The sequence below is a fragment of the Actinoplanes sandaracinus genome (assembly GCF_030009775.1).
Taxonomy (GTDB): domain Bacteria; phylum Actinomycetota; class Actinomycetes; order Mycobacteriales; family Micromonosporaceae; genus Actinoplanes; species Actinoplanes sandaracinus.
Genome location: NZ_JASCTH010000011.1, coordinates 1 through 114799 on the forward strand (window position 1 = coordinate 1; position 114799 = coordinate 114799).

Consider the following 114799-nt stretch of genomic DNA (forward strand, 5'->3'; position numbering starts at 1 on the left):
AAAAATGTTGCCAAAGGAATCCCTAACCTGCCCACAGTATTACTACCGTTAAGACAAGCCGGGGTATTGCCATAATTGGCACTGGCTTATCAAGCACCCTGTTGAGTTCTCAAAGAACAACCGCACACCATCAAACCGTTCCGCATTCCGCGGCCCGTTCTCCGGGGCACTCGCACTACTTTACCTTCGCTATTCCGTCTCGCCAAATCCGGGGTGTTGCCTCGGTTTCGGTGAGCTTTGGAATCGCTCGGGTCCCGCAGAACAGTACACGATCGCTCGTGGCACCTGCTCGTTGGGGTTTGGCAGGACGGCCGCTGCGGATCTCGCTGTGAAGATCGACCCGCTTGCCTCGCCCGTTTCCCTGCCGGCTCGGAGAACATTACCCGGTCCCCTGCGCAACGCCAAATCGGCCCCCGCACTCGATCGCACTGCCGTTGCGAGTGGTGCCGGCGAGCCGAAAGAGGCCAATGGCAAAGCGGAGCGGAGTCGATACGGAATGAACATGTCTCTCATCCGGCGCATCGGCAACACGGAACAACGGGTGCGGGATCTTGCGGTCCTGTGCCGGGCCGCAGCCCGGCGGTCGCCGCCGGGCCCGGTCCGGGCGGACGTCGCCGGGCCCGGTCCGGGCGGACGTCGCGCGGTGGAGGCGGGACGGGTCGCTTGCTTCTGCCGGGAGCCGCTAATCCCGTACGAAATCGAATCTCGCCCAGATGTGTTTGGTTCTGACCGTGCGGTACCAGCCGAGATCGTTGGCGAAGGTGCGGACGAGACGGAGGCCGAGGCCGCCGAGGCCGACCGGCCTCTGTTGATCGAAGAGGGGCTCACCGGCGAGATCGTGGTCGGCGACGTCGATGATCAGGACGCCCGGTTCCTGGAGGAGCCGGACGAGGGCGGGCGCCCGGCCGTGCCGCAGAGCGTTGGTGGCCAGCTCGGTGGCGACGACCGCGAGCCGGTCCAGGCCGTCCTCGCTGCCGAGCGGGGTGCGGACGGCGGCCTCGCGCAGGCCCGCGCGTAGGAGACGGAGACCGCCGACGCTGTCAAGGCTCCAGCGGCGAAGCTCGGTCGCCGCCGGGTGCGGGACCGGGGCGGGCGGCGACGTCATGCGTCTATCTTGCCGACTTCGGCGGAGATTGCAGAGGGGCGGTGCGGCTCACAGTCCACGCCCGATCGGGCCGGTGTGCTGGCGTATGTGACGGGAAAGTTCGACCACACGCAAGGTTTCGACTGTTTTGTACCGCTAAAGGCATCATACTTTCGGCTAGTGTTCTCTCGGCCTCTCGTATAGAGTCTGCGTAACCGAACGGCCAACTGCGCTCGGACAGCGGTTTCTCAAGCTGTCCCCACGGATATGGACGCCCGACCGACCCGGGCCCCCACCAGGGGGCCGGCTCTCCGGAAAGGTGTCAGGGAGGACCACGACATGACCGTGACCCAGACCTCGACGGCAGTGCCGTCGAAGATGAAGGCCAGCGCCGAGGCTTCGGCGGACAGCGCTGCCGAGTTGCTCTCCGCGATGGCGGCCATGCCGGCCGGCCACCCGTCCCGGGCGTCTCTGCGGGACCGGGCGATCGAGGCCTGGCTGCCTCTCGCCCGCCACCTCGCCCACCGCTACTCGGGCCGGGGCGAGCCCACCGACGACCTGATCCAGACCGCCACCGTCGGCCTCATCAAGGCCGTCGACAAATTCGACCCCGAGCGCGGCGTCGACTTCGCCGGCTACGCCATCCCGACCATCATCGGCGAGATCAAGCGGCACTTCCGCGACCGCACCTGGTCGGTCCGCGTCCCCCGCCGCCTCCAGGAGCTGCGCCTCTCCATCACCGAGGCCAACAGCACCCTCACCCACAGCCTCGGCCGCTCGCCGACGGTCGCCGACATCGCCGTGCACATCGGGATCACCGAGGAAGAGGTGTTGGAGGGGCTCGAGGGCGCCCGCGCCTACAACGCCACCTCGCTGTCCACCCCGATCAGCGCCGACGGCACCACCGAGCTCGGCGACACCCTCGGCGGCGAGGACAACGAGTACGAGATCGCCGAGACCCGTGTCGCCCTCGGGCCGGCGCTGGCCACCCTCGACGAGCGGGAGCAGAAGATCCTGACCCTGCGGTTCTACGGCAACCTGACCCAGTCGCAGATCGCCGACCAGATCGGCATCTCCCAGATGCACGTGTCCCGCCTGCTCACCAAGGCGCTGACCAAGCTCCGCGGCCAGCTGGCGCCGGACTCCATCTGATCTTCACGGACACATCACGGCGGCGCGGCCCCAGGGCGGCGCCGCTGTCGCATGTGTGGACGTCGGCGAAAGGTCTGATCAACCGCGCGGCGCAGGTCCGCGTGATCGCCGCTACCGGCTGCCGCTACCGTGTAGCTGATGCCACCTACAGCCGACCTTCCCGGGTTCCTGCACACCGTGGCCCCGATCCTTGACCGCTGGGGTTATCTGGCGATCGGTGGCGTGATCGTGGTGGAGAGCTTCGGCGTCCCCGCACCAGGCCAGACCATCATGGTGGCCGGGTCCCTCTATGCCGGCGCCGGGCGGATGAACATCTACCTGGTCGCGCTGATCTCGTTCGTGACGGCGGTCATCGGCGACAACATCGGTTACTGGATCGGCCTGCGCGGTGGCCGCAAGATCGTGGACCGGTGGGGGAAGTACATCTTCGTGACACCGGCCCGGCTGGAGCGTGCCGAGCAGTTCTTCGCACGGCGCGGCAACCGGATCATCGTGGTGGCCCGGTTCATCGACGGCCTGCGGCAGCTCAACGGCGTGATCGCCGGCATCACCCGGATGCCGTGGAAGACGTTCCTGCTCTACAACGCGATCGGGGCGGCGTTGTGGGTGGGTGTGTGGTGCACGGTCGCCTACCACTTGGGCGCCAACATCGTGAAGATCATGGGGTACGCCCACAAGTACCAGTGGCCGGTCATCGGCGGCATCGTGCTGATCATCGCGACCTACGTGACGTTGCATGTGCGGCACATCCGGCGGCGCCGGGCACGTGAGGCGGCCGCGGTCGAGGAGACCCAGGCCTGACCCCGGCGGTTCTCAGGCGGTGGCTGTCAGTGGCCCGCGCCCCCTGCTCTGTCAGAAGCGGGCGAACCTCGGCCGGACCTGACCGCCGATCATGGTGAAGTCGCCGCCCGCGTCTAGGGCTCCGGTGGCCGGGTCGGTGCTGAGGACGCGGACCCCGATCACACCGTTGGCCTCCGGGTTCCAGTCGGTGAGGCGGCCGTCGCCGGTGATCGCGGCCAGTTTGACCCGGGGCACCGAGCCGTCCAGGCAGGTGCCCTGCGGCCCGTTACGGGCGGTGAGGCAGACCCGGTCGAAGTGCCCGCCGACGTAGGAGACCCCGCCGATCGTGGTGATCGCCGTCGCGTCGCCGTCGAAGACGCGCTGCCAGCGGGCCGTGCCGTCGAAGGTGTAGGCGATCGCCCGGCCGCCCTGTCCGCCGGTCGCCACGTAGACCCCGCTCGCGTCGACCGCCACCGCGGTGACCTCGGCTGTCACCTTGGGGCGGAAGTAGCGGTCCAGCACACCGGTTCTGCCGTGCACCGCCGCCAGTCGTACCGCGTCGGTGTCGGTGTTGACCGTTTTGAAGGCCCCGCCCAGGAAGACCCGGCCGTTGGCCACCGCCAGGGAATGCACCCGGTCGTCGGACCAAGCCCGCCAGCCGGTGTCGAGCCGGCCGGTGGCCAGCGAGAACGCGGCGAGGTTGTGCTTCTTGCGGCCCCCTACCGTGGTGAAGCTGCCACCCAGGTAGAGGCGGCCGTTGCCGATGGCGAGGGCGTACGGAGTGCCCGCGATCTCGTGCTGGAACTCGGTGACGGTGTCGGTGTCCGGGCTGAGCTGTGCGATCGAGTCCCGTTTCTCCCCGGCCACCCGGTGGAAGGCGCCCGCCGCATAGACCGCCCCTGGTGTCGCGGCCAGTGCCCGCACCGTGCCGTCGGCCGGTGGCGCCCAGCTCAGCAGGGCCCCGGTGCGCCCGTCGAACGCCGCCAGCCGTGCCCTCGGATGGGTGCGCCCACCCCAGCTCGCCTTGGTGAACGATCCGCCGACGTAGACCGTGCTGCCCAGATAGGCGACCGCGTGGACGGTCCCGTTGAAGGTGGGGGCCAGCCGGACGGCCGAGCCCACGGCCTGAGCGGGCGCCGCGGCGGTGAGGGCGAGGAGGAGGGTCAGAACGAGGAGACGCACGTGGGCTCAACTCTCCCCGAGGAGGGAAAGTCGCGCCGTTTGTCCGGTTTCCCGGGCGCCGGTTGGCGACCCCGAACGGGGGAACGGCGAGCTGTCCGCGGTGAGCAGCGGATACCTTCGGGCCGATGCGTCTCCGGCCGGTGTTGCCCCTGCTGCTGATCCTGTCCGCGTGCGGCTCGCCGCCGTCGCCGCCACCCGCCCCCGAGCCGCGGAAGCTGGTGGTGGCGGGGTACTTCACCGAGTGGGGGGTCTACGAGCGCGGTTATCGGGTGAAGGACCTGGAGGCCGGCGGGGCGGCGGCCCGGCTCACCCATCTGAAGTACGCGTTCGGCCGGGTCACCGCGGGCAGGTGTGCCGTCGGTGACGGCTGAGCCGCCCACCGGAAGCCGATCGCCGCCGCGGACAGTGTGGACGGTGTCGCCGCCGTCGAGGGCAACTTCGGGCAGCTGCGGCGACTCAAGGCCCGGCACCCGGAGCTGCGGCTGCTCTGGTCGTTCGGCGGCTGGAGCGGCTCGGCCGGGTTCACCGAGGCGGCGCGGGATCCGGCCGGGTTCGCCGCGTCGTGCCGGGCGCTGCTCGACGATCCGCGCTGGGCCGGGCTGTTCGACGGCATCGACGTGGACTGGGAGTACCCGAACGCGTGCGGCCTGACCTGCGACGCCAGCGGGCCCGGTGCGCTGACCGCGCTGCTCGGGGCGTTGCGTGCCGCGCTCGGCCCGGACGCGCTGATCACCGCCGCGGTGCCCGGGGACGTGACGAGGCTGCGTGCCGGTGACTACGCCGGGGCGGCCCGGCACGCCGACTGGCTGGGGGCGATGACCTACGACTACTTCGGCACCGGCGGCTCCACGACCGCCCCGCATTCGCCGTTGAGCGCCTACCCGGGCATCCCGCGGGAGACCGCGAACACCGGGGCGACCGTGACCGCGCTGCTGGACATGGGGGTGCCGGCGTCGAAGCTGCTGCTCGGGGTGGGCTTCTACGGGCGCGGCTGGACCGGCGTGACCGGGTCGGCGCCGGGGGCGACGGCCGACGGCGCTCCCCCGAAACGGGAGGACTACCGGCTGCTGGCGGACCGCTGCCCGCCGACCGGGACCGTGGGTGGGACGGCGTACGCCCGGTGCGGGTCCCAGTGGTGGTCCTACGACACCCCGGAGACGGTCGCCGCGAAGGTCGCGTACGCGCGGGACCGCGGCCTCGGCGGCCTGTTCGCCTGGGAACTGTCCGGCGACACCGCGGACGCGGCCCTGCTGACGGCGCTCAGCGGCTGATCCGTACCCAGACGTTGTCGAGCACACCGTTGAACTGGTCGTTGTCGCGGTAGGCGCCCTTGGCCCCGATGCTCAGCGGCAGGTCGTTGGAGACGTTCAGGCCGGCCGGGAGCGTGGTGCGGCCGCGCGGCAGGTCGTCGACGTAGATCTCCAGGCGCGTGCCGGTCCGCTCGCAGCGCACCCGGTGCCAGCGGCCGTCCGCGATGGTGACCGAGCTGCGGACCACCCGGATGGCGGTCCGGCGCACGTCGACCAGCACGCAGCTGGGATGGCCGGCGGCGCCGTCGATCTGGAGCTTGTACTGGCTGCTCGTGGTCGAGTAACCCTTCTGCAGCACGTTCTGCCCCTGGCTGGTCTGCCCGGGGGCGAGCAGCACGTCGGCGCCGAAGGCGATGTCCCTGGTGCCCGGGTTGAGGTCGGCGGAGTCGCCGCTCTGCAGGGCGACGTGCGGACAGACCCGGTCGGTGCACTTGCCCGGGAAGGCGAGCGCGGTGCCGGGACCGTGCGCGACCGCGCGGACCCGGCCGCCCTGAAACGAGAGCACCCGCAGGGTGTGCCCGTTGCCGGACTCGTCGATGATGCTGCCGGACCGCCCGTTGAAGCCGTAGTGGGCGGTCATCTCCACGACCGGCGGGTCGCCTGCGCGAGCCGGCGAGGGAACGCCGAGGACGGTCGTGAGGGCGATAACCGCAGCGGACAAACCTGATCGCATGTCCAAATTATTACTTGTGCGGTATTGTGCCCACTCAGGGGATCAGGGGCGGAACTCCTCCGGGCGAACCGACCTGCCCTCGTCCTTGCGCCCGAACAACCGCCACCCGCGCTTCTTCTTCTCCGCCACCGGCTGCGCCTCACCGTTCAGCACGTCCAGCCGGTGCCGGGCCACCGGGTTCTCCGGCTCCAGCCGCAGCGACGTCTCCAGCGCCTGCCGGGCCTGGTCCACGTGGCCGAGCGCGGCCAGCGTCACCCCGTGCGTGAAGTAGTAGTGCGCCTCGTTCGGGTCCAGTCCCACCGCGGTCCGGGCGGCCTGCTCGGCGTCACCGAGCTGCCGGTCCGCGGCCATCAGCGCCCACGCCACCCGGTCGTGCCAGAGCGGGTTCTTCGGCTCGACGATCACCGCCCGGTAGGCCATGGTCATCGCCTCCTCGTGGCGGCCCAGCAGGGTCAGCGCCCGGCTCGCGATCGCCGGCGGCCGCGGATCCTCCGGCGTCAGATCGACCGCCCGGTTCGCCGCCTCCAGGGCCGGTTCCACCTGGTCCAAGGCCAGCCGGACGCGGGCCATCAGGATCCATCCCGCGGCCGAGTCCGGGCGGTCGGCCAGCACCGGCGCCAGCATCTCGGCGGCCTGCTCCGGCTGCATGTGCTCGAACAGGGCGGCGGCCCGCGCCACCGCGAGATCGGTCGGGTCCGCGAAGGCCCGGGCGGAGGCGTCACCGGCGGGGTTCATACCGGTGGCGGTCATGCCGGGGGAAGGTGCGAGTTCGGTCATCGGTCCGCTCCGGGGATACGGGTGGGGATCACACGGTCCACTTCGGCAGGGACACGCGGTTTCTGAGGACACCCGGTTTCGCAAGGACCACCCGCGACTCTCCCGGCTCCTTCCGGGCGGACCGGTCCGGCTCACATCTCTTTCACGGTACGGCTACGAACCGGTGACCGTGGCGATCCCCGCGACGAGGGCGCCACATCCGGCCCCGGCGCGCCTCTCGGGCGGAGTCCCGCCTCACCGGCTCGCCGATCCGGCTGACTCAGCGCCCGCGAGACCGCCCGGACGGCCAACGGGGCGATGACCAGCCGGGCCGGCGGCGGGCGGCCGTACGACAGGCGTGGGGTTCACGGGGTTCGCGGGGTGGCCCGGCGGCGGCGGGCGATGAGGATGAGGCAGGCGGCGGTGGCGGTGAAGGCGGCCGCGGCCGCCGGGACACGCCAGTCCGGGGTGAGGGCGTCGGTGGTGGCGACGCCGACGCCGAGGGCGGCGCAGACTCCGGCCATCAGCAGCAGGGAGTGGCTGCTGAGGCCGTGACCGCCCGCGCCGGGCTCGTCGACCGGAGCGGTGAGCAGGCGCACCGCGAAGCCGGCGAAGGTGGCGGTGCCGAGCAGGGCGGGAAGCCAGGCGGCGGGCGCCACCAGCGCCAAAAGCAGCGGGACCACGGCGACGGCGGCGGCCGCCAGGGCGATGCGCTGGCGGCCGTGGGTGAGCAGTTCACGCAGGTAGGAGCGCAGTCCCGGGTCCAGACGGCGCAGGAAGTACCCCGCGTAGGCGGCCGGGACCAGTGCCGCGGCGGCGGCGAGGACCCGGGCCGCGCCCGGTGAGGCGCCGGCGGTGCGCCAGCCCAGGTAGGCGAGCAAGACCAGGATGATCGCGGTGTAGACCAGGAACTGGCGCAACGCCAGGTCGAGCAGGAATCGGCTGGCCTCCTGGCGCGGGTCCGCCCGGAGCGCGCCGACCAGGCCGGACGCGCCGCGGGCGAGGCGGCCCAGGGCGAACGGGTGGTGGTGGACCACGTCGAGGGCCGCGAGTTCGTGCCGGGCGACCGCGCTGTCCGGCTCCAGGGCGAGGGCGTCGCGCAGGGCCTGGCGGGCACGATCGGTGAGGTTCAGCTGCTTCATCACCATGGCGTAGGTGATCCGGAAGTCGGCCTCCTCGGGGTCCAGCCGGATCGCCTCGCGGGCCGCGTGTTCGGCTTCGACCGGGTGCCGGCCGTCCTCCAGCATGGCCCAGGCCAGCCGGTTGAACCGGTACGGGTTCTCCGGCTGCCGGTCGGCCGCGGCCCGGGCGGCGGCGATCGCCTCATCGTGCCGGCCCAGTTCGGTGTGCACCCGGCTGAGCGCGGCCAGCGCGTCCGGCCACTCCGGGGCGTGTTCGACGGCGCGCCGGGCCAGTTCGTCGGCGAGTTCGGGCCGTTTCAGGGCGAGCTGGGCATGGGTCATCAGGATCAGCGCGGTGACGTCGTCGGGGTCGGCCGCGAGGACCGGTCCGAGCAGTTCGGCGGCGGCCGCCGGCTCGCCGCGGCCGAGCTGGATCCGGGCCAGGTCGAGGTTGCGGCTCATCCGGCACAGCGGGAGAGGTCGCCCGCGGAACCGGGGAGGTCGTCCGCGGGAACGGTGGCGAAGGCCCGGACCGGGAAGGTGCCGAAGCCGGCGACCCGCGGCGGCGCGGCCGTGAAACAGGCGCCCAGCGGCGGCAGCTCCCGCAGGTTGGTGAGGTGTTCGACGACCGGGATGCCGGCCGCGAGCAGCAGGCTGTGCACCGGGCGTTCGCCGGCGGCGGCCGGCGAGACGTCGTCGATGTTGACCGCGTCGATGCCGACCAGGGCCGCGCCCCGGTCGGCGAGCAGCTTGGCGCCGTCGCTGGTCAGGTAGGGGGCGTCCACTCCGTAGGCCGGCGTGCCCCAGTGCCGGTCGCCGCCGGTGTGCAGCAGCACCGCGTGCCCGGCGACGGCCACGTGGGCGAGCATCTCGGCGGTGACGCCACGCTCGCCGCCGACGGCGCGGACCACCACGGCGGGCAGGCCGGCGAGCCGTTCCAGCGGGAGCCCGGCCAGGTCGGCGCCGTCGGCGTAACGGTGGAACGGGCTGTCCAGATAGGTGCCGGTGTTGCCGACCATGGTGATCCGGTCGATGGCGAACTCGGTGCCGGGCGCGTAGACGCCTCGGGACGCGTCCCGGGTCAGGTGCGGGGTGATCTCGGGCGCCGGCAGACCGGGGTAGGTCACCATCCCGGCCGTGATGACGTGGCTGAGTTCGACGAACCGGACCCGCCCGGCCTGGGGGTCCCCGGCCGGCGAGTGCGGTTCGGCGAAGATCCGGACGCCGCTGACCTCGGCACGTTCGACCCGCTGCGGAGCCAGCATGGCGACGAGCAGCGCGGTGATCTCGGTGTCGGTGACGTCGGCGTGCGGAATGTTCAGGCGGAAGCCCCGCGCCCGCAGTTCGCCCCCACCGTCGAAGGCGACCTCGGCGTCGAACTCGGCCCGGTAATCCAGCACAGCGGCTCCCCTATCGCAGTTCGATCACGCCTTCGGCGATCAACCAGATGCCGAAGATAGCGAAGAGTGCGGCGGCTCCGTACTTGATGACCCTTTCCGGTAGATGCCGCCCGAGGTATCGGCCGACGAGAATGGCCAGAGCGTCCGCGGCGACCATACCGATGGTCGAGCCGACCCAGACACCGAACCATCCGTGCTGGGTGGCCAGGGTGATCGTCGCCAGCATGGTCTTGTCACCCAGCTCGGCCAGGAAGAACGCGCCGCCCACGGCGAGGACCGCCGAGCCGGTGGAGCGCTCGGCCTTGCCTTTCTCCTCGTCGGTGAGGTGATCGCCGCGCAGCGTCCACGCGCCGAAACCGAGGAAGGCGACGCCGGCGATCAGTGAGATCCAGCCGGTCGGGAGGGCCTCGCCGAGGCCGTAACCGATGCCGACCGACACCAGGTGCACCACGGCGGTGGCGACGGTGATGCCGATCAGCACCGGCAGCGTCTTGAAGCGGGTGGCGAACGTCATCGCCATGAGCTGTGACTTGTCGCCCAGCTCGGCGACGAAGATGACCGCGAAGCTGATGCCCAGCGCGGCGAGGAAACCTTGCACGAAAACTCCCGGTGATCACGACCGGGCTGAAGGGCACAGGGCGACCTCGACCCGGCCGTAACGAATAACGGCCCTGGTCGAAGGTCTCGCTCGCCCTTGAGTGCCAGGGCCGCGCGGCCGGAGCCCGGCGGACCGGGATCAGTATGTCGACCGCGACATTGGGAGCTACTCCCCTTCGCGGGACCGAGCATAGCTCACGTGCTGGTCAGCGGCCCGGTGGCGTACGCCACCGGGCCATCCGCTCGTCTAGCGGCCGAGAACGGCCCGCTGCAGGAGACGCCGCTCGGCCAGGGAACCGGCCTTCTTGGCCGACACCGTCAGCGGGGTGGGGTTGGCGATCGGCTCACACTGCTTGTCGGACCGGTCCGCCTTGACCCGGCCGGGCAGCACGCCGGTGGCCAGGTAGTCGGCGATCGTGTTGTCGACGCAGGCGTTGCCGAAGAGCGAGCCCGCGTGCGTGGTGCCGCCGATGCCCTCCAGCAGGACCGACCGCGGGAAGCGGCGGCGGGCCTCCAGCGCCCCGGAGTACGGGGTCGCCGCGTCCAGGGTCTCGCTGATCAGCAGGATCGGCGGAACCTTGGCGCCGTCCACCTCGACCGGGAGACCGGCGTCCGCGGCCCAGTGCCGGCACGGCGCGTTGTACCAGGCGTTGCCCCAGGTCTCGAAGGGCGCCTTCTTGTGCACCCGCCAGTTGTCCCGGGCCCACTTCTTCCAACTGGCCGGCCACGGGGCGTCGGTGCACTGGACCGCCAGGTAGACGGCGTAGCCGTTGTCCGAGCCCGCGGTCTGCGGGTGGTTCTCGTCGTAGAGCCGCTTGAGCGGCAGGGGGTCCTTGCGGTGGACCCACGCCGAGAGGGCCCGCGCGGTCTCCTCCCAGCCGAAGATGTAGTAGCCCGGCTGGAGGAAGACGTCGGTCAGCTCGGCCGGCCCGATCGGCCCCGCAGGCTTCGTCGCCAGCGCCGCGAGCTGCTGGTAGTAGGTCTTCTCCACGGCCGCCGCGGTCCGGCCGAGCTGGTAGACCGCGTCGTACTTGGCGATCCAGGCGAAGTAGACCTTGATCGTCCGGTCGAAGGCGATGTCCTGGTCGAGGTTCGAGCGGTACCAGACCCGGCCCGGGTCGACCACACCGTCGAGGACCATCCGGTGCACCCGCTCCGGGTTGCGGGTGGCGTAGACCTGGCCGAGGTAGCTGCCGTACGAGAAGCCGTAGAAGCTGATCTTCTCGACGCCGAGGGCCTGGCGGATGCTGTCGATGTCGCGCACCGAGTCCTCGGTGCGCATGTGGTCGAGCAGCGCGCCGCCGTTCTTCGCGCAGGCGGCGGCATAGGCGGTGGTACGCGCGTGCCAGGCCTTCTCGATCTCCGGGGTGGACGGCACGTACGGCGGGCGGTTGTAGCCGGCGTACTTACCGTCACAGGTCAGGCTGGGCTTGCTGGCGCCCACGCCACGCGGGTCGAAGCCGATCCAGTCGTACGCCGCGCCGGCCTGCTTCGGCACGTGCTGACCGAGCGCGGCCATGGCCCGGCCGGAGCCGCCCGGCCCACCTGGGTTGACCAGGATCACGCCCTGGCGCTTGGCCGCGGGCACGGTGGCCTTGACCCGCGAGACGGCGAGTTCGATCTTCGTGCCGTTCGGTTTCGCGTAGTCCAACGGCACGGAGACATGTCCGCACTCGGCGCCGCTCGACCTCAGCGTCCCCTCGGTGCACGCGCCCCATGCGATCGGCGCCGGTCCACCGCGCACCGTCTCGGCCTGTGCCCCGCTGACCGCGGCACCGACCGTGCAGAGCGCAACCGCGGTCGCGGCAGCCCAGAGTCTTCTCATTGCCCAGCCCCTTGTGTCCGTTTAACCCCATATGCTGTGTTGCTCCGGGCTGGCCGCCGCCCGCCCACGCCGGAGCACTACCTCATAAGGTGGTTTTTTGGGATAAAGGGACTAATCAGGCCGTGCTCCTGTGGGTCCGGAATCACTCCGGTCTGGCGGGCCCCCGCAATCCACTCAGACGCGCCACCCCGGAATCCCTGCCGACAGCCGCCTGATTTGCGACCATTGCGAACCATGGACGAGTTCTGGCTCCACCCACGGCTGGGGACGGCAACTCGGGACGGCCAGCAGCCTCGGTACTACCTGCGGGCACTGCAGCACGCCGTACAGACGCTGGACGCGGACCCACGCTGGCGGCAGTGGTGGCACGGGTCCGGCTGCCGCGGTTGCGAACTCGGCATCGTCACCGAAGGCCGGCTCGACCACCTGCGCCCCAGCGCCGACATCCGCCGCGTCGACGACCAGCTCCGGGCCAACTTCACCTGCGCGCTCCCGCCGGCCGGCACCGGCCGCGGCGAACTGCTCCAACTGGCGGCCACCGAGGTGCGCACCATGTTCGAGGTGATCCGCGAGGCGATGGCTCTGCCCGACCTGCCGCCGACCCCGGCTCCGTCGGCCCCGCCCGAGGACGCCGACGAGGTCCCGGTGACGGCCAGGACCCTGCCGTCGATCCCGCGCGAGCTGGAACCGCAGGGCTATCTGACCCTCACCCAGGTCCAGGACTTCTTCTCGGCCTAGGTGCTCCGCCGACCACCCGTCGCCGCGGCGTGGCCCTAGATGCTGCGTCTCCGGATCGCCGGCTGCCTCGGATCGACCCGCTCGGGACGATGGGCGCCCGGGTCCCGCTGTCGTGGGATCTTCAGAGGCTCGGCATGCGAGACGTGCGAAGCCGGCGAGGGCGGGGAGGCCGGCGTCGCGGGCGAGGTGGGCGGGCTGGGCGCGGCCATCGGGGTGATCACGACCGGGGTTCCGGCGAGGCCGATGCCGGCGTAGCGGACCGGCCGGAACCGGCGCAGCAGCAGAGCGTGCGCCACCGCCAGCAGGACACATGCCAGCAGGGCCGCCGGGATGGCCCGGACCAGCGGATATCCGGAGGGCATGTCGAGCAGCGCCGGCAGGTCACGGACCGCCAGGAAGGCCACGCTGGCCAGAGACACAGTGGACGGAACGGGCGCGAGGAACCGGCCCCAGACACCTTCGGGGCCGGGCACCCGATTCAGGTGCAGCAGCGCGGCGAGGGCAGCGAGCAGCAGCACCACCAGGATGCTGAGGGCGCCGCCGACGATCAGCCACCGGGCGGTCCGCGGACCGGGGCCGGCGCCGGCCGCGTAGGCGCCGGCGAGGGCGGCACCCGCGATCAGCGACTGGGTCATCGAGGCGGCTCGCGGAGCGGCGGTCCGGCGGCGGGCGCTGCCGAGCACGGCCGGGAGCACCCGCTCCCGGCCGAGCGCGAAAAGGTAGCGGGCGATCGCGTGATGCACTGCCAGGATCGCCGCGACCACGCCGGCGAGCAGGACGAAACGGCCCAGCGTCACGGCCCACGGCGCGAGCCGCTCGGCGGCCAGGTCGAAGATCAACTCGGGGCCGCGGGCACCGGCGATCGTCGCGGCCCGGTCGGGCCCGGCCGCGACGATCATCGTCCAGGACACGCCGCCGAGCAGCAGCGCGATCAGCAGGACGGCCCCGTAACCGCCGAAGCCGGCGCTGCGGCGCGGCTGGAAGCCCTCCTCCGCGTAGGCGGCGGTGGACTCGAAGCCCGCGAAGGTCAGCACGGCGACGGTGAGCAGCAGCCCGAGCGCCGGGCGGTCGAGGACGGCCCGGTCGGTGATCAGGATGGAGTCGCCGGTGATCCGCCCGCCGAACGGTTGCAGCACGTTGGCGGCGCCGAGGCCGGCGAGCACGGCCGCCTGGGCGACGGCGAACAGGCCGATCAATCCGGCGGCGACCTCGATCCGCATCGTGCCGCAGATCGCGACGATCGCCCAGCAGGCCGCGGCGACCGCCCACCACGGCGCGGTCAGTCCGGCGAAGCTGCTCAACAGCGGCGCCGCGACCAGGCCGGCGAGCGTGTAGAGACCGAACTGGATCGCGTGGTAGCCGGCGATCGCGAGCCAGGCGGCGACCAGGCCGGACGGGCGGCCGAGACCTCGGGTGACCTGGGAATATGCCGCGCCGGCGCTGGGCGATCGCCGGGCCGTCGCCGCCTGCCCGGCGCAGAACAGGAGCAGCAGAAGCCCGACTCCGGCGAACGACCAGGGGACGAGTGGGCCGGCGCCGTCGGCGAGGACGGCGGGGACGACGGTGACCAGGGTGACGACAGGGGCGGCGGCGGCCAGGCCGAGGAGGCCGATCGAGGCGGCGCCGACCCGGCCGGGTGCCAGCCCCGGCGATAGATCCTCCTCGGAGATCTCCACGGATCTATTCATGCGCACTCGATCAGCTTTGACAACCGTACGTGTCGGCGCACTGACCGTTCGTGACCAGATTGGCACTAACCGCGAACGGCTTGCGCGTTTCCCTCAACTGAGCGGAATACAGGCCGACTGCAACCACGTGCTAGCCACTCAGCAACTGACGGAGTTCCTCTCCGTCGTAGCGGACCGGCCCGACGAAGCTGCCGCGCAGCTCGCCGCCGTGGAGTGCGCGTCCCGCGCGCTCGGGGCCGACTTCGCGGTGCTCACGGTCGACGGGGGCGTCGCCGCCGCCGTCGGGCCGCCGCCCGGGGAGATCTCGCTCTACGCCCTCACCGCCGGATACCACGTGAGCCGTCCGGTCACGCTGCGCGCCGACGGCGTCTGCTACTCGCTCGCGGTCGCCCCGCTCGGCGGCTCCTCCTCCGGCATGCTGATCCTCGGCCGCCGGGCGAGCGACGACACCCAGGACGACAACCGCCGCGCGGGCGAATTTCCCCACGACGAGGGCCGTCCTCAGCCGGGCGAGTTCACCGATGAGGAGATCTGCCTGCTCCGCGGCATGGCCCGGGTGCTGGAGCTGAGCCTGCAGGCGCTGCATCTGGTCGACGCGGAGCGCAAGCAGGCCGAGGAGAACAACCGGCTGATCGACTCGCTGCAGCGCCGGCAGCGGCTGTTCGACGAGCTCAGCACGGTGCAGCGGTCGATCGCCTGCCGGGAGCCGCTGCGCGCGATCCTGGACCGGGTGGCCACCGGCGCCGCCGACCTGCTGGGCGTCGACGTAGCCGGGCTGACCGTGCTGGAGAACGACGACCCCGGCCGGATGAGCCTGGTCGCCGGCGCGGGCATCCCGGACGACTGCGTCGAGCGGATGCAGCGGATCCCGATCGCGGCGCTCGGCGTCGTGGGACTGGCGATCATGGGCGACGAACTGGTCGGCGTGGAAGACTACGCCGCGTCGCCGATCGCCGTGCCCGAGTTGGTCCGCTCCCAGCTCAAGAGCGTGATGGCCGTGCCGGTGCACGAGAACGGCGTGGTGGTCGGGGCCATGTTCGCCGGGTCGTACAACGAGCCGCGGGAGTGGGACAAGGCCGCCCAGGAGATGCTGCTGGCCTTCGCCGACCACGCGAGCCTGGCCGTCACCGACGCCCGGACGCTGCGCGAGATGAACGCCTCGTTCCACGACGCGCTGACCGGCCTGGCCAGCCGTTCGCTCTTCGTCACCCGGATGGAGAACGCGCTCGGTCCGGCCCGTTCCTCCGGCGCCGCCGCGCTGCTGATCGGCCTGGACCGGTTCAAGCTGATCAACGACGCGCTCGGTCACACCGCCGGCGACCGACTGCTCGCCCTGGTCGCCGACCGGCTCCGGGATTGCCTGCGTACCGACGACACCGCGGCCCGGCTGGGCGGTGACGAGTTCGCCGTGCTGCTGCCGGAGGCCGGCTCGGTGGAGGCGGCGGTGCCGGTGGCCCGGCGGATCGTGACCGCGATGCGTGAGCCGTTCGACCTGGACGGCCGGGAGACGTTCGTGACGTGCAGCGTCGGGGTCGCCTACGGCGAGAGCGGGGTCCACGACGCCCAAGAGCTGCTGGTCCGCGCCGACCTGGCGATGTTCGAGGCCAAGAAGAAGGGCAAGGACCAGTACGCGGTCTTCGAGCCGGTGATGCGCGAGTCCTTCCAGAGGCACCTGGAGATGGAGGCCGATCTGCGCCGGGCCGTGCTGCGGCACGAGTTCGAGCTGCGCTTCCAGCCGATCGTGCGGCTGCGGACCGGGGAGATCTCCGGGTTGGAGGCGCTGGTCCGGTGGCAGCACCCGGAGCGGGGCATGATCCCGCCGCTGGACTTCATCCCGCTGGCCGAGGAGACCGGGATGATCGTCCCGATCGGCGAGTGGGTGCTGCGTGAGGCCTGTCGCGAGGCGGCCCAGTGGAACGCGCAGCGGGATCCGGCGTCACCGTTGTCGGTGAGCGTGAACCTGTCGGCGGTGCAGCTGGACCGTCCGGACCTGCCGGAGGTGGTGGGCAAGGCGCTGGCGGACAGCGGGCTGCCGGCCCGCTGCCTGATCATCGAGCTGACCGAGTCGCTGCTGGTGGACCACCGGCAGGAGACTCTCGGGCGCCTGGAGGCGATCAAGGCTCTGGGAGTACGGCTGGCGATCGACGACTTCGGCACGGGATATTCGTCGCTGGCCTATCTGCGCCGGTTCCCAGTGGACATCATCAAGATCGACAAGTCCTTCGTGGACGACGTGGGCGACGTCCCGGCGGCCGCGGCGCTGACACTCGGGATCATCCAGCTCGGCCAGGCACTGCAACTGTCCACGGTCGCCGAGGGGATCGAGGACGCCGGGCAGCTCAGCGAGCTGACCGGGGGCAACTGCGAGCTGGGGCAGGGTTATTACTTCGCCGAGCCGTTGACGTCCGAGGCGATGCAGGAGCTGCTGTTCCCGAGATCCTGAGTGTGCGCCTGTGATGTAGCTCCCCGACAACTGCGGTTCCCCTCGACGTCACATAGGGGGCCGACGGTTGCCGCATGGATGTCGTGCTGACCGTCGTGGTGCCGGTCTATGGGGTAGAGGGCTACCTCTACCAGTGCCTCGAGTCGATCCGCGCCGGGCTGACCGGTGAGGAGAACGCGTCGGTGGAGGTCATCGCCGTCGACGACGCCTCGCCGGACGCGTGCGGCACGATGCTGGACAGCTACGCCGCGCGGCACGGCGATCTGCGCGTCATCCACCTGAGCGGCAACGTGGGCCTGGGACCGGCCCGTAACGCGGGCCTGGCCGAGGCCCGCGGCCGGTACGTGTGGTTCGTCGACAGTGACGACTGGCTGCCCGCCGGCTCGGTCCGGGCCGTGCTGGACCGTCTCCACGAGACCAAGCCCGACGTGCTCCTCGTCGACCACCTGCGCGTGCACGAGAGCGGGCGCCTGCAGACCGACCCGAGTTCGCCGCTGCTGGCCGGGTCACCCGATCTGGAGCGCCTGCTCGGCGTGCAGCACACCGCATGGAACCGGATCATGCGGTGCGACTTCCTCGCCAAGCACGACCTGCGGTTCCCCGCCGGCTGGTACGAGGACGTCCCCTTCAGCAATCCGGTGCTGATCGCCGCGGAACGCGTGGATGTCCTGAACCGGGTCTGCTACCACTACCGCGTCGGCCGCTTCGGCGCGATCACCGCGACCCGCAGCGACCGGCATTTCGAGGCGTTCGCCCAGTGGGACCGCTTCTATGCCTGGCTCGCCGGCGCCGGCGCCGATCCCGCGCTGCGAGTCCGCGTATTCACCCTGATGATCAGCCACCTGCTGGTGATCGCCGGCAACGAGAGCCGGGTCCACCCGCGCCGCCGGCGCGCGTTCTTCCGTGAGATCGCCGGGCTGTACCGGCGGCACCGCCCGGCCGGATATCTGCCGCCGGCCGGCACGCCCGGCCTGAAGCACCGCCTGGTCGCGGCGAACAGCTATGCGATGTACGCCGCCCTCCGCACCGGCTACCGGGTCGCCGGACTGCGGCGCCGGTCCACCCAACGGACACCTGTGGTTTCACCGGACATCCCCGCACCGCCACAGCGGGTCCAGACCGCGTCCCTACGTTGACGGCGTGCTTCGTCCCGCCCGTGACTCCGACCGTGACCTGGTCCTCCCCTGGCGCAACCATCCGTCGGTGCGTGCCGTCAGCCTGACCACGCACGAGATCGATCCCGCCGAGCACGCCGCATGGTGGGCCCGGCGCAGCTCCGGCGTGCTCATCTATGAGGACGACGGCGTACCGGCCGGGGTGGTGATCTTCAATGGCTCCACCTGGTCGTTCTACCTCGATGTCGAAGGGCTCGGCCGGCGTCTTCTGACGGCCTGGATGCGGCTGGAGTCCGAGGCCGTCGAGTACGCGTTCGGCACGCTCGGCCTCGAGACGCTCGGTGGCGAGACGCTCGCCGACAACAAGCAGGTCCTCGCGTTGCACCGGCGATTCGGTTTCCGCGAGACGCGCAGATACGAACGACTCGTCGACGGTGTGCCGAAGACGGTCGTCTGGACGGAGAGAAGCAGATGAGCAGCGAGAAGCCGTACATCGTGGCGGAGATGTCGGGCAACCACAACGGTTCCCTGGACCGGGCCCTGCGGCTGGTGGACGCCGCGGCCGAGGCCGGCGCCGACGCCATCAAGATCCAGACGTACACCGCGGACACGATGACCGTGGACGTCAAGCACCCGCGGTTCCAGATCTCGGCCAGCCACGATCTATGGGGCGGCGACTACCTCTACCAGCTCTTCGAGCGGGCGCACACCCCGTGGGACTGGCACGCCCCGATCTTCGAGCGGGCCCGCGAGCGGGGCATCACGGCGTTCTCCAGCCCGTTCGACCGGACCGCGGTGGAGCTGCTGGAGAAACTGGACGCGCCGATGTACAAGATCGCGTCGTCGGAGATCACCGATCTGCCGCTGATCCGGCTCGCCGCCTCCACCGGCAAGCCGATCATCATCTCCACCGGCATGGCCACGCTCCGGGAGATCACCGCCGCGGTCGAGGCCGCCCAGAGCGCCGGCGCCACCGACGTCACCGTGCTCAGTTGCACCGCCTCCTACCCGGCCCCGCCGGAGGAGACCAACCTGCGGCGCATCCCGGTGCTGGCCGAGGCGCTGAACCTGCCGATCGGCCTGAGCGACCACACGATGGGCATCGGGGTGCCGATCGCCGCGGTGGCCTACGGCGCCGTACTGATCGAGAAGCATTTCACGCTGGACCGGGCCGACGGCGGCGTCGACTCGGCCTTCTCACTGGACCAGGCCGAGCTGAGACTGCTGGTCACCGAGTCGGAGCGGGCCTGGCAGGCGCTGGGCACCACGGCGATCGGGCCGACCGCGGCGGAGAAGGAGAGCCTGCGGTTCCGGCGCTCCCTCTACGTGGTCAGCGACGTGCGCGCCGGTGACCCGGTCACCGAGGAGAACGTGCGCTCGATCCGGCCGACCGGCGGCCTGGAGCCCGACCAGATCGGGACCGTGCTGGGCCGGGTCTTCACCTCGGACGCCGCCAAGGGCACGCCGCTGACCTGGGATCTGATCTGAGCGTCGACGCATGAGGGGCGGCAGGCTCTCGGCCCGCCGCCCCAGACACCTTTCCCGACCATCTGTTACGCGCGTTTCGCCAGCATCAGGCCGCGGCCACCCCAGCCGCGGCGCAGCAGTTGCAGTTCCCAGTCCATCCGGCTGAGCGCCGCGTCGCGGGACTCGATGATCCGCTCGGTCCACTCCATCATCGCCAGCAGATGACTGGCCTGGTAACGCTGCCGCCAGAGCGCCTCGATCAACTCGCGGTACCCGGCCACGTCGACCGGAGCCGTGCCCGGCTGCACCGCCAGCAGTTCGAGCCGGTACGCCTGCCGCTCGGACGGGCTGAGACCGAACTCGGCGGTGTCGATCAGCATCTGCAGGTCGACGGCGGCCCGCAGCTCCCCGTCGGCCAGACTGCGGCCGGCCATGCCGACCAGGATCGCGGCCAGGTCGGCGGCGCTCGCGGTGATCGGCCACGGATGCGGCCGGGCCCAGGTGATCAGCCGGACCGCGAACTGCCACAGTCCCCGGGCCAGGGCGACGGCCACGGGCACCGGCTCGACCGGCTCCCACCGGGCGGCCAGCACCGCGCACCCGGCCGGAGTGATCACCAGGCTGGACAGGTCGGCCAGCGCGGCGGGACCGCCGACCAGGCCGTCGCGAGCCTGGGCGGACAGCCAGGACTCGTACTGTGAGATCTCCCGCCGCAGACTCCGCACATCGGCGGCGGCACAGAGCTCGAGCAGCCGGTCCTCCAGCACGAGGGCGCCCGCGGCCGGGTCTGCCGGCACGTCCAGCCGGCGCAGGCCGTCCCGCTCCAGCGGGCTCTCATGCGGCACCAGCACCTTCGGCCCATCGGCGGTCACCGTCCAGGTGAAGGCGCCGTTGACGTCACCGACCAGCACGTCGTGCCGCTCCGTGCGGGCCGCCGGGGCGTCACCGGGCGCGTGCGCGACGACCAGCCAGCCGCCGGCCACGGTGTCCTCCGCGCCGGCCCGCAACGCACGGCTGATCAGCCGGCGCGGATCGCTGACGACCGCGCGGCCCCGGAAAGCGGTCGTATAGGCCTGCGTCAGCACGGTCCGCAGCCACGGCCGCAGCGGCGACGTGACGTCACCGAGGGCGTCACCGCCGATCAGCACGGCGGGCGCGGTGGGTTCCGGGAAGGCGGCGTACGCGACGTCCACCACCAGCCCGGCATCGGCCAGCCGTGCGGTGAGCTGGGCACGGGCGGCCGGATTGCCGGCCGACGGCTCGTCCGCGGGGTACCAGGCGGCGTCGTCGCGGAGACGGCGGCCCGGGTCGAGGCGGACGGTGTGGTGCGCGCCGAGCAGGTTGTCGTGCATCAGGACCAGGGCGCCGTCCGGGCGTACCGCGCTCGCCAGCCGGTCGATCAGCTCACCGGCTGGAACCTGGTCACCCTCGGCCGAGTTGAGACGGTGGATGCCGTCGGCGGCGACCACCAGGTCGTACCCCGCGGTCAGGTCGATCTTGCCGAAGGCGCCGGCCCGCACGGTGATCGTGGGATGGCGGCGGGCCGCCCGCTCCGCGTCGCCGAGCGAGCGCAGCAGCCAGGTCACCTCGGCCCCGCCGGCGGCGAGCGCGGCCACCAGGTGGTCCGGGTGCGGCCCGGCCACCAGGACGGTACGGCCGGGGCCCGCCAGCGCGACGATCAGATGGGTGAGCAGCGCGTTCCTCCGGCCGTCGAGCTCGTCGCTCCAGGCGAACATCTCGCCGCCGACCCGGAACAGGTTGGTCAGGGGCGCAGCGGCGAGAGCCGCGGCCATGTCCGGGCGGTCCGGCATCACACGTACCCTTCCTTGGGCCAGCCCAGCAGCATGCGCAGCTCCTCGGGACCGGCCAGTTCATCGGCGCCCAGTTGGGCCCGGGCGAGTCGATGGCAGGTGGCGAAGTCGGTCTCCTGGCCGTAGAGCTCAGGCCACTGACGGTGCAGACGGGGTTCGCCGCCGAAGGTCGGGTCGGCGTTGTCGAGCACCATCGGGTCGCCGTAGACCGCGGCCTCCCGGCCGGCCACCAGGCCGTACCAGATGGCGCTGCACAGCCGGTTGGACACCACCCGGCGGTGCCGTCGCAGCTCGGCGAGCTGGCTCACCAGGAAGTCACGGTTGTGGTCCTGCCACCAGAACCCCCGGTACCCGTGGCAGATGACCCGGAATCCCGCCTTCTCGTAGAGGTCGCGGACCGACCGCATCTGGTACTCGTTCCAGTAGAGGCAGGCGGTGATCGGGCCGGTCTCGGTCGCCCGCACCTCGTCGATGAGACGCTGGTGGTCGCCGTGGACCTGCTGCCCCTCCCAGCCGTGGAAGGGGTAGAAGATGGTGCCGTCGCCGGGCTGTCCGGGCGGTGGTGTCATCGCGACGAGATAGGCGAACGGGGCGCCCACCACGACCACGTTGCGCCGACCCTGTGACCAGGAGCGGCGCCGGGTCTCCTCGGACCAGACCAGCAGCCGGCTGCCGGAGACGTACGGCGTGCCGGGCGCGAGCCCGTCCCCGATGTTCCAGCCGTGCTGAAGGTATCCCTGGATCCGGGGAGGATGCCGCGGATCCGGCAGCCCGCAGTAGCGGGCCAGGATGTGCGAGTGCCCGTAGTGGTGATTGGCGTGGTGCATCGTCTCCCGCTCCATCCGCGTGCGAGGCCGCACGTTATCAGCACTTTCTTACGGTAAGGCGCGTCCTCTTCAGCAGTCTTTATGGGCTTTTGTCGCCACGGTTCACCGGCTCGCCGGACCCCGGACGCCGACCGGCAATCACCGGCTCACCACCCCGTCTCCGAGAATTCAGACAAGCGTTCCGGGCCGGGCGCCGATGGCGGATTCGCCATGTTGATCTACAGTGGACCCACGGGGCCCGCTCCCCAGCAGGAGCACCCGGAACCGGCCGGGGTGGACGCCGCCACGTCCCCCCGGCCGCCCGGCCCTCGGTCGGCTAACGTCCCCCGTGATGGATCTCGACGTGGACCGCGCCGCTCTGACCGCCGTCGCCGCCGGAGGCGTGCTCGGCGCTCTCACGCGCTACGGCATCGCCGCCGCCTGGCCGTACACCCCCGGTGGGTTCCCCTGGTCCACGTGGTTGATCAACGTGTCCGGCTGTTTCCTGATCGGCGTGCTCCACACCCGGGTGCGGCGAAGGCTGCCCCGCCTCCTGCTCGGCACCGGCTTCCTCGGCGGTTACACCACCTTCTCCACCGCGATCGTGGAGGTCTCCCAGGCCGGGCCGGCCTATCTGGCGGCCACCCTGATCGGCGCCCTGCTCGCGGTCCTGGCCGGAAGCCTGGCAGCCCGGTGACGGCCCTGCTGGTGGCGCTCGGCGCGGCGGTCGGGGCGCCCCTGCGTTACCTGACCGACCGGTACTTCCAGGCGCGTTACGGGGCGGGCTTCCCGTGGGGGACGCTCGCCGTCAACGTGGCCGGATCGTTCGTGCTGGGACTCGTGCTCGGGCTGCCGCTCACCCCGGGCGCCGTGGCGCTGCTCGGCACCGGGTTCTGCGGGGCGCTCACCACGTACTCGACGTTCAGCTGGGAGATCCTCACGCTGTCGCGGCGCGGGGAGATCGCCGTCGCCGCCGGGTACGCGCTGCTCAGCATCACTGCCGGAATGGGCGCCGCCGTGATCGGCGGCGCCCTCGCTCAGACGGTGGTCAGCTCACCGGGGTGAGTTCCCGCTCACCCTGACCGGCCGGCACGGCCTGCGCCGGCGGCTCGTGCGCGATCTCCGGCAGCCAGCCCAGCCACTTCGGCAGCCACCAGTTGGCCCGGCCGAGCAGCGCCATCACCGAGGGCAGCAGAACCGCCCGGATGATGGTGGCGTCCAGCAGGACCGCCGCGGCCAGGCCGACGCCCAGTTCCTTGGTGGCGGTCAGCGGCAGCGTGGCGAAGAGCGCGAACACGGCGACCATCACCACGGCGGCGCTGGTGATCACGCCGGCGGTCCGGCCGATGCCCTCGCTGACCGCCTCCCGGATCGGCAGCCCGCGGTCGTGGCCCTCACGGATCCGGCTCACCACGAAGACGTGGTAGTCCATCGACAGGCCGAACAGGATGACGAAGAGGAACATCGGCATCCAGTTGGTGATGCCGCCGCCGGAGACGAAGTTCAGCTGCTCCTCGAAGTTGCCCCACTGGAAGACGAAGACCAGCATGCCGTAGCAGGCAGCGACCGAGAGCAGGTTCAGCACCAGGCCGGTGATCGCGACGACCACCGACCGGAACGAGACCAGCAGCAGGATGAACGCCAGCCCGAGGACGAAGGCGAACACCATGGGCAGCGTCTTCTCCAGTTGCTCGTTGTAGTCGACCCCGCCCGCGGTGGAACCGCTGACCAGCGCCGTGGCGCCGTCGAGCCGGCCGAACGTGTCCGGCACCACCCGGTCGCGCAGCAGGTTCAGTGCGTCGATGGCCGCGCTGTCGCTCTCCTTGCCGGCCAGGCCCACCGAGACCACCGCCACGGTCCCGGCCGGGTTGATGTCGACGTCGACCGGCTCGACCAGCTTGCCGCCACTGTCACGCGCCGCGACCTGGAAGTCGGCCAGGGCCTTCTCGAACGCCGGCGTCTTGACCGACCCGTCCTTGATCACGATCTGAGCCGGGGTGGTCTTGCTGGGGAACGCCTCGCCGATGGCGACGAAGGCCTTGACCACCGGCGCGTCCGCGGAGACGTCCTGGATGGCCTGGCCCTTGGTCTTCAGATCGAGCGCGGGATAGGCGATCACGGCGAGCGCGGCGACCGCGACCGTCGCGGAGATCAACGGCTTGGCGAGTACGACCCGGAGCAGCGCGTTCCAGACCCGGCCGTCACCCTTCTTCCGGTAGAGGCCGGGGATCTTGATGGCGTCGACCCGGTCGCCCAGCGCCGAGAGCAGGGCGGGCAGCACGGTCAGCGAGCCGAGCACCGCGGTGGCCACCACCAGGATGGTGCCGGTGGCGAAGCTGACGAAGGTGACGTCCTGAGTGAAGAACATGCCGGCCATGGCCACGATGACGGTCAGCCCGGAGATCCAGATCGACCGGCCCGAGGTCTGCGCCGCGATCATCAATGCCCGGTGCGGGTCGGCGCCGGCGCGCCGCTCGTCGCGCTCGCGCCGAATGTAGAAGAGGCAGTAGTCGACGCCGACCGCCAGCCCGATCAACAGCATGACGTGGGTGGTCTCGTCGACGGCGGGCGCGAATCGGCTGGCCGCGGCCATGAGGCCGATCGCGGCGACCACCGACATGATCGCCAGAGCGACGGGGAGCAGTGACGCGACCACCGCGCCGAACGCCACCAGCAGGATGCCCAGGGTCACCGGGATGGAGAGCATCGAGAGCCTGGTCAGGCCGGACTCCAGCTCGTCGCCGATCAGCTTGTCACCGCTCGCGCCGCCGGCCTCGGCGATGTAGAGGTCGGGGTGGGCGGCCTGCACCCGGGCCACCGCGTCCATCGCGGGCCCGACGCGGTCCCCCGCGGTCTCCGGGTCACCGGCGATCTCGAAGGTGATGAGCGTGGACCGGCCGTCCGGCGAGTCGATCGGGTCCTGGATGCCGGTCACACCCGACACCGCCCCGAGAGCCCGGGTGACCTCCTCCGCAGCGGTCACCCGGCCGGACCCGGAACGGTTCTGGATCAGCACCATCTCGCCGGCCGGCTGCTCCGGGAAGCCGGCCGCCCCGACGATCCGGTCGGCCTTGCCGGAGTCGCCGTGCCCGGCCTCCGCCTCGTTCGCGTTCTGGGTGCCGAGCGCGCCGCTGAGGACGACGGTGGCGACGACGAACGCGATCCAGCCGAATATCGCGAGCGCCCGGTGGCGCGCGCTCCACATCGCGACACGAGCCGCGATGCCCTTGATGTTGTCCCTGTTCTCCATGAGAGAAACGCTATGGAGTCCGAAGTGGCCGATCGATACGGCGACCACCCCGGTCCGGGGTAGTGCTAGCCCTACGCCTGGAGGTAGGCCAGCACTGCCAGCACCCGCCGATGCTGCTCATCGTCCTGGTGCAGGCCGAGTTTCGTGAAGATGTTGCGGACGTGCTTCTCCACCGCGCCGTCGGTGACCACCATCTTGCGGCCGATCGCGGCGTTGGACATGCCCTCCGCCATCAGCGTCAGGACCTCCCGCTCTCGCGGGGTCAGGCTGCGCAGCGGATCATCGCGCCGGCGCCGCACCAGCAACTGGGCGACCACCTCGGGATCGAGCACGGTGCCGCCCTCGGCGACCCGGGCGAGCCCGTCGAGGAACTCGGCGACCAGCGAGACCCGGTCCTTGAGCAGGTAGCCGACCGCCCCACGGCGGTCGGCCAGAAGATCGTCGGCGTACGAGACCTCGACGTACTGGGAGAGCACGAGGATCGGGCTGCCCGGCACCGCGGCCCGGGCCTCGACGGCGGCGCGCAGGCCCTCGTCGGTGTGCGACGGCGGCATCCGGACGTCCACGATGGAGACGTCCGGACGATGTTCCTTGATCGCCTCGACCAGCGAGGGCCCGTCCCCGACCGCCGAGACGACGGTGTGACCGTTCTCCTCGACGAGCCGGATCAGGCCCTCCCGCAACAGCACCGCATCATCGGCAATGACCACCCGCATGCGGCCATGCTGTCAGACCCGCTTGTTCCCTAGATGGGCAGTGCTGCCGTGAGCCGCGTTCCCGCGCCGTCCGGGCTGTCCACCGAGAGCACCCCGCCGGCGGCTCGCACCCGGTCGTCCAGCCCGGCGAGGCCGTGGCCCTTGGCCAGGCTCGCGCCGCCCACCCCGTCATCGGCGACCGTGACGATCAGGCCGGTGGCGATCCGCTGCACGCTGACCTGCACCTCGCTGGCGTGGCTGTGCTTGGCCACGTTGGTGAGCGCCTCGGCCACCACGAAGTAGGCGGTCGACTCGACGGCCGGTTCCAGCCGGTCCAGCGGCGGCGCGTCCAGATCGACCGGGACCGTGCAGCGGCCGGCCAGCGCGGTCAGCGCCGCTCGCAGTCCCCGGTCCACCAGGATCGGCGGGGCGATGCCGCGGGACAGGGCGCGCAGTTCGTCGAGGGTCTCCCGGGTCTGTGAGAGGGCCTCGGCCACGATCACCCGAGCCCGCTCCGGGTCGTCGTTGAACTGCTGCTCGGCCCGGCCCAGGTCCATGGCGAGCCGGACCAGCCGCTGCTGCGGACCGTCGTGGATGTCACGTTCCAGCTTGCGCAGCGCCACCGCCTCGGCGGACACGGCCGCCGCCTTCTGGCTCCGGGCCACGTCACGGGCCTCCTCCGCCGCGGTCACCTGCTGCCGCAACTCGTGGACGCCGTTCAGCATGCCGTGGGCGAAGTACGCCTCGGCCAGCGCCGCGGCCCGGACCACCGGGAAGAGGGTGACAGCGAAGAACAGGCCGATGCTGACGTTGAAGAGCATCCGCACGAAGACGGTGTCCTCGTAGCCGAGCAGCTCGTGCAGCCCGGTGTTGTCCGGCGGGTTCGGTATCGCCCAGTCGTAGAGGGGGTAGGTGAGACCGGCCAGGGTCCCGGCCCACCAGGTGAGGACGAAGCAGAACGCCAGAGTGCTCGGGATGAAGCGGAACATGCCGTGCACCATGTCGAGCCAGGCCTGCCCGTCGGCCAGCGAGATGAAGGTCCGGCGGACCAGCCCTTGCGCCTCGGCCGTCCGGTAGACCGGGTGCGGCACCTTGCGGCCCAGCACCGGCCCGATCCGGGCCCGCTCCACCACGGCGAAGCCGCGGGACAGCATCAGCGTGCCGACCAGGATCGGCAGGCCGACCCAGATGATCGCGGTGCCGATGCCCACCGCGAACCCGGTGAGGGCGACGACCAGGGTCACCAGCCCCAGCGGGAAACCGAAGAACACGTACTGCGTATCGATGCCCAGCTGGCGCAGGTGGCGCCGGGCCGGGCTGCGGGTGGGCCCGGCCTCGGCGTATGTCGTCGTCATACCCATGAAACTAGGCATCGGCGCCCACCCTCGCGATCCCGCAGGCCGCCCACCCGAAGGTCGGGTTATCCCTACCCTCGTAATTCGTAGACGGTGGCCGTGTCGCCGGTGAAGCGGACGTCGGCCACCCGGGCCAGGCCCGGCGCCACAGGTCCGGCGCGGGTGTCGGCGAGGAGCCACCGGACGCCGTGCTCGTCCCGCAGCCGGGCGACGTCCACCAAACCGGCCTCCCGGAAGACCCGCTCGTTGAGGGCGAAGACCTCCGGGTACGGCGCCGGCTGATAGGTGTAGCTCAGCCCGCCGGTCCCGTGCGCGGCCACCGCCTGATCGGCGTATCCCCAGCTCTCGACGAGGGTCCGGCGCCCGCCGAGCCCGGCCACCCAGAACGCCCGGGCGTTGCACCTGTCGGCGGCGTCGATCGGCACGCAGTGCACGTTGGTGGCGATCACGTCGTCCGCCCCCGCGTTGTCCTCCAGCCACAGCGCGGCACGCATCTCCCCTGCGGTGACGACCGAGGGGGACATCTTCACCGCCGCGGGCGGTACGGTGACCGCCCGGCCGAACAGCAGGTACGCCCCGTTCCCCAGGGCACCTCCGGCGACCGCGGCGATCAGCAGCACGGGGAGCGCCCGGACCGCCCGGGACCGCCGCGCGAGCACCCCGGCCAGCACCGCCACCGCGACCACCGCGGCCGTCAGGAGCACCGGAGCGGCCAGCGACCACGCCCAGCCGGCCATGGTGTGGCGGGCCGGCGGGCCGATCTCCGGGCCGAGAACCTGCCAGGCCGCGCCGGCCGCCGCCGCGGCCAGCGGGATCCGCCAGTTCCGGACGCGGTCGGCGAGCGCCCAGGCGGTCAGCACCCCGGCCGCCGGCATCACACCGAAATAGAAGTAGCCCTGGCTCAGCGACGGATGCGCGAACAGCCACAGCCCACCCGTACCGGCGACGACGACGCCGCCGAGAAGCCAGCGTGCCGGATCGGCGCCGGCCGGGCTCTGCGGGGAGCGCGGCGGCAGGACCAGGCCGATCAGGCGCGGCGCCTGCATCAGCACCCACCAGCCCACCAGCCCGGCGACGAACGCCCAGCCGGCCACGCCCGCGGTCACCATGCCCGGCAGCAGGAGACCGTCCAGGCCCAGGCCGTCTCCCGCGCCGAGCGTCTTGTTGTAGGGCGTCACCCAGCGCAGCACCTGGAGCGGTTGCACGGCCAGCGTGCCGGCCCCGCCTCCGGCGAAGAGCCGGAAGCCCAGCAGGATCCCGAGGACGATGCTCCCGAGCAGGCCCACCGCGACCCACGGGATCCGGCGGCGCTGCCGGAACAGCACCAGCCCGGCCAGGCCGATGCCGGCGGCCAGCGGCGGCAGCACGCTCGACTTGGCGCCGGCGCAGACCAGGGCCAGGACCGGCGTCATCGCCCAGGCCCAGCGCAACGGACGCCCGCGCAGGGCTTCCAGCGCTATCAGGGTGAAGAGACCGATCAGCGGCATGGCGTACGTCTGCGACGGGCTGACCAGCGACACCGGCAGCCCGCTGATCGCCGGCGCGGTGGGGCTGCCCAGGGTGAGGGCGTGGCCGACGAAGCCGAGGGCGGCGGCCAGCGCACCGGCCTGCCAGCTCCCGCTCGCCGCGCGCCCGACAGCCGCGAAGACGACCGCCGCGGTGGCGGCCATCGGCAGCACCCAGAGCCGTAGCAGCACGGTGGCCGCCGGAATGTCGGTGATCATGCTGGCCGCGGCCATGTCGGCGTCGGAGAGGTAGTGGTATCGCAGCTCGTCCCCGGCGAGCTGGGGCACCTGGAACGGCATCGAGCGGGTCATCTCGTGCACGAGCGCCAGGTGGTAGTAGAGGTCCTGGTAGATGACCCCGGTGGCGGGCGGCAGCGGGGTGTTCTCGAACACCGTCACGCCCCACACCGCGATCATCACCAGCACCGCGGCCACCGACCACGACCAGGCCAGGGGCAGCGGGGTGGGGTCGGCGATCCGCACACACCGCCGGAGTTTCGGCACCGCCAGGAAGAGCACGAGGATCAGGGCCGGCCATGCGGGCAGCAGCGCCTGCAGCCCGGTGGCCGCGGCCAGCGCCCAGCCGGCCACCATGACGAGCAGGCCGGTGGCCGCGCCCAGTCCCAGATCCTCCGGCCAGTTGCCCCGGCTGCCGTAGAGCGCACGGAGGACCAGGGTGCCCGGCAGCACCACGGCGAACAGGAAGTAGAGGCCGTAGATCGCGATCTGCCGGTCCGGGGTGCCCGTCCCGTGCAGGACCCCGGCGGCGGCGAGCGCCGGGAAGATCCACGGCAGCAGGCGCCAGCACGAGCGGCCACCGGACCGAGGGCCGACCGGAGCCCGATCCGCGTCCGGCGGGCTCAGCACGGCGGTCACGGCATGGTCGCCGGGGTGCGCTGCGCGGGAACGGCAGAGGCCGCCGCAGACGTGTCGGCGGAGTCCGATCCGATGTGGAACGCCGGGCGGTTCTGCAGGGTGCGGTAGATCCGGGCCACGTACTCGCCGAGCAGACCGAGACAGATCAGCTGCACCGCCGCGAACAGCAGCACCGCCAGGAACAGCGAGGTCCAGCCCGGGATCACCGTGCCGTTGGCCCACACCACCAGGCCGAAGACCATCGCGACCAGGGACGCGGTGAAGGCCGCCATGCCGAGCCAGGTGGCCAGCCGCAGCGGGGCGGCGGTGAAGTCGGCGGTGCTGTCCCAGGCCAGGGCGACCATCTTGCGCAGCGGGTACTTCGTCTCGCCGGCGGCACGGCGCTCCCGGGTGTAGCTGACCGAACCCGAGGAGAAGCCGAGCGACGGGATCAGCAGCCGGTAGACCGGCACCCGCTCCGGCATCCGGCGCAGCACGTCCACCACCGAGCGGCTGACCAGGCGGAAGTCACCGGCCTGCGAGGGCAGGTCGGGGCCGACGATGCGGCGCATGAGCCGGTAGTACAACCCGGCGGTGTTCCGTTTGAACGGGGTGTCGGTGGCGCGGTCGCCGCGTACGCCGTACACCACGTCGAGGTTCTTCTCGCGGGCCAGGCGCAGCATGTCGCCGATGCTCTCCGGCGGGTCCTGGAGGTCGGCGTCGATGCTGACCACCCAGCCGCCGCGGGACCGGTGCAGCCCGGCGGTGAGGGCCGCCTGGTGGCCGCTGTTGCGCCGGAGCCGGATCAACCGCAAGTGCGGCCACTCGATCCGCAGATCGTCGACGAGGCTCGCCGTGCCGTCGGCACTGCCGTCGTCGACCGCGACGACCTCGTACGACACGCCGAGCGCGTCGAGCGCCGGGCGCAACCGCGCGACGAGGGCCGGGAGCACCGCCTCCTCGTTGTACATCGGGATGACGACGGAGAGCTCCGGAACGCCGGACATCAGGTCACCTTCAGCGTGGTCAGGCGGGTGAACTCGCCGGGCAGGTCGTACCCGTCCCAGATCGCGCCGAAGGTGAGCGCCGAGCCGAACGGAACGATGCGGTCCACGCCACGGCCGCCCAGCTCGACGGCGAAGGCGCCGAGCTCGGCCGGGGTGAATCCGAAGTGGCTGACCGTCTGGTCCTGCCGGTTCATCGCCGGGGCCAGGCCGAGCAGCGAGTCCACCTCGGCGAACGGGAACGCGCCCGCGCCGATCCAGCGGCGTGGCGCCCGCTCGGCGCCGGCCAGGGTCACCGCGGTCACCCGGTTGTCGGGGAAGTCGAGGGCCGTCGCCGCGCCGGTGGCGGCCAGCTCGTACGCGTTGACCCTCTTCTCCACCGCCATCGCCGGGTCCACGGTCCAGCCGCGCCGGTCGACTACGTCGAGCAGCAGCTGCAGGAACTCCGCCCGCAGCTCGGCAGCCTCGGTTCCGCGGCCCCCGACCAGGAACACGGTCCGCGGCGAGGAACAGGCGGCCTGGTCGAACCAGTAGGCGTCGTTGGCGAACCCGACGACGGCGGCTCTGCGGGCGGCCGGGTCGGCGGCCCGCCAGCCGGGCACCGACAGCACCGCCCAGGACGTGCGGTCCGGGAAGGTGAGGTCCCGGGCGGACGGCCGCAGCGGGAGCTTGCGGATGGTGTCCACCGCCGTGTCGCCGCCCCAGATGACCCGCAGGTCACACCACTTGCTGAGGGCCGCGGTGACGGTGTCGTCGTAGCCGTAGGTGACCATCCGCTGGGTCCGCGCGATCACCGGATCGGCCGGGGTCTCCCGCAGCGCCTCCAGGATCACCTCGGCCGCGCCCGCGGAACGGGACGAGATGCGCACCACGTTGTGGTTGCCGGCCAGCGCCGAGATCGCCCACGAGTAGACGAAGATCGTGTCCACATTGGCGGGCGGCAGATGGAACACGTTGCCGCGGGGGAAGACCAGGGCGTCCTGCCGCTGGGTCATCCGGTCCACCGACCGTTTCAGCTCCGCCGGCCGCAGGAAGTAACCGAGGGAGCCGAGCTCCGGGTGCCGCCGGGCGACCGCCGGGGCGAGCAGTCTCCGGGCCAGGCCCGAGAGGAACTCGACGACCCTCGGGTCACCGACGGCGAGCCGGTCGCCGGAGGGCGTGGTGAGGTCGCCCTCGACCCCGAATCGAAACCTCATGCGGCACCCCGGTACGTGTCCGAACAGCCCCGGGCCTCGGCGCGCGGCAGCCGGCCGAGCACCGAGAACCGCTTGCCGGGCCAGTCGCCGTCGTCGATCCCGTGCACCACGCCGAGATCCTCGGTGAGCAGCACGTGGCCGGGGTACGAGGTGGGCAGCGTGCTCACGACCTCCAGAAGTCCCGGTTCGCCGGGCGGGAGCTCGGCCCAGGTCTCCGGATCACGAACCACGACGTCCGCGAAGTCCGGGCAGTACAGCGAGCCACCGTTCGGGCCTTCAAGAAAGATCGTTCCGATCTGCTCGACCATGCCGTAGTAGTTGTGCACCCGGGTGAGCCCGACCCGCCTCAGCCGGTCACGGAACTCCTCCGGTGAGACGGCCTGGTCGATCAGCTTCTTCCAGCCGCCGGAGTGGATCAGGATGCCGTTGCTCAGGTCCAGCCCGTGCGCGAGCGCGACCTCGTAGAGGTGCAGCCAGACCAGGAAGGTGAACCCGAAGATCAGGAACGGCTGGTCGCCGTGCTTGTCGAGGAAACCGCGGATCGCCCCGAGATCGACCTCGCCGTCGTGGTCGAGCGCCCAGACGTGGTCGCGCCCGAAGGTCGACATGCCGAGCACGCCGGCGCCGCGGGCGCTGAACGAACGGCGGTCCTTGAGCATCGCCTTCGTGTCGACCAGCAGCATCGGCAGCCGCTTGGAGCCGAGCACGGTCTGCACGGTGGCGGCGAGACGCCGCTGCTGTTCGGCCGCGGCGGCCTTGTCCAGGTGGATCCGGCTGACGTCGCCGGTGGTGCCGCTGGACGTGAGGACCTTGAACACCTCGTCGTCCGGGATGCACTTCAGCTCCAGCGTCTTGAACAGCCGGACCGGCAGCCAGGGCAGGTCGGCGATGCTCGACGCCGAGGTGAAACCGGAGGCCGACAGGATGCGATCGTACGGCTCACACCGTGCCCGGTGGTGCTCGGTCAGCGCCGACAGCTCCTTGACCAGCTGCTCTTCCTTGGAAGCCTGCGACAGGGTGAAGACACTCACAGCGACGCCTCCAGGGCGCGGTAGTCGGTCTTGCCGTTGGCCAGCAGGGGCAGCGCCTCGATCGTGCGCACGTCCACCCCGGTGACGTGGGTGCCGAGCCAGTCGGCGATCTTGGTGCGCAGCGCGCGGGCCTCGTCGGCGGACAGGTCCTCGGCGAAGACGTGCAGTCTGTCGTCGCCGGCCACGGCCGCGACCGGAAACTGCCGCTCCACGTCGTCCAGGTTGATCCGGACGCCGAACACCTTGCCCATCCGTTTCATCCGGCCGGTGATGAAGAGGAAACCCTCCTCGTCGAGCCGGCCCAGGTCACCGGTGCGCAGGACACCACCCAGATCGTCGCCGCGAGCCAGGTCGGCGGCTGTTTCGGCGTACCCCATCATGACGTTGGGCCCGTGATAGACGACCTCGCCGTCGTCGGAGACGGTGAAGGCGCCACCCGGCATCGCCTGACCGACCGAGCCGAGCTTGCGGTCCAGCAGCGCGGAGGGCAGGCACGCCATCCGGGGCGCGGCCTCGGTCTGGCCGTACATCACGAACATCCGGCCGCCGACGGCGTCCATCCGCCCGGCGAAGTCGGTGACCAGGTCGGTCCGCAGACGGCCGCCGGCCTGCGTGATCGTACGCACGGACGGGTGTTTCGCCGGATCGAAGCGCAGCCGCCGCAGCATCTCGTACTGGTACGGCACGAACGCCATCGAGGTGACCCGGTGCGCGCCGACCGCGTCCCAGAAGTCCTTCCGCATGAGCCCGGTGCGTTCCAGTACCACGGTCGCTCCGCGCAGCAGGTGCGAGTGCAACACCGACAGCCCGTACGAGTAGAACAGCGGCAGCGTGGTGATCGCGACGTCGTCGCCGGTGATGCCGAGGCTCTCCGCGACCTGCCCGGCATTGGCCAGCACCGCCGCCCGGGAGAGCCGCACGAGCTTCGGGTCGCCGGTGGATCCGCTGGTGGTGAGCAGCAGCGCCAGGTCGGGGTGCACCTCGCCGGTGGTGTACCGCGCGATCAGTCCGGTGTGGTCGGTGTCCGGGTCGAGCAGGACGACCGGCTTCTCCAGCCGCAGCGCCGCGAGATAGCGGGCCACCGCGGGCACGGTCGCCGGCATCGGCAGGAAGACCAGCGGCTGGTCCTTCAGCGAGGCGGCGGCTGCGTCGATCAGCGCCGGTGTGAGGGTCTCGCCGGTGGCCGCGTCGACGACCTTCGCGGACGGGTGCAGCAGGTTCACGGTGTCAGTCCCCCGTCGACCCCGATCACCTGGCCGGTGACGAAGCGGGCCTGGTCGGAGAGGAGGAAGGCGATGACGTCGGCGACCTCGTCGGCGGTGCCGAGCCGGCCGAGCGGGGTGTCCGCGATCCGCTCGGCGCGGCCGGTCGCGTCCAGGGTGTCCAGCATGTCGGTGGTGATGAAGCCGGGCGCGACCGCGTTGACCCGGATGCCCTTCGGCCCGAGTTCCTTGGCCGCGGACCTGGTCAAACCGATCACGGCGGCCTTGGAGGCGGCGTAGACGGCCTGACCCGCGACGCCGTGGGCGCCGGTGACCGAGGCGGTCAGCACGACCGACGGGTTCTGTCCGCGGGCCAGCAGCCGGACGGCGTTCTGGAGGGTGTGTGCGGCGCCGGCCGCGTTCACCGCGAAGAGCCGCTCGATCGTGGCGTCGGGGGTCATGCCGAGCATCCCGGCCGCGTGCGTGCCGGCGTTCACCACCAGGGCGTCCAGCCGCTTGAAGGTGTCGAAGGCGAGCCGAGTCAGGGCCTTGCTGGTCGCCGGGTCGGCGATGTCGCCGGCCGCGTGCAGCACCGTGACACCGAACTCGCCGGACAGCGCTGCCGCCGCCTCGGCGACACCCTCGGCGCCGTGGCCGTGCAGGACCAGATCGTGCCCCTGCCCGGCGAGGCGACGCGCGGTGGCCCGGCCGATGCCCCGCGACGCCCCGGTGACCAGGGCGACGCTCACTTGACGTCCACCCCGTATTTACCGAGGATTCGCACTGCCTCGGCAAAGCTGGACATATTGATGACATCGTCGGTGTCAATCATTACCGAGAATTCATCTTCGACGGCCGCGACCAATGACATGTGAGCCAGTGAGTCCCACTTCTCATTGTCCTGGTAGCGCAGTTCATCCACGGGCTCGTCCGCCGGAAGATCGAGCGCGGAACGGAACGCCTCGCGTAGTCTCTGCAGCTCAGTCACGGTTTTACTCCAGGGTGGGGTGTTCAGAGGAGACCTACGATCCCGCAGCTTCACGGTCGCCACGACCAATCCCGGCTGAACTGGGAATGAACTGAATTTGGCATTCTCACGCGCTCCTGGAAATGCGGTTCCGGCTGGTTATGCTTCCGCCTCGTACCCCGCTGAACCCCCGGAGAAATAACGTGTCTGAACTCGCCGGCTCCTCGATCCTTGTCACCGGCTCCACCGGTTCATTCGGCAAGGCCTTCCTGCAGTACGCGCTGACCCACCTCGACCCGGCTCGCGTCGTCGTGTTCTCGCGTGACGAGCTGAAGCAGTACGAGGTCCGCCAGATGTTCGGTGGCGACCCGCGCCTGCGCTTCTTCATCGGTGACATCCGCGACGAGAAGCGTCTCGCCCGGGCGATGCACGGCATCGATCACGTGGTGCACGCGGCCGCTCTCAAGCAGGTCGACACCGCGGAGTACAACCCGTCGGAGTTCGTCGCGACGAACATCAACGGCACCCAGAACGTGATCGACGCGGCCATCAACGCCGAGGTCAAGAAGGTCGTCGCGCTCTCCACGGACAAGGCGTCCAGCCCGATCAACCTGTACGGCGCGACCAAGCTGGCGGCCGACAAGATCGTGATCGCCGGCAACCACTACGCCGCCACCCACCCGACCCGCCTGGCCGTGGTCCGCTACGGCAACGTGATGGGCAGCCGCGGCTCGGTGGTCCCGTTCTTCCGCAAGCTCGCCGACGAGGGCAAGAGCCTGCCGATCACCGACAAGCGGATGACCCGCTTCTGGATCACCCTGGAGCAGGCGGTCCAGTTCGTCGTCGACTCGTTCGACGTGATGCAGGGCGGCGAGCTCTACGTCCCGCGGATCCCGAGCATGCGGATCATGGACCTGGTCGAGGCGGTCGCCCCCGGCGCGCCCACCCACGAGGTCGGCATGCGCCCCGGCGAGAAGCTGCACGAGGAGATGATCGCCGCCGACGACAGCCGCCGCACGCTGCGCTTCAAGGACCGTTACGTGGTCCAGCCGGTGGTGGCGAGCTGGGGTTACGAGACCCCGGCCGGTGGCGAGGACGTCTCCGACGGCTTCAACTACCGCTCGGACAACAACGACCTGTGGCTCTCGGTCGACGAGATGCGCGACCTGCTCTCGGAGGACTGATGCTGCCCTACGGACGACAGTCCATCGACGACTCCGACGTGGCGGCGGTCGTCGCGGCGCTGGGCAGTGACTGGCTGACCACCGGCCCGCGGGTCGCGGAGTTCGAGGCGTCGCTGGAGCGGGTCGCGGGGGCGCCCTGTGTGACCGTCACCAACGGGACCACCGCGCTGCACGCCGCTTACGCGGCCGCCGGTGTCGGGCCGGGTGACGAGGTGGTGACCACCCCGATGACCTTCGTGGCCACCGCCTCGGGCGCTGCCATGCTCGGCGCGACCGTGGTCTTCGCCGACGTCGAGGAGGACACCGCGAACCTCGACCCGGTGGCCGTCGAGGCCGCGGTGACCGGCCGCACCAGGGTGATCGCGGCGGTCGACTACGCGGGGGTGCCCGCCGACTACGACGGGCTGCGCAAAATCACCGACTCGGCCGGGGCGTACCTCCTCGGCGACGCGGCCCACTCGATCGGTTCGACATACCGGGAACGGCCGGTCGGCACGCTCGCCGACCTCACCACGTTCTCGTTCTTCCCGACCAAGAACCTCACCACCGGCGAGGGCGGGGCGGTCGCCTCGATCCGGCCCGAACTCCTCGAGCGGCTGCGCACCTTCCGGACCGTCGGGCTGGTCCGGGACCCGGCGAGGCTGCGCCACCCGGACGAGGGCGGCTGGCACCAGGAGGTGCACGAGTTCGGCCTCAACTACCGGCTTCCGGACGTGCTCTGCGCGCTGGGCAGCGCCCAGTTGCGCCGGCTCGGAGAGTTCAAGGCGCGCCGCGCGCACCTCACGGCACGCTACGACGAACTGCTCGCCGACGTCCCCGGCCTGCGCCTGCCGGCGCGGCGCGACGACGTGGACCCGGTCCGCCACCTCTATCCGGTACGCGTCCTCGACGGCCGCCGTCGCGAGGTGTACGACCGGCTGCGTGCCGCCGGGATCGGGGTGCAGGTCAACTACATCCCGGTGTACTGGCACCCGGTGTTCGAAGACCTCGGCTACCGGCGGGGCATGTGCCCGGTCGCCGAGTCGTTCTACGCCGAGGAACTGTCCCTTCCCCTCTTCGCCGACCTCACCGACAGCGACCAGGACCGCGTCGTCGAGGCGCTGCGCGGCGTTCTCGGGAGCTAGCGGGTGCACCACGGCAACCACTTCTACGGCCACGCCCACGTCCTCGCCGGTTACTGCGGGCTGGATCCGGACGCGCCGCCACGGATCGACGGCTATCTGCAGCACGGGTGGAACGTGGTGGACGGGCTGGGGGCGGGCACGCCGTACGCGCCCGGCCGCCCGATCTTCGTGTGGTCGCAACGCACCCGCCGGCGAGCCTGGTCGATGGGCCGCCCGCTGGCCACGGTGATCGGTTCCCCGTTCCTCTACCTGCTGCGGTCCACACCGGACGAGGCGGTCGCGGACGGGTCGCGCGAGGGCACCATCTGGTACCCGTTCCACGGCTGGGAGGGGCAGAAGGTCAGCGGCGACCATCACCGGCTGATCGACGAGATCACCGCGACCGAGCCGGGCCCGGTGACGTTCTGTCTCTATTGGAACGAGTTCCAGGACAGCCGGATCCGGGCCCTCTACGAGCGCGCGGGGCGGGTGATCTGCCATGGATACCGCGGTTACATGCGCATGCGCACCGACCACCGATTCCTGCACCACCAGCTCGCCGAACTGCGCCGGCACCGCCGGGTGGCGTCGAACAGGCTGAGCACCGCGATCCTCTACGGCACCGCGGCCGGTTGCGACCCGGCGGTGTACGGCGACCCGATGTACCTGGACCGGGAGCACACCCCGACGGCCGACCGGATCCGCCGGGAGTGGCCGGAACTGCACGGCGCCGCCCCCGACCCGGAGAAGGCCCGGGCCACCGTCCTGGCCGAGCTGGGCGACGGCCATCTGGCCGCCCCGGCCGAGCTGCGCGCGATCCTGGGATGGGTCACCACATGATCAGGATGATCGGCGGCGAGATGCCGGAGTACGCCGAGGAACGGCTCCCCGCCGGCGGCGATCTCTACCGGCACCTGACCGGCCGCCTGCCCACCGGCATCCGGGTGCTGGTCGCCGGCCCGCACGACACCGGGCTGGTCGAGGCGCTGGCCAGGCACCGCGAGGTGACCTGCCTGGTCCGCTCCCAGCCCGACGCCGAGAAGATCCGGGTCGACGGCGTGACGGTGCTCTGCGGGACCCTCTCCCAGCTCACCGACACCGACCGGTACGACGCCGTGATCGCCCTCGACGGCACCGGCCGGCTCTGTTCCCCGGAGGAGTCGCCGCTCGACTGGACCGCATCGGTCCGTGTCCTCAAACGGGCCCTGCGCCCCGGCGGCACGCTGCTGCTCACCGTCGAGAACGAGTTGGGCGTGCACCGGCTGGTCGATCCCGGCACGCCGACCGCCGACCGGGCCGCGGACGCCTGGCACCCGCTCGGGGAGTTCGGCTCCGCACCGGGCCGGCCGGACCGGCTGGCCGCCGCGCTCGGCGCCGAGGGCCTGCCGGTCGCCGGGCTGGCCGCCGCGTGGCCGCTGCCCTCGAGCGCGTCCCTGCTGGTCACGCCGGAGACCTTGCGGTACGGGCCCCTGGACGCGCTGGCCGCCCTGGCCGCGGCGGCGGCCGCTACGGCGTACCAGGGAAGGCCTGTCCTCAGTGATCCCCGGCGGCTGGCCGCCGCGGCCGTGCGTCGTGGCATCGGCGCCGAGCTGGCCCCCGCCTGGCTGGCCGTCGCCCAGCGCGCCCCCCGTCCCGGCCAGGCCGTCCCGTTCGCGCCCGCGCTGGTCGCCGGCCCGTCCGGCGCCATCACCGAGATCGTGGGCGCCTCCGACGGTTCCTGGCTGCGCCGGGCGGCGCACGGCCCGGCCGAGTCACCCGGCCCGCTGCCGGCCGGCCGGCTACTGGAGGAGCGGCTGCTCAGCGCGGCGCTCCGGCACGACCTGCCGGAGCTGCGCCGGCTGCTCACCGGTTGGATGTCCGAGTTGCCGATGGTGGCCGCCGGCAACGTGCTGGTGGACGGCGACCGGTACGCCGTACTGGATCCGGCCGTTCCGGAGCTGCCGGACGCGCTGGCCCGGCTCGCGCACACACTGATCACCGGCGGCTACCACCATCCGTGGCCGGGGGTCACCGACGTGACCCGGCTCATCGCCGTGCTCGCCGGGGCGTCCGGGCTGACCGACGCACCCGGCCTGATCGGCCCTCCTGACCGGCACAGCCGCCGTGAGCAGGAAGGACAGCTCGAAGCGCTGCGCCGGCGACTCGCCGACGCGGAGGCTCGCGCCGGGTTCTTCGAGGTCGAGCTGGAGAAACGCGAGGCCGAACTGGGCCGCGCCAAGACACAGATCGCCGCGTTCAGCGGCAGCCTCGGTTATCGCGCCGCGAAGGCGGGACTCGTCCTCGCCCGGGCGGCCCGCAATCGCATCACCAAGGGACGGTCATGACGACGCTCGGCATCATTCAGGCCCGGATGGGCTCCACCCGGCTGCCCGGCAAGGTGCTGCGCCGCCTCGGCGGGCGGACCGTCCTCGACCGGGTGGTCCGTGCCGCCCGGGAGAGCGGCGTCCTCGACGACCTCGTCGTCGCGACCACCGTCGAGCCGGCCGACGACGCGGTGGTCGCCGAGTGCGCGGCGATCGGGGTGGCGTGTCACCGCGGGCCGGTCGACGACGTTCTGACCCGGTTCCTCGGGGTGCTGGAGACCCGGTCGGCCGACACCGTGCTGCGGTTCACCGCGGACTGCCCGCTGCTCGACCCGCGGCTGGTCGCCCGCGCCCACCGGGTGTTCCAGGCCGCCGGCGTCGACTACCTGACCACGTCGATCGCCCGGACGCTGCCGCGCGGCCTGGACGTCGAGGTGGTCCGGGCGGCGGTGCTCAAGGAGATCGACACGCTGGCGTACGACCACCACCGCACCCACGTGACGTCGTACGTCTACACGCATGCGACGGATTTCGATGTGATCGGCTTGACCGTGCAGCCGGACCTCTCCTACCTGCGGCTCACCCTGGACACCGAGGACGACTGGCGGCTGATCGAGGCGATCGTGGACCACTTCGGTGACGCGCCGGTGGCGGTCCGGACCCTCGCCGACTGGCTCGCCGACCGCCCCGAGCTGGCCTCGCTGAACACCCACATCGTGCAGAAGGAACTGGAGCAGGCGTAGTGACGAGTATCGGAATCCGGTGCGACGCGGGAGTGCGGACCGGGGTCGGGCATCTGGTCAGGTGCGTGGCGCTGGCCGAAGAACTGACCGCACGCGGCGCCGGCGTGCATTTCCTCAGCGACCTGGGCGGCGTCGCCTGGGCGCAGGCGCAACTGGAACAGCGTGGACTGCCCTGGCATCCGGCGCCCTACGACGAGGTGGGCCTGGTCGCGGCCGTCGAGCGGCTGGGACTGGACGCCCTGGTGGTGGACTCGTACACGCTGCCGCCCTCGCACAGCAAGGCGGTACGGGCGACCGGCCGGACCGTGCTGGCCATCGTGGACGGTGATCCGCGCGGCCAGGACGCCGACATCTACGTCGACCAGAACCTCGATGCCACGCTCGACGCCGGGGACGTCCGGCTGGCCGGTCTCGACTACGCGCTGCTGCGTTCGTCGGTGCGGCGGTTGCGGCCTCTTGCGGCGCCGGTGCACTCGAATGCCCGTACCCCCAAGGTGGTGGCGTTCTTCGGCGGAACCGACGCCTACCGTGCCGCGCCGCGGGTGGCGCGGCTGCTGATCGACGCCGCGGCGCCTTTCGACGCGACCGTGGTCGCCGCCGACGCGAGCCTGCGCGCCGAGTTGCTCGCCGTGCCCGCCGGCGAGGGCCAGCGGTTCGAGATCATCGATCCGACCGACCGCCTGCCGGAGCTCCTCGCCGACGCCGACCTGGTGGTCAGCGCCAGCGGAACCTCGACCTGGGAGTTGCTCTGTCTGGGCCGGGCGGCCGCGCTGGTCTGGGTCGTCGACAATCAGATCCGGGGGTACGAACGGACCGTCGCACGCGGTTACGCCGCCGGCCTGGGCCGTCTCGGGGAGTTCGGCGACGACGCCGTCACCACGGTGCGCCGGCTGCTGCTCCACCCGGCCGAACGCACCGGGCTCGCGGTCCGCGGATGGGCGGCGGTGGACGGCCGGGGGGTGGAAAGAGTGGCAGACGCCCTGGTCAGGGTGCGGTCACCGCGATGACCACCTTGCCGACGGCGTGGTTCTCGACGGCCTCGTGCGCCTCGGCGATCCGGTCCAACGGGAAGCGGAGGATCGGCAGCCCGGCCTCCTCACCGACCCGGAGAGCGCCCGCGTTCACCGCCTCGGCGACAGCCGCGACCGCGTTCGCCTTCTCGGCCGGCAGGGTGGTGTAGGTCAGCACGAAGTCGAGGCTGACGTTCTTGCGCATCGCCTTGAAACTCGGCACGCGGAATTCTCCGCCGACGTAGATCGCGATGTTGCCGCCGGAGGCGATCACATCGAGATCGAGGTCGAGGTTGGCCGTGTTCACCTCGACGACCAGGTCCGGGCCGTCGGGGCTGATCTCACGCACCCGGCTGACGACGTCCTCCTCCCGGTAGTCGATCACCGCGTCGGCGCCGGCGGCGAGCGCCAGAGCGGCCTTCTCCTTCGAGCTGACCGTGGTCAGCACGGTCGCGCCGGCCCATTTCGCGAGCTGGATCGCGGCGTTGCCGACCGCGCCCGCGCCTCCGGCGACCAGCACGGTCCGCCCCGCCAGCGCGCCCGGTCGCAGCCGGGCCGGGCCGGTGGCGGCGACGGTCAGGCATCGGTGCGCGGTCAGCGCGGGAATGCCCAGGGCGGCGCCGACCTCGAATCCGATGTCGTCGTTCATCCGCACGACCTGGTGGCGGGGCAGCACCACGTACTCCTGGGCGGTGCCGTTCACCCGGCCGTACCCGGCGTCCCACACCCAGACCCGGTCACCGGCTTCCAGGTCGCGCACTCCCTCGCCGAGCGCGTCGACCACTCCGGCGCCGTCCTGGTTCGGCACCCGCGGCAAGGCGACCCCGTCCGGGACGCCACGGCCCGCCCTGGTGCCGGTGTCGGTGGGGTTCACCGCGGAGAGCACGATCCGCACGCGCACCTCCCCGGTCCCGGTCAGCGGCAGCTCGCGGTCGACGATCTTCAGTACGGAAGCGGGACCCGGCTCGTTGAAAACGGCAGCGCGCATGCCCCCACCCTATTTCGCGCTCAGCACGGTTGGTGACTCAGCGGAGTCTCCGGGTTGCCGAAGAGGAGTGCGGCAGGTTGCCGAGACCGGGGAGGTTCCCGTGCCCACCGTGTTGATAGCCGACGACGAGGTCGACCACCGTGAATTGCTGACGTTCGCACTGCACCGGCTCGGGTACGACGTGGTGACCGCCGCCGACGCCACCGCGGCGCTGGCGCTCCTGGCCGGGGGCGGCATCGACGCCGCCCTGATCGACGTGCGGATGCCGGGCATCTCGGGCATCGAACTGTGCCGCCGGATCCGCAGCTCGCCGGAGACCGAACTGCTGCCGGTCATGGTGATCAGCGCCGATGTGCACCGCCACCAGATCATGACCGCGCTGCACGCCGGAGCCGACGACTTCCTGGCCAAGCCGTTCAGCCGGGCTGAGCTCACGTCCCGGCTGGAGGCGCTGCTGCGGACCCGGCCGAGCGCCGCGGCTCGCTCGGCGGCGGCGGCCCGGGCGGCGATGCTCGCCACCCGGCACGCGCTGCTCGACGACCGGCGGCCGCCGCGGCAGCAACAGCAGCCGGTTCGCTACCTGAACATCGCCTGATCGACCGCGCCTGATCAGTAGTGGGCGATGATCCGCCGGGCCGGACCGTCGACGGTGATCCGGCCGCCGTACGGCAGGATCCACTGCGGTGAGGTGTGCCCGAAATCCACCCCGAAGACGACCATGGCCTCCGGGTTGTAGACCGCCAGCGCCTTCAGCACGGCGGCCCGCTGCTCCTCGCGATATCCGTCGCGATCCGCCGGCGGCCGCGGGGCGGTGAACACGCTGGCCTTGGCGGTCGCCACCAACACGGCCGGGAACTGCCGCAGCAGGCCGCGCTCCCCGGCGTTGCGCAGCATGCGGAACACCTCCTCGGCGGGCGGCATCTCCTCGGAGGTCTCCAGGAGGAGCACCGAGCCGGCGTACCGCTCGGCCGGGTGGATCCAGCGCCCGGCGGCCAGGTTCCAGTGCAGGATCTCCAGGTTGCCGCCCCAGGCCGGGGCGCTCACCACCCGGTCGGCCTGGTGCCAGAACCATCCCGGGCTGGGCACCGACGGCGGCGACTCGGTCAGCGCGCGCGGGTCCGCCCAGTCCATCTCCTCCTCGCAGAACTCGCTGACCGGCCGGATCTCCAGATCGGTCTTCTCGAAGAGGGCCGCCCGCAGTGAGGCACGGTGTTCCGGGTCCACGCCGGCGCCGCGGCCCAGGTGCACCATGGTCGACCCGCCGTGATAGCCGGGAACGCCGTGGAACCAGAGCCAGTTCAGCAGGTTCGTGTTGTCGGAGTAGCCGAACAACGGCTTGGGGTCGGCGCGGAACACCGCCGGATCGAGGTGCGGCAACACGGTGATCTGGTCGTCGCCGCCGATGGTGGCCAGCACCGCGCGGATCGACGGGTCCGCATAGGCCGCCATCAGATCGGCGGCCCGCTCCTGCGGTGTGGAGGCCCGCCGCGTGGTCGGGTACTCCACCGGTTCCAGGCCGAACTCCTCGCGCAGCCGGCTCATCGCCAGCTCGTGCACGGCGGGAAAGAGGGCCGGCGCGGCGAACGACGGCGAGACGACCGCGACGCGGTCACCGGGGCTGAGTTTCATGTCCCTCATTCAACTCACCCCGGCAACCGGGTTTCGTCCCGTCAGACCACGTTCGCGGTGCCGAGCACCTTGCCGTCCCGGTCGGTGATCATGATCGCGCTAACGTCGGTCGCCTTGGTGGAACTGGCCCCGGTCAGCTTGGCCTCACCGGTCGGGGTGTCACTCCACGCCGCGGCCTGCTGGGTGGCGCCGGTGCGGCTGCGCACCAGGCAGAGGAACGGCCCGTTGCCGCTGATCCGGTTCACGTCCAGCGAGATCTCCACACCCCACGCCTTCGGGGTCAGTTTCGCCTCACCGGTCAGCCCGCTGCCCGGCGCCGGCTGGAACTGCGCGTTGATCAACTGCACGCTGGGGATCGCCTGGACCGACGGATCGTTCTGCGTGCCGGTGTTGGTCATGATGCCGTAGGCGACCCCGGCGGCCGCGATCAGCGTCACCGACGCGGCGACGAGCCACCGCACCCGGCTCACCCTGGTCTCCTTGTGCTGTTCGGCCCGCATCCGGCTCAGCAGCGTCTCGATGTTCTGCGAACTAGGCCTGGCGGCCGGACTGACCGCGAGCGCCGCCCCGCCACCGAGATGCCGCGCGTCCGGCATGCGCTGCAGCATCTCCGGTACGGGTGAGAGCCGGTCGAGTTCGGCCCGGCACTCGGCGCAGTCGTGCAGGTGCTCGTCGAGCCGTTCGGTGTCGGCCTCGTCGAGCCCGCCCAGGAGATAGCCACCCAGCAGCCGGTGCAGGGAGCCGTGCTCGTCGACATCGCTCATGACGCCCCTCCGCTCCGCCACGGGCCGCCGTGAGTCACCGCGCTGGGCCTGATCATGACCTCGCTCATCGCAGCATCCCCATCTCCTCGAAGACGGTACGCAAAGCGCGTACGGCGTAGTAGGCGCGCGATTTCACCGTGCCCTCCGGCACCGACAGTTTCCGCGCCGCGTCCGCCACGCTCTGCCCCTCGTAATACATCGCCTGGATGACCGCCCGGTGTTCCGGCGAGAGCCGTTCCAGCGCCTCCGCCACCAGCCAGCCTTCCACCATCTGATCGACATTGTCTGCCGACGGCACCGAGTTGACCGCGTGTTCATCGGCGACCAGGCGTGGCCTGCGCTGTTCGGCACGCCAGGCGTTGGTCACCACGTTGCGCGCGATGGTGAGCAGGTACGACCTGGTTCGTCCCGGTTCCGGGTCGAGGTGGTCGATGTGCTTCCAGGCTCGCAGCAGAGTCTCCTGGACCATGTCCTCCGCCTTGTGCCGGTCCGACACATACCGCGAGACGAAGTTGATCAGGACTGCATAGTGTTCGGTATAGAGCGCGGTCATCAGTTGCTCGTCGGGGTTCACCCGTCGCTTCATCGGCGCCAGCTCTCCCCTCGGGTTCGGCCCGGCCACCCGGATGTACATCGTGGCACGTGGACCGGTTCAAACGCGGCCCGGAAAAGCGACCGAAGATTTACAGCAGACGTCGATGCCCGGTCCTCGGCGAGGACCGGGCATCGGACGCTGAAGATCGGGTTCAGCAAGCTCCCGGGCCGCCGTAGCGGAACGTCCGGGCGCTCAGCTTCACCGCCGTGTAGACGTCGCTGGTGCTCCGCACGAACATGTCCGCCGGGGGTCCGTTCACGAAGGCCAGGCTGCCGATCCGCGCCGAGGTGTTGTCGTCGCCGCGCCGGCCGTTGCCCATCTGGGTGCACGGCTTCTCGGAGGCCGCGGCCACCTCGCCGAAGACCTGGACCATGCCGGTCTTGGAGAAGTCGACGGTCCACAGCTCCGCCGGGAAGTAGCCGACCCACTCGGTGTCGTAGGCGACCCACCAGGCCTTGTTGAAGTACTGCAGGCCGAACCGCTTCGTGGCGTCCTGCGGCAGCGTGTCACCGGGGCGGATGTTCTCGCTGAACTGGACGAAGCCGCAGCCGTTGTAGCAGGTCGACTTGCGGTCGGCCCAGTGGAAGACGAACAGGTGCGGGTCGTCGTCGCCGTTGACGACCCGGTCCACGTTCCAGCCCACCTCGACGATCTGGGCACCGTCGGCCGACTGCACGGCCAGTTCGGCGAGCGTGTGGTAATCGGGCCTGTCCAGCGTCGGCTTGCTGATGGTGAGGTTGGCGTAGGCGCCCTCGGAGACCGCGGCCTGCGAGCCGACGTTGTAGAGGAAGTGGACGGTCGGCTTGTCCGAGGCGGCGGCGGTCGGCGTCACGCCCGGGGGTTCCGGCGGGACGACCGTGGTCTTCTCCGACTTGAGGAAGGTGCCGCGCGAGGAGCGGCCCTTCGGCGCGTACTCCTCGTCGGCCTCCCGGCCGCTCGTGTCGGGCGCGGCCGCGTCCAGGCCGGCGGCCTTGAGCGCGCGGCTGCTCGCGCCGTCCCGCCCGGTCCTGATCTCCTCGGGGCGCTGGCCCCACGGCAGTGTGGACGGCGGAGTCAGCTCCGGCGCCGCCTCCGCGCCGGTGGCGGCACGTGAGGCCGCGCCCGCCTGGGGAGCGCCGGCGGAGACCGCGGCCGGCGCCGGAGCCGGGCTCACCGGGATCTGCTCCGCACCCGCGTGGAGGGTCGATACGATTCCGATGGAGCCGATGACCGCGGCGGTGATGCCCGCGGCGAGCAGTCCGCGGCGTGATTTCAGCACGTGTCCGTCCTCGGTGTGTCAGGGCATCAGAGCCGAAACATCGGAGGCGTCCACTCGGGCGGCCTTCGGCAACCGGTACTCGGCGGCGCTGGTCACCATATAGCCTTCTCGATTCGGCAGGGACCGCCTGAGCAGCATATTTCGCCGAAACGGCCGATCGGGGTAGGCCGATCTGGTGACACTTCGGCCCCCCTGCTCGACGCAGCGTGCCGGAACGACCGCGCAACGGAGTTTCGCGTCAGGTCTCGAAAGAGGCAAAGTTCGCCAAGCCTCTTTCCAGCCGGACGCCGCATCACGGATTCGCCACCCACCTGCGGGGATCTTGTGATAAAACCTATCAGGTCTATAGGTTATATATATCTAACTGAGGAGGGGCACCGTGACCGCCACCGGCGTACGACTCGACCATCTCGCGATCGCCCGGCGATTCTCGGCCGCCGCCGACGAGTGGGCCGTCGCGCTCCGGTTCGATCCGGTCGAGCGCTGGTACCACCGGCTCGCGGTGGCCGACGACCACGAGGTCTGGCTGCTCACCTGGCTACCCGGACAGGCCACCGAGATCCACGACCACGGCGGTTCGGCCGGCGCCTTCTTCGTGCACGGCGGCGCCCTGGTCGAGGACACCGTGTCGGCCGGCGACGGGACGGCCCGGATCGTCTCGCGGGAGCTGGGCGAAGGCGCGGGCCGCCGGTTCGGCAGCCACCACATCCACCGCATCGAGAACCGCTCGGCCCGGCCCGCGATCAGCGTGCACGTCTACGGCCCGGCTCTGACCACCATGACCAAGTACCACCTCGGCCCGGCCGGCCTGCGGGTCCGCGCCGTGGAGCGGGCCGGCGCACAGTGGTGACCGCCTACTCCGGGTAGACCACGCCCGAGCGCCCGCTGTAGAGATGACGGGTGCCGTCCACCTCACGGCCGCTGTTCGGCGCGTCCAGCCAGACGATGTAGGCCTCGCCCGGGATGAGTCCGGTGATCGTGGTGCTCACCGAACACCCGGCGCCGGCCGGCACCTCCTGCCACGACGGCTCCGGCTGCGGGCCGGCGACCAGCGCCTGGGGCACGGCCGTGATCCGGTAGTTCGAGTCGTACTGGGCCGGCCACTCGACCGCGAGTGAACCGGACCCCGGCGTCACCTCGACCGGGATCATCACCGGCTCGGTCCGCGGCCAGATCTTCGTGCAACTCGGGTCGGGCGCCGGCGCGGAGAGCGAGACCGCGGGCGTGGCGATCGGCTTGCCGGTGGTCGCGGCCGGGGACGGCGTCGCCTTGCCCTCGGCCACCTCGATCCACGACTTCCCCTTCTCGGCCATCGCCGCCGATTCACCGGCCGTGCCGCCGCCGAGCCCGAGCGCGGCGCATCCGCCGAGCGCCAGCGACGTCGCCGCCAGTGCGAACGCGATCCTGGTATGCCGCATGCAACCCCCTGTTCGGTGTCCCCTCCCGATCGGCATGGGCCCGCGCCGCCTTAGGCCGCGGAGGCCGGGCGCAACCGGTGCCCGGCCATCTCCAGCTCGCCGTCGTGCACGTGAACGTCGGTGTGCAGGCCGGAGTCGTCCCGGAGCAGGACCGACTCCCCCTGGATCCAGTAGGTGCCGCGGGCCGGCCTACGGCGGCCGGACACCTCGCCGGCATAGGTGCCGTCCTTACGCAGTTGCAGCTTCACCACGCCGTCCGGGCTACGCCAGGCGCCCACCACGGCCGTGGTGGTCACCACCCGGGGACGGCCGGAGCCGGGCGGAGAGTACGGATCCGCCGCCCCGCCCATGGCGATGGCGAGGACGGAGGCGGCGTCGAGCACGGTGAAGTCGACGTGGGTTGCACAGGGCGTGGCCATGGTTCTCCGGATCCGGGTCGGTCGAGGGATTCGGCCTCTCCGGTCGGCACGGCCGGCCCGCGTTCCTGGTTTTCCTGAGTTGCGATCGGGAGCGAACCGGTGCCGGAACGGGTGCGACGGTCAGCCGGTGGCCTTCAGCGCCGCGGTGACGGCGATGGTGAACTTCTCCAGGTAGTCGTCCTCGATCGGCTGCCGCGCCACGGCCAGACGCCAGTAGAGCGGGCCGAGGATCATGTCGACGGCCACGTCCGGATCGGTGCCGTCGGGCAGCTCGCCCCGGGCCACCGCCTGACCGATCAGTTTCTCCCCGACGGCCTGCTGATGGGTCCGGAGGGCCCGCTGGAGCGTCTCGGAGATCTGCGGGTTGCGGGCGGCCTCGGCCATCAGGTCCGGGATGATCTGTGACGCCATCCGGTGCCGGAGCGCGGTACTGACGATCATCAGCAGGAGAGCCAGATCACCTGAGAAACTTCCGGTGTCGGGAAGTGGAACTTTGCGTTCCGCGACATCGGAGATTATCTCCATTACCATCTCGAGTTTGTTGCTCCATCTACGATAGATCGCGGTCTTGCCGACCCCGGCTCGACGCGCCACCGCTTCGATGGACAACCTGCCATAACCCACTTCCGCCAGCTCGGTCATGACCGCATTGCGGATAGCGACGGTGATGTCGCCTCGGAGCACCGCCGCTCCGGCTGGTGCGCGCTTGATTGTCGCCACCCGGTCACTATAACGCTACGACGTAACGGTTGCGTTCCGCCGTTTGGTCAGCTACCGTCACAGCCACGTCGATACGAACCCGTTTCATCGATTGCGGCGCGGGCCTGTCATGCTGCTTGCTGTGTCCTCGCACCAGGCATCGGACCCCGCCAACTCCTACGGGCCGACTAGATCGGAGCACGACCCCATGCCAGAGACGGCGGTCGCCACTGCCGGCACCGAGCTCTCCCTCAAGGAGCAGGCCCGGAAGCACGGCCTGAGCGCTTCAGGGCGGCTTCCCAGCCTCCCGGAGTACACCCGGGAGCTGTGGGCGTACCGGTACTTCATCCGGGCGCACGCGACGGCGAAGATGACCTCGGCGTTGGGCAACACCAAGCTCGGCGCGGTGTGGCAGGTGCTCACCCCGATGATCAACGCGGCGCTCTACTACGTGATCTTCGGTGTCATCCTGGGCGGCCACAACGACGTCCCGAACTTCATCGCGTACCTCTGCGTCGGTGTCTTCGTCTTCCAGTTCACCCAGTCATCGGTCCAGACCGGCAGCAACTCGATCGTCGGCAACCTGGGCCTGATCCGCGCGCTGAACTTCCCTCGCGCCAGCCTGCCGCTCTCGGCGGTCCTGGTCGAGATCCGGAACTTCGTCGTGGCGCTGGTCGTTCTGATGGGCATCGTGCTGGTCACCCGCGAGCCGCTCACCGCCGAGTGGCTGATGGTGCCGCCGGCGCTGCTCCTGCAGTCGATCTTCAACGTCGGCCTCAGCATGGCCATCGCCCGCTACAGCTCCGCGCTGCGCGACGTCCGGCAACTGGTCCCGTTCGTCATGCGCTTCTGGATGTACGGGTCCGCCGTGCTCTACCCGGTGACCAAGTTCGAGTCGGTCCTGGGCGGGTGGCAGCTCCAGGTGGTCGAGGCCAACCCGATGCTGGTGTTCATCGAGTTGATGCGCCACGCGCTGATCGAGGGCGCCCCGGCCGCCAACAACCTCACCGTTCTCTGGATCGAGGCGACCGTCTGGACCCTCGTCGTCGGCATCGGTGGTTTCGTCTACTTCTGGCGCGGAGAGAAGGGTTACGGCCGTGGCTGACAACGAACGGGTCCCGACCGTCATCGCGGACGATGCTCACATCACCTACCGCATCCACCAGGCCGGTGCGGCCGCCGGCAGCCCGCTGGCCAGCTTCAAGCGGCTCGCGACCCGCTCCAAGGGCGGCAACGTGCGCGAGGTGCACGCGGTCAAGGGCGTCAGCTTCGTCGCCTACAAGGGCGAGGCCATCGGCCTGATCGGCACCAACGGCTCCGGCAAGTCGACCCTGCTGCGCGCGATCGCCGGGCTGCTGCCGGTGACCCAGGGCGCGATCTACGCCGCCGGCCAGCCCTCGCTGCTGGGCGTCAACGCGGCGCTGATGAACGAACTGCCCGGCGACCGCAACGTCGAGCTGGGCTGCCTGGCGATGGGCATGTCACCGGCCGAGGTGCGGGCCAAACGGGACGACATCATCGCGTTCTCCGGCATCAACGACAAGGGCGACTTCTCGTCCCTGCCGATGCGGACGTACTCCTCCGGCATGTCCGCCCGGCTGCGGTTCTCCATCGCCGCCGCGAAGAAGCACGACGTGCTCCTGATCGACGAGGCCCTCGCCACCGGTGACGCCAAGTTCCGCAAGCGCAGCGAGGCGCGGGTCCGCGAGCTGCGGGCCGAGGCCGGCACGGTGTTCCTGGTCAGCCACAGCGAGCAGTCGATCCGCGACACCTGCCAGCGCTGCCTCTGGCTGGAGGCCGGCGAGTTGCGGGCCGACGGCCCGACCGCCGACGTGATGAAGGAGTACGACGCCTTCTCCCGCAGGTAGGCCCCGTACTCCCCCGATGTGGTTCTAGTTGACCGACAGGTGCACGTGGTTGGTGTGGTCACTGGACGGGTCGCCACCCGCTCCGCTGTACGACTTCCAGCCACTGCTCGGTAGCCAGATCCGGCGGTACCAGATCACGTAGAGCACGTGGAGATCGTCGGCGTTGTTGATGAAGTAGTTCGCCAGGTTGTCGCCGTAGGTCTTGTCGCCCCCGGTCGCGTCTCCCTCGAAGCCGCCCTTCTGCGCGGCGAAGTCGCAGGCGCGCCCCTTGGGGTGCTCGCCACTGTTCTGCGTCCGCCAGCACTTGGTGAACCGGGTGAACCCGGCCGACTGCGCCTGCTTCAGCGCGTGCAGTGTGCGCGGGGTGAGGCAACCGCCGGTGCCGGTCGGATCCTTCTCGGTACACCCCGAGCCGGAACTCGGAGCCGGGTCCGCGTCGGCGCTGTTGCCCCCGTCGGAGTCCGAGGAGGCGTCGGAGCCCTGGTTCGCGGCTTTCAGCGCGGCCTCGGCGTTCGACTTCTGTTTCGCCATCACGGTGACCTGGTTCTGCTGGTCCTTGATGGCGATGTCGAGGGCGTCCTTGGCCTTCTGCTGCGACTCCCGGGTGGCCTTGAGGTCCTCGATCGCCTGGTTCTGGTCGGCCGCGACGACGGCCAGGGTCTCGGCCCGGTCCAGGAAGCCGTCGGCCGAGGTGGAGCCGATCAGCGCGGCCATCGGCCCGGCCCGGCCCGCGGTGTACGCCTGGGCCGCCAACATGTCGAGCGTCTGCTGCTGCGGGCCGAGGGACTCGTCCAGGACCTTGAGTTCCTGGGTCAGCTTGGCCTGCTGCTCCTTGGAGGTCTTCAGTTTGGCCTTGGCCTCGACGAACCCTTTGGAGGCCTTCTCGAGTTGTTCGACCAGTGACTTGGTTCCACCTTCGCCATCGTCACCGGAGTCGCCGGGAGCGGCGAGCAGCCGGGGGGCCGCGGTAGCCGGCGTCGGAGCGACGGCCAGTCCGCACGCGGTGACGAGCAGCGCCATCAACGCCGCTAATCGCCGCGCAGTGTTCTGCTGCACAGGCATTTCCTTCCGTCGGCCGCCGGCCGGGTTAGCTGACGGGTTCGGGACGAAGGAAATCCCTACCGCTAGGCGCGGATTCACCCCGGAGGAAATGTGGATCCCCGGCTCGCCATTGACGGCGATTAGGCGGCGGTTCCCGTACGGGAGCCGCAACGACCATACCCACTCCATCAACGGATCGACAGTTCTCGTACGCGGCGCATTTGTCTCGACACGGGCAGTGACAGCAATTACGGAAAGTCGTTGACCGGTAACACTTTTCGCGGTTACTCGGGTCTGATCCAGAGCGATATCTCGGGTAAGCTGACCGCCGGTCCTGCCAGGACGGCACCGCCCCCGAGTTGCCGGCAGGCCGCCGCCCAATCGTCGAGAGGCGAACCGGGGAACCAGGTCACTGGGGTGAATCCGCAGTTTGCGGTAGGGATCGCTTCCGTCCCGAACCCGTCAGCTAACTCGGTCGGCGGTGACACGGAAGGAACCGTTGATGACAGTAGGACCCCGCCGGCGGCTGATACTTGCCCTGGCACCGCTGGTGGCCGCCCTGATGTTCGTGGCGCCCGCTGCTCCGGCCTCGGCCGAGCCCGGCGGCTCCTCGTCCACCGCCCAGGAGGCGGAACAGGACAAGGACGCACTTCTCTCCGACGTGATCGAGTCCACAAACCGTCGCTACGTCGCCGCCAAGGCCGCCGTGACGAAGTCGACCCAGAACCAGGCGCAGCTCGCCGTCCGGATCAAAGAGGCCGAAGCCCGGCGGGACGTCCTGATTCCCGAGGTCGCCGAGATCGCCAAGCAGCAGTACATGACCGGCAACCTGAGCGCCGCCGGTTATCTGCTCAACTCGTCCGACTCCGGCAACTTCCTGGACAAGGCAGTCTCTCTAGACGAGATCAACCGGCTGCACGACGGCAAGCTGCGCGAGCTCAACGAGGCGCTCCGGACGGTCAGCGAGAGCAAGGTCCGGCTCGACGCCGAGGTCAAGCAGCAGCAGCTGGACGCCGACGTGATGAAGAAGCAGAAGGAGTCGGCCGAGAAGGCGCTGACTCTGGTCGGCGGCAAGGGCGTCACCAAGGGCTTCGTGGTGGCCGACTCTCCGAAAGCCGCCCCGGCGCCGCGCAACTCCAGCGGCGGATTCTCGCCGGAGGGCTGCAGCGAGAAGGACCCGACCACCGGCGGCTGTGTGACGAAGCGCACGCTTCACATGTACAAGGAAGTCAAGAAAGCCGGCTTCGACAACTTCGTGGGCTGCCACCGCACCGGCGGGCCCTACGAACACCCCAAGGGCCGTGCCTGTGACTGGTCCCTGCAGAAGACCGGCTTCTCGGACTACGACACCGACAAGGAATTCAAGTACGGCAACGACTTGATGGCGTTCCTCGTCCGCAACGGTGAAGAACTGGGCATCTACTACGTGATCTGGAACAAGCAGATCTGGTTCCCGGCCTCGGGCTGGAAGGAATACCACGGGGTCAGCGCCCACACTGACCACGTGCACGTCTCGATGCTCTAGACCTCGTGAAAACGGCCCCCGCCCATCAGGGCGGGGGCCGTTTTCACGCGCTGGTCAGTGCACCGCGCGCCGCACCGGCGCCCGCCCGTAGGGCTGGGCCGGAGCCGGGCCGGCCGGCGCCGCCGACGGGATCGGCATGGTCACCGGGCGCACCTGCGTCACCTCGAGCTCCTTGCCGTGGTGCAGCAGGGTGAGCCGGGCCTGGCCGCCGCCGTTGCGCAGCGAGTACGTCACCTCGTCGGAGGTCACGTTGACCCGCAGCCGCAGGCCGCGCCAGAGCAGCGAGAATTCCAGGTTGTTGATGCGGGTGGGCAGCCGCGGGGCGAACGAGAGCTGACCGTTGAAGTCACGCATCCCGCCCAGGCCGGCGACCAGCGCGATCCAGGAACCGGCCAACGATGCCACGTGCACGCCGTCCCGCGCGTTGCGGTGCAGGTCGTGCAGGTCCATCAGAGCGGCCTCGCCCAGATAGTCGTGGGCCAGTTCCAGGTGGCCGGTCTCGGCCGCCATGACGGCCTGGATGCAGGCCGACAGCGAGGAGTCCCGGACGGTCCGCGCGTCGTAGTAGGCGAAGTTTCGCGCCTTCTCCTCCGGCGTGAACGCGTCGCCGCGGATGTACATCGCCATCACCAGGTCGGCCTGCTTGACCACCTGTTTGCGGTACAGGTCGAAGTACGGGAAGTTGAGCAGCAGCGGGTACCCCTCCGGCGGGGTGTTCTCGAAGTCCCACTCCTGGAGCCGGGTGAAGCCCTCGCACTGCTGGTGGACACCGAGTTCCTTGTCGTACGGGATGTGCACGGCCGCCGCCGCGTCCCGCCAGGACGCCGTCTCCTCGTCGTCCACCCCGAGCCCGCGGGCCAGGTCCGGGTGCCGCTTGCAGGCCTCGACCGCGGTCATCAGGTTCTGCTGGGCCATCAGGTTGGTGTAGATGTTGTCGTTCACCACGGCGGTGTACTCGTCCGGCCCGGTGACGCCGTCGATGTGGAACCGCCCGTGCCGGTCGTGGTGGCCCAGCGACCGCCACAGCCGGGCGGTCTCGACCAGCAACTCCAGCCCGACCTCACGCTCGAAGTCGTAGTCGCCGGTGGCCTGCACGTAACGGCGGACCGCGTCGGCGATGTCGGCGGCGATGTGGAACCCGGCCGTGCCCGCCGGCCAGTACCCGGAACACTCCTGGCCGCGGATGGTCCGCCACGGGAACGCCGCGCCCTGCAGGCCGAGCGTCTGGGCCCGCTCCCGGGCGAGGTCCAGCGTCGAGTGCCGCCAGCGCAGCACGTCGGCCGCCGCGGAGGGCTGGGTGTACGTCAGAGCGGGCAGCACGAACGTCTCGGCGTCCCAGAACGTGTGGCCGTCGTACCCCGGCCCGGTGAGGCCCTTGGAGCCGATCGGGCGCTTCTCCGCCCGAGCGCCGGCCTGGAGGGTGTGGAAGAGCCCGAACCGGACGGCCTGCTGCACCTCCGGGTCGCCCTCGACCTTGACGTCGGAATGGTCCCAGAACGCGTCCAGGTAGTCGCTCTGCTGCTGGACCAGACCGTCCCAGCCGTCCAGGCGGGCACTGGCCAGAGCGGCGCCGACCTGGTCACGCAGCGCGGGCAGCGAGCGCATGCTGGACCAGCCGTAGGCGGCCAGCTTGACCACCCGCAGCTTCTGTCCCGGCTCCAGCCGGCAGGCGACCGTGGTGCGCAGCCAGTCCGGGTGGCCCTCGGTGGTGATGGCGTGCCGACCCGGCGTCTCGACGAGGTGCTCCATGGCCGCGGCCATCCGCAGGTCGCTGGCCTTGGTCCGGTGCACCAGGATGCCGCCGGTGGGCTGCTCCAGCATCTCCTCGGCCTGCAACGGCCGGTCCAGGACGGCGGCGACCCGCGGGTCCTTGCTCATCGGCGGCAGTTGCTCGTTGGCGACCAGCTCGGACTGCAGGATCAGCCGGGTGGACTCGTGCAGCGGCTCGACCTCGTAGAGGAACGCGACGACCGCGCGCTGAGTGAAGGAGACCAGCCGCACGGTGCGCACCCGGACGCCCTTGCCGGACGGGGACACCCACTCGACGACCCGTTCCAGCGTGCCGGCCCGCATGTCCAGGCACCGTTCGTGGGACAACAGCTCGCCGTACCGCACGTCGAACGGCTCGTCGTCGACGAGCAGGCGCATGAGTTTGGCGTTGGTGATGTTGACCATGGTCTGGCCGGACTCGGGGAAGCCGTACCCGCCCTCGGCGTGGGGCAGCGGCCGCAACTCGTAGAAGGAGTTCAGGTAGCTGCCGGGCAGACCGTGCGGTTCACCCTCGTCCAGGTTTCCGCGTATCCCGATGTGGCCGTTGGAGAGGGCGAACACCGACTCGGACTGGGCCAGCAGGTCCAGATCCAGCCGGGTCTCCCGGATGTGCCAAGGGTCGACGGGGTAGGCCCGTTCACGGATCACGGTCGTGCCTCTCGTAACCGATTTCTGAGGAGGTCGTGAAGTCTCTAGCGAGGGAGGAGTTCGGACAGGTCGGTCACCACGACGTCGGCGCCGTGTTCGCGCAGCGCCTCAGCCTGGCCCACCCGGTCCACACCGATCACGATGCCGAACCCGCCGGCACGTCCGGCGGCCACGCCCGCCTGCGCGTCCTCGTAGACGGCACAGTTCGCCGGGTCGAGGCCGAGCAGCTCGGCACCGTACAGGAAGGTGTCCGGCGCGGGCTTGCCGGGCAGGCCCAGTTCACGCGCGACGACACCGTCCACCCGGGCTTCCAGGAGATCGGCGATTCCGGCCGCCTCCAGGACGTCCTTGCAGTTGGCGCTCGCCGACACGACCACGCGGCGCAAGCCGGCGGCTTTGGCGGCTTTCAGGTACTCCACCGATCCGGGATAGACCTGGACGGCGCCTTCCTTGATCTTCTGTAGCACGAGGACGTTCTTGCGATTGCCGATGCCGTTGACGGTCTCCCGATCAGGGGTGTCATCGGGTCCGCCCTCCGGAAGGACGATGCCGCGCGAGGCCAGGAAGGTCCGGACCCCGTCAGCACGCTGGCGGCCGTCGACATACCGGTGATAGTCGGAGCCTGAATCGAATGGCACAAACGCTAGACCATGCCGCGCGGACCACGCTGTCAGAAACGAGTCGAACGTTTGTTTCCACGCGGCATTGTGCACGAGCGCGGTCTGCGTCAGCACCCCGTCAAGATCGAAGAGGCAAGCGGTCACCTGTGAAGGAAGTCCGAGCACGCGCCCAATGTAGCCGGAGCCGCTCGCGGGCGAGAGCCGAAGGGCACCTTCACATTTCCACGATGGTTTACAAGTCGTTCAACCTGCCGATTCACCGGGAACCCGGCACGGCCTCCAGGCTGATCCGCATTCCGATCGAGGTGCCGATCGGTCCGGTCGCCGTCGTCACCTCATCGCACAACTGGTGCGCCAGCCACAGGCCGCGCCCGCCGACCTCGAACGCCTCGGGGGTGTGCAGGCCGTCCAGATAGGCGCCCGGGATGCCGGGACCGGAGTCGGTCACCACGCACCACACCGATCCGTCCTCGATCTTCAGCACGACCCGGCCGTTGCCGCCGGCGTGCAGCACCACGTTGGTGATCACCTCGTTGACGGCGAGCACGAAGCCGTCCTGCCTGTCGCCGACGAGACCGGTCGCGCCGAGCAGCCGGGTGATCTCGTGACGAAGAACGGTGATGTCGTCCTGCCCGAACGCGCGGTCCAGCAGCACCGGCCACTCCCGGGGCGGGGCGGCATGGGTCCTCGGCTCCCCGTCGAGAGCCGAACGCACGCTCTGGCCGATCCTGTCCTCCACCGTCGTGCAGCCTACGCGCTGTGGCCGTCCGGTGGCAGGAGGCATCCGCAGAACGCGCCCGGAAGTGCCGCCGATCGCGCTGTCAGCGCCAGCCCACATCGATGCGGTCACCCCGCTGGTCGAAGAAGTGCACGGCGTCCATCCGCACCGAGACAGCCAGCGGATGACCGGACGTGACCTGCGGGTACGGCGCCAGCCGGACCGCCAGCTCAGCCGGTTTACGACTGTGCCGGCCGGCATCAGTCAGCACCGCCCCGCGGCCCTCGGGGGCCAACTCCTCGGACATGCCGGGACGCTTCAGCCGTTGCAGCGCACCGCCCAACCGTTTGAACGCCCCGCCACTGCCGCGGGAGTCGGTCACCGCGGCCCCGATCTCGTCGACCACGATCGCGGTGGCGCCGACGTCCAGGTATGCCAGCGACTCGTGCCCATGGTGCTCCAGGTAGCGGATCCGCCCCTGGAAGACGTGGCCCTGCGTGTCCGGGGTGACCGGGGTGAGCGCCTCGGCCCGGATGCCGACCACGATCCGCTCACCGTGGTATCGGGCCACCGCCCGTGCCCGCGGATCGTTCCACGGCAGGTAGAGGGTCTGCTCACCGAAGTTCAGCGCGATGTAGCGGTCCAGGTGCACGTAGACCGCGGCCTCGAGCAGGTTCATCTTCGGCGAGCCGAGGAAGGCCGCCGTGTAGAGGGTCGCCGGGCGGCGGTAGACCTCGGTCGGGGTGCCGAGATCCTGAAGCACGCCCTTGCGCATGATCGCGACCCGGTCGGCCATGGTCAGCGCCTCGGCCTGGTCGTGCGTGACGTACATCGTCGTCACGCCCAGTTCCCGGGTCATGCTGGTGATCTCGGCCCGCAGTTCCGCGCGCAGCCCGCTGTCGAGGTTGGACAGTGGCTCGTCCATCAGGAAAATGCCGGGCCGCCGCACCATGGCGCGGCCCATCGCCACCCGCTGCCGCTGCCCACCGGAGAGCTGGCTGGGCCGCCGGCCCAGCACCTCACCGATCCCGAGCGCACCGGCGATCGCGTCCACCCGGTCCTGCCGGGGCGACTGCTCGATCCCCGACAGCTTGAGTGGGAAGCCGATGTTCTCCGACACGGTCATGTGCGGATAGAGCGCAAAGTCCTGAAACACCATGGCGATGCTGCGATCCCGTGGCGGCAGTTCCAGCACGGGCTCGCCATTGAGCAGGATGTCCCCCCGGGTGGGGTCCTCCAGCCCGGCGATCATCCGCAGCACGGTGGACTTACCGCAGCCCGACGGCCCGAGCAGAACCATGAACTCGCCGTCCTGCACCTCCAGGCTGACGTTGTCTACGGCATAGGTGCCGTCCGGCCAGATCTTGGTGACGTCTTTGAGCGCGACGGTGGACACCGTCAACCTCCCGCGATCGAGGGCGATCCCGAGCCCACGACGGTCGGCGATCGGGCACTAACTCTGCGAGTGCCTTCGATGCTTCACCATCGGGCGAAAGTGCCATTTGCCCATAGTGATCATTCGATTACAGAAACCTGAACACCCGAGGTCATCCGTGTGCACGTGCACACCCCCGATGCCGTACGGCCACGCGCCGCCAACCCCGCAGGGGACTCGCACCGCGACGACTCCGGTTCCCGGCCGGCACGCGACCGCCGGGCTGTTCTCGTGCTCACCGAGCCCGCTCCCGGTGCCGCGTGAGCCCGCCGAGACAGCCATCGGAGCGGACCCGGCCGGACCAAGGCCCAGGGAGACCCCGGCCAGCCGTCAGAGCCGTCTCAGCACCCCTGAGGCAGCGCGGACCGCCGGCCGGGATCTCAGTGCGAGGCGCGCCAGTCGCTCACGGCGGTGACCAGGAACGCCCCGGCCACCACCGCGGCGAGCGCCACCGTGCCGGCCGTCGCATAGCCGAGCAGGGCGGCCAGCGCCAGCAACAGCACCCGGCCGTCCCAGCCCAGGATCGCGCCGCCCGCCCTGGTCGCCGGAGCGCCCTTCTCCATCCGGGCGGTCAGGTCGTAGTGCCGCAGTGTGAGCGTGAACAGCAACAGGAAGACGAGCGGCGGCGGCACCTCGCCGTAGAGCCCGACCGCGGCCACGATCAAGTATTCGGCGGCGCGCAGGGCGGCCGGAACCAGCCAGTCCAGGGCACGGCCGTGCCGGGTCCGCCCGGGGAACCCGGCGAGCAGCACCGGAACGGCCACCAGGGCGAGCAACCACGGATAGCGCGACGGGTCACCGGTGGCGAACACGGCGACCGTGACCAGCGCGTACGCCGTGAAGACCGCGGCCAGCGGCAGCGGCCGCCCGGCGCCCACCCGGCTCAGCACCGCCCGCACCAGCGGGCCGTCGTCGCGATGCCGCCCGGTGTCGACCGTGTTCAGCACGCCGACCCGCATCGACAGCGCCCGCAACGAGCGCAACGCCAGTGTGTAGGCCGCCGCGAGCAGCCCGAAGCCGACCACCGCGGCAAGGGCGACCCGGCCGTTCGTGACTGCGGCCAGCACCGAGATCAACGCCCAGCGCTCACCGATCGGGAAGACCACGATCCGCTTGGCCCAGTAGATCAGCGAGCCCCGCTGGCTCTGTGCCTTCACCGACGCCGCGGTGAGCCGGGCGCCGACTCCCCCCGCCGCGGCCGGGGCCGGGCGGGCGGCGGCCTCGTCGTGCAGCGCGCCGTACCAGGTGTCGGTCATGTGGCGGGCGGTCTGCAAGAGGATCGCCGTGATCGCCAGCGGCCACGCATAGGGCAGACCGAGCCGGTCCGCGCCCGCCGCCAGGCCGGCGTAGACCGTGTACTCCTTGGCCCGGTCGGCCATGGTGTCGAGCCAGCCGCCGAACGCGTCGAAGTTCCGGGTGTACCGGGCCAGTTGGCCGTCCACGCAGTCGAGCACGAACCCGAGGTAGAGCAGCACCCCGCCGAGGACCATCGACAGCCTCGACGCCTGCCAGAACAACAGCGCGGCACCGACCGCGAACAGCACCGACAGCCCGGTGACCGCGGTCGGGCTCAGGCGCAGCCGGGCCGCGGCCCTGGTGACCAGCGGCGACCAGGTGCTCACCGCGTACGTCGTGAAGAAGTCGTCCTGTTCCTTGACGGCGAGCCGCAGCCGCGCCGCGTCCTCGTCCACCGCGGCGACCGCGTCCCGTGCGGCGGCCAGCCGCTCAGGGCTGTCCACCTGCTCGGCGTGCAGCAGCCGGACCCGGGTGGCGACGGGGACGAATCCGTCGGCGAGCATCTCGGCCAGGACGTCGGGATGGTCGGCGGCCTTCTGCAGCAGCGGCAGGTCGGCCGGGGCGACACACATGGCGCCGAGGTAGCGCACCGTCCCGCTGCCGGGCGTGGTGGCGATCACCCGGCCCCGGTCCTCCTTGAGGTCACCGGCCGGATCGGGGACGACCAGCACGGTGCTGCGGCCGGCCGGCTCGGTGGCCAGTGTCCAGAGCAGGCTGGGGTGGGCGACCAGGTTGTCCGCGCAGATCAGCAGCGACTCGTCGGCGTCGCGGGCCAGCCGGGCCAGCTCACGCAGGTGGGCCACCTCGTCGGCGCCCGGCGCGAGGCGGTCGATCGCCGAGATCCCGGCGGCCCGGAGTGCCCCGGTGAGTTCCCCGGCGAGCCGATCGGCGTCGCCGTCCGGTATGGCTCGGCCGGTCCGGGCGGTCAGAACGGCCAGGGTCACCCGTGCACCACCGCTTGCCTCCTCATAGCCACGAAGGCTCTCACGACGACCGACCCGTGACGGCGCCCCGGTCTCTGTAACGATCCCAGGTCCGCGGTGGCGACCCTGATGCCCCTGACCAGGCCCGAAACGGCTTCAGGTTAACAGCGGGCGTCGCGGGGGTACGGGAGACCCTTACGGGAGCCGCACCCACGGCATCCATCTCCGGAACGAGGGAAGCACCGGCTCCCGTACCTACCGTCGAAGTGGCCGAGGCAGAAAGCCGAGGCCACCGAAGGAGTGGATGAAGTGACCAGCCCCCTCAGGACCCGCTCGTTCTCCCGCCCCCGGCACAACCGCCGGATCGCCGGTGTCTGCGCCGGCCTCGCTCAGCGTTTCGGGATGCGCCCCGGCCTGGTGCGGATCCTCTTCGTAGTCTCCTGCCTGCTCCCCGGCCCGCAGATCCTGATCTACCTGGCCCTCTGGGCCCTGATGCCCAGCGAGTGACTCCGCCGATCGAGTGACTCCGCCGATCGAGTCACTCACCGACCCCCGGGTCTCCCGTTCCTCCCCCGTGGCGGGACGCCCGGGACCGACCGGCCCGGCTGCTCCCCCGGCAACGACGCCCGGGGAGCGGCCGGCCCGGCCCGATGAGGCATCGTCAGGGGTTGGCGAACGTGACGGTGACCGTTGTGTAACCCAGGCGGCCGAAAAGGCTCTCCAGCATCCGCTGAGTGTTGTCCCGCGCGCGCTGGTCGAGCCCGCTCGCCCGGGCCGCCTCGGTGATCCGCTCCTGAGCGAGCTGGTAAACCCGCTGCTGCTTGCCCGGGTCCTCGCGGAAGGCATCGCCGATCCGGTTGAAGAGACCGCGCTCCTCGGCCACGACATAACTGCGCTGCATGTCGAGCGCCGCGGTGGACTGCTCCGGCGCGGGCAGCGTCAGTTCGATCGTCTTCTTCTCCTGGTCGATCTTGAGCGCGTCACCGCTGAGACCGCTGAAGTCCACGTAGGTCTCGACCGTGCCGGAGCCGACGAACAGCGTGCGCTGGTTGACCAGGAAGTCGGGGATGTTGTCCTTGTTCTCCTGGAGATCGACGATCACCTGGAAGGTGCCGTCGGCCGCCACATAGCGGTGCAGGTCGCGCATGGACTGGAGAAGCACCGGCTGGCTGCGGTCGGTGGTCTCGTCGGCGAACGGGTTCTCGAAGGTGGGCAGCACGTTGATCGCGCGCAGCCCGAAGCAGGAGAGGACCAGAAGCGCGAAGACGACACCGACGAAGATCAGCAGCCGGGCGAACCCGCTCGGCTTGACCTCGGGCTCGGGAACGGGGTCCGGGGTGTCGGGCCGCTCGGGAACGGCCGGGTATTCGCTAGTCGGGTGGTCGGGCGTGGGCGAGTCGGCCATGCTCTAGACGGTACGGAGAAGGTGCGACATTCCGCGACCGGAGAGGCCCGGCTCAGCCCTCGAGGATCAGGACCCGGGCGTGGATCTGGTTGCGCTGCTGCAGGGCCGCGCGCAGGGCCCGGTGCAACCCGTCCTCCAGATAGAGCGCACCGCGGTATTCCACGACGTGCGGGAACAGATCGCCGTAGAAGGTGGAGTCCTCGGCGAGCAGCTTGTCCAGCGCGAGCTCACGTTTCGTGGTGATCAGTTCCGCCAGCCGGATCGGGCGCGGCGGAATCTCGGCCCATTCCTTGAGCGTGGTCTGATGATCGGGGTACGGGGCTCCGTCCCGGACCGCTTTGAAGATCACGGCGGTTGCCCTTTCCGTGAGAACCGTATGCCAGCGTAACCGCCGAGCCGGTCAGACCTCGCCCGCCGAAGCCCACCGGCCATGATGCACCACGTCCGCCACCGGACGGTGGCCGCGGCGGAGTGATGGTGACCTCTTGTCGGAGCCCCGGTAGCCGACCGTGAGCGCCCCGATCGGGTTGAACTCCGCCGGCACCCCGAACGCCTCCTTGAAGGCGCCGACCCGGGCCGCGGGCAGACCGATGAAGCAGGAGCCGAGGTCCTCGTTGACCGCGGTGAGGTGCATGAGCAGGGTGGCGAAACCGGTGTCGATGTCCCAGTAAGGGGCCGGCCAGCGCTCCTCGGCCCGGTCCTGCCAACCCTTGTCGGGCTGAGCGTAACGGTCCAGATAGACCGACTTGTTGGAGCAGGCCACGATGATCAGCGGGGCGGTCCGCATCCGGGCCAGCCAGTCGCCGGGGCGGCCGTCGCCGTCCGCGGTGCTCGCCCAGTACCGGTCCCGGTCCTCGCGCTCGGTGAGCACGAGGAAGCTCCAGCCCTGGGAGAAGCCGGCCGACGGAGCCCGCAGGCCGTGCCGGACGATCTTGTCGATCAGCTCGGGCGGAACCGGGCGATCCGGGTCGTAACCACGCACCATCCGCCGGCGGCGGACGACCTCGTCGAACTCCATCAGCCCACCTGTACGCGGACACCCCAGGACGCGGCCCAGGTCTCCCCGGGCGCAAGGACGACCAGGTCCCGGCCCGTCCGGAAGGAGTCAGCCGGGCAGGTCATCGGCTCGACCGCGATGGACCGGCGGAACCGCTCGCCGTGCAGCGTGTCGGCGGTGAAGACCTGCCAGTACCGGAACTTCTCGTCGGCCCAGACCACGATCCTGGAGCCGGCGCCCGCGTCGGCGAGGGTGACCGCGGTGATCCCGTCGGCGTCGAAGTCGATGTCGCCGAAAGTGGTGTCCAGCACGAGGTCGCCGATCCGGCGCGGCTCGGAGAAGTCGAACTCGCTCCCGGCGACCTTGGTGGCGCCGATCGGCAGCAGCCGGGCGTCGGCCTGGATCCGGGACTTCGCCGGCACGTGCAGCACGGTGTCCTCCACCGAGACACCGGGCAATCGCAGGTAGGGGTGGACCGAGTAGCCCCACGGCGCGTTCGACCCGGAGGTGTTCACCACCTCCTGATCGCAGCGCAGGCCGTCGGCGGAGACCGACCAGCGAGCCCGCAACAGCAGCGACCACGGGTAACCCACCTGGGCGGGCAGTTCGTACTCCAGGACCACGGCGTCGGCGGCCTGCTCGGCGAGCCGCCACCGGGACCAGTTGACCAGCCCGTGGATGGCCGTGCGCTTGGGCGGCTCGGTGAGCGCCAGCTGGTACGACTCGCCCTCGAACTCGTACTGGCCGTCACGGATCCGGTTGGGCCACGGGGCGAGGATCTGACCGGCCGATCCCGGCGCGATCTCGTCGGTCCCGAATCCGTCCAGCACGTCGGCGCCGTCCACCGAATACACGCGGAGCGTGCCGCCGACCTCCGCCAGAACAGCCCGATGGCCGTCCGCCTCGATCGACCACTGGACCCCGGACCTCGCGGCTGCCTCTGTGCTCATACCTCGACACTATCGGTCGTCCGGCCCGGCCCGCTCGGGCTGGTGGCGGATCAGCGCCGGTGCGAGGAGGCCCCGCCGGACGGCCGGCTCGCCCCGGTCCTCCGGCTCACGGCGCCAGCCTCTCGACCACCCACTCACCGGCGCCGGCGAGGTGCTCACCGGCGGCCCCGCCGCTTTCACCGGCGGCGCGGCGGAACCGCAGCCGGTCGTGCAGCCGGCTGCTGCGGCCCTGCCAGAACTCCACGCTCTCCGGACGCACCCGGAACCCGCCCCAGTGCGGCGGCGCCGGGACCGGGCCGTCTCCGAACCGCTCGGCCACCGCGGCCAGCGCCTCGTCCAGCGCCTCCGGGCCGGGCAGCACCGTCGACTGCGGGCTGGCCCAGGCGCCGAGCCGGGAGCCGAGCGGCCGGGACGCGAAGTACTCCTCGGTCTCGGCGCGCGACACCCGCTCCACCGGGCCGGCCACGAGCACCTGTCGTTGCACGGGAAACCAGGGGAAGACCAGGCTCGCGTACGGATTGCCGGCCAGCTCCCTGCCCTTGCGTGACTCATAGTTCGTGAAAAAGACGAAACCGTCCTCGTCGTACCCCTTGAGGAGGACGGTCCGTGCCGAGGGCCGCGCGGCGGTGTCCGCGGTGGCGAGGATCATCGCGTTGGGCTCCGGAAGACCGGCGGCCGTCGCGTCGGCGAACCAGGCGGCGAACTGGGCTGTCCACGTCCTGGCCAGGGCCTTCTCTGTCAGCGGTGGCCACTCGGTGTAGTCCCGGCGCATCCCGGCGGGTGACGGCGGTTCGGTGACCACGCCAGCTCCTTCGCTTACGGTTCGGGTCCCCTGGGCGGGCACCACTGGGGTAACCCCGGGACGTGAAACGACGGTAAGTCCCGCGTTGCGAAACTTTAGTTGAACCAGGATGGGTGTCATCCAGAGCACAATCGCGACGGGTCGACCGTGCGGTTACCCGGCGGGCAAGATGAATCACCCACCGCAGTTCGGTTCCACCAGGGAGTGCCGTGACCGACTTCAAGCCGGGGCTCGAGGGCGTCATCGCGTTCGAGACCGAGATCGCCGAGCCCGACCGGGACGGTGGCGCCCTGCGGTACCGCGGCGTCGACATCGAGGACCTGATCGGCCAGGTGTCCTTCGGCAACGTCTGGGGCCTGTTGGTGGACGGGAGGTTCGGGCCCGGCCTGCCGCCGGCCGAGCCGTTCCCGGTGCCGGTGCACTCCGGTGACATCCGGGTCGACGTGCAGTCCGCGGTCGCGATGCTGGCACCCTACTGGGGGCTGTCACAGTTGTTCGACATCACCGACGAGCAGGCCCGTAAGGACCTGGCCCGGGTGTCGGTGACCGCGCTGTCCTTCGTCGCCCAGGCGGCACGGGGCCTGGGCCTGCCGGCCGTCCCGCAGAAGGACATCGACAAGGCCGAGACCATCGTGGAGCGGTTCATGCGCCGGTGGCGCGGCGAGCCCGACCCGCGGCACGTCAAGGCCGTCGACGCGTATTTCATCGCCGCCTGCGAGCACGGGCTGAACGCCTCCACCTTCACCGCCCGGATCGTCGCCTCCACCGGCGCCGACGCGGCGGCCTGCATCTCCTCCGGGATCGGCGCGCTCTCCGGCCCCTTGCACGGCGGCGCCCCGACCCGGGTTCTGCACATGCTGGAGGCGGTCGAGCGGGCCGGCGACGCCGGCTCCTACGTGAAGGACGTGCTCGACCGGGGCGAGCGCCTGATGGGATTCGGTCACCGGGTCTACCGCGCCGAGGACCCGCGCGCCCGGGTCCTGCGCCGGATCGCCAAGGACCTCGGCGCCCCCCGCTACGAGGTGGCCGCCGCGCTCGAGGCGGCCGCGCTCACCGAGCTGCACGAGCGCAAGCCCGGCCACGAGCTGTGGACGAACGTGGAGTTCTGGGCCGCCGTGGTGCTCGACTTCGCCGAGGTGCCGGCGCACATGTTCACGTCGATGTTCACCTGCGCCCGGGTGGCCGGCTGGAGCGCGCACATCCTGGAGCAGAAACGGCTGGGCCGGATCCTGCGCCCCGGCCTCCACTATGTGGGAGCGGACCCGCGGAAACCCCAGCAGGTCGAGGGCTGGGACCAGCTCGCGCATAATGTGTGACCGTGGTTGACATCCGGATCCCTGACACGATCAAACCAGTCGACGGACGCTTCGGCTCCGGCCCGAGCAAGGTCCGGCCGGAAGGCGTCGAGGCGCTGTCCGCGGTGTCCCGCACCTTCATGGGCACGTCCCACCGGCAGGCGACGGTGAAGGATCAGGTGGCCCGGCTGCGCCGTGGCCTGGCCGAGTTCTTCGCGATCCCGGATGGCTACGAGGTGATCCTGGCCAACGGCGGGACCAGCGCGTTCTGGGAGGTCGCCACCTTCGGCCTGGTCCGGGAGAAAGCCCAGTTCGCCGAGTTCGGCGAGTTCGGCGCGAAGTTCGTGCAGGCGGTGACGGCCGCCCCGTTCCTCGCCGAGCCGACGGTCCACCGTGTCCCCGGTGGCCAGGCGGCCTACCTGACGGCCGAGGCCGGCGTCGACGTCTACGCCACCGTGCAGAACGAGACCTCCACCGGTGTGGCCGTCGGAGTCCGCCGCGTCGCCGGCGCCGACCCGGGCGCGCTGCTGCTCACCGACGCCACCTCGGGCGGTGGCAGCCTCGACGTGGACCTCCGCGAGACCGACGTCTACTACCTGGCCCCGCAGAAGGCTCTCGGCTCCGACGGCGGGATCTGGCTGGCGCTGTTCTCCCCCGCCGCGATCGAGCGGGCCTTCGAGATCAAGGCGTCCGGCCGGTACATCCCGCAGTTCCTCGACCTGGTCACCGCGATCGAGCAGTCCCGGCTGGAGCAGACCTACAACACGCCCGCGCTGGCCACCGTCTTCCTCGCCGCCGAGCAGGTCGACTGGATGAACGCGCAGGGCGGCCTGTCCTGGGCGGTCAAGCGCAGTGCGGAGAGCGCGGCCGTGATCTACGGGTGGGCCGACCGGTCGCCGTGGGCCACACCGTTCGTCACCGACCCGGCGCTGCGCTCGGCCGCGGTCGCGACCATCGACTTCGCCGAGGGCGTGGACGCGGCGGTCATCGCCAAGGTGCTGCGGGCCAACGATGTGGTCGACACCGAGCCGTACCGGAAACTCGGTCGCAACCAACTGCGGGTCGCGCTCTATCCGACGGTCGACCCGTCCGATGTGGCCGCTCTCACCGAGTGCATCGACTATGTGGTGGAGCGCCTCTGATTTCACCCCGGCGGGGTCGGTGACAAGGTTCATTGCGGTTGACGGGCGGGTACCCGTACCCCTGAAATGGGAATGTGGCAGGGAAGATGAAGATCATCTCTGCTGGTCAGCAGTTTGACGGCGTGGCTTACCCCCATAGGGTGACCTAGGCGCGTACCGTGTTCCGAAACGCGCCCCCGTGAATGACTCTCGGGGAGCACAGGCCAACGCGACGAGACGGAGGCAACGCATGCGGCCGGTACGCTTCGTCGCCCTCTCCGAGGACGGACATGCTCTCGTGCTCGCCGATGAGGTCGGGCGCCTCCTAGCGCTTCCCATCGATGACCGGGTGTCCGGCGTGCTGACCGAAGGGCCCGCCGCCCCCGGGACGACGGTGGCGGTGCTCTCGCCGGAAAATGTGACTCCCTCCCTGTCTCCGCGTGACATCCAGGCCCGCATCCGCTGTGGCGAGTCCGCGGAAGACGTGGCCCGCGTCGCCGGTGTCCCGGTCGACCGCGTCCTCCGCTATGCCGGCCCGGTGCTGCAGGAGCGCGCCATGCTGGCGCAGCACGCCCGCCGCACCCGGCTGAAGACGTCCGATTCGGGTCAGCCGCTGGCCGAGGTGGTCGACAGCCGTCTCGCGCAGCACGGCATCGACACCGAGAAGATCTCCTGGGACGCGTTCCGCAAAGACGACGGCACCTGGCGGATCGTCGCCACCTGGCCGTCCGGCAAGGCCACCGCCCAGGCCGTCTGGGACCTCGACAAGGGTCGCCAGGTGGTCGCGCCGCACGACGACATGGCGCAATACCTGTGCGCCGAGCGGCCCACCCAGATCCTCGGCCAGGAGCCGGCCCCCGAGCGTGGTGGTCACGGCCTGCCCGGCCCCGCGCGCACCGCCGAGCCGAGCCGCGGTGGTCACGGCCTGCCCAGCGCCGACTCCGGTCCCCGGCCGGTCCGCGACCGTGACCCGATCCGGGCCAGCCGTGACGCCCTGCTGGCCTCGCTCGACCGGCCGCTGGAGAGCTCGTCCGGCCGCAGCCTGGAGTCGCCGGCCCGCCGTCCGGTCGCCGGCGGGGCCGCTGCCCTGCTCGGCGGTGGTTCCGGGTCCGCCTTCGACGACGACGCCGACCTGCCCAAGGAGGTGCCGGCCGTCCCGTCTCTGGCGGTGTTGCGCCCGCGCCGCACGGTGGGCCAGCCCCCTGTGTCGAACAACGAGTCCGAGGAGAGCAGCAAGCCCCGCAAGCGGCTCCCCAGCTGGGACGACGTGCTCTTCGGCGGCGGCCCAGCGGCGCGCGAGTCCTCCTGAGCCGACTGTTCGTCGCGGTCTTCCCGTCTGAGGAGGCCCGCGACCATCTGCGTCGCCACCTTCCGCCGGGCGCTGCCCGGCGGCCGGAGAAGTGGCATGTCACGTGCGCGTTCCTCGGCGATGTGCCGGAGGAGGACACCGGGTTCGTGGAGCGGGCCCTGACCGGGGTGCCGGCGCCCGGGCCGATCAATCTGCGTCTGACGGGCGGCGGGCGGTTCGGGCCGGTGGTGTGGGCCGGGCTCGGCGGCGACCTGGAGCGGCTGGGCGCGTTCCGGGAGGACGTGCGGTTCGCCCTGGTCGAGGCCGGCTTCCCGATCGACGAGCGGCCGTTCCGGCCACACCTGACGATCTCCTATCGGTACGACCGTCGGATCGCGGCCGCCCTCGACGGCTATGCCGGCCCGCCCTGGACGGTCGACGAGTTCTCCCTGGTGCGCAGCGAGGGCGGCGACTACCTGCGGATCTGGGACCGGCCGGTGTCCCGGTGACCCGGCTTCACCGACCCGCTGAGGGCCGGTGCGGCCTGGACGGAAGGGTGCGGTGACCGGCCGCCGCGGTGAGTCGCCTGACGACCGGGGTCAGACGGCCGGGCCCGGCTCGTGGCGCAGGACCAGTCCGGCCGCCTCCAGCAGTCCCTCGACACGGACCCGCTCGATGTCGCGCTCGACACCTTCCAGCCCGTCGAGGAACTCGGTGATGCCGAGGCAGCGGCAGGCCAGTTGGAGCCGGGCGTCGTAGGCCTTCATCACGGCGGCGAGACAGACCTCGGAGTGCACGGCCGGGCCGGTGCGACGCTGATGGTCGAGACGGCGCAGGTCATAGGCGATCTGCTCGATGGTCGGCGGCCGGAGGATCGCCAGTCGGGAGGCCGGGTCCCGCAGGGACCGGTCGAGGCGGCGGTAGGCCCGGTCGTCGCGGCCTCGGGGCCCCCGGTCGACCCTGCGGTGGTGCCGGCGGGCCAGGTGGCGGGCGCCGGCATGCTCGTGATGGTTCTGTGCGCGCAGCTCGCTGCGGCCGTGGCGGGTCAGCAGGCGGCGCAGGTCGGCGGTGCCGCCGGTGAGGATGATCGTGGCGGCGCACGGCAGGATCAGCAGCGCTGAGAGCGCCGCCGACAGCACAGCAATGTGCGCGATCGCCACGGGTTCGACGCTAGGCCCTGAACGGCCGGGCCGGAATACCCGTTCGGTGGAGCCCTCCGTGCCAACATCACGGCTGATGGACCGGTGCTGAGCGGGGAGTCCGGTTTTCTCCGGGCTCAGATCCCCCACCCCCTCCGCGAAGCCGACGTCTTGAGGTGGAATCCGGCCTGACACCTCCGCCGCGGTCAGACCCCGACCCCGGAGCTGGATCTGACAAGGGGCTCGGCGTGCGCCCGGGTCCTCTGCATGACCAGCGGAGCCTGCGCCGGCAGCTGTTCCGCGGGACGCTCCGGGCTGACCAGGCGCACACGCGGGCGCGGGCGCATCTCGACCCGGATCCGGTCGCCGCTGGCCCGTAGCTGCCAGATCAGCGCGCCCACCGCGGCCGCGAAGCTGATCAGCCCGGCCGCCCAGATGCTCGACGGCACCCCGAAGTGTTCGCCCCACCAGCCGGACAGCGACGCCCCGATCGGCGTCGTCCCGAGGAACACCAGCACGTAGAGCGCCATGACCCGGCCCCGGTACGCCGGGTCGACGCCCATCTGCACCCGGTGGTTGGCGCCCTGGGCCAGGTAGATCGAGAAAAACCCGGTCGGCACCAGGAGCAGGCCGGCGACCGCGAAGTTCGGCGCGAACCCGACCGCGAACTCGAAGATCCCGAAGAGCAGCGCCGCGCCGATCACCAGGTAGACGCCGGGACGGGCTCGGCGCCGGGTGCCCGCCATCGCCCCACCCAGCGAGCCGATCGCCAGACATGTGGTGAGCAGGCCGAACGTGGAGGGGCCGGCATTGAAATCGATCTTGGCCAGGGCGGCCAGAGTGACCGGGAAGTTGAAGCCGATCATGCCGACGACCGCCATCAAGCTGATCGGCAGCAGCAGGTCGTGCCGCTTGCCGACGTAGCGCAGGCCGTCGATCACCCGAGCGTCACCGCGGTCGCCGCGCTCGGTGCGGTGCAACTCGGCGGGGCGCATCCGGATGTAGGTGAGGACCGGGGCGATCGCCAGCGCGGTCGAGATCAGGAACACCGCGGGCGTGTTGAGCAGCGCGAGAAGCACCCCGGCCAGGGCCGGGCCGCTGATCCGGGCCACGTTGAAAGTGGCCGCGGACAGCGCCAGAGCGTTCGGGAGCAGGCGCAACTCGACCAGTTCGGAGACGAACGACTGCCGGACCGGCGTCTCGACCGCGTTCGCGATGCCGAGGAACAGGGCGGCGACGAAGACGTGCCACAGCTCGACCACCCCGGCCGCCACCAGAACGGCGAAGACGATGGCGAAGACCGCGAAGGCGGCATTCGCCGCGATGAGCAGCGTGCGCTTGTCATAGCGGTCGGCGAGGCGTCCGCTCCAGAGGGTCAGGAGCATCACCGGTACGAATTGCAGCGCCGTGACCATGCCCAGCGCGCCGGGCGAATTGTCGGAGAGCTCGAGCACCAGCCAGTCCTGGGCGGTGAACATCATCCACACGCCCACCAGCTTCACCAGTTGCCCAGCGGTGAACAGCCGGTAGTTCGGAACCTGCAGAGATCGGAAGGTCGTGCCCCAGCCAGCCCGCACGCGGTATGCGCCCCCTTGTTAGGTCGTACGCGTCATCGTCGTGTGACGAAGCGGAACGACCGGGGTGGTACCCGTTCTCAGCCGCGGGCCACCCGCTGCAAGATCTCCGCAGCGCGCGCCAGGGTTTCCCGTTCCTCAGGGGTGAGCCGGTCCAGTTGAACGGCCAGCCACTCGTTGCGGGCTCGCTCGTGCAGCGCGTAGATCGCCCGGCCCTCGTCGGTGGCGGCCAGGATCACCTGGCGCCCGTCGGTGGGATGAGGCGTGCGCGCCACCAGCCCGCGCTCCTCCAGCTTTCCCACGATCTTGGTCATCGTGGGGGGCTGGACCCGTTCCATGTCGGCGAGCTCACGCGGAGTCAGCGCGCCGGCCAGTTGGAGGCTGGTCAGCGCGGAGAGCTGACTGAACGTCAGGTCACCGACCGGGCGGGCCTGCCGGGCTCGCCGGCTGAACCGGATGATCGCGTCCCGCAGCGTCTTGGCCAGCGTGTCCGCTGTCGTGCGCTCCGCCGTCATCACCCGCTCCGTCACGATACTTAGCCTAGCTAATGAGCATGGCTAACGACATTGTTCGACCGTATGACCGCTGTCACCGGGCACGCTAGCGCACCAGCCACACCGCAAAACCGGCCAGCCCCCAGCGCTGCGTCAAACATGCTGAAACAGCGCTGAGCGCCGGCCGGGAGCGGGTCAGAGGATCCAGGACTCCAGCGGGCCCCGGGCGAAGTAGAGAACGAACAGGGCGGCGATGCCGTACATCAGCGGGTGAATCTCCCGCGCCCGGTCGGTGGCCAGCTTCAGCACGACGTACGAGATGATCCCGGCCCCGATGCCGTTGGAGATCGAGTACGTGAACGGCATCAGCGTGACGGTCAGGAAGGCCGGCACCGCGATCGTGTAGTCCGACCAGTCGATCAGGCGCACCGTGGTGATCATCAGGAAGCCGACCACCACCAGCGCGGTCGACGCCGCCTCGAACGGCACCACCTTGACCAGCGGCGCGAAGAACATCGCCACCAGGAACAGCACGCCGGTGACCAGGCTGGCCACACCGGTCCGGGCACCCTCGCCCACACCGGAGGCACTCTCCACGTACGAGGTGTTGCTCGACACGCTGGCCGCGCCACCGGCCGCCGCGGCGACCGAGTCGACGAGCAGGATCTCCTTCGTACGCGGCGGCATGCCCTCGGCGTCGAGCAGCTCGCCCTCCTGTCCGACCGCGACCATCGTGCCCATGGTGTCGAAGAAGTCCGTCACCAGCAGCGTGAAGATGAACATCAGCACGACCAGCGGACCGGCCGTCGACCACGAGTCGAGCACGTTGAACTGGCCGAGCAGCGACAGGTCCGGAGTGTCGATGATCTGGTCGGGCAGCGCCGGCACGGTGAGCGACCAGCCACCGGGCTTCACGACGGCCGGGCCGAGCTTCGCCACCGCCTCCACGATGATCGCCAGCACCGTGGTGCCCAGGATGCCGATCAGGATCGCACCCTTGATCTTGCGGACGAAGAGGATCAGCGTGAACAGCAGACCGATCACGAAGACCAGCGTCGGCCAGGTCATCAGCTTGCCGCCCAGGCCCAGCTCGACCGGGACGGTGGTGTTGGCGGCGTCCGGGACGCGGTGCACGAAACCGGCGTCGACCAGACCGATGATCATCAGGAAGAGGCCGATGCCCACCCCGATCGCGGTCTTGAGCTGGGTCGGCACCGCCTTGAACACGGCGGTCCGCAGTCCGGTCAGCACCAGGATCGCGATCAGCACACCCTCGATCACGACCAGGCCCATCGCGTCGGCCCAGGTCATCTCCGGCGCGATCTCATAGGCGACCAGCGCGTTCACGCCGAGCCCGGCGGCCAGCGCCAGCGGGAAGCGGGCCACCACACCCATCAGGATCGTCATCAGGCCCGCGACCAGCGCGGTGCCGGCCGCCAGAGCGGTGATCGGCAGCTTGGCGCCGTTGGCGTCGGCGCCGCCAGCCAGGATCAGAGGGTTCAGGACCACGATGTAGGCCATCGTGAAGAACGTGACGACACCACCACGTACCTCGCGGCTCAGCGTCGAGCCACGCTTGGTTATCTCGAAGAACCGGTCGAAGCCGTTTTTGGCCGTGCCCGCGGCCGGCTCGGTATCAGCAGACATGGGACCTTCCGAAAGATGGCGCAGGAGTGAACGCGCGCATGCTTTCAGATGCAACTACTCCGGTAAAAGGGAAGTGATGTTACAACTCTCACGCGCTGCGCCGATGCGGTGCGTAGTGGCCTTACCCTGACGGAGTGAGTGACCTGTCTCCCGCCACGAAAACCGGCGACCCGCTGCCGGCCCTCGCCGTGGTGATCGGGACGAAACCGAGGCCCGAGCCACTGGATCCACCCATGGTCCCGTTCGCGCTCGCCGGTGTCGCCGCCTTCGCCATCGCATCACTGATCACCTGGCTTTTCCAGGCGCCACAGGCCTGGCTCGAGATCAGTGTCGCCGGGCTGGTGTGGGGTGTTCCCGGCACACTGACCATGGTGGTGCACGACCGGCAGCGCAAACGCCGCCGGGCGCTGACGCACCCGGAGTTCCGCGTCGAGACCAAACCGGTCCCCCACGCTTAGCTGTGGCCGTAATCCTCGGCCGGGTCGCCTGACTCCACCGAACCGTGGCCACGGCTCACCGCGACGGACTCGACCTCACTGTCGTCGTACACCGTGGGCAGTTCGTCGACCGGCTGCTCCGTCGCGCTGAGCAGGGCCTCGGAGTGGGCGCCGCAACCGTGGTCGGCGCTGACCGCGCGGCCGTCGTCGGGGGCGTAAAGGTTGCCGCACACCCCGAACATCCGCCGCATCGAACCGGCGAGCGGCAGGTAGAAGCCGCAGGTGCCGCACCGGGCGTTACGCGGGGCGGCGGTGGCGATCGGGGCCTCGGGGCCGGCGTCGCCGTCGTACCACCGCTGGGCCGTCTCCATCCGGCCCTCCTGGGACATCACCCGGGACCGGCCCAGGCCGAGCTCCCAGGAGACCTCCTCGACCGCGGCGTCGTCGCTGAGCACATAGCCCGGGGCGAGCCGGTCGTCGTCGGGCGCGGTCGGCATGAGGTCGCCGACACCCAGGTCGCCGGGCTGCACCCGCTCGTTCCACGGCACCCAGCCGGGGGCGAGCAGAGCGTCGGGACCGGGCAGCAGAACCGTCTCGCAGACCGTGACGTGCCGGCTGCGCGGAACACGCGTCACCGTGACCGCCCACCGCCAGCCGCGGTATCCGTCGAGATGACTCTCGAAGAAATGGGTCACGAGGCGGTCGCCCTCGGCGACCGCTTCGAGGTGGTCGCCGATGTCACTCGGGTCCACTTCGGTGATGGCACCGCGGGCCACCCCCACCGCATCGGCACAGACCTGGTCGAGTCGGGCGGTACGGGAAGCAGTCCTGGAGGTCACCCGCCCATTGTTGCCTATCACACCCGCCGGCCCGCAACGACTCCCCAGATAGCCGGGCGTGGAACAGGACGCGGGTCGCCTACATCAGTCAGGATGGTTCCCATGCCGCAGTTCTCCGCGCTCGGCCGCATCGTCGGCACCGGCATCAAAGCCGGCCGGCTCCTGGTGCGCGGATCCGTGCGCGGCGGAGCCTGGGCCACCCGCCGGGTCGGCACCGCCCGCGCCCGCGGCGCCGCCAACGAGATCGGCATGATCCGGCTCTTCGACCTGCACGCCGTCTCGTGCGCCGGCGACGCGCTCATCGCCATCGGGCTCGCCGGAACCATCTTCAGCGTTCCCCTCGGCGAGGCCCGCAGCAAGGTCGCGCTCTACCTGCTCATCACGATGGTGCCGTTCGCCCTGCTGGCGCCGGTGGTCGGCCCGCTGCTCGACCACTTCCGGCACGGCCGGCGCTACGCGCTGGCCACCACCTTCCTCGGCCGGGCGTTCCTGGCCTACGTCATGTCCGACAACCTGCTCGGCTGGGGTCTCTACCCGGCGGCGTTCGGCGTGCTGGCCCTCTCCCGGGCGTACGGGGTGGCCCGCTCCGCCGCCGTGCCCCGCCTGCTGCCCGAAGGCCTCGGACTGTCCCAGGTGGGCGCCCGGGCCAGCGTCTACGGCACCTTCGCCGGCATTCTGGTGGCGCCGATCGGCCTGCTCGCCTTCAAGTTCGGGCCACAGTGGCCACTGCGCGTCGCCACCATCATCTTCATGATCGGCGTGGTCGTCGCGCTCCGCCTGCCACCGCGCGCCGACTCCGACCCGCCCGAGGCGATGCCCCGAGCCTGGCTCACCGTCCTCGGCATCGGCCGCGGCCCGGAGCGCCCACTCTCCGGCCGCCTGATCGTCGCGACCCTGATCGGCAGCAGCAGCCTGCGCCTGCTCTACGGCTTCCTGCTGCTCTTCCTCACCTTCGCGATCATGGGCGGCCAGCTGACCACCTCGGTCCTCGGCGCCGAACTCGGCCGCAACACCGCCGTCGGCCTCGTCGGCGGAGCCCTCGCTCTCGGCACCTTCCTGTCCACCGCCGCCGGCACCGGTCTGCGCATCCGGCGCCCGCTCGCGTTGCAGTCCAGCGGCCTCGTCGTGACCGCGGGCGTCGCCGTGCTCACCACGATCTTCTACAACCTCGCGATGGTCACCCTCCTGGCGCTGCTCACCGCCGTCTTCAGCGGCATCGCCAAACTCGCGGTCGACGCCAGCATCCAGGAACGGGTTCCCGAACAGCAGCGGGCCACCGCGTTCGCCCACTCCGAAACAGCCCTCATGCTGGCCTGGGTGACCGGCGGCGGCCTCGGCCTCATTCCGTTCGACGGCCGGCTCGGCCTCGCCTTCGCCGCGCTGCTGGCGGTCCTCGCGGCCGGGCGGGCCGGCTGGGCTGCGGCCCGCATGCACAACGAACGGCTGGCGGGACGGCCCGACGCCGCTCCTCCCGGAGACGCTTCTCCCGGCAACGCTCCTCCCGACGCCGCTTTTCCCGGCGACGCTCCTCCCAGCGACGACCAGACCAGCGCCGGTACGGCCCAGCCGGGTCCCGAACCCGGTGGCCGTCGCCGACCGGCCGCCGCACCCGCCGGCGGCGGGGCCCCGGCCGGCGGACGGGACGGAAGCCGTGGTTCCCGAGCGGGCGCCTCCCCGGCCGGCGCCTCCCCGGCGAACTCGTCCGGGACGGGCGACCCCTGGGAGGAGGACTACTTCGATGACGCGCCGGAGAAGGCCCGCAGCGGGCGGGGCGCCCCAGCGCGAAGCGGGACAGGCCGCGCGGGAAGCCGGCACGATCCCGCCGCCGGGCGCCAGGGCGGCACGCCATCGCCTTCGCGGCGTCTTCCCGGCGACGGCGCGTCCAGGGACGGCGACACCCAGCGACTCGACGCGGAGCCGGGCGACCGGCGGTGGTGGCAGAGGAAGCGCAAGAACACGGTCACCGCGGAAGAGCTGGAACCGGAAGCCGGCCTGACCGGCAGCGGTCGCGGAACCGTCGGGGAAACGGCACATCGGCGTGGCTCGGGCGCGGGACCGGCGGACGGCCGCGGGGCGGCTCCGGGCCGGGTGGGCGGCCACGACCGGGGTAAAGGCGGCCGGGACGGCGGAGACTTCCCAGATGGAGACTTCCTAGGCGGAGACTTGCCGGGCCGAAACTCGCCGGACCGAGACTCGGCAGACCGGGACGGCGGCGGGGCACCGCTGGCGCCGCCGGGATACCACGTCTATCGGCCGTCGTCCGCGAGCTCGGGAGCGGGAAACGACGATCCCACGGACGGTGAGGACTCGTGAACGCGTACCCCCTCTTGGTGGTGACCGCGGTGGCTCCCGAGGCCGACGCCTTCCGGGCCGGCCTCGACCCGGCGCGGACCGTCGTCGAAGCCGTGGGCGTAGGCCCGGCAGCGGCAGCCGCCGGAACCGCACGCCTGCTCGCGACCGGCGCCTACCGCGCGGTCATCAGTGCCGGCATCGCCGGCGGTTTCCCCGGCCGGGCCGACGTCGGCGGCCTCGTCATCGCCACCCGCAGCATCGCCGCCGACCTGGGCGCCGAATCGCCGGACGGCTTCCTGCCGATCGAGGACCTGGGCTTCGGCGCCAGCGTTCTCGACGCCGACCCCGGCCTGGTCAAGGCTCTGCACGCCGCGCTTCCCGACGCGGTCACCGGAGACGTGCTCACCCTCGCCACGGTCACCGGAACCGCAGAGACGGCCGGCCGCCTCGCCGCCCGCTTCCCTCTCGCCGTCGCCGAAGCGATGGAGGGTTATGGCGTAGCCGTCGCCGCCACCGGCGCGGGCGTGCCCTTCGTCGAGCTCCGGGCGATCTCCAACCCGATCGGCCCCCGCGACCGGGCCGCCTGGCGCCTCGCCGACGCCTTCGCCGCCCTCCGGTCCACCACCCCAGCCCTCAACACCCTCCCCTGACGGAGCGACTCCGCCTATAAGGCCTGACAGGCGACACCTCCCTATCTGACGGGCGACGTCTCCCTATAAGAGCAGCAGCCGCCCGGTACGAGCAGCGGCCGCTCGCACCGCGACGGCTACCCCACATATTCGGCGACCTTGAGGAGCTGACAACCGTTCCGGGTGGTCGCCGCACCAAGATCGCGGGGAGTGGACGGCGATCGCCCTCTCAGCGAGGCGTGGCACTTGTCCGCGATGTGCCGCCGCACGCCGCTCCGTCAGTGCCGGGCGAATCCGCGGTCAAGGCGGACGTGAGGCAGCGCTTCCGCACGGCCAGCTGATCAACTCACCCCACAAGCCCACGGACGCCGGGGGCTGTCGCTTCCACACCGTTGCCGAGGTGCTTCCGGGGACACCGCACAGCGGGGGTGGTCATAGGCTCCCGTGACACCTCCGGCCGGCGTGCCGGGACGTGCCCGATCGTCGCGTTTCGGTCTGGGGTGGGGAATGGCCGCGTTGTAGGCCGGGGCGCGTGGTTGCGGTTGGGGAGGTGTGGCCGTACGACATCGGGGGTTGTGGTGTGACGCCCCTTCGCGGTGATTCGTCCGGTCGAACAGACTTCCCGGCGGGGATCCGATCAGGCCGCGGGATTCATTTACATGAAGGTTGTTGCTGTCGGCGATCGTGGGCGGCATGCTGCGCTGACGGGATTGTGATCGGGAACACTGCCGCTGAAACCAAAGCGAGGCTTCGATGAACGACGTGAGCGGGGGCGGCATGCCGGCCGGCGCTCGAGCCCGGCTGATCGGGGCCGGGTATGCCGCGCAGGGTCTGGGATATGCGGCGGTGGTCACCGCGTTGCCCGCGTTCAAGGACCGCCAGGGCATCGACGACACGTTCGTCTCGGTGGTCCTGCTGCTGGTGGTCGTGGCGGCGGCCGGCGGATCGGTGCTGGCCGACCGGATCGCCGCGCGCTGGGGCAGCCGTTATGCGCTCGCTTCGGGATTGTTCGTGGTGGGGGCGGCGCTGGCCGGGACCACGTTCTGGTCACCCAACGCGGTCTTCGCCTTGATCTTCCTCGGGTACGGGATCGGCCTCGGCGCGGTCGACGCCTCGCTCAGCATGCAGGGGGTGCTGGTGCAGGCGCGGCTGGGCCGCAGTGTGATGAGCCGCCTGTTCGCCGCCTACACCGCCGCGGCGATCGCTGCCGCGCTGCTCATGTCGGCGTCGATCGAGACCGGCGCGGGCGCGGCGGTCGCGGTCGCGGTGGCGGCGCTCTTCGCGGTGCTGGTGGGCCTGGTGGGGTGGCGGTCGTTCGAACCGGGACGCACCCAGCGATCCAGTGTGGTGCACGCGGAGACGGGACACAGCGTGCGCCCGGTCGTCCTGGTCTGCGGCATGCTGGTCTTCACGGCGTTCCTGGTGGATTCGGCGGTGAGCACGTGGAGTTCGGTCTACCTTCAGGACTCGCTGACCGCGGCCGCCTCGGTGGCGCCGCTGGGCTACGCCGCCTATCAGGGCGCGGTGCTGGTGAGCCGCCTGGCCGCGGATCATGTGATGCCACGGGCCGGGCGCCTGATCCTCGCGCTCGGGGCGCTCGCGGTGTGCGGGGTGGGCTGCGGGCTCGTCGTCGCGCTGCCGGCGATCGGAGCGGCGATCACCGGTTTCGCGATCGCGGGCATCGGGGTCGGGGTGCTGGTGCCGCTGGCGTTCAGCGCGGCCGGTGAGGCCGCGAGGGAGAGCAGCGACGAGGTGATCGCCAAGGTCAACCTCTTCAACTACGGCGGCGCGCTCCTGGGAGCGGTGCTGTTGGGGGCGCTGTCGGAGCCGGTCGGGCTGCGGTGGGCCTTCCTGATTCCGGTGATCGCGGTGATCGCGACGCTGCCGCTGGCCCGGCGGCTGCGGCACCTGGCGGCGTACGAACCGGTGCCGCGCCCCGCAGTCTGATCCCTCCGTTCGCGACGGGTGAGGGCCGGCGGGCTCCTCCCTTCGGCGTTAGGCACGGAGCCGGTCGGCCGGGTGTGCGGTGACTAAGCTGAGCGCGTGCCGAGGCTGGTGGACCACGACGTGCGACGGGCGGAGCTGCTGGCGGCCGCCTGGCGTGTGGTCCGCTTCCGCGGCGTCGAGGGCACCACCACGCGGGCCATCGCTGACGAGGCCGGCTGCTCACTGAGCGTGCTGGCCCATTTCCTGGGCGGCAAGGACGACATTCTGGTCGCCGCGCAGAAGGCGGTCTATGACCGGATCGTGGAGCGGGCCTTCCGGATCGGCGGTGACCTGTTCGGGCTGGACGGTCTGCGAGCCGCCCTGGAGGCGGTGCTGCCGATCGACGAGGAGCGGGCCGCCGACGCTCATGTGAACGTGGCTTTCGCGGGGGCGGCCCTGTCGCATCCGCGGCTGGCCGAGTCCCGTCGTGACTCGCATCGGGATATCCGGGTTCACCTGCGGAACTGTCTGCGGGAGGCGCGGGACCTCAGGGAACTGCGTAGTGGGGTCGACGACGAGGCGGTGATCGACGACTTCATCATCCTGGTCGAGGGCAGCACGCTGCTCAGCCTGGTGGACGGCTGGGCGGAGGAGGGACGCGCCGAGCGGCTGTCCCGCCTCGCCAACCAGTTCGTGAATCAGCTCAGGGTCAATCAGTCTCGGGGCTGAGCGGCGATCAGGTCCTTGTACCAGTAGTAGGAATCCTTCGGCGTCCGCGCAAGAGTGGATGAGTCCACATATATGAGGCCGAAACGCTCCTCGAATCCGGCGGCCCACTCGAAGTTGTCGATCGCCGACCAGACGTAGTAGCCGTCCACCCGTACGCCCGCGGCAATGGCGTCGGCCACGGCGCGCAGGTGAGCGTCCAGATAGGAGACGCGCCGGTCGTCGTGGATCCGGCCGTCCGGTCCGGGTCCGGCGTCGTGGAACGACGCCCCGTTCTCGGTGATGATCACCGGAGGCAGCGAGGGATACCGGTCCCGCAGTGTGACCAGGATCTCGGTGAGCCCGGACGGCACGATCGCCCACCCGAAGTCGGTGCGCTCGTCACTCTTCACCGGCACCGGCGAGAACGGCATGTCCGAGGGGATGTCCACTTCGAGCACACCGCTGTAGTCCTTGCCCGCCCGGGGCGCTTCGATCATCGTCGGCTCGTAGTAGTTGACCCCGTAGAAGTCGAGCCGCGCCCCGATCAGCTCCAGGTCCCGGTCCAGCTGGGCGTCGTCCAGGCCGACGCCGGCCCGGATCAGCTCGCTCGGGTAGTCGCCGAGCAAGATCGGATCGGAGAAGGTCCAGTTGGTGAGGTCGGAGAAGAGGGTCGCCGCCGCGACGTCCGCCGGGTCGTCGGTCGCCGGCGTCACCGGGAAGTGCTGGCTCGCCACCCCGACGGACCCGGCCCCATGGGTACGCAACACCTGCACCGCCAGCCCATGAGCCAGCAGCTGGTGGTGTCCCGCGGGCAGCGCTCCGAGCCCGAGCCCGCGGGCCGGGGCGTGGTCGGCGAGCGCGTATCCGTACAGGGTGTGCACGTTCATCTCGTTCATGGTGATCCAGTCCCGGACCCGGTCGCCGAGGCGCGACACCAGCGTGCTGGTGTAGTCGGCGAGCCGGTGCGCGGTGTCCCGGTTCATCCAGCCGCCGGCGTCCTCCAGTTCCTGCGGCAGATCCCAGTGATAGAGCGTCGGTACCGGCCGCAGACCGGCTGCGACGATCGAGTCCACGAGCCGGTCGTAGAAGCCGAGGTCACCGCCGAGCACGCGGGGCCAGGAGAAGGAGAACCGGTAGTCCTGCACCCCGGCCGCGGCGATCATCGCGATGTCCGACTCGTACCGGTGGTAGTGGTCGATCGCCACCCGCCCGTCCTGGCCGTTCCGGACGGTTCCGGGCCGGGCGGTGAAGGTGTCCCAGATGCTCGGGCCCTTGCCGCCCTCGTCGGCCGCGCCCTCGATCTGGTACGCCGAGGTCGACATGCCGAACCGGAAGCCGGGTGGAAACTGGGGGTACAAAGTGGATCCTTTCAGTTCAGCGCCTTCAGGCGCGGAAGCAGTGCCAGCGCGACCAGTGCGAAGGCCGCTGTGAGCAGGTAAAGCACGCGATAGCCGCCGAGCGTGGTGACGATCGGCGCGGCCAGCACCGGAGCCAGCAGCTGTGGCAGGGTGCCCGCGATGTTGGCGACGCCGAGCATGGTGGCCCGGGTCTCCGGGTCCGGCAGGACGTGGGTGAGGATGGCCATATCGACCGCGATGTAGGCGCCCCACCCGACTCCCACCAGCACTGATGCCACGATCACCACGGGGATGACCGGCACCAGGGCCATCAGTGCGGTGCCGAGAGCGAGGATGACCGCCCCGGCCGCGACGAAGATCCGGCGCCGTTCCCAGCGGTCCGACAGCACTCCCCCGGCGAAGCCGCAGATGCCCGCGAAGAGCACGTTGACCACGGTGAGGACGAGCACCCAGGTGGCCGCGTCCTGGACGCCGACCCGGTCCGACAGGAAGTAGAGCAGGTAGACCAGGACCAGCGCGTTCACCAGGTTCAGCAGGAACCGGATGATCCACGCCCAGGCGAACTGCCCACCCGGCCAGCGGATCTCGCGGATGGAAACGGCGGCGACCGTGATCGGCTGTTCCCGGTGCATGATCAGCAGCGCGGCGCCGAGGGCCGGCACCGCGATCGCCACCGCGATGTATCCCGGGGCGCCCGATCCCACCGCGACCGCCACCGCGGTGCCGAGGATCACGCCGACGATCTGCGCCACCCCGAAGAGGGCGCCGACCGTGCCGCGCTGGTTCTCCGGCACCCGGTCGCCGATCAGGGCGGCGAGCGCGGCGAGCGGCCCGTTCAGCCCGACCTGGACGAGGATCCAGCCGGTCGCCATGAGGGCGGTGGTGTCGGCGACGGCCAGCACCAGCAGGCCGGCGACGCCGACGACGGTGCCGGCCACGAAGATCGGCCGTCGTGAGCCGAGCCGGTCGGAGAGGGCGCCCCACAGCGGGTTGGCCACCATCGACGCCGCGGCGCCCCAGGCGGTGACCAGGGCGAGCAGCGCTTCCTTGCCGTCGTCGCCGGCCAGCCGGGCCGCCTGCTCGGGGAGCAGGATCTGGATCGGCCCGAACCAGCCGGCGGCGACGCCGATCATGGCGAGCGCGTACGCCGTCATCCAGCCACGGCGTACGCGCCCTTCAGTGAGCACGGTCACGCACGAGCTCTTTCCCACATCACCGTGTACGCCTCAGCGCCGCTGAGCAGTTGCTTCCTGAGCGCCGGCCCGTCGGCGCCGGCCTGATTGATCAGGTCGGTGACCCAGTCGGCGTAGAGGCCGTACTGGGCGACGCCGTCGGTGTTGAGGTCGAAGGTGCGGGTGCCGTAGACCTGCTTGGCGACCGTGGTGCCGTTGGTGGCGGTGAACGGATAGGTGAGCGGGCTGGATCCGGCGTTCAGCCGGGGAGCGGCTTGCGGGCCCAGACCGTTCACGTCGGTGCCGACCCCGTACCCGGTGATCTTCGAGCCGTTGGGGAGCGCCCGGTGGGTGCGCCACTCGTCCAGGAACGTCGGCGTGTGCTGCCCGTCGTCGTGAGCCGCGAACGCGTAGCTGGCGAGGAAGCCGCCGAGCCCGAGCGTCCGGTTGATCAGGGCCGGGTCGGCCCAGGTGTGCACCGAGGCGACTCCGGGATATCCGGCCTGCTCAGCGAGGTCGAGGACCGCTGTCGCGGTCTTCACTCCCATGTGGTCGATGTGGATGATCATGCCGCGCTCGATCATCTTCTTGACGAGGTACGACCCCAGCTCGGTCAGTCCCCGCGTGTTGCAGATCTTCCCGCTCGGGTAGACCGGCAGGATCGCGCCGGCCGGCAGCCCGACCCCCAGTTGGAGCAGTTTGGCGAAGTCGTCGCTGACCAGGGGCTGCTCGTTGTCGGACGGGCCGGTGCAACTGGTCGCCTCCCACCAGTGGCCGGTGGAGATCAGGTTGCCGAGGTTGATCGCGGCGCCGGTGACACCGGAGTCGAAGCGGGTGCCGCCGAACGCGTTGTCGAACTTGTGCACCGGGTAGAGGCCGCTGACACCCATGCTCTCCAGCTCGTTGAGCCCGGCGTCGATGTCGGCGGTGGTGCACTGCGGGGCGCCCTTGATCTCGCGGCAGCCGAAGAGTTCGGAGTTCTCCACACCGATGGTGACGGCGAGTTTGCCCTGCGCGGCGATGCCGCGTACCTCCGCGGGGGTCTTCGCCAGGCGGAACCAGCCCTTGCCGGGACCACCGCTGCGGGCGTCCACATAGTCCTGCATCTTCTTCAGGTAGGTGGACTGTGCCCGGAGCTGGTCCATCTCGTTGCAGGAGGTGTGCTCCGGCGTGAGGTCGCAGATCACCCGGTTGGCGACGAGCAGCACGTTGAGCACCCGCTGCCCGGACTTCCAGGCACGCTCCACGCCGCGGAAGTACGACGCCTCGTGCAGCAGCGTGTCGTACTGCGGCCAGTCGCCGAAGGTGGGCCAGCCGTCCTCGGCCGAGTTGATCGGGTCGGTGCCGGCGATGATCGCCTCCAGCAGAGCTCCCCAGCCGAGGGTGCCGTGCGAGGCGCAGCCCTTCAGCGCCACCGGGGCGCCGCCGGAGGCGTACGCGTCCCCGCAGTGCAGTGCCCCGCCGAACGCCTCGGCGGCGGTGATGTGCGCGTGCGCGTCGATCCAGCCGACCAGTTTGCCGTTCGCGTCGACGCCGGGGGCCGGGGTGCCGCTGACGCCGGTGGCGATGTCCGGGATCGCGGCGCAGCCGGTCGCCGGGGCGAGCGCGAAGGTGGCGCCGCCGGTGCCGAGTCCGCCGAGGTAGGAGCCCATCTGCTGACCGGTCGAGGTGTTCACGAACTTGTGGCGGCTGCCGTCGGTGGTGACGGTCCAGTCGGCCCGGGCGCCGTAGTCACCACCGGCCCAGACCCAGTTCATCACCGTCTGGTACGGCGGCGCGCCGTCACCGTCACGCAGCATGTACCGCCCGAGCTGGGTGGCCTCGACGCGGAACGGCTCGGCACTCGCCGCCGAGCTCTTGAAGCCGTACCCGACCGAGTCCTTCCAGACATAGCCGAGTGAGGTCGATCCGTGGAAAGCCTGGAGGGTGACGCAAGCGCCCTCCAGGTCGTAGGCGGGCGTCCAGCTCGCGGCTCCGTGGGCGGGCGCGGGCAGCCCACCGACGAGGCCGAGCACCAAGACGCCCGCAACCAGCGAACGTGTCACGGGGCACCCCCTTGGTCGATCACTTGATCCAACAAGGCGGAGTGTAAGAACCATCACACCCCCGTGAACAGAGGAAGACATGAATATTTTTCTCGGGCGCTACCTGAGGTGTGTGCGGCTAGACAGCTTCGCCTGCGCCCACTCCCCCCACGTCGGGGCTAGCGTGAGAGCGTGGCGCTCTCTCTGGCGGTTTCCCCGTGCCCCAACGACACCTTCGTGTTTCACGCGCTCGTGCACGGGCTCGTCCCCGGCGCCCCGCCGGTCGACCTGACCTTCGCCGACGTCGACGTCACCAACACCGCCGCCCTCGACGGCACGTTCGACCTGGTCAAGGTGAGCTATGCGGCACTGCCCTGGCTGCTCGGCGACTACGAGCTGCTGCCCTGCGGGGGCGCGCTCGGCCGGGGCTGCGGCCCGCTGGTGCTGACGAACGGGCGCACCGACCTGACCGGCGCCACCGTCGCCGTGCCCGGCGACCGCACCACGGCCTACCTTCTCTTCCGCCTCTGGGCCGCCGACCAGCAGCCGGCCCGCATCGAGGTCGTCCCGTTCCACCAGATCATGCCGGGCGTCGCCGAGGGCCGGTTCGACGCCGGCCTGGTGATCCACGAAGCCCGCTTCACCTATCAGAGGTTTGGCCTGACCGCCCTGGCCGACCTCGGCGAGTGGTGGGAGCGCGACACCGGCCTGCCCATCCCGCTCGGCGCCATCCTGGCCAAGCGGGGCGCCGTCGACCCGGCCGAGGCGACCGGGTGGATCCGCGAGTCGCTGCGCCACGGCTGGCGTGATCGGGCCGCGAGCCAGGACTTCATCCTCGCCAACGCGCAGGAGATGGAACCGGCCGTGGTGAAACAGCACATCGAGCTCTATGTCAACGAATTCACCCTTGACCTGGGAAAAGACGGCCTCGCCGCCGCCGATGCCCTGCTCGGGCGTGCGGCGGCGGCGGGTCTGACGCCTGCTGTTCCGTCGTTCCTGTGAAAACCGGACCGCGATCTTGAAAGCTGGATCGCGACTGAGAGTCAGATCTCGAATTCGCGGGCCACCGCGTGCACCAGCTGCGCGATCTTCAGTGAGGTCTTCTTGTCGGGGTACCGGCCACTCTGGAGGGACGGCTGCACCGAACTCTCCAGCACCTTGATCATGTCCTCGATCATGCTGGCCAGCTCGTCCGCTGGGCGGCGGCGGAGCTCGGCCAGGGATGGCGGGGCGTCCAGCAACTTCACACCCATCGCCTGCGCACCCTTACGACTGTCGACGACGCCGAACTCGATCCGCTGGCTCGTCTTCAGTTCGGTGACCCCCGCCGGCAGCGCACTCTTGGGAAGGAAAACGTCTCCGCCCTCGTCACTGGTGACGAAACCGAACCCCTTCGCTGCGTCGTACCACTTCACTCGACCCGTGGGCACCGCTGACCTCAACTTCACTCAATGGACACAACCGCTCACGGCAAGGCTATCCAGCCGACGGCCCGGACCCAACTGCAATCTCACTGAGTAATGCCGGAATCACGGTCAGATCCGGCAACGCGTACGATGGCTCGCCGTCGGCGGCCACGCCGGTCCCGGCAGCGAGCGCCCGGGACGCCTCCCGGCTGCCCGCCCACGAGTCGATCAGATCATCTCCAGGGCGCGCCCGACCGCACCGGTCATGATCGGCCGCGCGGGGCAGCGCCTGCCCGCGGCTATCGACGACGCCGCGGGCGAGGGCCGCAAGAACACGGCAGCGGCGGCGCCGTCACGGGTGACGGCTGGCGGCGCGGTAACTCAGGCTCTCCACCGGAAGAGGGAACGTCTGGTCGTCACCGAACGGGGACGGAGCCGCGGCACGGTCGGAGAGGAGCTCCGAGACCTCCATGTGCCCCTTCATGTCCACGCCGCGCAGCCCCGGCTGCTCGTTCGCCGGCGTCGAGGTCCCAGCCGTCTTGGCCTTCGCCACTTTCGGTCCTCCTCAGATCGAGGTCCGGCCACGCCCGGACCCACCACCATCGTCCCATGAACGTTAGCGTTGAAGACGATGGCCACCACATTCGCTGATCAACTCCGGTCGCTGCCCGACGAGGCGCTGGGCGCGCTCATACAGCTGCGTCCCGACCTCGTCGTCCCGGTTCCCGCTGACATCTCGGCCCTCGCCGTTCGCGCGCAGTCCCGGAACTCGGTCGCCCGCTGCCTGGACGGCCTCGACGAGTTCACCCTCGCCATCCTCGACGCGGCCCGCCTCAGCCGGGCCGCCGACACGGCTCTGACCTCGGTCGACGCCATCCTGGAACTGGCCGCCGGCGTGCCGGAGGACGACGTCCGGCTCGCGGTCGACCGGCTCCGGGTGCGGTTCCTGCTGCACGGCCCACCCGAGGGACTCCAGGTCGTCGGCGCCGTCGACGAGGTCACCTCCCCCTACCCGGCAGGGCTCGGCCGGCCCGCCGACTTCCTCGACCCCCGCGCCGCGGTGCTCTGCGCCGACCGGGCCCGGCTGCGCCGCACCGTCCTGGCCGCCCCACCGGGCGCCCGCGCGGTCCTCGACCGGCTCGCCGCCGGTCCCCCGATCGGGGCGCTCACCCGCGAATCCGTCGCCGAACCCGTGCGCTGGCTGGTCGAACAGCACGTGCTGGTGCCCGTCTCGGAAACCGGCCGGACCCCCCATCCCGACGGTGACCTGGTCGAACTACCTCGTGAAGTGGGCATGCTGCTGCGCCGGGACACCGGCCCGCTCGGGATGCTGCGCCCCCTCCCGCCGATCCCGGACGGCCCGGCCCGCGACCCGAAAGCCGCCGACTCGGCCGGGGCCGGCCAGACCATGGAGGCGGTCCGGGCCACCGAGGCGCTCCTGGAGTCCCTCGCCGCCGAGCCGGCCGCTGTCCTGCGCACCGGAGGCCTCGGCGTCCGCGATCTGAAACGCCTGGCCAAGGCCGCCGGCATCGAGGAGGCCGGCGCGGCACTGCTCGTCGAGACGGCGTACGCGGCCGGCCTGCTCGGCGAGTCGGAGAGCGGCCAGTCCCCGTCCCAGGACGTCTTCCTGCCCACCGTGGCGTACGACCTGTGGCGCGCCACCGGCATCGCCCACCGCTGGGCCACCCTCGCCCGCGCCTGGCTCGCCATGACCCGGCAGCCCGGCCTGGTCGGCCGCCGCGACGAGCGGGACCGCCCGATCAACGCCCTCGCCCCGGACGCCGAACGGGCCGGAGCCCCGCTGGCCCGCCGGGAGGTCCTGACCGCCCTCGCCGACCTCACCGCCGGTTCGGCGCCGCCGGTCGACGACCTGCTGACCCTGCTGGCCTGGCAGGCGCCACGGCGGGCCCGCGGCCGGGAGAACGTGCACCGGGACGCGCTCACCGGGGCGGCCCTGCTCGGGGTGACCGGGCTGGGGGCGCTCACGTCGTACGCCCGCCTGCTGGCGACCGCTCCCGAAGCGGACGGCAGCGACCCGCTGGGGGTGCACCCGGAGGATGCGCACGCCGACGCGGTCCGGGCGCTGGACCGGCTGCTGCCCGCGCCGGTCGACCACATCCTGGTGCAGGCCGACCTGAGCGTGGTCGTCCCCGGCCCGCCCGAACCCGAGCTGGCCGGCGAACTGGATGTGCTGGCCGAGCCGGAGTCAGCCGGCGGGGCGAGCGTCTTCCGGGTCACCCCGGCCAGCATCCGGCGGGCGCTCGACGTCGGCTATCAGGCCGCTGACCTGCACGAACTATTCCGGCGGCGGTCGCGGACAGCGGTGCCGCAGACCCTGACCTACCTGATCGACGACGCCGCCCGGCGGCACGGCGGGTTGCGCAGCGGGTCGGCCGGCTCCTACCTGCGCAGCGACGACGAGGCGCTGCTCGCCGAGGTGGTCGCGGACAAGCGGCTCAGCACGCTGGACATGCGCAGAATCGCGCCGACCGTGCTGGTGAGCCCGCGCCCGGTGGCCCGCCTGCTGGGCGCGCTGCGTGAGGCCGGCTATGCGCCGGTCGCCGAGGACGCCGGCGGCACCACGGTCCTGACCAGGCCGAAAGCGCGGCGAGCGCCGACCCGGACCCCGCGGATCGCCGAGCCCTCCGGCCCGGTGCTGACCGGCCCGCGGCTGGCCGGCGTGGTCGAACAACTGCGGCGCGGTGACCTCGCGACCCGCGCCGCCCGGCGTGCGCCCGTCACCGTGCGTGCCGCGCAGGGCCAGGCGGTCCCCGGCCTCACCGCGGTGCAGCAGCACACCCAGGCCATGGCGGTGCTCCAGCAGGCCGTCCGCGACAAGGTCCGCGTCTGGGTGGGTTATGTCGACTCACACGGCGCGACGCTGTCGCGGCTGGTCCGGCCGGTCTCGCTGAGCGCCGGTTACCTGCGGGCCGAGGACGAGCGTGGCGAGAGCCTGCACACCTTCGCCCTGCACCGCATCACCGCCGCCGTGACGGAGGACTAGCCCCACGAACATTGACTTGTGACTAGCTGCTTGGTGACAGTAGTCTCCAAGCAGCTAGTCACCAGCTCGTTCATGGGGAGGGCAGCACCATCACACCAACTGCCAACCAGTTCGACGTGGCGTCGAAACGCATCGTCAACACCAGTCCGGCCCGGTTCGGCAAGGTGTTCGGTATCGCCGTACCGAAGCAGGTCCGTCCCGGCGCCACCGAACTCAACCTCGCCGAGATCCACGCGGACCGACGCAACGCCGACCTGGTCCTGACCGGCGGCGACCGGGTCGTTCATCTGGAATTCCAGCACCGTGCCGATCCAGCGATGGCGGACCGGATGTTGATCTATCGCAGCCTGCTGCGGGTCGAGCCTGCCTGCGCCGGCAAAGAGATTCAGCAACACGTCATCGTTCTCGGCAAAGGCACGAGCCCGAGCCAGATCGACGAATCACCTGACCTGGTTTTCACCTTCGAGACGCACTACGCCCGGGACGTCGATCCAGCCGAAGCACTCGCGGACCCGCTAACGGCACCGTGGGCCATACTCGCTGCGGCACGGAGCGACGCTGAGCGGATCGCCCGACTTGAGGAGATCCTGCGAGCCGTGACATCCGCCGAATCAGAGTCCCTCGTCCGAGATCTGACCATGACCACACTGACTTTTGCCGCCATCACGATGAAGCGCGAAGATATTGAGAGAGTCCTGAGGGAGGCCGGCATGCCCGCTGACATGATTCGTGACACCGAGTTCGCGCAGGAACTCATCGACGAAGGCCGCGTTGAGGGCCTCGCCGAAGGCCGTGCTGAGGGACGACTTTTCAGCACCCGGAGCAATGTCGTCAGGCTTCTACGGCACCGAGGCGTCGATGAGGGGCGAACTGACGCGATCGCCGCGGCACTCATCGAGCAGGACATCGACACCGCGGCTGAGCGGGCCGCTTTCGACGATCTGACCGAGCTCACGAGCCTCGGCGAGTAACGGACTGATGGCAGGCGGTGGGTGGTGCACCCCCGATCACCGGCACCACCCACGCCCTCACCGCCTACATACACGCTGGATAGCCACAAGAAGTTGCATGCGACTTCGTTAACGCGTTCCCGACGCGCTGCGCCTGTGTCGTGTGTCACACCCCGACGACGCGAAGAGTCACCCGTAAAGACCGACGCGAAAACGGCCGCGAAAGGTTGTACGCGAAATCCGTGGCACACTTGAGGGTCGTCTTTTGGCTCTTCGGAAGGTGTACGGGTGAGCAGCGGACCACTGATCGTGCAGTCGGACAAAACCCTGCTCCTGGAGGTGGATCATCCGGACGCTCAGGCCTGCCGGATGGCGATCGCGCCGTTCGCGGAGCTGGAGCGGTCGCCGGAGCACGTGCACACCTATCGGCTGACCCCACTGGGCCTGTGGAACTCCCGGGCCGCCGGCCACGACGCGGAAAGCGTCGTCGACTCGCTGATCAAGTTCTCCCGCTATCCGGTTCCGCACGCGCTGCTGGTCGACGTCGCCGAGACGATGGACCGATACGGCCGTTTGCAGCTGCTCAACGACCCGGTGCACGGCCTGGTCCTGCGCGGCCTCGACAAGATCGTGCTGATCGAGGTGGCCAAGTCGAAAAAGCTGGCCGGCATGCTCGGCGCCCGGATCGACGACGAGACGATCGCGGTGCACGGCTCGGAGCGCGGCCGCCTCAAGCAGGCGCTGCTCAAGCTGGGCTGGCCGGCCGAGGACCTGGCGGGTTATGTCGACGGCGAGGCCCACGAGATCGAGCTGGCGCAGGACGGGTGGACGCTCCGGTCGTACCAGCAAGAGGCCGTCGACGGTTTCTGGGCCGGCGGTTCCGGTGTCGTCGTGCTGCCCTGTGGCGCCGGTAAGACGCTGGTCGGCGCGGCGGCGATGGCCACGGCCAAGGCGACCACGCTGATCCTGGTGACGAACACGGTCGCCGGCCGGCAGTGGAAACGGGAACTGATCGCGCGCACGTCGCTCACCGAGGAGGAGATCGGCGAGTACAGCGGCGAGCGCAAGGAGATCCGCCCGGTCACCATCGCGACATACCAGGTGCTCACCGCCCGTCGCGGTGGCGCTTTCACCCATCTCGACCTGTTCGGCGCCCGCGACTGGGGCCTGGTCATCTATGACGAGGTGCACCTGTTGCCGGCCCCGATCTTCCGGTTCACCGCCGACCTGCAGGCCCGCCGCCGGCTCGGCCTCACCGCGACGCTGGTCCGCGAGGACGGCCGGGAGGGCGACGTCTTCTCGCTGATCGGCCCGAAACGCTACGACGCCCCGTGGAAGGACATCGAGTCGCAGGGCTGGATCGCCCCGGCCGAGTGCGTCGAGGTGCGGGTCACTCTGACCGAGACGGAGCGCATGTCGTATGCGGTGACCGAAGCCGAGGAGCGTTACCGGGTGGCGGCCTCCGCCCGTACCAAACTGCCGGTGGTGAAGGCCTTGGTCGACAAGCACCCGACGGAGCAGGTGCTGGTGATCGGCGGCTTCCTGGACCAGTTGCACGAGTTGGGCGAGTTCCTGGACGCCCCGATCGTGCAGGGTTCGACGACGAACAAGGAGCGGGAGCGGCTGTTCGACGCCTTCCGTGACGGTTCGCTGCGCACGCTGGTGTTGTCGAAGGTCGGCAACTTCTCCATCGACCTGCCCGAGGCGGCGGTGGCGATCCAGGTGTCCGGCACGTTCGGCTCGCGGCAGGAGGAGGCGCAGCGCCTGGGCCGGGTGCTGCGGCCGAAGGGCGACGGCCGGCAGGCGCACTTCTACACGGTCGTCTCCCGCGACACGATCGACACCGAGTACGCGGCTCACCGTCAGCGTTTCCTCGCCGAGCAGGGCTACGCCTACAAGATCATCGACGCGGACGACGTCCTCGGCCCGCAGCTCCCCAAGATCGACTGAGTGACATACTCCCGTGCGTGAATGTGACGGGGTCGCACCAGTTCGGTTATCGGGAGATCCGGCGGGTCAGCATGGAGGCGCTCGGCAAGAAGCGTTACGGCATGTGGATCCTTGGAGCCCTGCTCCTGCTCTGCACCGCGCTGAAGCCTGAAGGGGCCGGTCTGCTGCCCTGGTTCGCCGTTTTCATGCTGGCGTTCCCCGATCTCATCGCGTACGTCACCTGGCATCCCCAGCGGCAGATCAACGCCCACCCTGTCCACTACGAACTCGACGACGCCGAGATCCGGATCCGGACGATCAGCAGCGAGGTCAAGCTGGCCTGGGCGGGGTTGACCTGGATCCGGCCGTACAAGCGCATGTGGCTGATCCGGCACGGCGCCGCCCAGACGGTGATCCCCCGGGCCGCTTTCAGCCCGGAGGACCTGGTCACCCTGGACGCCTTCTTCGCCGCCCGCGGCATCCAGGCCGCCGCCTAGCGTCCGCCGACCCGGTTACGGCGACGGCAGCCGGCCGGGTCGGAGGCGGGTGGGCAGGCCCGCCAGCATCAGGCCGAGGAGGGCACCGACGGTGTTGTGGACCACGTCGACGGCGTCGCCGCCTCGGCCGATGAAGGCCTGCCACAACTCGATCGTGAAGGTCAGGGCGGCAAGCAGGCCGAGGATCGCGGCGGGCCGCCGCCAGAGCAACCCGGCCAGCAGGCCGAGCGGCAGGAACAGGCCGATGTTGGCGATCTTCTCGCGGCTTCCGGCGAATTCCCCGACGAGGTACGCCGGATCGCCGAAGCCGTCCAGATAGGACGGAATCAGCACCGGTGACGGCCGCCAGGAGACGGTGATGGCCGTCGCCGACAGGACCGCGCCGAGCGTGAAAACGAAGAGCGCGCCGAGCCGGGGCCGGTCGGGGCGCGCCCGGCGGCCCAGCGGCCAGGCCAGGCCCGCGCTGATCGCCAGAATCGTCATCAGCGCCGGCTGGCTGATGACGGCCAGCACCATGTCGAGAGTGAGCATGCCGCCTAACAGAGTTTCTTGCGGGCGGCGGAGACGGTCAGCACGAGTGGCTTCCCTCCGTCGAGAATGACTGCGGGCGCAGAGTACGCCCCGCGATCAAGGGTTCGGCCTACCCGACGGTTCCCCATTGGATGGACAGGCGGGTCGCGGCGCGCTCGGCGCGGATCTCCATCAGGTCGCCGAGGATCACGGCGCGGTCCACGACCACCGGCCGGTCGTCCATCGCGAAGGTGGTGCGTTCGCTGATGAAGACCGCCTCGCCGGCCGGCCGTCGCAGGTGGCCGGCGATCGGGTCGGTGAGCAGCCCCGGAACGATCCGCTCCGAGGCGCGCACGATCGTGACCCCGGCCTCGGCCAGAGCCGTGTAGAGCGAGATCCTCCGGAAGTCCTCGCCGAGCACGCGGGAGCCGTACGGCTCCGGGACCCACGAGGTCTGATGGATCACCGGACGGCCGCCGAGCAGCCGCAACCGCTCCAGCCGCAGCGACGGCTCTCCGGTGCCCGGGTCGGCGTCCACCGTCGCGGCGATCACCTGGGTGGTCACGTCGTGGCCCTGTTCGCGCAGGTCCTCGACGAAGCTGCGCAGCGTGTCGACCCGGTAGGCGGCCTGCACCGGCGCGATGTAGGTGCCCCGCCCGGGCTGCTGAACGATCAGCCCGTCGTCCCGCAGTTCCTGGAGGGCCTGGCGCAGCGTCATCAGCGTGACCCCGTACTGAGCGCTGAGGTCGCGCTGCGCCGGCAGCGTGTCACCGGGCCGGTAGACCCCGTCCCGGATCTTCTCGGCCAGATCGGCGGCGATACGCCGGTACGCGGGAACCCTGCCACTCACGGCACACAGTCTGTCCCATCAGCGAACAGAGGCGTCGAGTGCCGTCCGGAACCCGGCCAGGACAGCGCCGAGTTCTTCCGGTGTGCCGCCGTCGAGGATCCGCCGCATCAGGGCGGCCCCGATCACCACCCCGTCCGCGGATTCCGCGGCGGTGACGGCGTCCTCATGGGTGGCGATGCCGAAGGCGAGCAGGACCGGCCGGTCGGTGAGCCGCCGCAGGTCGCCGGCGAGGCGGCCGCCCGACGCGGCGAACCGTGCGCCGGTCGTGCCCATCACCGAGACCGCGTAGACGAAGCCCCGTGACGCCCGGGCGATCTCGGCGAGCCGGTCCGGCGGTGTGGTCGGCGCGGCCAGCAGGGTCAGCTCGACGCCGGCCGCCTCAGCCGAGGCTGCCAGTGGAAGCGCCTCATCGACCGGCACGTCCGGCACGATCAGCCCACGGATCCCGGCGGCGGCCAGATCGCCGCAGAACGACGGGCTGTGGGCGACCAGGTTGTAGTAGGTCATCGCGATCAGTGGGACGTCGATCTCGGCCCTGGCCACCTCGTCGAGCAGGCCGCGGACGGTCACGCCGCGCCGCAGTGCCCGGTCCGAGGCCTCCTGGATGGTGGGCCCGTCCAGGATCGGATCGGAGAACGGCAGGCCGATCTCGATGGCGTCGGCGCCGTTGCGGGCGTACTCCTGCAGGTAGCTGATCCAGTCCGGCCGGATGCCGCCGGTCAGGTAGGGCACCAGCAACGACCGGCCACCGGTCCGGCCGTAACGCAGACGGTCCTCGACGATCGAGCTCATGACGCCGCCATCAGGGTCGCGACGTCCTTGTCGCCCCGCCCGGAGAGCGTCACCAGCACCGTCGACCAGGGTGGGAGCTCACCCGACTCGGCGGCGCGGATCACCCAGGCGATGGCGTGCGCCGACTCCAGCGCCGGCAGGATCCCTTCGGTACGCGCCAGCCGCCGCACAGCCGGGATGACCTCGGCGTCGCCGACCGTGACGTACCGGGCCCGGCCGGTGTCGTTGAGGTGTGCGTGTTCCGGCCCGACGCCGGGATAATCCAGTCCGGGCGCGATCGAGTGGGCCTCGGCGACCTGCCCGTTCTCGTCCTGAACCAGGTAGGACCGGAATCCGTGCAGCACTCCGACCTGCCCGAACGCGATCGCCGCGCCGCCCTCGGCCTCGACACCGATGAGCTGCGCCCCGGTGTCGGCGAATCCGGCGAACGTGCCGGCCGCGTTCGAGCCGCCGCCGACGCAGGCGACCACGTAATCGGGGATGCCGGTGGTCAGTTCGGCCGCGCACTGCCGGCGGGCCTCGTCGCCGATGACCCGCTGGAACTCCCGGACCATCCACGGGTACGGGTGCGGCCCCATCACCGAGCCGAGGCAGTAGTGGGCCTCGTCGACGCAGGTCACCCACTGCCGCATGGCCTCGCTGGTGGCGTCCTTGAGGGTGCGGGTGCCGCCGGTCACCGGGATCACCTCGGCACCGAGCATCCTCATCCGGTAGACGTTGAGCGCCTGCCGCTCCATGTCGACCTCGCCCATGAAGACCGTCGCCGACAGGCCGAGCAAGGCCGCGGCGGTGGCGGTGGCGACGCCGTGCGATCCGGCGCCGGTCTCGGCGAGCAGCCGGGTCTTGCCCATCCGCCGGGCGAGCAGGGCCTGCCCCAGCACATTGTTGATCTTGTGGGAGCCGGTGTGCGCCAGGTCTTCGCGCTTGAGCAGCACGTTGACGCCGAGTTCGGCGGAGAGCCGCCAGGCCGGGGTGAGCGCGGTGGGCCGCCCGGCGTGCACGGCCAGCAGCCGGTCGAGATCGCGGCGGAACCGCGGGTCGGCCCAGGCGTCCCGGAACGCCTCCTCCACCGCGGCGCAGGCCGGGATCAGTGACTCGGGCACGTAGCGGCCGCCGTGGTCGCCGAATCTGCCGGGCGAGCCGGGGTCGCTCATGACACTGGCGGCCGGCGCCGGGAGCGCGATCTCGGTCATGACACCTCCACTGTTCTAGAACTGAGTTCTAGAACAGTTATACACAGTGTGATGCCGAAAGGGAACCGGCCTCGGCTCCGACGTCAAAGAGGGACCGCGGGGCCGCGGTCGAGGATGCCGGCGAGCAGGTCACCATGCCGCTCCACCCGCTCCAGCGTCTCGCTCGCACCGCACTGCCACGACGGCATCTCGCCGGTGGCCATGGCGATGACCTCGTCCCAGGTCAGCGGCGTGGAAGCGGTCGGCGACGAACCGGCCCGCAACGAGTACGGCGTGACCGTCGTCTTGGCCGCGTTGTTCTGGCTCCAGTCGATGAAGATCTTCCCGGGCCGCAGTTGCCGGGCCATCCTCGCGGTGATCGAGCCGGGCACCATCTTCGCCAGTTCCTCGGCGACCTTCTTCGCATAGGACGAGACGACCTCCGACGACTGCGCCCCCGAGATCGGGCAGCACAGCTGCATGCCCTTCTTGCCCGACGTCTTGGGATAGGCGGAGATGCCGTCGGCGGCCAGCCGGTCGCGCATCAGGACCGCCACCGCGCAGCACTCCTTCAACGCCGCGGGCGCTCCCGGGTCAAGGTCGACGACCAGCAGGTCCGGGTGGGCGCCGATCCGCCACTGCGGCGTGTGCAGCTCGATCGCCGCGAGGTTCGCCAGCCAGACGAGAGTGGCCAGCTCGTCGACGACCACGAAGTCGATGGTCTCCCGGCTCTTCGTGGACCCCGGCACCGGCAGCGTCTCCAGGCGCACCCACGACGGCGTACCCCCGGGCTTGTTCTTCTCGAAGAAGTGCGCCTCGCCGACCCCGTTGGGATAGCGGATCCGGGTGACCGCCCTGTCTCGCAGGTGCGGCAGCAGCACCGGCGCGACACGCGTGTAGTAGTCGATCACCTCGCCCTTGGTGAACCCGGCCGAGGGGTACATGACCTTGTCCAGGTTCGAGAGTTCGAGGTCACGGCCCTCGATGGACACCGGGAAACGGTCACGAGGCATCGTCGGCACACTCCGAAGCCGGCTTGTCGTCACGCAGCCGGAGGAACCGGGGGAAACGCAGGCGGCGGTCGGGCGTCTGGTTGCCGTACCGGATCTCGGCCACGAGTTCAGGTCGTACCCAGTGGGCTCCGCGGGAATCCTCGCGTGGCACCGCGCCGGGAGCGAACGGCGAGTCGGCGGAAGCGAGCGGCGCCAGCCGCGAGAGCAGGTCGCGCTCGGCGGCGGCGCCGATGCCGCCGCCGACCCGGCCTCGGAAGGCCAGGCCGTCCGGAGTCGGCACGCCGATCAGGAGGCCGCCGAGTTTGCGGGCGCCGGGCCGCCAGCCGCCGATGACGTAGTCGCCGGTGCGGTCGAACTTGACCTTGATCCAGTCGGCCGAGCGGAGCCCGGGCAGGTAGACCGAGTCGGAGCGTTTGGCCATGACGCCTTCGAGGTGGTTCTCCCGGGCCGCGGCCTCGGTGGCCGCCCCGTCACCGAACGACGGCGGCACCATCCAGCGCGACCCGGCCAGATCGAGTTCCTCCAGGCGCTCGCGACGCGCGAGGTACGGCAGCCCGGTGTAGTCCATGCCGTCGAGAAAGAGCAGGTCGAAGATCAGGTAGGTGACCGGCAGGGTGACCGCCAGTTTCGCGGCCCGCTGCTTGTCGCGGACGTGCATCCGCTCGGCGAGCGCGGTGAACGACGGCCGCCCGGCCGCGTCGAAGACCACCATCTCGCCGTCGAGCAGCGTCCCTTCGGGCAGGTGCAGGTCGGCGATCTCCGGGTAGGCGGCGGTGACCACCGCACCGGAGCGCGCGTAGAGGGCGGGCGGGCCGCCGTCGAAGAGAGCCAGTACTCGGACGCCGTCCCACTTGAACTCGTAGCTCCAGTCCGGGCCCACCGGCAGCCGGCCCGCGGTCGCGAGCATCGGAGTCAGCGGTGATCCGGACACCCGATCACCATAGGCAAAAGCATTCACCTTACGCAGGCGTCCCAGTGATGCCATTCTGAGAACATGCGAGCGATCTGGAAGGGCGCTGTCTCATTCGGTCTGGTGTCGATCGCCGTCAAGCTCTATTCGGCGACCGAGGAGAAGGACATCCGCTTCCACCAGGTGCATCGCACCGACGGTGGCCGGATCAAGTACCAGCGCACATGCTCGGTCGACGGCGAGGTGGTCAGCTTCGACGACATCGCCAAGGGCTATGACGTCGGCGGCGGAGAAATGGTGATCTTGACCGATGAGGATTTCGCCGAACTGCCCCTGAGCACATCCCGAGCCATTGATGTGCTGGAATTCGTCCCATCCGAGCAGATCGACCCCATTCTCTTCGCCAAGGCCTACTATCTGGAGCCCGAGGGTCAGGCCGCGAAGCCCTACGTGCTGCTGCGCGACGCCCTGCGCGACGCCGACCGGGTGGCCATCGTCAAGATCGCGATTCGGCAGCGCGAACAGCTCGCCACCCTCCGGGTCCGCGACGACGTGCTGGTCCTCAACACCATGATGTGGCCCGACGAGGTGCGCACGCCCGAGTTCGGCTTCCTCGACGACGACATCGAGACCCGGCCCGCCGAACTCGCGATGGCCAGCTCCCTGATCGACTCGATGGCTGGCAGCTTCAAGCCCGAGGAGTTCACCGACAACTACCGGGCCGCGCTGCAGGAGGTCATCGACGCCAAGGTCGAGGGACGCGAGGTGGTCCAGCCGGAAGAGGCCGAAGAGGCTCCGGCGGCGGCCATCGACTTGATGGCGGCGCTCAAGGCCTCCGTCGAACGCGCGAAGAAGGCGCGAGGCGAAAACCCTTCCGAGGGTACGGACACCGCGCCCCCACCAGCGAAAAAGGCATCCACGGCTCCCCGCGCGAGCGCGAAGAGGACGAGTCCCGCCGCCCCGGCCAAGAAGGCGGCATCCGCTTCCAAGAAGACGACCGCCGCTTCGAAGGCGGCATCCGCGAGGAAGACCACGCCCGCCGCGAAGGCCGCCAAGAAGTCGGCATGATTAGGCTTCTCCCATGGGTGACGCATGCGAGGTGTCCCGATGGCGCTGACATGGGACGAGTCCTACCTGGGTCGGGTTCGGGCCAGCGTCGGCGACACCGACACGATCTTCTTCGTCGGCGCCCGCACGGTGGTCCTCGACGAGCAGGGCCGGCTGCTGCTCATCCAGCGGTCCGACAATCACCGCTGGGCGATCCCGGCCGGCGCCATGGAGCTCGGCGAGAGCATGGTGGACTGCGCCGTCCGTGAGTTGTGGGAGGAGACCGGCCTGAGGGCCACCTCCCTGACGCCCTACGCGTTCTACACCGCCTACACCTACACGAACGAGTACCGGCACACGTACCAGCAGGTGCTGATGTCCTTCGTGGTGCACTCGTGGGAAGGCGAGCTGCTCCGGCAGACCGACGAGAGCGTGGACGCCGGCTTCTTCCCGCTGGACGCGCTGCCCGGCGACCAGAAGTCGTTCATCGTCGACGAGGCGCTGGCCGACCTCGCCACGTTTCGCGAAACCGGCGTCCTCGTCATGAAGTAAGGGTGTCCTAAATCGCGGTGCGGTCCCCCCGCCCGCTGGGGCAGGATGGCCCTTCGTGACCACGAAGCGCAGGCTTGGCCTGGATCTGTCCCCGTTACGCACCTCCCGGGACTTCCGGCTCGTCTTCATCGGCGGCGTGGTGACCGCGTTCGGGTCGTTCATCAGTTACGTCACCATCCCGTACCAGGTGGCGAAGCTGACCAACGACCCACTGATGGTGGGCCTGATCGGCGTCTGCGAACTGCTCCCGCTGCTGATCATGTCGTTCGTCGGTGGCGCGCTCGCCGACTACATCGACCGGCGGCTGCTGGTCCGCGGCAGTGAGCTCGCGCTCGCCCTGATCTGCGGCATCCTGCTGATCAACTCGCTCTCCAAGGAGCCGCATCTGTGGCTGCTCTATGTGGCCGCGTTCCTGACCGCCGGCGTGGCCGGGCTGCAACGCCCCGCCCTGGAGGCGATGATCCCGCGGCTGGTGAAACCGGAGCAGTTGCCGGCCACCATGGCCGTCCAGTCGCTCGGCATGCAGTTCGCCCAGCTCTTCGGCATGCCGCTGGCCGGGATCCTGCTGGCCAGCTTCGACCTGGCCTGGGTGTACGCGTTCGACCTGCTCACCTTCGTCGTCTCGCTGATTTGCCTGACCCTGGTCAAGGCCGTCCCGCCGCCGGTCGCCGCCGACCGCCCGTCGGTCAAGAGCGTGGTCACCGGCCTGAAGTACGCGAAGTCCCGCCCCGAACTGCTCGGCACCTACCTGGTCGACATCAACGCGATGTTCTTCGGCATGCCGTCCGCGCTGTACCCGTTCCTGGCGAACGACCTCGGCGGGCCGAGGGTGCTCGGCCTGCTCTACGCCGCGCCCGCCGTCGGATCCCTGATCGCCACGATCGGTTCCGGCTGGACCGCACGGGTGCACCGGCACGGCCTGATGGTGCTGATAGCCGCGGCGCTGTGGGGTGTCGGCATCGTCGGCGTGGGCCTGTCGGACACCCTCTGGCTGACCCTGTTCTGCCTGGCCTTCGCCGGCGCGGCGGACATGGTCTCCGGCCTGTTCCGCATGATCATCTGGAACCAGACCATCCCCGATCACCTGCGCGGCCGCCTGGCCGGCATCGAGATGCTCTCCTACACCACCGGTCCGCTGCTCGGGCAGCTCCGGGCGGGCGCGATGGCCCGGACCGGCCTCGGCGTCCCCGGCGCCATCTGGGTCGGCGGCGTCCTCTGTGTGGCCGGCAGCCTGGCCCTGGCCGCGGCTCTGCCCAAGTTCGTCCGGTACAACGGCAAGGACGGCATGGCCCTCAAGAAGGCCGCCGACGACGAGTGGGCGGCCACCGCCGCCGAGCGATCCCACTCCGGCTCCGGCTCCGGCTCCACCGATCGGTGACCTGGGAAAACCGTGGCGCAGCGGTCCGGAACGCTGCGCCACGGCGCTTTCTCGGCGTACGCGAGAAGGCTCTTGATCTTCAGACCGGCTCAGGCCGGCTGTTTCGCGGCGACCTGGTCGAGCAGGGCGTCGCAGAAGGCGGGAAGGTCGTCCGGCTTGCGGCTGGTGATCAGACCGCCGTCGACGTAGACCTGCTCGTCGACCCAGGTCGCGCCCGCGTTGACGAGGTCCGTGCGAAGGCTCGGCCAACTGGTGAGCGTGCGGCCGTCGACGACGCCCGCCTCGACCAGCGTCCAGGGGCCGTGGCAGATGGCCGCGACCGGCTTGCCCGCGGTCACGAAGTCGCGGACGAACCGGACCGCGTCGGCATCCGCGCGCAGGAAGTCCGGGTTGGCGACGCCGCCGGGCAGAACCAGCGCGTCGTACTCGCCGGCGTCCGTTTCGCTCACGATCTTCTCGACGCGGTAGGTGCCGGCCTTGTCCAGGTGATTCAGCGCCTGAATCTCGCCGCTCTCCAGGGAGATGAGTTCCGCCTGGCCACCGGCGTCCTCCACGGCCTTACGGGGTTCGGTGTACTCGATCTCCTCCACGCCGTCCGCCGCCAGGAAAGCCACGCGCTTTCCCTTGATCGATGCGGTCATGGTCGTTGCTCCTTCCGGCTGCCGGGGTGTCCGTCCGTGATTCCGGTTCCCGGCGACGGCACGGGCAAACGGCTCAGCCGTCACGGCTCCCGGCGGCGCGAGCCAACGGGTTCTGTAGTCACGGCTACGGCCCCAGTGGTTGCGGCTTCCGGCGGCGTGAGCCAACGGTTTCAGTAGTTGCGGCTTCCGGCGGCGCGGGCCACGCGTTCATAGTTGCGGCTTCCGGCGGCGGCTCGGGCGAATGCTGGAGGGCGGCCGTTGGCGATCTCGCCGCCGAACCAGGCGCCGAAGCCGGCCAGCGCCAGGGCCAGGAACTCGACGACGAAAAGGCCACCGCCGATGGCCCGCTCGCCGGCCTGGACCCGCAGCATCGCGATGACCGCGAAGATCACCAGCACGCCCACGTTGATCAGGCCGCGGAGCACGCCGAGCCGGCGGTCCGGCAGGCGGCGCGCGAGCATCACGTCGACGGCGCCGGCCACTGCGGCCAGTGCCCCGCCGCAGAGACCGGCCACGATGTTCCAGTAGGCGAGGGCACCGAAGATGCTAGGGCCACCCAGCAAATCGGCCATGTCGAACATTACGGCCATCGCAAAGAGCCCGAGCGGGAACATCACCAGAATGGGCTGCACCGCCTGACCGGCGACGCTCAATCGGCTTTCCACTTGGTATCGCCTTCCCACCTGCGGAAATACAGGTTGTTGTCGGCTTCCGCGCTTGGCCTACCCGGTCCCCTCCGGGGACAAACACCACGACGGCGACCGATGGACGACCACACCGAAAGTCGCACAGCTTGTACGCAATCTGCAACATGGCAGATTGAGTGGTGGCGAGTTGCCGGGTGGCGTGCTTCACTTCTTGTAGAGCATCAAGGGCGGAGTTGGAGGGAGAGACACGCAACGGCACCCGGCGGCAAACGGGTGCCGTTGTCTGCCTCTGAGCCTTCGTTCGCTGCGACTCGAGCGAGGCGGGGACGGTTCTCTCAGATCAACGGCGGCGCCGCTCCTTCCCTCCTCGCAAGAAACCGCGAGAGGAGTTCGCCATGCGCCCACGGATCTACTATCGCGGCCCGGACGCCCTGGTGTCCGATGATCGGTTCGTCTGGCACGCCACCCACACATCGCTGGCCTTCGCCATCACCGAGCTCCGCAATGTCGGCCTGGTGCAGGCGCCGGCCCGGGTCCGCCCCCATGCTCCCGCATTCGCCGTGGCGGCCCTCGCGCTGGCGGCCGCCGGCTGGATCCTGCTGCCCGATCCGGCGATCTACGTTCTCGCCTTCCTCGGCCTCGCCGCATCCGGCCTGGCCCTGGCATGGCGCGAGCCGGGCCGCTGGGAACTGCACGCGCAGTACCGCGGAACCGCCGTGGTGCTCTATTCCTCAGCCGACGACCGCGTCTTCAATCAGGTCAGCCGGGCCCTGCGACGCGCCATGGAGGATCGCCGGCGCACCTCTCGGGGGTTCGGGTTGGCAGCGGCCTGACCTGCACTTTCGTGAACATCTATCGGGTGACATTGCGATCCGGTCAAAACCGCACCTCGCCCCCGTCGTTCTGATAGGACAGTACTAAGATGTCCGCGACCTCGCTGATTGCCAGCTGGCAGTCAGCGAGGTAGCAGAATGACACTCGTTCGCTACCGAACGTCACCACACACTTCGACGATGAAGGACTCATGACCGACGGTGACTCGCCGATCATCGCGCGCCGACGCGTGCGACTCGCGCTCCGTGAGGCGCGGGACAGGGCCGGGCTCACCCAGAATCAGGTCGCTGAGGAGATGGAGTGGTCGCTCAGCAAGGTGATCCGGATCGAGAACGGGGATGTCAGCATCTCCCCGAACGATCTGCGTCTACTGCTGGGCTTTCTCGGTGTCAAGGACCGGGCCGTGGTCGCCGACCTGCTCGCCGCCGCTCGCATTGCCCGCACCCGCCGAGGTCAGGCATGGTATCAGGCTGCCGAATTCCGGGACAGCCTCACCGATAGCATGCGTAAACTGATCGAGTACGAGAGCGAAGCTACAGAGATCCGCTCCTACTCCATCTATTGCGTGCCGGGTTATCTCCAGACTCCTGCCTACTCCGAAGCACTGATGTCCAGGTATGAGGACGAGATCTCTGAGGAATTGCGCACGAGGCGGATCGAGGCGCGGAACAGGCGGCGCGACGCGCTCCAGGGCAGGGACGTGGCGTTCCTGCTCATGGTCGACGAGTCGGTCCTCCGGCGCATGATCGGCGGACCGGCGGTCTTCGCGGAGCAGTTGCGGCACTTGAGTGAGGCCGTGGAGCGAGGTGTCCTCCGAATCCGGATGGTGCCGTTCTCGCTCGACTCCTCGATCACCACGAACGCCAGCTTCGATCTGCTTGAGATAGGCCAGAGCGAGGTGCTCTACCGGGAAACCGGCTTTAACGACGAAATGGTTGAGGACCGGGAGACGGTCGCGAAACACCGCGCTCGGTACGACCGGGAATGGCAAGAGGTCGCGGATGAGACGGACACGATCCAATACATCGAGCGGCAAATAAAAGAACTGGAACGTGCCATCACCGAACGGCCATCCAGGTAGATCGGTTAACAAAAATATCAGCAAGATATTCGAAGGGTCTCCGATGGTTGAGATGAACGTAGCCGCATGGCGGAAGAGCAGCCGCTGCGGAACGTCGAACTGTGTCGAGGTCGCGAAGGTCGACGATCAGTACCTGATCCGCGACTCGAAGAACCCTGAGGCGCCTGCTCTGGCCTTCACTCCGGCCGAGTGGGACGCCTTCGTGGAGGGCGTGGCCGCGGGCGAGTTCCGCTTCTGAAGTCGTCGGCCCGCCCGCCCTGCAAGGCACTTCTCAGGCAGGGCGGGCCGGTCCAAAGTACTCGCAAAATACATTTATAGTGATTAATTGACGCCGCATAGCTCGCATTCCGCGAGATAAGCGGCATTTTCTCTTTTTCATTCATGTTCGTGCCCGGCCACGTCGGCGTCGTTCGCATACCGTGGATTCCGAACCGTCACGGAGGTGCACACACATGATCAAACCGACGGAAGAGCAAGACTGGCGTCGAAGTAGGCGATGCTCGACCGGCGCCTGTGTGGAGGTCGCCCGGACCACGGACCGGTTCCTGGTCCGTGACTCCAAGAACCTCGACACCGCACCGCTCGCCTTCACTCGGCAGCAGTGGACAGCGTTCGTGGCAGGAGTCAAGGCCGGAGACTTCGGTTTCTGATGACTCACCTTCCTCCGGAGCACCCGGGTGTCGCGGGCCGAGCGCGGCATACTGCACTGGTGGACGGCAAACTGGGTGCCACCGAGACCGACCGCTTCGCCACGCTGCACGAGGCGGCCGACATCCTGCTGGACGAGCTCACCGATCGCTACCTCGTGGAGCGCCGCGAGAGCAAGGAACCGCTCGGGCTCGACGACGCGCTCGTGCGGACTGTCCGGCTCATCCCCCGCATGCCCACCGCCGCGCCGATGGCGGTCCATTTCACTGACCCAGGCCTGATGCTGCGGTTCGGCCGCTGGTGGGCGGAGTCGCTGCCGGTCTGCCCCTGCGACACCTGCGCCGAGGATCCGGAGATCCTGGCCGGGCGACTGCGGACCTACGCCGGCGCTCTCGTCGAGGGCGGGCTGTGGGAACGCGTACGCCGCGGGTTGAGTGGGTCCTGGTTCGAGACCAGGCTGATCGGCACCGGATTGAAATCCGACCGGGAAGGTCCGCTCTCCGCAGCCGGTGCACGGGACGCCCGGCGCGGCGGTTTCGCCGCGGCGATCCAGTGGGCGCCCTGGCAGCTTCGTTTCCGGTAACCGGGTGACGCTGGGGAACCGGCCGCGGCCGGCTGCCCAGCGCCGTCCGCAGGCAGCCGGCGGCCGCCGGCCTCGCCGACGCCTCCTCCGGATTCTGATGCGCACCGGGATTTCTCGATACCGTGGGGTGCTGAAACCGCTCTCACAGTCCCCCGGAGTCATCGTTTGAGCACGGTCGAGACAGCGGACCTGCGGGCCACCACCCGGTCGGTCTACGTCACCTTCATCTTCCTCGGCGTCGCCATGGCCAGCTTCGCCGCCCGCATTCCCCAGATTCGCGACCAACTCGGCCTCACTCCCTCCGAGCTGGGGCTGGTGCTGCTCGCCATCGCGGCCGGCTCCATCACCTCGCTGCCCCTGGCCGGGCACCTGGTTCACCGCTTCGGCTCCCGCGCCATGGTCGGCACGATGGCGGTCGTGCTCGGCGGAGCCCTCGCGGCCGTGGCGATCGGCTACACGTCCGGCGTCGTGGCCGTGGTCATCGCGCTCTACATCTACGGCTTCGCCACCGGCGCGTGGGACGTCGCCATGAATGTGCAGGCCGCCGTGGTGGAGCGCCACCTCGGCCGGTCGATCATGTCCCGCTTCCATGCCGGCTACAGCATCGGCACGGTCGCCGGCGCGGTCGCCGGCGCCGGGGCGGTCAAGATCGGCCTGTCGGTGACCGTCCACGTGGTCATCGCCTGCGTGCTGGTCACCGCCGCGGTGGTCCCCGCGGTCCGCTGGTTCATGCGGGACGAATCGTCCCAGGACGTCTTCTCCCCCGACGGCGGCAAGGGCGGCGCGCTGGCCGCCTGGCGGGAGCCCCGCACCCTGCTGATCGGCCTGTTCGTGCTGGCCTTCGCACTCACCGAGGGCGCCGGCATCGACTGGATCAGCATCGCCCTGATCGACGACTACGGCACCGAGGCCTCCACCGGCACGCTGGGCTTCGCGCTGTTCCTGGCCGCGATGACGGTCGGCCGCTGGTACGGCCCCAACCTGCTGGACCGTTACGGCCGCGTACCAGTGCTCCGGACCTTGGCCGTGACCGGCCTCGCCGGCCTGCTGATCTTCGTCTTCGGCCCGTCCGCGCCGGTCGCCTTCGCCGGCGCCATGCTCTGGGGCCTGGGCGCCTCGCTCGGATTCCCGGTCGGCATGAGCGCCGCCGCCGATGAGCCCGGCAAGGCCCCGGCCCGGGTCGGCGTGGTCGCCTCGATCGGGTACTGCGCCTTCCTCGGCGGCCCGCCCCTGATCGGGTTTCTCGGCGACCACTTCACGGTGTCCCGCGGCCTGCTCGCGGTGGCGATGCTGCTGGTGCTGTCGATCGCGCTGACCCCCGCGCTGCGGGCGCCCCGCTGACGCCGGCGACTTGATGGGGTACGGGTCGCGTGGAGAGGCCGCTCGCGCCGATCCTCAAACGTGGGCTGACGAAGGCGGTCGCCGAAAGGAACAGCTTTACCGACCGGTCCGGAAAACGGCAGCCCACTGAAGCTTCCGTCCCCGAAACTGCTCCTCCACCTGCCGAGCGATCTGAGTGGTGGATATTTCATTCCACATTGAAGATTTTGGGCAACGACCGCTCGTCGTACAGCCGCTCATGGCGCAGTCGAGACGTCAGCCATCCTCAGGCGTCCAGCCTCCTGATCGGTGGCCGTGGGCACCCTCGGCGAGATCAATCCCGTCTTGCTTCTCCATCCATTGTCGGTAGTATCTCCATGTTTTTGCCTGCAACGGGGAGGAAGACCTACATGCGAAGGAAGATGACGGCCGGTGCCTTAATGACGCTGGCCTTTCTGATTCCGGCGGCACCGGTGATGGCTCAAGCTGAGCCGGCCGCGCCCAGCAAGGCGTGCCAAACGGTCGAGCGCAAGGTGTACAAGGATATCCGCGAGCTTGTCACCATCGATCTGGACACCGCCAACGATGCGGAGGTCCGGGTTTTGGGCTACCGGATCCTGGAGGCGGCAAACGCCGAATCGTTGCCCGTATTGCCTGGCGCACTCGAGGACCGGCTGAAGGGCACCGAGGGCGACCTGCGGGCATTCCTCAAGGCCGACATGCAAAAGGCCTGGTCACTAGCACTGCGGGTCGTGGTGACCCGCACGTTGACGGACGCCGGCGCCAACGTGGAGGCGGCCGCGAAAAAGGTGCTCGCATCCGGGACCATCGCTGCCTACCTGGCTTATCTGAACGATGGCCTGTACGCCGAACGTGCGCTTGACTGCGCGTCTCAGCCCACACCGAGCGTCACGCCCAGCGCCACGACGACCGTTGCACCGAAGCCTTCTTCCTCCGCCAGCATCGGCGCCTCCGGCACCTCCTCCGCCAGCCCGAGTGCCCCCGGCACTTCCTCCGCCAGCCCGAGCGCCACCGACGGCGGCGAGGGCGGTGGGCTGCCCGTGACCGGTGCCAGCACCGGGGCCGTGGCCGGCATCGGCGGTGCGCTTCTGCTCCTCGGCGGCGCCGGCTACCTGATCGGACGCCGACGCCGTTCCCGCTTCGTGGCATAGCTGACTGATCGCGTCCGGCTCGATGCTTCGTCGAGCCGGGCGCGATCAGCGCTGTGCTTGGTGGGCCCGACCGCACTCACTCCGCACGATCTACGGCACACCTGGACCAGGCAGCCATCCGGGGTGCGGACCACATGCGGACCGCGGGCTCTCCGGACGCCGTCGTCGAGCCGTCGGCCTCCGCATCACTAGACCAACGGAGATCGCTGATCTAGCTGCGCGGATATCCGCTGAGCTGCCAAAACGCTTGCCAAGATCTGACAGCGTTCCGCCCCCGCTACGGATTTCGTGGCTGTACACCGATCAGACATCACACTCCAGACATAGACGGACTTCGGACGATGCACTAGCCCCACGTGGGCGAGCTGCCCAACATTGACCGAAACGTTCCGGTCAAGCACCTGGAGGCGGTTCGTGAGTATCGTCGGCCCTCTGCTTGCTCTCGCCGGCGTCCTCATCGGCGCTGTGCTGTCCTACGTGTTCTCGCTGCAGGGCGAGAGGAGACGGGAGCGGTGGGCACTCAACCGTGAGTGGCGAGAGCGCCGCCTGCAGACCTACAGCGCCTACGTCGCAGACGTCAAACGGATGAAGAGCATCGCGGCGCGCATCGCGGCAGATGTGGGACTCGACGATCAGGCTCCTCCGTTGGCCAGAGATGCTGGCAAGGATCTACTTGCTGAAGCGAACATGGCGCGGGGGAACTCGTTCGAAACCCTCGCCCTGATCGCCGACCGAGAACTTGTAGAGGCGGCCAGGGCGCTGAACCGTGCGGTGTGGCGTTTGGAGTGGTTCGCCAGAGGCCTCTTGGACGACGAAGATGCCGATGGTTGGCACCTGGCGACGCGTGACTACTACCAGGCGATGAACCTTCTCCACGAGCTTGCTCGACATGAACTCGGCGTGACTGGCACGTTCTCTCCCCGAGCAGCGGAAGGATCGCCGCGCGAGCAGTACGAGAAGGAGCGGCGAACCAGGGCGCTGCGGGATCAGCCAGCTCTCGCCATTCCGTCCGCCGCCGATCCCACTGCCCGCGAACGGGCCTGACCATCCTCGGGTAGCTGGTATCCCTACCGCCGGAACGCTACGGCGGGAAGGAACCAACACCCGGAGGGAACTGGCCGGCGCGCCGGCCGATGCCGCCAGCAGGCCGAGCGCGACCGGCCCGTGCCGCGCTCGCGCGGCGCCTTGATCCAGAAAAACAACTCGAGCCTCGGCAGCCATGACCCTGGACGTGTACGCAAACCTCTTCGACGACGACCTGGACCAGGTCGCGGATCGCCTCTACCAGGCAGCCACGCGGGGTGCGGACTATATGCGGAGTGAGGGCTCTCCGGGCACCGTCACAGACCTGGGCAAAAGAAGAAGCCCAGGTCTGCGACCTGGACTTTCCCATTGATCCGCCTGACGGAATCGAACCGTCGACCTACGCTTTCCAATCCAGAGCCTTCCGGGCTTGTCGCCTGTCGTCAATATACCCGTTGACCTGCACAGACATGGCCGCCAACTGATCAACGCTTGCCACTGATGATTGACGCTTGGCACGGGTTTTCGGGGGGTAAATGAGGGACACGTGACGGCAACCGACCCCTACCGCACCGGGCATCAGCCTGGGTTGGTGCCCTGCCGGGGCACGTAACAGAACTACAACAACGCAGCGTGAGTGATCGGTTTCTGACCGTGGAAGTGCACCTACAGGCTTCCCGTCGCACCGCGCGGTCGCGTCTCGAGCTTTTGGATGGAATTTTCGGGGTCGGTATCAGAGGTTCTCTGGAGTCTTGCATCCGCTTCCTGTGTCTCTTTGCCGAATCGCCCCGGATAGCGTTGGGCTAGTTGCCGGAACAGCCTGAGGGACTCGCTGGCACCCTTCATGGCAGCCTCGTGGTTGCCGAGTTTCCGGTTGATGGAGCTGAGTTGGCCTAGCGTCCACGCCAGCGCCGTGTGCGGCTGATCGAGGTGGCGTTTCGCTGCCAGCCGGAGCGCTTCGATGGTTCCTTCGACGTAGCCACGGAGCCGTTCTTGCTGGCCCAGAGCCACATACATGGTGCCGAGGTTGGTGAGTGCGCGGGCGTAGTCGGGCTGGTGGGCGTCAGGGTGCGCGGCGGCCAGGTCCCGCCACAGGGCGACCGCTTCTTGGCCGGTGGTGAGCGCATCGTCGTAACGGCCTAGCGACGACAGGCTGACCCCGAGATTGGTGAGTGCGTTGGCGTAGGAGGGCTGGTGGGCGTCAGGGTGCGCGGCGGCCAGGTCCCGCCACAAGGCGACCGCTTCTTGGCCGGTGGTGAGCGCATCGTCGTGACGGCCCAGCGACCACAGGCTGACCCCGAGGCTGATGAGCGCGCGGGCGTAGTCGGGCTGGTGGGCGTCAGGGTGCGCGGCGGCCAGGTCCCGCCACAAGGCGACCGCCTCTCGGTGAGCGGCGAGGGCATCGTCATGGCGACCCAGCGACGACAGGCTGCCCCCGAGGCTGTTGAGTGCGTTGGCGTAGGAGGGCTGGTGGGCGTCAGGATGCGCGGCGGCCAGGTCCCGCCACAAGGCGACCGCCTCTCGGTGAGCGGCGAGCGCGTCGTCATGGCGACCCAGCGACCGCAGGCTGGTCCCGAGGTTGGTGAGTTCGTTGGCGTAGTAGGGCTGGTGGGCGTCGGAGTGCGCGGCAGCCAGGTCCCGCCACAAGGCGACCGCTTCTTGGCCGGTGGTGAGCGCATCGTCGTGGCGACCCAGCGACCACAGGCTGACCCCGAGGCTGGTGAGCGCGTTGGCGTAGGAAGGCTGGTGGGCGTCGGAGTGCGCGGCGGCCAGGTCCCGCCACAAGGCGACCGCCTCTCGGTGAACGGCGAGCGCGTCGTCATGGCGACCCAGCGACAACAGGCTGTCCCCGAGGCTGATGAGCGCGTTGGCGGAGTCGGGCTGGTAGGCGTCAGGATGCGCGGCGGCCAGGTCCCGCCACAAGGCGACCGCTTCTTGGCCGGTGGTGAGCGCATCGTCGTGGCGACCCAGCGACCGCAGGCTGCCCCCGAGATTGGTGAGCGCACGGGCGTAGTCGGGCTGGTGGGCGTCAGGATGCGCGGCGGCCAGGTCCCGCCACAAGGCGACCGCCTCTCGGTGAGCGGCGAGCGCGTCGTCATGGCGACCCAGCGACCACAGGCTGCCCCCGAGATTGGTGAGCGCACGGGCGTAGTCGGGCTGGTGGGCGTCGGAGTGCGCGACGGCCAGGTCCCGCCACAAGGCGACCGCCTCTCGATCCGTGGTGAGGGCATCGTCGTGACGGCCCCGCGACTCCAGGCTGGCCCCGAGGCTGGTGAGCGCACGAGCGTAGGAAGGCTGGTGGGCATCAGGATGCGCGACGGCCAGGTCCCGCCACAAGGCGACCGCCTCTCGATCGGTGGTGAGGGCACCGTCGTGACGGCCCAGCGACCGCAGGCTGGCGCCGAGGCTGGTGAGTGCGCGGGCATAGTCGCTGGGGAACTGGGTGAGCGGTCGGAGCAGGTCAATGGCTTTGTAGCTAGCGGAAAGCGCCTGCTCATACCGGCCGAGTCCGCGAAGCGCTTGAGCCATTCGGATCCGCGAGCGCCCTGACCGTACCCCTCGTTCAATATCGGACAGTGCCTGGCCGAGGCTCCTGATGGAGGCGCTCGCCCGCTCGGCGCTGCTGATCGCTTCCTCGTACCGGCGAGCTTGATTCAGCCGACGGCTGTGTTCGATGAGGAGATCGACCTCTAGCGCGTCCGTTCTGTTCGGGTCCGCCACAGCGGTCAGGACATGGCCTACCACGGCGACCGACGTCGTCAGCAGTGATTGTGTCTGGTAAGGCAGTCCGGCGTGCAGAGCCTGCCACGTCGCCGGGCTCAAATTCACCTCGCTGACCAGGTGGGCCAGTGGCTGATCGAGCCACGGTGAGGTGCTGACCGCGATGTTGAAGGCCACAGCGAGCCGATCGCGCGGGTTTCTGGCCACGATCGCGGCGTAGGCCACCGATGCCGAAGCGACGTGCCCGGACGCTCTGGCCAGGAACGTCAGTACCTCACGCAGGCGCTGCGGCGACTGGTCAATCGCCGCTGAGACGGCAGTTGTGACGTCGGGGTCCTCTGCGATTGCAGTAGCGATCAAGTATTCGGCTGCCCACCCTGGCAGACGCGGATCGAGGTAGTCACCAGCATTCGGATACAGCCTGTGTAACCATGCGGCCACCCGCCTGACCCGGCCAGCCGGTTCATCACGCAACCGCGGCAGCCTTCGCAGCAGCAGATCCGCGCTCCTCTGGTCGGCCGCACCGAAAAGTGCCGCCAGCACCACCACTGCACGCCGCGACGAGAACGACAAGACATCCGCGCCTACCAACTTGTCGGCCTTCGGTCGCCACACGAACTCATCTTCGACAGCGAGCAGTTCCCGCATTGCCTGCCCGACATCAACCACATTTTCGGAGGGTCGGCTTCGCTGCGCGACGAGCAGCGCAGCACAGTGCAGCAGAATCAAGGGCGTCGTGCGGGTCACGCCGTGTACGACCACCTGTGGTTTCCGCCTACCGGCCTGCTCGGCGAACGCCCGCATCGCTGCCTGCAACACCCCGATCTGCGCGGGTTCCGAACCGCCGAGCGGACCCAATACGGTCATGCCGTCGGCCAGAACCGTGTCTGGCCACCGCTGCGCCTCGGCTACTGACGCCCACCAACGGTCCGAATCGCGCGCCACGACCAATACCCGCACCATCGGGGTCGCCACGGCGGCCACAGTGCTCAACAAGGCCGCCACATCCTGCGGCGAAACCATCTCGTCGTCTGCGACGATCAACACTCGGTCCTCGGACTCCGTGGCCACCGCGACGGCGGACTCACCCTGACCGGCACGTAACCAGCCCACCCGCCACCCCTGCCGGACAGCCCGCCGCCCGACCTGGACCGCCAGCCGGGTCTTGCCGCTGCCCGTACCGCCGGTTATCCGCCACGCATTGCCTCGCCCGTTCTCCAACCACGCCTCGATATCGGTCAGCGATGCGTCCCGCCGGTGATCAAACGGCACCACCTGGCGTGCCGGATCAAGCAGACCGATCACCGAGTCCGATGCGGAGGATGTCTCCGGTAAGTCTACGAAAGCCCTGTTCCACGCCGCTGCTCGACGGCGTTGCTCCAAGAACTGCTCTACCCGCCGGCCAACCACGAGAACGATTCCGGCGCCACCAGCAGCCACCGGTATCCCGACCCACCATTCCGAGATGTACTCGACCGATGCACCCGCAGCGGCTCCCACCAGTACCGACCCCACCACCAACGGGTCACGAAGCCTGGCGAGCAGATTGCGTCCCTTCATACGGGCCATGGCACTATCCTCGCGGCTGAGAACCTCCGGCCGCACCCCATCGCCTGTCACCGACGGTCACCGCTTTACCGGGGTTTCGGAGGGTAGCGAGGGCCATACCGGCGCACGGGGCCGTCCGGCGGCGCCTCAGCCTCGGTCAGGGTGGCCAGTTTGGGCTCCCACCGGACTTCGAGGGTGCGGGCCACCAGGTGGTTGCCCGGGTCGACGAGGGTGAACGCGCGTTCGGCCCGCTCGGCTTCGTAGCGGGCGCGCTTCGCGCTTGCGGCATAGCCATACGAAAGCCTCGGACACGTGTCCGAGGCTTTCGTGTCTCTCAAGGTCGCTCCGCGCCTAGGGCGCGACCGTCCCCCGTGTCGCATCCGGAGCAGCGCCACGCGGATCCGGCCGACGTTCGTCGGCTCCTGGCGGAAGCGGAGCAGATTCACCGCGGCGACAGCACGGCTGACTGAACCCGTCCCCCGACTGGTCAGATCAGGGTCAGGCGAAGGGCCATATCCACGGCTTCGCCGGGGGCACTGCCCCCAAACTGCCCCCAACACGGAGCGTTACCGGTATTCGATCTCCAGAAAGCAGAAACCCCAGGCCATTTGACCTGGGGTTTCCCTTTGAGCCGCCTGACGGAATCGAACCGTCGACCTACGCATTACGAGTGCGTCGCTCTAGCCGACTGAGCTAAGGCGGCAACGCCACGAAGTCTACTGCATAGACGGACACCGTCTCATCGGGGGAGGATCGTTCGGTGGCCATCGTTCCCCGACAGCGTTCTGCCGAGTCCGAGGCGAGTGAGCCGAATCGGCCAGGCAGCCTCGATCCACAGGAACTCGGGTTCACCCGGAAAGGGCCGATCGGCTGGCTGGCGCCGCTGCTGTTGCTCAGCACCGGCCTGCGGACGCTGCTGCACATCCTCTTCGGGGCCTACCTGGACAAGCGTGAACTCCAGAACGCGCTGGACGGTGACATCTTCGACCACTCGACGACGGCCACCGGCGAGCTGTGGCTCGACTATGTGGCCGACCTCGGGGACGGGTTCGACGCCACCTATTCGGTGGCCTACCTGCTGGCGCAGGCGGAACTGGAGGTGGACGGCGAGCGCCTGCCCCGGGGGCGGCTGCTGCTGATGGGCGGCGATCAGGTCTATCCGCTGGCCAGTGGCGACGGCTACGAGAACCGGATGAAGGGCCCCTATCGCGCGGCCTTGCCGGAGGCCCCGGCCGGAGCGCCGCGGCCGACGCTTTTCGCACTTCCCGGAAACCATGACTGGTACGACGGTCTGACGGCCTTTCTGCGGCTGTTCGCCCGGCGTAAGGACGGGCACATCGGCGGCTGGCGGACCGAGCAGCGGCGGTCGTACTTCGCGGTCAAGCTGCCGGCGAACTGGTGGCTTTTCGGGGTGGACGAGCAGTTCGGGGCGTACATCGACGATCCGCAGTTGCTGTATTTCGAGAAGGCGGCCGAGCTGGTCGGGCCGGATGACCGGATCATCCTGAT

General features: G+C 70.2%; 108 protein-coding genes, 1 tRNA gene, 1 pseudogene and 2 riboswitches (1 of these 112 cut by a window edge). Of the genes and pseudogenes, 49 read left to right on the forward strand and 61 right to left on the reverse strand.

Going from position 1 to position 114799, the window contains the following annotated elements:
- Positions 1-682: 682 nt before the first annotated feature.
- Positions 683-1105 carry an ATP-binding protein gene (locus QLQ12_RS17785; RefSeq protein ID WP_282761262.1) on the reverse strand — a complete coding sequence of 141 codons (423 nt, stop codon included), beginning with the start codon at positions 1103-1105 and terminating at the stop codon, positions 683-685.
- 357 nt (positions 1106-1462) lie between these two features.
- On the opposite strand from QLQ12_RS17785, the gene QLQ12_RS17790 reads away from it, so the two are divergent.
- Together QLQ12_RS17790 and QLQ12_RS17795 are read left to right on the forward strand one after the other, a co-directional pair.
- Positions 1463-2236: a SigB/SigF/SigG family RNA polymerase sigma factor gene (locus tag QLQ12_RS17790; protein WP_282761531.1), complete on the forward strand. Its 774-nt coding sequence runs from the start codon at positions 1463-1465 to the stop codon at positions 2234-2236.
- Positions 2237-2374: 138 nt separating this feature from the next.
- Positions 2375-3037 (forward strand): DedA family protein, encoded by a 663-nt coding sequence (locus QLQ12_RS17795; RefSeq protein ID WP_282761263.1) that lies wholly within the window; start codon positions 2375-2377, stop codon positions 3035-3037.
- Between the two features lie 51 nt (positions 3038-3088).
- Here the strand turns inward: QLQ12_RS17795 and QLQ12_RS17800 are convergent, their stop codons facing one another.
- A complete protein-coding gene (locus tag QLQ12_RS17800; protein WP_282761264.1) occupies positions 3089-4198 on the reverse strand; it encodes an NHL repeat-containing protein in 1110 nt (369 codons plus the stop codon).
- Between the two features lie 125 nt (positions 4199-4323).
- Here QLQ12_RS17800 and QLQ12_RS17805 point away from each other — a divergent pair, with 125 nt between their 5' ends.
- Positions 4324-4569, forward strand: a complete 246-nt coding sequence (locus QLQ12_RS17805; RefSeq protein ID WP_282761266.1) for a hypothetical protein — start codon at positions 4324-4326, stop codon at positions 4567-4569.
- A 36-nt stretch (positions 4570-4605) separates the two neighbouring features.
- Positions 4606-5469 carry a glycoside hydrolase family 18 protein gene (locus QLQ12_RS17810; protein WP_282761267.1) on the forward strand — a complete coding sequence of 288 codons (864 nt, stop codon included), beginning with the start codon at positions 4606-4608 and terminating at the stop codon, positions 5467-5469.
- On the opposite strand, the gene QLQ12_RS17815 is transcribed toward QLQ12_RS17810, so the two are convergent.
- The 6 genes from QLQ12_RS17815 to QLQ12_RS17840 form a co-directional block, all read right to left on the reverse strand.
- Positions 5459-6181, reverse strand: a complete 723-nt coding sequence (locus QLQ12_RS17815) for a LamG-like jellyroll fold domain-containing protein (RefSeq protein ID WP_282761268.1) — start codon at positions 6179-6181, stop codon at positions 5459-5461. The genes QLQ12_RS17810 and QLQ12_RS17815 overlap by 11 nt on opposite strands.
- Positions 6182-6223: 42 nt before the next feature.
- Positions 6224-6958: a tetratricopeptide repeat protein gene (locus tag QLQ12_RS17820; RefSeq protein WP_282761269.1), complete on the reverse strand. Its 735-nt coding sequence runs from the start codon at positions 6956-6958 to the stop codon at positions 6224-6226.
- Between the two features lie 344 nt (positions 6959-7302).
- On the reverse strand, positions 7303-8520 hold the full coding sequence (locus QLQ12_RS17825) for a tetratricopeptide repeat protein (protein ID WP_282761271.1): 1218 nt from the start codon (positions 8518-8520) through the stop codon (positions 7303-7305).
- On the reverse strand, positions 8517-9458 hold the full coding sequence (locus QLQ12_RS17830; protein WP_282761273.1) for a cyclase family protein: 942 nt from the start codon (positions 9456-9458) through the stop codon (positions 8517-8519). The genes QLQ12_RS17825 and QLQ12_RS17830 overlap by 4 nt, the downstream gene beginning before the upstream one ends.
- Before the next feature lie 10 nt (positions 9459-9468).
- Positions 9469-10056 carry a TMEM165/GDT1 family protein gene (locus QLQ12_RS17835; protein ID WP_282761275.1) on the reverse strand — a complete coding sequence of 196 codons (588 nt, stop codon included), beginning with the start codon at positions 10054-10056 and terminating at the stop codon, positions 9469-9471.
- Between the two features lie 246 nt (positions 10057-10302).
- On the reverse strand, positions 10303-11880 hold the full coding sequence (locus QLQ12_RS17840) for an alpha/beta hydrolase (protein ID WP_282761277.1): 1578 nt from the start codon (positions 11878-11880) through the stop codon (positions 10303-10305).
- Positions 11881-12114: 234 nt separating this feature from the next.
- On the opposite strand from QLQ12_RS17840, the gene QLQ12_RS17845 reads away from it, so the two are divergent.
- Positions 12115-12618 (forward strand): hypothetical protein, encoded by a 504-nt coding sequence (locus tag QLQ12_RS17845; RefSeq protein ID WP_282761278.1) that lies wholly within the window; start codon positions 12115-12117, stop codon positions 12616-12618.
- Between the two features lie 35 nt (positions 12619-12653).
- Here the strand turns inward: QLQ12_RS17845 and QLQ12_RS17850 are convergent, their stop codons facing one another.
- Positions 12654-14306 carry an APC family permease gene (locus QLQ12_RS17850; RefSeq protein ID WP_282761279.1) on the reverse strand — a complete coding sequence of 551 codons (1653 nt, stop codon included), beginning with the start codon at positions 14304-14306 and terminating at the stop codon, positions 12654-12656.
- Positions 14307-14433: 127 nt separating this feature from the next.
- Here QLQ12_RS17850 and QLQ12_RS17855 point away from each other — a divergent pair, with 127 nt between their 5' ends.
- From QLQ12_RS17855 to pseI, 4 genes are all read left to right on the forward strand, one after another.
- The gene (locus tag QLQ12_RS17855; protein WP_282761281.1) at positions 14434-16749 is read left to right on the forward strand and encodes a putative bifunctional diguanylate cyclase/phosphodiesterase; all 2316 of its coding nucleotides are present in this window, start codon (positions 14434-14436) and stop codon (positions 16747-16749) included.
- 74 nt (positions 16750-16823) lie between these two features.
- Positions 16824-17885 (forward strand): glycosyltransferase family 2 protein, encoded by a 1062-nt coding sequence (locus QLQ12_RS17860; RefSeq protein WP_282761283.1) that lies wholly within the window; start codon positions 16824-16826, stop codon positions 17883-17885.
- Positions 17886-17889: 4 nt separating this feature from the next.
- On the forward strand, positions 17890-18339 hold the full coding sequence (locus QLQ12_RS17865; RefSeq protein ID WP_282761285.1) for a GNAT family N-acetyltransferase: 450 nt from the start codon (positions 17890-17892) through the stop codon (positions 18337-18339).
- Positions 18336-19352, forward strand: coding sequence for a pseudaminic acid synthase (gene pseI, locus QLQ12_RS17870; protein WP_282761287.1), 1017 nt, complete (start codon positions 18336-18338; stop codon positions 19350-19352). The genes QLQ12_RS17865 and pseI overlap by 4 nt, the downstream gene beginning before the upstream one ends.
- Before the next feature lie 65 nt (positions 19353-19417).
- Here the strand turns inward: pseI and QLQ12_RS17875 are convergent, their stop codons facing one another.
- On the reverse strand, positions 19418-21142 hold the full coding sequence (locus QLQ12_RS17875; RefSeq protein WP_282761289.1) for a class I SAM-dependent methyltransferase: 1725 nt from the start codon (positions 21140-21142) through the stop codon (positions 19418-19420).
- Positions 21142-21969, reverse strand: coding sequence for a hypothetical protein (locus tag QLQ12_RS17880; protein ID WP_282761532.1), 828 nt, complete (start codon positions 21967-21969; stop codon positions 21142-21144). Before QLQ12_RS17880 ends, QLQ12_RS17875 begins: the two co-directional genes overlap by 1 nt.
- Before the next feature lie 331 nt (positions 21970-22300).
- On the opposite strand from QLQ12_RS17880, the gene QLQ12_RS17885 reads away from it, so the two are divergent.
- Positions 22301-22645 carry a fluoride efflux transporter FluC gene (locus QLQ12_RS17885; RefSeq protein WP_282761291.1) on the forward strand — a complete coding sequence of 115 codons (345 nt, stop codon included), beginning with the start codon at positions 22301-22303 and terminating at the stop codon, positions 22643-22645.
- Positions 22642-23013: a fluoride efflux transporter FluC gene (locus tag QLQ12_RS17890; protein ID WP_282761292.1), complete on the forward strand. Its 372-nt coding sequence runs from the start codon at positions 22642-22644 to the stop codon at positions 23011-23013. Before QLQ12_RS17885 ends, QLQ12_RS17890 begins: the two co-directional genes overlap by 4 nt.
- Here the strand turns inward: QLQ12_RS17890 and QLQ12_RS17895 are convergent.
- The 10 genes from QLQ12_RS17895 to QLQ12_RS17940 all read right to left on the reverse strand — a co-directional run bounded on the left by QLQ12_RS17895 (position 22997) and on the right by QLQ12_RS17940 (position 35029).
- Entirely contained in the window at positions 22997-25198 is a 2202-nt protein-coding gene (locus QLQ12_RS17895; protein ID WP_282761293.1) for an MMPL family transporter, read from the reverse strand. The genes QLQ12_RS17890 and QLQ12_RS17895 overlap by 17 nt on opposite strands.
- Positions 25199-25269: 71 nt before the next feature.
- Positions 25270-25914, reverse strand: coding sequence for a response regulator (locus QLQ12_RS17900; protein WP_282761294.1), 645 nt, complete (start codon positions 25912-25914; stop codon positions 25270-25272).
- A 29-nt stretch (positions 25915-25943) separates the two neighbouring features.
- The gene (locus tag QLQ12_RS17905) at positions 25944-27248 is read right to left on the reverse strand and encodes a sensor histidine kinase (RefSeq protein WP_282761295.1); all 1305 of its coding nucleotides are present in this window, start codon (positions 27246-27248) and stop codon (positions 25944-25946) included.
- 71 nt (positions 27249-27319) lie between these two features.
- On the reverse strand, positions 27320-29629 hold the full coding sequence (locus tag QLQ12_RS17910; RefSeq protein ID WP_282761297.1) for a hypothetical protein: 2310 nt from the start codon (positions 29627-29629) through the stop codon (positions 27320-27322).
- Positions 29626-30615, reverse strand: a complete 990-nt coding sequence (locus QLQ12_RS17915; protein WP_282761298.1) for a glycosyltransferase family 2 protein — start codon at positions 30613-30615, stop codon at positions 29626-29628. The genes QLQ12_RS17910 and QLQ12_RS17915 overlap by 4 nt, the downstream gene beginning before the upstream one ends.
- Positions 30615-31808, reverse strand: a complete 1194-nt coding sequence (locus tag QLQ12_RS17920; protein WP_282761300.1) for an acyl-CoA reductase — start codon at positions 31806-31808, stop codon at positions 30615-30617. Before QLQ12_RS17920 ends, QLQ12_RS17915 begins: the two co-directional genes overlap by 1 nt.
- Positions 31805-32839, reverse strand: a complete 1035-nt coding sequence (locus QLQ12_RS17925) for a LuxE/PaaK family acyltransferase (RefSeq protein WP_282761301.1) — start codon at positions 32837-32839, stop codon at positions 31805-31807. Before QLQ12_RS17925 ends, QLQ12_RS17920 begins: the two co-directional genes overlap by 4 nt.
- On the reverse strand, positions 32836-34062 hold the full coding sequence (locus QLQ12_RS17930; protein WP_282761302.1) for an AMP-binding protein: 1227 nt from the start codon (positions 34060-34062) through the stop codon (positions 32836-32838). Before QLQ12_RS17930 ends, QLQ12_RS17925 begins: the two co-directional genes overlap by 4 nt.
- Entirely contained in the window at positions 34059-34790 is a 732-nt protein-coding gene (locus QLQ12_RS17935) for an SDR family NAD(P)-dependent oxidoreductase (RefSeq protein WP_282761304.1), read from the reverse strand. Before QLQ12_RS17935 ends, QLQ12_RS17930 begins: the two co-directional genes overlap by 4 nt.
- Entirely contained in the window at positions 34787-35029 is a 243-nt protein-coding gene (locus QLQ12_RS17940) for an acyl carrier protein (RefSeq protein ID WP_282761306.1), read from the reverse strand. Before QLQ12_RS17940 ends, QLQ12_RS17935 begins: the two co-directional genes overlap by 4 nt.
- A gap of 140 nt (positions 35030-35169) precedes the next feature.
- On the opposite strand from QLQ12_RS17940, the gene pseB reads away from it, so the two are divergent.
- Genes pseB through QLQ12_RS17970 form a run of 6 tightly spaced genes read left to right on the forward strand, consistent with a single transcriptional unit; the run spans position 35170 to position 41348 of the window.
- Positions 35170-36192, forward strand: coding sequence for a UDP-N-acetylglucosamine 4,6-dehydratase (inverting) (gene pseB / locus QLQ12_RS17945; RefSeq protein WP_282761533.1), 1023 nt, complete (start codon positions 35170-35172; stop codon positions 36190-36192).
- A complete protein-coding gene (locus QLQ12_RS17950; RefSeq protein WP_282761307.1) occupies positions 36192-37316 on the forward strand; it encodes a DegT/DnrJ/EryC1/StrS family aminotransferase in 1125 nt (374 codons plus the stop codon). Before pseB ends, QLQ12_RS17950 begins: the two co-directional genes overlap by 1 nt.
- A 3-nt stretch (positions 37317-37319) precedes the next feature.
- The gene (locus tag QLQ12_RS17955; protein WP_282761309.1) at positions 37320-38135 is read left to right on the forward strand and encodes a hypothetical protein; all 816 of its coding nucleotides are present in this window, start codon (positions 37320-37322) and stop codon (positions 38133-38135) included.
- Positions 38132-39619: a methyltransferase domain-containing protein gene (locus tag QLQ12_RS17960; protein ID WP_282761310.1), complete on the forward strand. Its 1488-nt coding sequence runs from the start codon at positions 38132-38134 to the stop codon at positions 39617-39619. Before QLQ12_RS17955 ends, QLQ12_RS17960 begins: the two co-directional genes overlap by 4 nt.
- Positions 39616-40341, forward strand: a complete 726-nt coding sequence (locus tag QLQ12_RS17965; protein ID WP_282761311.1) for a glycosyltransferase family protein — start codon at positions 39616-39618, stop codon at positions 40339-40341. The genes QLQ12_RS17960 and QLQ12_RS17965 overlap by 4 nt, the downstream gene beginning before the upstream one ends.
- Positions 40341-41348, forward strand: a complete 1008-nt coding sequence (locus QLQ12_RS17970) for a PseG/SpsG family protein (RefSeq protein ID WP_282761312.1) — start codon at positions 40341-40343, stop codon at positions 41346-41348. The genes QLQ12_RS17965 and QLQ12_RS17970 overlap by 1 nt, the downstream gene beginning before the upstream one ends.
- Here the strand turns inward: QLQ12_RS17970 and QLQ12_RS17975 are convergent.
- Positions 41326-42339 (reverse strand): NADPH:quinone reductase, encoded by a 1014-nt coding sequence (locus tag QLQ12_RS17975; RefSeq protein WP_282761313.1) that lies wholly within the window; start codon positions 42337-42339, stop codon positions 41326-41328. The two genes, QLQ12_RS17970 and QLQ12_RS17975, sit on opposite strands and share 23 nt — an antisense overlap.
- 100 nt (positions 42340-42439) lie before the next feature.
- On the opposite strand from QLQ12_RS17975, the gene QLQ12_RS17980 reads away from it, so the two are divergent.
- A complete protein-coding gene (locus QLQ12_RS17980; RefSeq protein ID WP_282761314.1) occupies positions 42440-42934 on the forward strand; it encodes a response regulator transcription factor in 495 nt (164 codons plus the stop codon).
- 14 nt (positions 42935-42948) lie between these two features.
- Here the strand turns inward: QLQ12_RS17980 and QLQ12_RS17985 are convergent, their stop codons facing one another.
- The 4 genes from QLQ12_RS17985 to QLQ12_RS18000 form a co-directional block, all read right to left on the reverse strand.
- On the reverse strand, positions 42949-43968 hold the full coding sequence (locus QLQ12_RS17985) for a S66 family peptidase (RefSeq protein WP_282761316.1): 1020 nt from the start codon (positions 43966-43968) through the stop codon (positions 42949-42951).
- Between the two features lie 41 nt (positions 43969-44009).
- Positions 44010-44732, reverse strand: a complete 723-nt coding sequence (locus tag QLQ12_RS17990; protein WP_282761318.1) for a zf-HC2 domain-containing protein — start codon at positions 44730-44732, stop codon at positions 44010-44012.
- 64 nt (positions 44733-44796) lie between these two features.
- Positions 44797-45318 carry a sigma-70 family RNA polymerase sigma factor gene (locus tag QLQ12_RS17995; RefSeq protein ID WP_282761320.1) on the reverse strand — a complete coding sequence of 174 codons (522 nt, stop codon included), beginning with the start codon at positions 45316-45318 and terminating at the stop codon, positions 44797-44799.
- A 160-nt stretch (positions 45319-45478) separates the two neighbouring features.
- A complete protein-coding gene (locus tag QLQ12_RS18000; RefSeq protein ID WP_282761321.1) occupies positions 45479-46585 on the reverse strand; it encodes a neprosin family prolyl endopeptidase in 1107 nt (368 codons plus the stop codon).
- A 379-nt stretch (positions 46586-46964) separates the two neighbouring features.
- Here QLQ12_RS18000 and QLQ12_RS18005 point away from each other — a divergent pair, with 379 nt between their 5' ends.
- Positions 46965-47435 carry a cysteine dioxygenase gene (locus QLQ12_RS18005; protein ID WP_282761323.1) on the forward strand — a complete coding sequence of 157 codons (471 nt, stop codon included), beginning with the start codon at positions 46965-46967 and terminating at the stop codon, positions 47433-47435.
- Between the two features lie 4 nt (positions 47436-47439).
- Here QLQ12_RS18005 and QLQ12_RS18010 read toward each other — a convergent pair whose 3' ends face one another.
- The 3 genes from QLQ12_RS18010 to QLQ12_RS18020 all read right to left on the reverse strand — a co-directional run bounded on the left by QLQ12_RS18010 (position 47440) and on the right by QLQ12_RS18020 (position 49106).
- The gene (locus QLQ12_RS18010) at positions 47440-48003 is read right to left on the reverse strand and encodes a hypothetical protein (protein WP_282761324.1); all 564 of its coding nucleotides are present in this window, start codon (positions 48001-48003) and stop codon (positions 47440-47442) included.
- A 50-nt stretch (positions 48004-48053) separates the two neighbouring features.
- On the reverse strand, positions 48054-48422 hold the full coding sequence (locus QLQ12_RS18015) for an Atu4866 domain-containing protein (protein WP_282761325.1): 369 nt from the start codon (positions 48420-48422) through the stop codon (positions 48054-48056).
- A 120-nt stretch (positions 48423-48542) separates the two neighbouring features.
- Positions 48543-49106, reverse strand: coding sequence for a TetR/AcrR family transcriptional regulator (locus QLQ12_RS18020; protein WP_407651506.1), 564 nt, complete (start codon positions 49104-49106; stop codon positions 48543-48545).
- A gap of 223 nt (positions 49107-49329) precedes the next feature.
- On the opposite strand from QLQ12_RS18020, the gene QLQ12_RS18025 reads away from it, so the two are divergent.
- Positions 49330-50226, forward strand: coding sequence for an ABC transporter permease (locus QLQ12_RS18025; protein WP_282761328.1), 897 nt, complete (start codon positions 49330-49332; stop codon positions 50224-50226).
- A complete protein-coding gene (locus tag QLQ12_RS18030) occupies positions 50219-50989 on the forward strand; it encodes an ABC transporter ATP-binding protein (RefSeq protein ID WP_282761329.1) in 771 nt (256 codons plus the stop codon). The genes QLQ12_RS18025 and QLQ12_RS18030 overlap by 8 nt, the downstream gene beginning before the upstream one ends.
- A 24-nt stretch (positions 50990-51013) precedes the next feature.
- On the opposite strand, the gene QLQ12_RS18035 is transcribed toward QLQ12_RS18030, so the two are convergent.
- Entirely contained in the window at positions 51014-52051 is a 1038-nt protein-coding gene (locus QLQ12_RS18035) for a coiled-coil domain-containing protein (protein ID WP_282761330.1), read from the reverse strand.
- Positions 52050-52187, reverse strand: a riboswitch (cyclic di-AMP (ydaO/yuaA leader). It overlaps the preceding gene by 2 nt.
- A gap of 207 nt (positions 52188-52394) precedes the next feature.
- Positions 52395-52526: riboswitch (cyclic di-AMP (ydaO/yuaA leader) on the forward strand.
- Between the two features lie 6 nt (positions 52527-52532).
- On the opposite strand from QLQ12_RS18035, the gene QLQ12_RS18040 reads away from it, so the two are divergent.
- Complete coding sequence (locus QLQ12_RS18040) at positions 52533-53555, forward strand: coiled-coil domain-containing protein (protein WP_282761332.1); 1023 nt, start codon at positions 52533-52535, stop codon at positions 53553-53555.
- A 54-nt stretch (positions 53556-53609) separates the two neighbouring features.
- Here QLQ12_RS18040 and QLQ12_RS18045 read toward each other — a convergent pair whose 3' ends face one another.
- From QLQ12_RS18045 to QLQ12_RS18065, 5 genes are all read right to left on the reverse strand, one after another.
- The gene (locus QLQ12_RS18045; RefSeq protein WP_282761333.1) at positions 53610-55973 is read right to left on the reverse strand and encodes a glycoside hydrolase family 65 protein; all 2364 of its coding nucleotides are present in this window, start codon (positions 55971-55973) and stop codon (positions 53610-53612) included.
- A gap of 44 nt (positions 55974-56017) precedes the next feature.
- Positions 56018-56758: an HAD family hydrolase gene (locus tag QLQ12_RS18050; RefSeq protein WP_282761334.1), complete on the reverse strand. Its 741-nt coding sequence runs from the start codon at positions 56756-56758 to the stop codon at positions 56018-56020.
- 91 nt (positions 56759-56849) lie between these two features.
- Positions 56850-57332: an ATP-binding protein gene (locus QLQ12_RS18055; protein ID WP_282761335.1), complete on the reverse strand. Its 483-nt coding sequence runs from the start codon at positions 57330-57332 to the stop codon at positions 56850-56852.
- Positions 57333-57414: 82 nt separating this feature from the next.
- A complete protein-coding gene (locus QLQ12_RS18060; protein ID WP_282761336.1) occupies positions 57415-58707 on the reverse strand; it encodes an ABC transporter ATP-binding protein in 1293 nt (430 codons plus the stop codon).
- Positions 58708-59126: 419 nt separating this feature from the next.
- Positions 59127-60986: a DUF5941 domain-containing protein gene (locus tag QLQ12_RS18065; protein ID WP_282761338.1), complete on the reverse strand. Its 1860-nt coding sequence runs from the start codon at positions 60984-60986 to the stop codon at positions 59127-59129.
- A 288-nt stretch (positions 60987-61274) separates the two neighbouring features.
- On the opposite strand from QLQ12_RS18065, the gene QLQ12_RS18070 reads away from it, so the two are divergent.
- On the forward strand, positions 61275-61472 hold the full coding sequence (locus QLQ12_RS18070; protein ID WP_282761340.1) for a PspC domain-containing protein: 198 nt from the start codon (positions 61275-61277) through the stop codon (positions 61470-61472).
- 154 nt (positions 61473-61626) lie between these two features.
- Here QLQ12_RS18070 and QLQ12_RS18075 read toward each other — a convergent pair whose 3' ends face one another.
- From QLQ12_RS18075 to pdxH, 5 genes are all read right to left on the reverse strand, one after another.
- A complete protein-coding gene (locus QLQ12_RS18075) occupies positions 61627-62370 on the reverse strand; it encodes a DUF4230 domain-containing protein (protein ID WP_282761342.1) in 744 nt (247 codons plus the stop codon).
- A 52-nt stretch (positions 62371-62422) separates the two neighbouring features.
- The gene (locus QLQ12_RS18080; protein ID WP_282761343.1) at positions 62423-62719 is read right to left on the reverse strand and encodes a type II toxin-antitoxin system VapB family antitoxin; all 297 of its coding nucleotides are present in this window, start codon (positions 62717-62719) and stop codon (positions 62423-62425) included.
- Between the two features lie 51 nt (positions 62720-62770).
- Complete coding sequence (locus QLQ12_RS18085; RefSeq protein WP_282761345.1) at positions 62771-63388, reverse strand: nitroreductase family protein; 618 nt, start codon at positions 63386-63388, stop codon at positions 62771-62773.
- Complete coding sequence (locus QLQ12_RS18090; protein WP_282761347.1) at positions 63388-64317, reverse strand: aldose 1-epimerase family protein; 930 nt, start codon at positions 64315-64317, stop codon at positions 63388-63390. Before QLQ12_RS18090 ends, QLQ12_RS18085 begins: the two co-directional genes overlap by 1 nt.
- A 106-nt stretch (positions 64318-64423) precedes the next feature.
- Entirely contained in the window at positions 64424-65089 is a 666-nt protein-coding gene (pdxH, locus tag QLQ12_RS18095; protein ID WP_282761534.1) for a pyridoxamine 5'-phosphate oxidase, read from the reverse strand.
- 239 nt (positions 65090-65328) lie between these two features.
- Here pdxH and QLQ12_RS18100 point away from each other — a divergent pair, with 239 nt between their 5' ends.
- From QLQ12_RS18100 to thpR, 4 genes are all read left to right on the forward strand, one after another.
- The gene (locus QLQ12_RS18100) at positions 65329-66435 is read left to right on the forward strand and encodes a citrate synthase 2 (RefSeq protein ID WP_282761349.1); all 1107 of its coding nucleotides are present in this window, start codon (positions 65329-65331) and stop codon (positions 66433-66435) included.
- Positions 66432-67556 (forward strand): phosphoserine transaminase, encoded by a 1125-nt coding sequence (serC, locus tag QLQ12_RS18105; RefSeq protein ID WP_282761350.1) that lies wholly within the window; start codon positions 66432-66434, stop codon positions 67554-67556. The genes QLQ12_RS18100 and serC overlap by 4 nt, the downstream gene beginning before the upstream one ends.
- 229 nt (positions 67557-67785) lie before the next feature.
- Positions 67786-68844, forward strand: a complete 1059-nt coding sequence (sepH, locus tag QLQ12_RS18110; protein WP_282761352.1) for a septation protein SepH — start codon at positions 67786-67788, stop codon at positions 68842-68844.
- A gap of 5 nt (positions 68845-68849) precedes the next feature.
- Positions 68850-69332 carry an RNA 2',3'-cyclic phosphodiesterase gene (gene thpR, locus QLQ12_RS18115; protein ID WP_282761535.1) on the forward strand — a complete coding sequence of 161 codons (483 nt, stop codon included), beginning with the start codon at positions 68850-68852 and terminating at the stop codon, positions 69330-69332.
- A gap of 90 nt (positions 69333-69422) precedes the next feature.
- Here thpR and QLQ12_RS18120 read toward each other — a convergent pair whose 3' ends face one another.
- From QLQ12_RS18120 to QLQ12_RS18135, 4 genes are all read right to left on the reverse strand, one after another.
- Positions 69423-69983 carry a hypothetical protein gene (locus tag QLQ12_RS18120; RefSeq protein WP_282761353.1) on the reverse strand — a complete coding sequence of 187 codons (561 nt, stop codon included), beginning with the start codon at positions 69981-69983 and terminating at the stop codon, positions 69423-69425.
- Between the two features lie 185 nt (positions 69984-70168).
- Complete coding sequence (locus QLQ12_RS18125) at positions 70169-71539, reverse strand: MFS transporter (protein ID WP_282761354.1); 1371 nt, start codon at positions 71537-71539, stop codon at positions 70169-70171.
- Between the two features lie 77 nt (positions 71540-71616).
- A complete protein-coding gene (locus QLQ12_RS18130) occupies positions 71617-72066 on the reverse strand; it encodes a MarR family winged helix-turn-helix transcriptional regulator (RefSeq protein ID WP_282761356.1) in 450 nt (149 codons plus the stop codon).
- 159 nt (positions 72067-72225) lie between these two features.
- Positions 72226-73677 carry an NCS2 family permease gene (locus QLQ12_RS18135; protein WP_282761357.1) on the reverse strand — a complete coding sequence of 484 codons (1452 nt, stop codon included), beginning with the start codon at positions 73675-73677 and terminating at the stop codon, positions 72226-72228.
- Between the two features lie 233 nt (positions 73678-73910).
- Between QLQ12_RS18135 and QLQ12_RS18140 the strand changes: the two genes are divergently transcribed.
- Positions 73911-74135: a DUF2530 domain-containing protein gene (locus tag QLQ12_RS18140; RefSeq protein WP_282761536.1), complete on the forward strand. Its 225-nt coding sequence runs from the start codon at positions 73911-73913 to the stop codon at positions 74133-74135.
- Here the strand turns inward: QLQ12_RS18140 and QLQ12_RS18145 are convergent.
- Positions 74132-74971, reverse strand: coding sequence for a DUF3027 domain-containing protein (locus QLQ12_RS18145; RefSeq protein WP_282761537.1), 840 nt, complete (start codon positions 74969-74971; stop codon positions 74132-74134). The genes QLQ12_RS18140 and QLQ12_RS18145 overlap by 4 nt on opposite strands.
- An 84-nt stretch (positions 74972-75055) precedes the next feature.
- On the opposite strand from QLQ12_RS18145, the pseudogene QLQ12_RS18150 reads away from it, so the two are divergent.
- The 4 genes and pseudogenes from QLQ12_RS18150 to QLQ12_RS18165 all read left to right on the forward strand — a co-directional run.
- Positions 75056-76600 (forward strand): annotated as a pseudogene (locus tag QLQ12_RS18150) (MFS transporter); the annotation flags it as partial.
- Between the two features lie 662 nt (positions 76601-77262).
- Positions 77263-77895 (forward strand): futalosine hydrolase, encoded by a 633-nt coding sequence (locus tag QLQ12_RS18155; RefSeq protein WP_282761359.1) that lies wholly within the window; start codon positions 77263-77265, stop codon positions 77893-77895.
- Between the two features lie 732 nt (positions 77896-78627).
- Positions 78628-79821 carry an MFS transporter gene (locus QLQ12_RS18160; RefSeq protein WP_282761360.1) on the forward strand — a complete coding sequence of 398 codons (1194 nt, stop codon included), beginning with the start codon at positions 78628-78630 and terminating at the stop codon, positions 79819-79821.
- Between the two features lie 96 nt (positions 79822-79917).
- Positions 79918-80529 (forward strand): TetR/AcrR family transcriptional regulator, encoded by a 612-nt coding sequence (locus QLQ12_RS18165; protein WP_282761361.1) that lies wholly within the window; start codon positions 79918-79920, stop codon positions 80527-80529.
- On the opposite strand, the gene QLQ12_RS18170 is transcribed toward QLQ12_RS18165, so the two are convergent.
- The 3 genes from QLQ12_RS18170 to QLQ12_RS18180 are packed head-to-tail and all read right to left on the reverse strand — an operon-like array spanning position 80514 to position 85083.
- Positions 80514-81866, reverse strand: coding sequence for a GH1 family beta-glucosidase (locus tag QLQ12_RS18170; protein WP_282761362.1), 1353 nt, complete (start codon positions 81864-81866; stop codon positions 80514-80516). The two genes, QLQ12_RS18165 and QLQ12_RS18170, sit on opposite strands and share 16 nt — an antisense overlap.
- Positions 81867-81877: 11 nt before the next feature.
- Positions 81878-83059 carry an MFS transporter gene (locus tag QLQ12_RS18175; RefSeq protein WP_282761363.1) on the reverse strand — a complete coding sequence of 394 codons (1182 nt, stop codon included), beginning with the start codon at positions 83057-83059 and terminating at the stop codon, positions 81878-81880.
- The gene (locus QLQ12_RS18180) at positions 83056-85083 is read right to left on the reverse strand and encodes an amidohydrolase family protein (protein WP_282761364.1); all 2028 of its coding nucleotides are present in this window, start codon (positions 85081-85083) and stop codon (positions 83056-83058) included. Before QLQ12_RS18180 ends, QLQ12_RS18175 begins: the two co-directional genes overlap by 4 nt.
- Positions 85084-85254: 171 nt before the next feature.
- Here QLQ12_RS18180 and QLQ12_RS18185 point away from each other — a divergent pair, with 171 nt between their 5' ends.
- Positions 85255-86064, forward strand: a complete 810-nt coding sequence (locus tag QLQ12_RS18185; protein ID WP_282761366.1) for a 1,4-dihydroxy-6-naphthoate synthase — start codon at positions 85255-85257, stop codon at positions 86062-86064.
- Between the two features lie 41 nt (positions 86065-86105).
- On the opposite strand, the gene QLQ12_RS18190 is transcribed toward QLQ12_RS18185, so the two are convergent.
- Both QLQ12_RS18190 and QLQ12_RS18195 read right to left on the reverse strand, forming a co-directional pair.
- Complete coding sequence (locus QLQ12_RS18190; protein WP_282761368.1) at positions 86106-86492, reverse strand: cold-shock protein; 387 nt, start codon at positions 86490-86492, stop codon at positions 86106-86108.
- Positions 86493-86820: 328 nt separating this feature from the next.
- Positions 86821-87021, reverse strand: coding sequence for a hypothetical protein (locus tag QLQ12_RS18195; RefSeq protein WP_282761369.1), 201 nt, complete (start codon positions 87019-87021; stop codon positions 86821-86823).
- 78 nt (positions 87022-87099) lie between these two features.
- On the opposite strand from QLQ12_RS18195, the gene QLQ12_RS18200 reads away from it, so the two are divergent.
- The 4 genes from QLQ12_RS18200 (at position 87100) to QLQ12_RS18215 (ending at position 92848) form a co-directional block, all read left to right on the forward strand.
- The gene (locus QLQ12_RS18200; RefSeq protein ID WP_282761370.1) at positions 87100-89472 is read left to right on the forward strand and encodes a helicase-associated domain-containing protein; all 2373 of its coding nucleotides are present in this window, start codon (positions 87100-87102) and stop codon (positions 89470-89472) included.
- A 116-nt stretch (positions 89473-89588) separates the two neighbouring features.
- Positions 89589-90443, forward strand: coding sequence for an RpnC/YadD family protein (locus QLQ12_RS18205; protein ID WP_282761371.1), 855 nt, complete (start codon positions 89589-89591; stop codon positions 90441-90443).
- 267 nt (positions 90444-90710) lie between these two features.
- Positions 90711-92372: a DNA repair helicase XPB gene (locus QLQ12_RS18210; RefSeq protein ID WP_282761372.1), complete on the forward strand. Its 1662-nt coding sequence runs from the start codon at positions 90711-90713 to the stop codon at positions 92370-92372.
- A 17-nt stretch (positions 92373-92389) separates the two neighbouring features.
- Positions 92390-92848 (forward strand): YcxB family protein, encoded by a 459-nt coding sequence (locus QLQ12_RS18215; protein ID WP_282761374.1) that lies wholly within the window; start codon positions 92390-92392, stop codon positions 92846-92848.
- 15 nt (positions 92849-92863) lie between these two features.
- Here the strand turns inward: QLQ12_RS18215 and QLQ12_RS18220 are convergent, their stop codons facing one another.
- From QLQ12_RS18220 to ligD (QLQ12_RS18245), 6 genes are all read right to left on the reverse strand, one after another.
- Complete coding sequence (locus QLQ12_RS18220) at positions 92864-93379, reverse strand: VanZ family protein (protein ID WP_282761376.1); 516 nt, start codon at positions 93377-93379, stop codon at positions 92864-92866.
- 109 nt (positions 93380-93488) lie between these two features.
- Positions 93489-94208, reverse strand: coding sequence for a GntR family transcriptional regulator (locus QLQ12_RS18225; protein ID WP_282761377.1), 720 nt, complete (start codon positions 94206-94208; stop codon positions 93489-93491).
- Positions 94209-94226: 18 nt separating this feature from the next.
- A complete protein-coding gene (trpA, locus tag QLQ12_RS18230; protein ID WP_282761379.1) occupies positions 94227-95000 on the reverse strand; it encodes a tryptophan synthase subunit alpha in 774 nt (257 codons plus the stop codon).
- Positions 94997-96193, reverse strand: a complete 1197-nt coding sequence (gene trpB, locus QLQ12_RS18235; RefSeq protein WP_282761380.1) for a tryptophan synthase subunit beta — start codon at positions 96191-96193, stop codon at positions 94997-94999. Before trpB ends, trpA begins: the two co-directional genes overlap by 4 nt.
- An 83-nt stretch (positions 96194-96276) precedes the next feature.
- On the reverse strand, positions 96277-97185 hold the full coding sequence (gene ligD / locus QLQ12_RS18240; protein WP_282761382.1) for a non-homologous end-joining DNA ligase: 909 nt from the start codon (positions 97183-97185) through the stop codon (positions 96277-96279).
- A complete protein-coding gene (ligD, locus tag QLQ12_RS18245) occupies positions 97175-98116 on the reverse strand; it encodes a non-homologous end-joining DNA ligase (RefSeq protein ID WP_407651496.1) in 942 nt (313 codons plus the stop codon). Before ligD (QLQ12_RS18245) ends, ligD (QLQ12_RS18240) begins: the two co-directional genes overlap by 11 nt.
- A 63-nt stretch (positions 98117-98179) precedes the next feature.
- Between ligD (QLQ12_RS18245) and ku the strand changes: the two genes are divergently transcribed.
- Genes ku through QLQ12_RS18260 form a run of 3 tightly spaced genes read left to right on the forward strand, consistent with a single transcriptional unit; the run spans position 98180 to position 101072 of the window.
- On the forward strand, positions 98180-99163 hold the full coding sequence (ku, locus tag QLQ12_RS18250) for a non-homologous end joining protein Ku (RefSeq protein ID WP_282761384.1): 984 nt from the start codon (positions 98180-98182) through the stop codon (positions 99161-99163).
- 39 nt (positions 99164-99202) lie between these two features.
- Positions 99203-99694: an NUDIX domain-containing protein gene (locus tag QLQ12_RS18255; protein ID WP_282761385.1), complete on the forward strand. Its 492-nt coding sequence runs from the start codon at positions 99203-99205 to the stop codon at positions 99692-99694.
- 55 nt (positions 99695-99749) lie between these two features.
- Positions 99750-101072 (forward strand): MFS transporter, encoded by a 1323-nt coding sequence (locus tag QLQ12_RS18260; protein ID WP_282761387.1) that lies wholly within the window; start codon positions 99750-99752, stop codon positions 101070-101072.
- A gap of 89 nt (positions 101073-101161) precedes the next feature.
- Here the strand turns inward: QLQ12_RS18260 and QLQ12_RS18265 are convergent, their stop codons facing one another.
- Complete coding sequence (locus QLQ12_RS18265; protein ID WP_282761389.1) at positions 101162-101713, reverse strand: type 1 glutamine amidotransferase domain-containing protein; 552 nt, start codon at positions 101711-101713, stop codon at positions 101162-101164.
- A 170-nt stretch (positions 101714-101883) separates the two neighbouring features.
- A complete protein-coding gene (locus QLQ12_RS18270; protein ID WP_328518288.1) occupies positions 101884-102396 on the reverse strand; it encodes a DUF2231 domain-containing protein in 513 nt (170 codons plus the stop codon).
- A gap of 359 nt (positions 102397-102755) precedes the next feature.
- On the opposite strand from QLQ12_RS18270, the gene QLQ12_RS18275 reads away from it, so the two are divergent.
- From QLQ12_RS18275 to QLQ12_RS18310, 8 genes are all read left to right on the forward strand, one after another.
- Positions 102756-103193 (forward strand): DUF6232 family protein, encoded by a 438-nt coding sequence (locus QLQ12_RS18275; protein ID WP_282761392.1) that lies wholly within the window; start codon positions 102756-102758, stop codon positions 103191-103193.
- Between the two features lie 191 nt (positions 103194-103384).
- Complete coding sequence (locus tag QLQ12_RS18280; RefSeq protein ID WP_282761393.1) at positions 103385-104275, forward strand: helix-turn-helix domain-containing protein; 891 nt, start codon at positions 103385-103387, stop codon at positions 104273-104275.
- 43 nt (positions 104276-104318) lie between these two features.
- Positions 104319-104513: a DUF397 domain-containing protein gene (locus QLQ12_RS18285; protein WP_282761394.1), complete on the forward strand. Its 195-nt coding sequence runs from the start codon at positions 104319-104321 to the stop codon at positions 104511-104513.
- 214 nt (positions 104514-104727) lie between these two features.
- Positions 104728-104925 (forward strand): DUF397 domain-containing protein, encoded by a 198-nt coding sequence (locus QLQ12_RS18290; protein WP_282761395.1) that lies wholly within the window; start codon positions 104728-104730, stop codon positions 104923-104925.
- A gap of 59 nt (positions 104926-104984) precedes the next feature.
- Entirely contained in the window at positions 104985-105506 is a 522-nt protein-coding gene (locus QLQ12_RS18295; RefSeq protein WP_282761396.1) for a DUF6226 family protein, read from the forward strand.
- A gap of 165 nt (positions 105507-105671) precedes the next feature.
- Positions 105672-106847 carry an MFS transporter gene (locus tag QLQ12_RS18300; protein WP_282761397.1) on the forward strand — a complete coding sequence of 392 codons (1176 nt, stop codon included), beginning with the start codon at positions 105672-105674 and terminating at the stop codon, positions 106845-106847.
- A gap of 389 nt (positions 106848-107236) precedes the next feature.
- A complete protein-coding gene (locus QLQ12_RS18305) occupies positions 107237-107998 on the forward strand; it encodes an LPXTG cell wall anchor domain-containing protein (protein WP_282761398.1) in 762 nt (253 codons plus the stop codon).
- Positions 107999-108412: 414 nt separating this feature from the next.
- Positions 108413-109042 (forward strand): hypothetical protein, encoded by a 630-nt coding sequence (locus QLQ12_RS18310; RefSeq protein WP_282761399.1) that lies wholly within the window; start codon positions 108413-108415, stop codon positions 109040-109042.
- Between the two features lie 645 nt (positions 109043-109687).
- Here QLQ12_RS18310 and QLQ12_RS18315 read toward each other — a convergent pair.
- The 3 genes from QLQ12_RS18315 to QLQ12_RS18325 all read right to left on the reverse strand — a co-directional run bounded on the left by QLQ12_RS18315 (position 109688) and on the right by QLQ12_RS18325 (position 113993).
- Positions 109688-113311, reverse strand: coding sequence for a tetratricopeptide repeat protein (locus tag QLQ12_RS18315; protein WP_282761400.1), 3624 nt, complete (start codon positions 113309-113311; stop codon positions 109688-109690).
- A 65-nt stretch (positions 113312-113376) separates the two neighbouring features.
- The gene (locus tag QLQ12_RS18320) at positions 113377-113628 is read right to left on the reverse strand and encodes a hypothetical protein (protein WP_282761401.1); all 252 of its coding nucleotides are present in this window, start codon (positions 113626-113628) and stop codon (positions 113377-113379) included.
- A gap of 291 nt (positions 113629-113919) precedes the next feature.
- A tRNA-Thr gene (locus QLQ12_RS18325) sits at positions 113920-113993 on the reverse strand.
- 57 nt (positions 113994-114050) lie between these two features.
- Between QLQ12_RS18325 and QLQ12_RS18330 the strand changes: the two genes are divergently transcribed.
- On the forward strand, positions 114051-114799 hold the 5' portion of the coding sequence (locus tag QLQ12_RS18330) for a metallophosphoesterase (protein WP_282761402.1). Its footprint extends 961 nt past the window's final position; the window shows 749 of its 1710 coding nt (coding positions 1-749); it begins with the start codon at positions 114051-114053; the stop codon falls past the right edge of the window.

Coding starts and splice junctions, on each gene's coding strand:
- QLQ12_RS17785 (WP_282761262.1), bottom strand. CDS start 1,105: ATGACGTCGCCGCCCGCCCCGGTCCCGCACCCGGCGGCGACCGAGCTT.
- QLQ12_RS17790 (WP_282761531.1), top strand. CDS start 1,463: ATGAAGGCCAGCGCCGAGGCTTCGGCGGACAGCGCTGCCGAGTTGCTC.
- QLQ12_RS17795 (WP_282761263.1), top strand. CDS start 2,375: ATGCCACCTACAGCCGACCTTCCCGGGTTCCTGCACACCGTGGCCCCG.
- QLQ12_RS17805 (WP_282761266.1), top strand. CDS start 4,324: ATGCGTCTCCGGCCGGTGTTGCCCCTGCTGCTGATCCTGTCCGCGTGC.
- QLQ12_RS17815 (WP_282761268.1), bottom strand. CDS start 6,181: ATGCGATCAGGTTTGTCCGCTGCGGTTATCGCCCTCACGACCGTCCTC.
- QLQ12_RS17820 (WP_282761269.1), bottom strand. CDS start 6,958: ATGACCGAACTCGCACCTTCCCCCGGCATGACCGCCACCGGTATGAAC.
- QLQ12_RS17825 (WP_282761271.1), bottom strand. CDS start 8,520: ATGAGCCGCAACCTCGACCTGGCCCGGATCCAGCTCGGCCGCGGCGAG.
- QLQ12_RS17840 (WP_282761277.1), bottom strand. CDS start 11,880: ATGAGAAGACTCTGGGCTGCCGCGACCGCGGTTGCGCTCTGCACGGTC.
- QLQ12_RS17845 (WP_282761278.1), top strand. CDS start 12,115: ATGGACGAGTTCTGGCTCCACCCACGGCTGGGGACGGCAACTCGGGAC.
- QLQ12_RS17850 (WP_282761279.1), bottom strand. CDS start 14,306: ATGAATAGATCCGTGGAGATCTCCGAGGAGGATCTATCGCCGGGGCTG.
- QLQ12_RS17860 (WP_282761283.1), top strand. CDS start 16,824: ATGGATGTCGTGCTGACCGTCGTGGTGCCGGTCTATGGGGTAGAGGGC.
- pseI (WP_282761287.1), top strand. CDS start 18,336: ATGAGCAGCGAGAAGCCGTACATCGTGGCGGAGATGTCGGGCAACCAC.
- QLQ12_RS17875 (WP_282761289.1), bottom strand. CDS start 21,142: ATGCCGGACCGCCCGGACATGGCCGCGGCTCTCGCCGCTGCGCCCCTG.
- QLQ12_RS17880 (WP_282761532.1), bottom strand. CDS start 21,969: ATGCACCACGCCAATCACCACTACGGGCACTCGCACATCCTGGCCCGC.
- QLQ12_RS17885 (WP_282761291.1), top strand. CDS start 22,301: ATGGATCTCGACGTGGACCGCGCCGCTCTGACCGCCGTCGCCGCCGGA.
- QLQ12_RS17895 (WP_282761293.1), bottom strand. CDS start 25,198: ATGGAGAACAGGGACAACATCAAGGGCATCGCGGCTCGTGTCGCGATG.
- QLQ12_RS17900 (WP_282761294.1), bottom strand. CDS start 25,914: ATGCGGGTGGTCATTGCCGATGATGCGGTGCTGTTGCGGGAGGGCCTG.
- QLQ12_RS17905 (WP_282761295.1), bottom strand. CDS start 27,248: ATGACGACGACATACGCCGAGGCCGGGCCCACCCGCAGCCCGGCCCGG.
- QLQ12_RS17915 (WP_282761298.1), bottom strand. CDS start 30,615: ATGTCCGGCGTTCCGGAGCTCTCCGTCGTCATCCCGATGTACAACGAG.
- QLQ12_RS17920 (WP_282761300.1), bottom strand. CDS start 31,808: ATGAGGTTTCGATTCGGGGTCGAGGGCGACCTCACCACGCCCTCCGGC.
- pseB (WP_282761533.1), top strand. CDS start 35,170: ATGCTTCCGCCTCGTACCCCGCTGAACCCCCGGAGAAATAACGTGTCT.
- QLQ12_RS17950 (WP_282761307.1), top strand. CDS start 36,192: ATGCTGCCCTACGGACGACAGTCCATCGACGACTCCGACGTGGCGGCG.
- QLQ12_RS17960 (WP_282761310.1), top strand. CDS start 38,132: ATGATCAGGATGATCGGCGGCGAGATGCCGGAGTACGCCGAGGAACGG.
- QLQ12_RS17965 (WP_282761311.1), top strand. CDS start 39,616: ATGACGACGCTCGGCATCATTCAGGCCCGGATGGGCTCCACCCGGCTG.
- QLQ12_RS17975 (WP_282761313.1), bottom strand. CDS start 42,339: ATGCGCGCTGCCGTTTTCAACGAGCCGGGTCCCGCTTCCGTACTGAAG.
- QLQ12_RS17985 (WP_282761316.1), bottom strand. CDS start 43,968: ATGAAACTCAGCCCCGGTGACCGCGTCGCGGTCGTCTCGCCGTCGTTC.
- QLQ12_RS17990 (WP_282761318.1), bottom strand. CDS start 44,732: ATGAGCGATGTCGACGAGCACGGCTCCCTGCACCGGCTGCTGGGTGGC.
- QLQ12_RS17995 (WP_282761320.1), bottom strand. CDS start 45,318: ATGAAGCGACGGGTGAACCCCGACGAGCAACTGATGACCGCGCTCTAT.
- QLQ12_RS18010 (WP_282761324.1), bottom strand. CDS start 48,003: ATGCGGCATACCAGGATCGCGTTCGCACTGGCGGCGACGTCGCTGGCG.
- QLQ12_RS18015 (WP_282761325.1), bottom strand. CDS start 48,422: ATGGCCACGCCCTGTGCAACCCACGTCGACTTCACCGTGCTCGACGCC.
- QLQ12_RS18025 (WP_282761328.1), top strand. CDS start 49,330: ATGCCAGAGACGGCGGTCGCCACTGCCGGCACCGAGCTCTCCCTCAAG.
- QLQ12_RS18035 (WP_282761330.1), bottom strand. CDS start 52,051: ATGCCTGTGCAGCAGAACACTGCGCGGCGATTAGCGGCGTTGATGGCG.
- QLQ12_RS18040 (WP_282761332.1), top strand. CDS start 52,533: ATGACAGTAGGACCCCGCCGGCGGCTGATACTTGCCCTGGCACCGCTG.
- QLQ12_RS18075 (WP_282761342.1), bottom strand. CDS start 62,370: ATGGCCGACTCGCCCACGCCCGACCACCCGACTAGCGAATACCCGGCC.
- QLQ12_RS18085 (WP_282761345.1), bottom strand. CDS start 63,388: ATGGAGTTCGACGAGGTCGTCCGCCGCCGGCGGATGGTGCGTGGTTAC.
- QLQ12_RS18090 (WP_282761347.1), bottom strand. CDS start 64,317: ATGAGCACAGAGGCAGCCGCGAGGTCCGGGGTCCAGTGGTCGATCGAG.
- pdxH (WP_282761534.1), bottom strand. CDS start 65,089: ATGCGCCGGGACTACACCGAGTGGCCACCGCTGACAGAGAAGGCCCTG.
- sepH (WP_282761352.1), top strand. CDS start 67,786: ATGCGGCCGGTACGCTTCGTCGCCCTCTCCGAGGACGGACATGCTCTC.
- QLQ12_RS18135 (WP_282761357.1), bottom strand. CDS start 73,677: ATGTCTGCTGATACCGAGCCGGCCGCGGGCACGGCCAAAAACGGCTTC.
- QLQ12_RS18140 (WP_282761536.1), top strand. CDS start 73,911: ATGGTCCCGTTCGCGCTCGCCGGTGTCGCCGCCTTCGCCATCGCATCA.
- QLQ12_RS18160 (WP_282761360.1), top strand. CDS start 78,628: ATGAACGACGTGAGCGGGGGCGGCATGCCGGCCGGCGCTCGAGCCCGG.
- QLQ12_RS18200 (WP_282761370.1), top strand. CDS start 87,100: ATGGCCACCACATTCGCTGATCAACTCCGGTCGCTGCCCGACGAGGCG.
- QLQ12_RS18220 (WP_282761376.1), bottom strand. CDS start 93,379: ATGCTCACTCTCGACATGGTGCTGGCCGTCATCAGCCAGCCGGCGCTG.
- trpA (WP_282761379.1), bottom strand. CDS start 95,000: ATGAGCTCGATCGTCGAGGACCGTCTGCGTTACGGCCGGACCGGTGGC.
- trpB (WP_282761380.1), bottom strand. CDS start 96,193: ATGACCGAGATCGCGCTCCCGGCGCCGGCCGCCAGTGTCATGAGCGAC.
- ligD (WP_282761382.1), bottom strand. CDS start 97,185: ATGCCTCGTGACCGTTTCCCGGTGTCCATCGAGGGCCGTGACCTCGAA.
- ku (WP_282761384.1), top strand. CDS start 98,180: ATGCGAGCGATCTGGAAGGGCGCTGTCTCATTCGGTCTGGTGTCGATC.
- QLQ12_RS18255 (WP_282761385.1), top strand. CDS start 99,203: ATGGCGCTGACATGGGACGAGTCCTACCTGGGTCGGGTTCGGGCCAGC.
- QLQ12_RS18265 (WP_282761389.1), bottom strand. CDS start 101,713: ATGACCGCATCGATCAAGGGAAAGCGCGTGGCTTTCCTGGCGGCGGAC.
- QLQ12_RS18275 (WP_282761392.1), top strand. CDS start 102,756: ATGCGCCCACGGATCTACTATCGCGGCCCGGACGCCCTGGTGTCCGAT.
- QLQ12_RS18280 (WP_282761393.1), top strand. CDS start 103,385: ATGACCGACGGTGACTCGCCGATCATCGCGCGCCGACGCGTGCGACTC.
- QLQ12_RS18285 (WP_282761394.1), top strand. CDS start 104,319: ATGGTTGAGATGAACGTAGCCGCATGGCGGAAGAGCAGCCGCTGCGGA.
- QLQ12_RS18290 (WP_282761395.1), top strand. CDS start 104,728: ATGATCAAACCGACGGAAGAGCAAGACTGGCGTCGAAGTAGGCGATGC.
- QLQ12_RS18305 (WP_282761398.1), top strand. CDS start 107,237: ATGCGAAGGAAGATGACGGCCGGTGCCTTAATGACGCTGGCCTTTCTG.
- QLQ12_RS18315 (WP_282761400.1), bottom strand. CDS start 113,311: ATGGCCCGTATGAAGGGACGCAATCTGCTCGCCAGGCTTCGTGACCCG.